This is a genomic window from Kitasatospora sp. NPDC098663 (assembly GCF_044760075.1).
Classification (GTDB): domain Bacteria; phylum Actinomycetota; class Actinomycetes; order Streptomycetales; family Streptomycetaceae; genus Kitasatospora.
Genome location: NZ_JBIWAP010000017.1, coordinates 1 through 114395 on the forward strand (window position 1 = coordinate 1; position 114395 = coordinate 114395).

Annotated in this window: 92 protein-coding genes, 2 pseudogenes and 1 riboswitch (1 of these 95 running past the window's edge); of the genes and pseudogenes, 34 read left to right on the plus strand and 60 right to left on the minus strand. The window is 72.7% G+C overall.

The genetic code is table 11. The annotated features are described in order from the left end of the window. A partial coding sequence (locus ACIQVZ_RS19800; protein WP_402451526.1) for an integrase occupies positions 1 to 1126 on the plus strand: 1126 nt, incomplete at its 5' end. Here the strand turns inward: ACIQVZ_RS19800 and ACIQVZ_RS19805 are convergent. The 9 genes from ACIQVZ_RS19805 to ACIQVZ_RS19845 all read right to left on the minus strand — a co-directional run bounded on the left by ACIQVZ_RS19805 (position 1095) and on the right by ACIQVZ_RS19845 (position 12828). Further along, positions 1095 to 1874, minus strand: a complete 780-nt coding sequence (locus tag ACIQVZ_RS19805) for an MFS transporter (protein WP_402451528.1) — start codon at positions 1872 to 1874, stop codon at positions 1095 to 1097. The two genes, ACIQVZ_RS19800 and ACIQVZ_RS19805, sit on opposite strands and share 32 nt — an antisense overlap. Before the next feature lie 98 nt (positions 1875 to 1972). Further along, positions 1973 to 2734 (minus strand): glucose 1-dehydrogenase, encoded by a 762-nt coding sequence (locus ACIQVZ_RS19810; protein WP_350879354.1) that lies wholly within the window; start codon positions 2732 to 2734, stop codon positions 1973 to 1975. 52 nt (positions 2735 to 2786) lie between these two features. Further along, a complete protein-coding gene (locus tag ACIQVZ_RS19815; RefSeq protein WP_350879353.1) occupies positions 2787 to 3029 on the minus strand; it encodes an acyl carrier protein in 243 nt (80 codons plus the stop codon). Positions 3030 to 3124: 95 nt separating this feature from the next. After that, positions 3125 to 4372: an aminotransferase class I/II-fold pyridoxal phosphate-dependent enzyme gene (locus tag ACIQVZ_RS19820; protein WP_350879351.1), complete on the minus strand. Its 1248-nt coding sequence runs from the start codon at positions 4370 to 4372 to the stop codon at positions 3125 to 3127. Then, entirely contained in the window at positions 4369 to 6336 is a 1968-nt protein-coding gene (locus tag ACIQVZ_RS19825; RefSeq protein ID WP_402451531.1) for a condensation domain-containing protein, read from the minus strand. Before ACIQVZ_RS19825 ends, ACIQVZ_RS19820 begins: the two co-directional genes overlap by 4 nt. A gap of 10 nt (positions 6337 to 6346) precedes the next feature. Further along, entirely contained in the window at positions 6347 to 7624 is a 1278-nt protein-coding gene (gene fabF / locus ACIQVZ_RS19830) for a beta-ketoacyl-ACP synthase II (protein ID WP_402451534.1), read from the minus strand. Continuing rightward, positions 7621 to 9327: a thiamine pyrophosphate-binding protein gene (locus tag ACIQVZ_RS19835; protein WP_402451537.1), complete on the minus strand. Its 1707-nt coding sequence runs from the start codon at positions 9325 to 9327 to the stop codon at positions 7621 to 7623. The genes fabF and ACIQVZ_RS19835 overlap by 4 nt, the downstream gene beginning before the upstream one ends. A gap of 5 nt (positions 9328 to 9332) precedes the next feature. Continuing rightward, positions 9333 to 12011 carry an aldehyde dehydrogenase family protein gene (locus tag ACIQVZ_RS19840; RefSeq protein ID WP_402451539.1) on the minus strand — a complete coding sequence of 893 codons (2679 nt, stop codon included), beginning with the start codon at positions 12009 to 12011 and terminating at the stop codon, positions 9333 to 9335. A 223-nt stretch (positions 12012 to 12234) separates the two neighbouring features. Further along, positions 12235 to 12828: a TetR/AcrR family transcriptional regulator gene (locus tag ACIQVZ_RS19845; RefSeq protein WP_402451542.1), complete on the minus strand. Its 594-nt coding sequence runs from the start codon at positions 12826 to 12828 to the stop codon at positions 12235 to 12237. A gap of 394 nt (positions 12829 to 13222) precedes the next feature. Here ACIQVZ_RS19845 and ACIQVZ_RS19850 point away from each other — a divergent pair, with 394 nt between their 5' ends. Continuing rightward, complete coding sequence (locus tag ACIQVZ_RS19850; protein WP_402451545.1) at positions 13223 to 13414, plus strand: hypothetical protein; 192 nt, start codon at positions 13223 to 13225, stop codon at positions 13412 to 13414. Between the two features lie 507 nt (positions 13415 to 13921). Here the strand turns inward: ACIQVZ_RS19850 and ACIQVZ_RS19855 are convergent. Beyond that, positions 13922 to 14419, minus strand: a complete 498-nt coding sequence (locus tag ACIQVZ_RS19855; RefSeq protein ID WP_402451547.1) for a MarR family winged helix-turn-helix transcriptional regulator — start codon at positions 14417 to 14419, stop codon at positions 13922 to 13924. Between the two features lie 18 nt (positions 14420 to 14437). Between ACIQVZ_RS19855 and ACIQVZ_RS19860 the strand changes: the two genes are divergently transcribed. Next, positions 14438 to 15340: an alpha/beta hydrolase gene (locus ACIQVZ_RS19860; RefSeq protein WP_402451549.1), complete on the plus strand. Its 903-nt coding sequence runs from the start codon at positions 14438 to 14440 to the stop codon at positions 15338 to 15340. Positions 15341 to 15537: 197 nt separating this feature from the next. On the opposite strand, the gene ACIQVZ_RS19865 is transcribed toward ACIQVZ_RS19860, so the two are convergent. The 4 genes from ACIQVZ_RS19865 to ACIQVZ_RS19880 all read right to left on the minus strand — a co-directional run bounded on the left by ACIQVZ_RS19865 (position 15538) and on the right by ACIQVZ_RS19880 (position 20199). Further along, the gene (locus ACIQVZ_RS19865; protein ID WP_350879340.1) at positions 15538 to 16233 is read right to left on the minus strand and encodes an alpha/beta hydrolase; all 696 of its coding nucleotides are present in this window, start codon (positions 16231 to 16233) and stop codon (positions 15538 to 15540) included. Positions 16234 to 16558: 325 nt separating this feature from the next. Further along, the gene (locus ACIQVZ_RS19870; RefSeq protein ID WP_402451552.1) at positions 16559 to 17953 is read right to left on the minus strand and encodes a DJ-1/PfpI family protein; all 1395 of its coding nucleotides are present in this window, start codon (positions 17951 to 17953) and stop codon (positions 16559 to 16561) included. A gap of 172 nt (positions 17954 to 18125) precedes the next feature. Next, positions 18126 to 19106: a DJ-1/PfpI family protein gene (locus tag ACIQVZ_RS19875; RefSeq protein ID WP_350879336.1), complete on the minus strand. Its 981-nt coding sequence runs from the start codon at positions 19104 to 19106 to the stop codon at positions 18126 to 18128. A 229-nt stretch (positions 19107 to 19335) separates the two neighbouring features. Beyond that, the gene (locus ACIQVZ_RS19880) at positions 19336 to 20199 is read right to left on the minus strand and encodes an amidohydrolase family protein (protein WP_402451555.1); all 864 of its coding nucleotides are present in this window, start codon (positions 20197 to 20199) and stop codon (positions 19336 to 19338) included. Between the two features lie 211 nt (positions 20200 to 20410). Here ACIQVZ_RS19880 and ACIQVZ_RS19885 point away from each other — a divergent pair, with 211 nt between their 5' ends. Then, positions 20411 to 21664: an MFS transporter gene (locus tag ACIQVZ_RS19885; RefSeq protein WP_402451558.1), complete on the plus strand. Its 1254-nt coding sequence runs from the start codon at positions 20411 to 20413 to the stop codon at positions 21662 to 21664. A 47-nt stretch (positions 21665 to 21711) separates the two neighbouring features. Here the strand turns inward: ACIQVZ_RS19885 and ACIQVZ_RS19890 are convergent, their stop codons facing one another. Continuing rightward, complete coding sequence (locus ACIQVZ_RS19890; protein ID WP_402451560.1) at positions 21712 to 22206, minus strand: FBP domain-containing protein; 495 nt, start codon at positions 22204 to 22206, stop codon at positions 21712 to 21714. 71 nt (positions 22207 to 22277) lie between these two features. On the opposite strand from ACIQVZ_RS19890, the gene ACIQVZ_RS19895 reads away from it, so the two are divergent. Continuing rightward, a complete protein-coding gene (locus ACIQVZ_RS19895) occupies positions 22278 to 22847 on the plus strand; it encodes a TetR/AcrR family transcriptional regulator (RefSeq protein ID WP_063351909.1) in 570 nt (189 codons plus the stop codon). Positions 22848 to 22997: 150 nt separating this feature from the next. Beyond that, positions 22998 to 23651, plus strand: coding sequence for a GAP family protein (locus tag ACIQVZ_RS19900; RefSeq protein ID WP_402451562.1), 654 nt, complete (start codon positions 22998 to 23000; stop codon positions 23649 to 23651). A gap of 124 nt (positions 23652 to 23775) precedes the next feature. On the opposite strand, the gene ACIQVZ_RS19905 is transcribed toward ACIQVZ_RS19900, so the two are convergent. Further along, on the minus strand, positions 23776 to 24630 hold the full coding sequence (locus ACIQVZ_RS19905; RefSeq protein WP_402451565.1) for a universal stress protein: 855 nt from the start codon (positions 24628 to 24630) through the stop codon (positions 23776 to 23778). A 271-nt stretch (positions 24631 to 24901) separates the two neighbouring features. After that, positions 24902 to 25555: a 1,4-alpha-glucan branching protein gene (locus ACIQVZ_RS19910; RefSeq protein ID WP_402451567.1), complete on the minus strand. Its 654-nt coding sequence runs from the start codon at positions 25553 to 25555 to the stop codon at positions 24902 to 24904. A 380-nt stretch (positions 25556 to 25935) separates the two neighbouring features. On the opposite strand from ACIQVZ_RS19910, the gene ACIQVZ_RS19915 reads away from it, so the two are divergent. The 3 genes from ACIQVZ_RS19915 (at position 25936) to ACIQVZ_RS19925 (ending at position 42249) form a co-directional block, all read left to right on the plus strand. After that, the gene (locus ACIQVZ_RS19915; protein ID WP_402451569.1) at positions 25936 to 27216 is read left to right on the plus strand and encodes an MFS transporter; all 1281 of its coding nucleotides are present in this window, start codon (positions 25936 to 25938) and stop codon (positions 27214 to 27216) included. Between the two features lie 172 nt (positions 27217 to 27388). Further along, positions 27389 to 40783: a MupA/Atu3671 family FMN-dependent luciferase-like monooxygenase gene (locus tag ACIQVZ_RS19920; protein WP_402451571.1), complete on the plus strand. Its 13395-nt coding sequence runs from the start codon at positions 27389 to 27391 to the stop codon at positions 40781 to 40783. Continuing rightward, the gene (locus ACIQVZ_RS19925) at positions 40780 to 42249 is read left to right on the plus strand and encodes a condensation domain-containing protein (protein ID WP_402451573.1); all 1470 of its coding nucleotides are present in this window, start codon (positions 40780 to 40782) and stop codon (positions 42247 to 42249) included. Before ACIQVZ_RS19920 ends, ACIQVZ_RS19925 begins: the two co-directional genes overlap by 4 nt. A 105-nt stretch (positions 42250 to 42354) precedes the next feature. On the opposite strand, the gene ACIQVZ_RS19930 is transcribed toward ACIQVZ_RS19925, so the two are convergent. After that, positions 42355 to 43281, minus strand: a complete 927-nt coding sequence (locus ACIQVZ_RS19930) for a DUF4232 domain-containing protein (protein WP_402451575.1) — start codon at positions 43279 to 43281, stop codon at positions 42355 to 42357. Positions 43282 to 43548: 267 nt separating this feature from the next. Between ACIQVZ_RS19930 and ACIQVZ_RS19935 the strand changes: the two genes are divergently transcribed. Further along, positions 43549 to 44454, plus strand: coding sequence for a hypothetical protein (locus ACIQVZ_RS19935; protein WP_402451577.1), 906 nt, complete (start codon positions 43549 to 43551; stop codon positions 44452 to 44454). An 84-nt stretch (positions 44455 to 44538) separates the two neighbouring features. Here the strand turns inward: ACIQVZ_RS19935 and ACIQVZ_RS19940 are convergent, their stop codons facing one another. The 3 genes from ACIQVZ_RS19940 to ACIQVZ_RS19950 form a co-directional block, all read right to left on the minus strand. Continuing rightward, positions 44539 to 45663 (minus strand): catalase family protein, encoded by a 1125-nt coding sequence (locus tag ACIQVZ_RS19940; RefSeq protein ID WP_402451579.1) that lies wholly within the window; start codon positions 45661 to 45663, stop codon positions 44539 to 44541. 55 nt (positions 45664 to 45718) lie between these two features. Continuing rightward, positions 45719 to 47071, minus strand: coding sequence for a Dyp-type peroxidase (locus ACIQVZ_RS19945; RefSeq protein ID WP_402451581.1), 1353 nt, complete (start codon positions 47069 to 47071; stop codon positions 45719 to 45721). Between the two features lie 145 nt (positions 47072 to 47216). Continuing rightward, positions 47217 to 47807: a hypothetical protein gene (locus tag ACIQVZ_RS19950; RefSeq protein WP_350879319.1), complete on the minus strand. Its 591-nt coding sequence runs from the start codon at positions 47805 to 47807 to the stop codon at positions 47217 to 47219. A 243-nt stretch (positions 47808 to 48050) separates the two neighbouring features. Here ACIQVZ_RS19950 and ACIQVZ_RS19955 point away from each other — a divergent pair, with 243 nt between their 5' ends. Further along, positions 48051 to 48728, plus strand: coding sequence for a GAP family protein (locus ACIQVZ_RS19955; RefSeq protein ID WP_387809077.1), 678 nt, complete (start codon positions 48051 to 48053; stop codon positions 48726 to 48728). Positions 48729 to 48904: 176 nt separating this feature from the next. Here the strand turns inward: ACIQVZ_RS19955 and ACIQVZ_RS19960 are convergent, their stop codons facing one another. Further along, on the minus strand, positions 48905 to 49786 hold the full coding sequence (locus ACIQVZ_RS19960; protein ID WP_402451584.1) for an SDR family oxidoreductase: 882 nt from the start codon (positions 49784 to 49786) through the stop codon (positions 48905 to 48907). 84 nt (positions 49787 to 49870) lie between these two features. Between ACIQVZ_RS19960 and ACIQVZ_RS19965 the strand changes: the two genes are divergently transcribed. Then, entirely contained in the window at positions 49871 to 50452 is a 582-nt protein-coding gene (locus tag ACIQVZ_RS19965; RefSeq protein ID WP_350879315.1) for a helix-turn-helix domain-containing protein, read from the plus strand. A gap of 272 nt (positions 50453 to 50724) precedes the next feature. After that, positions 50725 to 51288 carry a DoxX family protein gene (locus ACIQVZ_RS19970; RefSeq protein WP_402451587.1) on the plus strand — a complete coding sequence of 188 codons (564 nt, stop codon included), beginning with the start codon at positions 50725 to 50727 and terminating at the stop codon, positions 51286 to 51288. Positions 51289 to 51433: 145 nt separating this feature from the next. Here the strand turns inward: ACIQVZ_RS19970 and ACIQVZ_RS19975 are convergent, their stop codons facing one another. After that, on the minus strand, positions 51434 to 52636 hold the full coding sequence (locus tag ACIQVZ_RS19975) for an FAD-dependent monooxygenase (RefSeq protein WP_402451590.1): 1203 nt from the start codon (positions 52634 to 52636) through the stop codon (positions 51434 to 51436). A 168-nt stretch (positions 52637 to 52804) separates the two neighbouring features. On the opposite strand from ACIQVZ_RS19975, the gene ACIQVZ_RS19980 reads away from it, so the two are divergent. The 3 genes from ACIQVZ_RS19980 to ACIQVZ_RS19990 all read left to right on the plus strand — a co-directional run bounded on the left by ACIQVZ_RS19980 (position 52805) and on the right by ACIQVZ_RS19990 (position 54749). After that, entirely contained in the window at positions 52805 to 53332 is a 528-nt protein-coding gene (locus tag ACIQVZ_RS19980; RefSeq protein WP_402451592.1) for a MarR family winged helix-turn-helix transcriptional regulator, read from the plus strand. Positions 53333 to 53527: 195 nt separating this feature from the next. Next, entirely contained in the window at positions 53528 to 54103 is a 576-nt protein-coding gene (locus ACIQVZ_RS19985) for a hypothetical protein (RefSeq protein ID WP_350879309.1), read from the plus strand. Between the two features lie 199 nt (positions 54104 to 54302). Then, a complete protein-coding gene (locus ACIQVZ_RS19990) occupies positions 54303 to 54749 on the plus strand; it encodes a nitroreductase family deazaflavin-dependent oxidoreductase (protein WP_350879308.1) in 447 nt (148 codons plus the stop codon). Between the two features lie 308 nt (positions 54750 to 55057). Here ACIQVZ_RS19990 and ACIQVZ_RS19995 read toward each other — a convergent pair whose 3' ends face one another. The 3 genes and pseudogenes from ACIQVZ_RS19995 to ACIQVZ_RS20005 all read right to left on the minus strand — a co-directional run bounded on the left by ACIQVZ_RS19995 (position 55058) and on the right by ACIQVZ_RS20005 (position 57938). Next, positions 55058 to 55969 (minus strand): MBL fold metallo-hydrolase, encoded by a 912-nt coding sequence (locus ACIQVZ_RS19995; protein WP_402451596.1) that lies wholly within the window; start codon positions 55967 to 55969, stop codon positions 55058 to 55060. A gap of 217 nt (positions 55970 to 56186) precedes the next feature. Next, positions 56187 to 57113: a LysR substrate-binding domain-containing protein gene (locus tag ACIQVZ_RS20000; protein WP_402451598.1), complete on the minus strand. Its 927-nt coding sequence runs from the start codon at positions 57111 to 57113 to the stop codon at positions 56187 to 56189. 92 nt (positions 57114 to 57205) lie between these two features. After that, positions 57206 to 57938 (minus strand): annotated as a pseudogene (locus ACIQVZ_RS20005) (SDR family oxidoreductase). Positions 57939 to 58112: 174 nt separating this feature from the next. Between ACIQVZ_RS20005 and ACIQVZ_RS20010 the strand changes: the two are divergent. Beyond that, positions 58113 to 58703 carry a helix-turn-helix domain-containing protein gene (locus ACIQVZ_RS20010; protein ID WP_350879302.1) on the plus strand — a complete coding sequence of 197 codons (591 nt, stop codon included), beginning with the start codon at positions 58113 to 58115 and terminating at the stop codon, positions 58701 to 58703. Positions 58704 to 58862: 159 nt separating this feature from the next. Here the strand turns inward: ACIQVZ_RS20010 and ACIQVZ_RS20015 are convergent, their stop codons facing one another. From ACIQVZ_RS20015 to ACIQVZ_RS20030, 4 genes are all read right to left on the minus strand, one after another. Beyond that, positions 58863 to 60341 (minus strand): purine-cytosine permease family protein, encoded by a 1479-nt coding sequence (locus ACIQVZ_RS20015; RefSeq protein WP_402451600.1) that lies wholly within the window; start codon positions 60339 to 60341, stop codon positions 58863 to 58865. 257 nt (positions 60342 to 60598) lie between these two features. Further along, complete coding sequence (locus tag ACIQVZ_RS20020; RefSeq protein ID WP_402451602.1) at positions 60599 to 61432, minus strand: hypothetical protein; 834 nt, start codon at positions 61430 to 61432, stop codon at positions 60599 to 60601. After that, a complete protein-coding gene (locus tag ACIQVZ_RS20025; protein ID WP_402451605.1) occupies positions 61429 to 62061 on the minus strand; it encodes an RNA polymerase sigma factor in 633 nt (210 codons plus the stop codon). The genes ACIQVZ_RS20020 and ACIQVZ_RS20025 overlap by 4 nt, the downstream gene beginning before the upstream one ends. Before the next feature lie 216 nt (positions 62062 to 62277). Then, a complete protein-coding gene (locus tag ACIQVZ_RS20030; RefSeq protein ID WP_402451608.1) occupies positions 62278 to 62946 on the minus strand; it encodes a TetR/AcrR family transcriptional regulator in 669 nt (222 codons plus the stop codon). Positions 62947 to 63035: 89 nt separating this feature from the next. Here ACIQVZ_RS20030 and ACIQVZ_RS20035 point away from each other — a divergent pair, with 89 nt between their 5' ends. Continuing rightward, a complete protein-coding gene (locus tag ACIQVZ_RS20035) occupies positions 63036 to 65318 on the plus strand; it encodes a prolyl oligopeptidase family serine peptidase (protein ID WP_402451610.1) in 2283 nt (760 codons plus the stop codon). Between the two features lie 186 nt (positions 65319 to 65504). On the opposite strand, the gene ACIQVZ_RS20040 is transcribed toward ACIQVZ_RS20035, so the two are convergent. Next, positions 65505 to 66686 (minus strand): FAD-dependent monooxygenase, encoded by a 1182-nt coding sequence (locus ACIQVZ_RS20040; protein ID WP_402451612.1) that lies wholly within the window; start codon positions 66684 to 66686, stop codon positions 65505 to 65507. A gap of 138 nt (positions 66687 to 66824) precedes the next feature. On the opposite strand from ACIQVZ_RS20040, the gene ACIQVZ_RS20045 reads away from it, so the two are divergent. Together ACIQVZ_RS20045 and ACIQVZ_RS20050 are read left to right on the plus strand one after the other, a co-directional pair. Continuing rightward, positions 66825 to 67421 (plus strand): TetR/AcrR family transcriptional regulator, encoded by a 597-nt coding sequence (locus tag ACIQVZ_RS20045; protein WP_402451614.1) that lies wholly within the window; start codon positions 66825 to 66827, stop codon positions 67419 to 67421. A 273-nt stretch (positions 67422 to 67694) separates the two neighbouring features. After that, positions 67695 to 68747: a trypsin-like serine peptidase gene (locus ACIQVZ_RS20050; RefSeq protein ID WP_402451616.1), complete on the plus strand. Its 1053-nt coding sequence runs from the start codon at positions 67695 to 67697 to the stop codon at positions 68745 to 68747. 163 nt (positions 68748 to 68910) lie between these two features. On the opposite strand, the gene ACIQVZ_RS20055 is transcribed toward ACIQVZ_RS20050, so the two are convergent. The 3 genes from ACIQVZ_RS20055 to ACIQVZ_RS20065 all read right to left on the minus strand — a co-directional run bounded on the left by ACIQVZ_RS20055 (position 68911) and on the right by ACIQVZ_RS20065 (position 70134). Beyond that, positions 68911 to 69270: a hypothetical protein gene (locus tag ACIQVZ_RS20055; protein ID WP_402451618.1), complete on the minus strand. Its 360-nt coding sequence runs from the start codon at positions 69268 to 69270 to the stop codon at positions 68911 to 68913. A 137-nt stretch (positions 69271 to 69407) separates the two neighbouring features. Further along, positions 69408 to 69827: a hypothetical protein gene (locus tag ACIQVZ_RS20060; RefSeq protein WP_402451621.1), complete on the minus strand. Its 420-nt coding sequence runs from the start codon at positions 69825 to 69827 to the stop codon at positions 69408 to 69410. A 115-nt stretch (positions 69828 to 69942) separates the two neighbouring features. Then, positions 69943 to 70134, minus strand: coding sequence for a hypothetical protein (locus tag ACIQVZ_RS20065; RefSeq protein ID WP_350879369.1), 192 nt, complete (start codon positions 70132 to 70134; stop codon positions 69943 to 69945). On the opposite strand from ACIQVZ_RS20065, the pseudogene ACIQVZ_RS20070 reads away from it, so the two are divergent. Next, positions 70066 to 70366, plus strand: a pseudogene (locus ACIQVZ_RS20070) (integrase core domain-containing protein); the annotation flags it as partial. The gene ACIQVZ_RS20065 and the pseudogene ACIQVZ_RS20070 overlap by 69 nt on opposite strands. Before the next feature lie 22 nt (positions 70367 to 70388). Here the strand turns inward: ACIQVZ_RS20070 and ACIQVZ_RS20075 are convergent. The 8 genes from ACIQVZ_RS20075 to ACIQVZ_RS20110 form a co-directional block, all read right to left on the minus strand. After that, complete coding sequence (locus tag ACIQVZ_RS20075; RefSeq protein WP_402451623.1) at positions 70389 to 71120, minus strand: carbonic anhydrase; 732 nt, start codon at positions 71118 to 71120, stop codon at positions 70389 to 70391. 226 nt (positions 71121 to 71346) lie between these two features. Beyond that, positions 71347 to 72303, minus strand: coding sequence for a WYL domain-containing protein (locus tag ACIQVZ_RS20080; RefSeq protein ID WP_350879291.1), 957 nt, complete (start codon positions 72301 to 72303; stop codon positions 71347 to 71349). 204 nt (positions 72304 to 72507) lie between these two features. Next, a complete protein-coding gene (locus ACIQVZ_RS20085; protein WP_402451626.1) occupies positions 72508 to 72804 on the minus strand; it encodes a hypothetical protein in 297 nt (98 codons plus the stop codon). Further along, positions 72801 to 73334: a pyridoxamine 5'-phosphate oxidase family protein gene (locus tag ACIQVZ_RS20090; protein WP_402451628.1), complete on the minus strand. Its 534-nt coding sequence runs from the start codon at positions 73332 to 73334 to the stop codon at positions 72801 to 72803. The genes ACIQVZ_RS20085 and ACIQVZ_RS20090 overlap by 4 nt, the downstream gene beginning before the upstream one ends. A 162-nt stretch (positions 73335 to 73496) precedes the next feature. Then, a complete protein-coding gene (locus ACIQVZ_RS20095; protein WP_402451629.1) occupies positions 73497 to 74786 on the minus strand; it encodes a cytochrome P450 in 1290 nt (429 codons plus the stop codon). A 117-nt stretch (positions 74787 to 74903) separates the two neighbouring features. Further along, entirely contained in the window at positions 74904 to 76142 is a 1239-nt protein-coding gene (locus ACIQVZ_RS20100) for a cytochrome P450 (protein WP_402451632.1), read from the minus strand. Further along, positions 76139 to 79219: an amino acid adenylation domain-containing protein gene (locus ACIQVZ_RS20105; protein ID WP_402451634.1), complete on the minus strand. Its 3081-nt coding sequence runs from the start codon at positions 79217 to 79219 to the stop codon at positions 76139 to 76141. The genes ACIQVZ_RS20100 and ACIQVZ_RS20105 overlap by 4 nt, the downstream gene beginning before the upstream one ends. A gap of 46 nt (positions 79220 to 79265) precedes the next feature. Beyond that, the gene (locus tag ACIQVZ_RS20110) at positions 79266 to 79709 is read right to left on the minus strand and encodes a pyridoxamine 5'-phosphate oxidase family protein (protein WP_402451636.1); all 444 of its coding nucleotides are present in this window, start codon (positions 79707 to 79709) and stop codon (positions 79266 to 79268) included. 365 nt (positions 79710 to 80074) lie between these two features. Between ACIQVZ_RS20110 and ACIQVZ_RS20115 the strand changes: the two genes are divergently transcribed. After that, positions 80075 to 81127, plus strand: coding sequence for an ATP-binding cassette domain-containing protein (locus ACIQVZ_RS20115; protein ID WP_402451639.1), 1053 nt, complete (start codon positions 80075 to 80077; stop codon positions 81125 to 81127). A 134-nt stretch (positions 81128 to 81261) separates the two neighbouring features. Here the strand turns inward: ACIQVZ_RS20115 and ACIQVZ_RS20120 are convergent, their stop codons facing one another. The 5 genes from ACIQVZ_RS20120 to ACIQVZ_RS20140 are packed head-to-tail and all read right to left on the minus strand — an operon-like array spanning position 81262 to position 86419. Beyond that, a complete protein-coding gene (locus tag ACIQVZ_RS20120) occupies positions 81262 to 83091 on the minus strand; it encodes an AMP-dependent synthetase/ligase (RefSeq protein ID WP_402451642.1) in 1830 nt (609 codons plus the stop codon). Positions 83092 to 83137: 46 nt separating this feature from the next. After that, positions 83138 to 83626: a flavin reductase family protein gene (locus ACIQVZ_RS20125; protein ID WP_402451645.1), complete on the minus strand. Its 489-nt coding sequence runs from the start codon at positions 83624 to 83626 to the stop codon at positions 83138 to 83140. Between the two features lie 4 nt (positions 83627 to 83630). Continuing rightward, complete coding sequence (locus ACIQVZ_RS20130) at positions 83631 to 84368, minus strand: enoyl-CoA hydratase/isomerase family protein (protein WP_402451646.1); 738 nt, start codon at positions 84366 to 84368, stop codon at positions 83631 to 83633. Positions 84369 to 84422: 54 nt separating this feature from the next. After that, complete coding sequence (locus ACIQVZ_RS20135) at positions 84423 to 85241, minus strand: enoyl-CoA hydratase/isomerase family protein (protein WP_402451649.1); 819 nt, start codon at positions 85239 to 85241, stop codon at positions 84423 to 84425. After that, positions 85238 to 86419, minus strand: a complete 1182-nt coding sequence (locus ACIQVZ_RS20140) for an LLM class flavin-dependent oxidoreductase (protein ID WP_402451651.1) — start codon at positions 86417 to 86419, stop codon at positions 85238 to 85240. The genes ACIQVZ_RS20135 and ACIQVZ_RS20140 overlap by 4 nt, the downstream gene beginning before the upstream one ends. 87 nt (positions 86420 to 86506) lie before the next feature. Here ACIQVZ_RS20140 and ACIQVZ_RS20145 point away from each other — a divergent pair, with 87 nt between their 5' ends. The 3 genes from ACIQVZ_RS20145 to ACIQVZ_RS20155 all read left to right on the plus strand — a co-directional run bounded on the left by ACIQVZ_RS20145 (position 86507) and on the right by ACIQVZ_RS20155 (position 88357). Continuing rightward, a complete protein-coding gene (locus ACIQVZ_RS20145; RefSeq protein WP_402451653.1) occupies positions 86507 to 86659 on the plus strand; it encodes a hypothetical protein in 153 nt (50 codons plus the stop codon). 164 nt (positions 86660 to 86823) lie between these two features. Then, positions 86824 to 87426: a TetR/AcrR family transcriptional regulator gene (locus ACIQVZ_RS20150; protein ID WP_402451655.1), complete on the plus strand. Its 603-nt coding sequence runs from the start codon at positions 86824 to 86826 to the stop codon at positions 87424 to 87426. 205 nt (positions 87427 to 87631) lie between these two features. Beyond that, on the plus strand, positions 87632 to 88357 hold the full coding sequence (locus ACIQVZ_RS20155) for an alpha/beta fold hydrolase (protein ID WP_402451658.1): 726 nt from the start codon (positions 87632 to 87634) through the stop codon (positions 88355 to 88357). A gap of 77 nt (positions 88358 to 88434) precedes the next feature. Here the strand turns inward: ACIQVZ_RS20155 and ACIQVZ_RS20160 are convergent, their stop codons facing one another. Genes ACIQVZ_RS20160 through ACIQVZ_RS20175 form a run of 4 tightly spaced genes read right to left on the minus strand, consistent with a single transcriptional unit; the run spans position 88435 to position 92010 of the window. Next, on the minus strand, positions 88435 to 89178 hold the full coding sequence (locus ACIQVZ_RS20160) for a (2Fe-2S) ferredoxin domain-containing protein (protein ID WP_402451661.1): 744 nt from the start codon (positions 89176 to 89178) through the stop codon (positions 88435 to 88437). Continuing rightward, positions 89175 to 89993 carry an ABC transporter ATP-binding protein gene (locus tag ACIQVZ_RS20165; RefSeq protein ID WP_402451663.1) on the minus strand — a complete coding sequence of 273 codons (819 nt, stop codon included), beginning with the start codon at positions 89991 to 89993 and terminating at the stop codon, positions 89175 to 89177. Before ACIQVZ_RS20165 ends, ACIQVZ_RS20160 begins: the two co-directional genes overlap by 4 nt. Next, positions 89990 to 91069 (minus strand): iron chelate uptake ABC transporter family permease subunit, encoded by a 1080-nt coding sequence (locus tag ACIQVZ_RS20170; RefSeq protein WP_350879279.1) that lies wholly within the window; start codon positions 91067 to 91069, stop codon positions 89990 to 89992. Before ACIQVZ_RS20170 ends, ACIQVZ_RS20165 begins: the two co-directional genes overlap by 4 nt. Beyond that, a complete protein-coding gene (locus ACIQVZ_RS20175) occupies positions 91066 to 92010 on the minus strand; it encodes an ABC transporter substrate-binding protein (protein WP_402451666.1) in 945 nt (314 codons plus the stop codon). Before ACIQVZ_RS20175 ends, ACIQVZ_RS20170 begins: the two co-directional genes overlap by 4 nt. A gap of 121 nt (positions 92011 to 92131) precedes the next feature. Continuing rightward, positions 92132 to 92337: riboswitch (cobalamin riboswitch) on the minus strand. Positions 92338 to 92774: 437 nt separating this feature from the next. Here ACIQVZ_RS20175 and tkt point away from each other — a divergent pair. Next, the gene (gene tkt / locus ACIQVZ_RS20180; protein WP_402451669.1) at positions 92775 to 95003 is read left to right on the plus strand and encodes a transketolase; all 2229 of its coding nucleotides are present in this window, start codon (positions 92775 to 92777) and stop codon (positions 95001 to 95003) included. 312 nt (positions 95004 to 95315) lie between these two features. After that, complete coding sequence (locus ACIQVZ_RS20185; RefSeq protein WP_350879276.1) at positions 95316 to 96158, plus strand: siderophore-interacting protein; 843 nt, start codon at positions 95316 to 95318, stop codon at positions 96156 to 96158. A gap of 202 nt (positions 96159 to 96360) precedes the next feature. Here ACIQVZ_RS20185 and ACIQVZ_RS20190 read toward each other — a convergent pair whose 3' ends face one another. After that, on the minus strand, positions 96361 to 96771 hold the full coding sequence (locus tag ACIQVZ_RS20190) for a helix-turn-helix domain-containing protein (protein ID WP_350879275.1): 411 nt from the start codon (positions 96769 to 96771) through the stop codon (positions 96361 to 96363). A 100-nt stretch (positions 96772 to 96871) separates the two neighbouring features. Here ACIQVZ_RS20190 and ACIQVZ_RS20195 point away from each other — a divergent pair, with 100 nt between their 5' ends. The 3 genes from ACIQVZ_RS20195 to ACIQVZ_RS20205 all read left to right on the plus strand — a co-directional run bounded on the left by ACIQVZ_RS20195 (position 96872) and on the right by ACIQVZ_RS20205 (position 101296). Then, positions 96872 to 97729, plus strand: coding sequence for an alpha/beta fold hydrolase (locus ACIQVZ_RS20195; protein WP_402451672.1), 858 nt, complete (start codon positions 96872 to 96874; stop codon positions 97727 to 97729). Between the two features lie 197 nt (positions 97730 to 97926). Beyond that, positions 97927 to 100167 carry a hypothetical protein gene (locus tag ACIQVZ_RS20200; RefSeq protein ID WP_402451675.1) on the plus strand — a complete coding sequence of 747 codons (2241 nt, stop codon included), beginning with the start codon at positions 97927 to 97929 and terminating at the stop codon, positions 100165 to 100167. Between the two features lie 589 nt (positions 100168 to 100756). Beyond that, positions 100757 to 101296: a GNAT family N-acetyltransferase gene (locus ACIQVZ_RS20205; protein ID WP_402451678.1), complete on the plus strand. Its 540-nt coding sequence runs from the start codon at positions 100757 to 100759 to the stop codon at positions 101294 to 101296. A gap of 303 nt (positions 101297 to 101599) precedes the next feature. Here the strand turns inward: ACIQVZ_RS20205 and ACIQVZ_RS20210 are convergent, their stop codons facing one another. Further along, positions 101600 to 102499, minus strand: a complete 900-nt coding sequence (locus tag ACIQVZ_RS20210; RefSeq protein ID WP_402451680.1) for a trypsin-like serine peptidase — start codon at positions 102497 to 102499, stop codon at positions 101600 to 101602. Between the two features lie 353 nt (positions 102500 to 102852). Here ACIQVZ_RS20210 and ACIQVZ_RS20215 point away from each other — a divergent pair, with 353 nt between their 5' ends. Next, positions 102853 to 105144, plus strand: a complete 2292-nt coding sequence (locus ACIQVZ_RS20215) for a hypothetical protein (RefSeq protein WP_402451682.1) — start codon at positions 102853 to 102855, stop codon at positions 105142 to 105144. Positions 105145 to 105249: 105 nt separating this feature from the next. On the opposite strand, the gene ACIQVZ_RS20220 is transcribed toward ACIQVZ_RS20215, so the two are convergent. From ACIQVZ_RS20220 to ACIQVZ_RS20235, 4 genes are all read right to left on the minus strand, one after another. Next, positions 105250 to 105657 (minus strand): hypothetical protein, encoded by a 408-nt coding sequence (locus ACIQVZ_RS20220; protein ID WP_402451684.1) that lies wholly within the window; start codon positions 105655 to 105657, stop codon positions 105250 to 105252. Positions 105658 to 106076: 419 nt separating this feature from the next. Continuing rightward, positions 106077 to 106463, minus strand: coding sequence for a nuclear transport factor 2 family protein (locus tag ACIQVZ_RS20225; protein ID WP_363587227.1), 387 nt, complete (start codon positions 106461 to 106463; stop codon positions 106077 to 106079). 79 nt (positions 106464 to 106542) lie between these two features. Then, the gene (locus ACIQVZ_RS20230; RefSeq protein ID WP_402451687.1) at positions 106543 to 107238 is read right to left on the minus strand and encodes a type 1 glutamine amidotransferase domain-containing protein; all 696 of its coding nucleotides are present in this window, start codon (positions 107236 to 107238) and stop codon (positions 106543 to 106545) included. Positions 107239 to 107476: 238 nt separating this feature from the next. After that, the gene (locus ACIQVZ_RS20235; RefSeq protein WP_402451689.1) at positions 107477 to 109246 is read right to left on the minus strand and encodes an MOSC domain-containing protein; all 1770 of its coding nucleotides are present in this window, start codon (positions 109244 to 109246) and stop codon (positions 107477 to 107479) included. Here ACIQVZ_RS20235 and ACIQVZ_RS20240 point away from each other — a divergent pair. The 3 genes from ACIQVZ_RS20240 to ACIQVZ_RS20250 all read left to right on the plus strand — a co-directional run bounded on the left by ACIQVZ_RS20240 (position 109245) and on the right by ACIQVZ_RS20250 (position 111320). Next, positions 109245 to 109646, plus strand: a complete 402-nt coding sequence (locus tag ACIQVZ_RS20240) for a hypothetical protein (protein ID WP_402451691.1) — start codon at positions 109245 to 109247, stop codon at positions 109644 to 109646. The two genes, ACIQVZ_RS20235 and ACIQVZ_RS20240, sit on opposite strands and share 2 nt — an antisense overlap. A gap of 56 nt (positions 109647 to 109702) precedes the next feature. After that, positions 109703 to 110194 (plus strand): signal peptide protein, encoded by a 492-nt coding sequence (locus ACIQVZ_RS20245; protein WP_402451693.1) that lies wholly within the window; start codon positions 109703 to 109705, stop codon positions 110192 to 110194. Between the two features lie 751 nt (positions 110195 to 110945). Next, positions 110946 to 111320: a transglycosylase SLT domain-containing protein gene (locus ACIQVZ_RS20250; protein WP_350879261.1), complete on the plus strand. Its 375-nt coding sequence runs from the start codon at positions 110946 to 110948 to the stop codon at positions 111318 to 111320. Between the two features lie 338 nt (positions 111321 to 111658). Here ACIQVZ_RS20250 and ACIQVZ_RS20255 read toward each other — a convergent pair whose 3' ends face one another. From ACIQVZ_RS20255 to ACIQVZ_RS20265, 3 genes are all read right to left on the minus strand, one after another. Then, positions 111659 to 112942 (minus strand): amidohydrolase family protein, encoded by a 1284-nt coding sequence (locus tag ACIQVZ_RS20255; RefSeq protein WP_402451696.1) that lies wholly within the window; start codon positions 112940 to 112942, stop codon positions 111659 to 111661. Between the two features lie 75 nt (positions 112943 to 113017). After that, positions 113018 to 114292 (minus strand): sensor histidine kinase, encoded by a 1275-nt coding sequence (locus tag ACIQVZ_RS20260; protein ID WP_402451699.1) that lies wholly within the window; start codon positions 114290 to 114292, stop codon positions 113018 to 113020. Beyond that, on the minus strand, positions 114289 to 114395 hold the 3' end of the coding sequence (locus ACIQVZ_RS20265; RefSeq protein ID WP_402451702.1) for a response regulator transcription factor. It continues 559 nt past the right edge of the window; 107 of the gene's 666 nt are visible here — the last part of the coding sequence; its start codon lies beyond the right edge, outside the window; it ends in the stop codon at positions 114289 to 114291. Before ACIQVZ_RS20265 ends, ACIQVZ_RS20260 begins: the two co-directional genes overlap by 4 nt.

Consider the following 114395-nt stretch of genomic DNA (forward strand, 5'->3'; position numbering starts at 1 on the left):
CCTCTGGTTCGAAGGGGTCAGTCTGCGCAGCAATTCCATGAGGTCGTACAAGTCCCGGCTGTCGGCTGTGATTCGCCCCTATTGGGCGCAGAGCACGGTGGACGGGATCACGCCCATCCAGTACGACGCGTTCAGGAAATTCGTGCAGGCCAAATACTCGCACAACTACGCGAACGCAGTCCTGAGTACATTTAAGATGATCATGGACGATGCGGTAGTGAAGTACAAATACCGCGAGGAGTCGCCCATCGTGGAGCAGAAGCGGCGAGGCCTGTACAAGAAGAAGCAGGTGCGCCGAGTCAAGCGGCAGCTGTCCACCCGATCCGTGCACCAGGTGGCCCAGAACGCCTACCACGTCTGGGGATTCGCTGGGTGGACCTATATCTGGACCATCGCCTTCACCGGACTGCGGCCGCCGGGCGAGATGTTCGGACTGCAGCGCGGCTACGCCTCGCCGTACTGGCCCGCCTCCGAGCCGGACGCCGAGCTGCGCGTGGAGGCCCTCCAGCGGTACGAGTCCCTCCACGCTCTCCGGGTGCAGTACCAGACCTATCGGGCCGACAAGAGAGCAGTGCTGGCTGCGCCGAAGTACGACAGCTGGAGGACGATCGTCATCCCGCCGTTCCTGCACGAGATGCACCAGGCCCTCCTGGCGTCGCACGACCAGCCGTGGATGTTCCTGTCGATGCAGGGCAAGCCGCTGTTAGACACGAACTTCAATGACACCTACTGGCTCCCGATCCGGGACGGCGCCGAGGAGCGGGCGTCCCGGCCTCGGTACGAGCGGTGGGCCCGGCCAGCGCTGCCGGCCGTCGAGGAGATGGCTGGAGAGGACATCTACCGGCTGCGGCACTGGCACAAGGCGAAGCTGGACGAGCCGGGCGACATCCCACGGGTGGCAGTCGAGGGGCGGATGGGTCATGAGCTGCCAGGAGTGGAGGGCACCTACAGCGAGGTAACACTCGTGATGGAGGAGCGGATAGTTGGGTATCTCCAGAGAGTGTGGGAGAAGGAGGTGGTGGGGGCCTCGCTGTGGACGCCGACTTTTCCCATGCCTCTCCCAGACAGCCCCGCGAATCCGGCTCCGTCGCTGTTCAGCGGCCTTCCCATCCTGGAGTACCAGTGATCAGGGCGATGGCTGCCAGCATCCCGCGCACCAGTGGTTCGTGCCAGGTGTACCTCAAGCCCACGCCGAGGGCACGCGCACTGCTGAACTGCTCGCCGTCGACGGCGGCCGGACCGGCGTCGTCCCCGGCACCTTCGCCACGTCGTACCACGCGGATCAGCGTGCTGAGGACGACGGCGGCCAACGCGGCCATCGCCACGATCCCACCGAGCGTCGCGGCGAAGCCGACCGCGGCGATGCATCCGGCGGCCACCGCCGGGCCGACCAGATCGCCCCCCGACTCCGCGCCCTGCACCAGCCCGTTGACCCGGGAGAGCTTGTCGGTCGGCACGACGGCGGGCAGCAGCGCCAGGGCCGCCGGGAAGTACGCGGCGTCGGCGGCGCCGAGCAGCCCGCCGAGCAGCGCGACCGTCGTCAACGACGGTGAGGTGAAGGTGACCAGGGCGCCGAGGGCGAGCAGGACGGCGACCCGGAGCCAGGCGGCACCGGCCACGACACGGGTGGGACCGAGGCGGTCGACCAGTACTCCCGCGGGAGGCAGGAGCACCGCTCGCGGCAGCGCCACGGCCACGAGCACCAATCCCGTGGCGATTCCGGGTTCCGACAGGTCGAGCACGAAGAGCGTGAGCCAGACGATGAACAGCGCATCGACCACGGCCGCCAGCCCTTGACCCGCGATCAGGCGGCGCAGGTGCGAATCGCCGAGCGGTTCGCGCGGAAGGGACCGGGCAGTCGGCTCCGTCGTCATCGGTGGCTCTCCGGGGTTCGGGTTCGGGGCGTCAGCATGGCGTGGCGGCGGCCCATCGGCGGCACGGGCGGCTCGGGCGGGTCCGGCGCCGGATGTCACTATGCGATGTGGGTGCCCCCGTCGACCGTCAGGGTGGTGCCGGTGATGTAGGACGCCGCGTCGGAGACGAGGAAGACCAGAGCCGCAGCGAGCTCCTCGGGCCGCCCGATGCGGCCTGAGAGCACCCGCGGCATCATCGCCTCCAGGTAGCCCTCGGCGTAGCCGTCGGTCATCGCGGAGGTGAAGAGACCCGGCGCGAGGGCGTTCACGCGGATGCCCCTGCCGGGGGTCCACTGCTGGGCGAGATCGCGGGTGAGCCCGAGGATCCCGGCCTTCGACGCCGAGTAGGCGGCCTGCGGCAGCCCGCCCGTGACCAGGGCGAGGATGCTCGAGACGTTGACGATGGAACTGCCGGGCAGCATCACCGCGCCTGCGGCCTGGGCCATCCAGTAGGAGCCGTTGAGATTGATGTCGATGACCTCGCGGAACTGCTCCGGGGTCTCCTCCGCCGCGGGTTGCTCACTGCTGATCCCGGCGTTGTTGACGAGAATGTCCACTCGCCCGAATGCCCGCACAGCCGCGTCGACCAGCCTGCGGCAGTCCTCCGGCTCGGCGACGTCGGTGCGTACGGCGACGGCCCGGCGGCCGAGCTTCTCGACGGCCGCGCGCACGGTCTCCAGCCGCTCGGTGCGCCGCGCCCCGAGGACGACGTCGGCGCCGGCCTCCGCCACCGCGGTGGCGAAGGCGACGCCCAGCCCGGAGGAGGCGCCGGTGACCACGGCGACGCGGCCGTCGAGCCGGAAGCGATCGAGGACGCTCATGGCTGCCCGACCTCCTGGGGAGCCTCGTGGGGAAGGGCCGCGCCGGCGGCGGTCACCGGTGCTCGGCGACGTAGTTCACCGCGTCGCCGACGGTCCTCAACCCCGTGACCCGGTCGTCCGGGATCTTCACCTCGAACCTGTCCTCGACCGCCACGGCGATCTCCATCATGGCCAGGGAGTCGACGTCGAGGTCGTCGGTGAACGACGTCTCGGCGCTCACCTCGGCGGAGTCGATGCCGAGGACCTCTTCGACGATCTCGGCAATGGCGTTGAGGATGTCGGTGTTGTCCACCACGGGTTCCTTCCGCTGGGGATGGGGATGGGGATGGGGTCGGCGTAGCTCATCGGTCGGTGGGGCGGGCCTCGGTGCGGCGGGCGTCGGTGGGGACGTCAGAGCCCGAGGCGTCGTCGGTAGGCGAGGAGGGTGTGCAGGAAGCCGTCCATCTGCTCCTCGGTGTGGCCCGCGTGCGGGAACAGGCGCAGGAGCGCCTGGTTGCGTGAGACGGCCGGGTAGGAGAAGACGGGTACGAGGTAGCCGTCCTCGACGAACCACTCCCGCATCTGCAGGGCGGCGGCGTCGCTTCCGATCGGCACCGAGAGCATGTACGACTCGGTCGGCGTCGTCGCCGTGCCGGCCTCGTGCATCTGCCGGCGAAGGCGGGCGGCATGCGCCAGGTAGTCGTCGACGATCCCCGGATCGCCGGCGAGGACGCCGATCGTGCGGTCGGCGGCGTAAGCGGTCGGCGGCTGGATGGCGGCCGTGAACATCGAAGTGCCGGAAAGCAGTTCGAAGGCGTCGATGGCCGCCGCCGGCCCGGCGATCGCGCCGCCTTCCAGACCGATGGCCTTCGACAGCGACACCATGACGAAGTCGGCCCGCTCCCGGATCGCCGCCGCCTCCCGGGCGTAGGGACGGTTCTCGGGTCCGTAGACCATGAAGCCGTTCGCATCGTCGATCATGCTGACGGCGCCGTGCCGGTCGCACTCGTCGAGGATCTCCACGATCGGCCCCATGGTGCCGTCGGCCGAATAGATGCTCTCGGCGATCACCACGGTCTTGCGGGTGCGGACCCGCTCCAGGACGCGGGCCAGGTCGGAGACGTCGTTGTGCCGGAACGCGTGGACGTTGCGGCCGTAGCCGAGCCCCTGGAGGCCCTTCCAGATGCTCCAGTGGACGTCGCGGTCGACGACGAACACGGTGTCGTGGTTGCGCACCTCGATCCCGGCGTCGAAGTGCGCGGAACTGCTCATGGCGTGGACGAACCCGATGTTGGCCAGGAGCCCCGTGGCGAAGCTGATGGCTCGTTCCTTGCCGGTGTGACGGGCGATCGTCTCCTCCAGCACCTGGTGCGGGCGGCAGATCCCCTGGGTCATCCTGGATCCGCTGGTGCTCAGGCCGTGGGCGAGCGCCCCCTCCGCGAAATGCCGCCGTACCGGGACGTGGCGCTCCAGATCGAGGAAGCTGATGCTGGCGAAGTTCACCAGCTCACGGCCGTTGCGGACGATGGTCGGTCCGACGGGACCGTCCACCACCGGCGGGCGGTACGCCGTGTCGTGGGTGTTCGCCTCGACGAAGGCGGCGAAGGCCCACGGGGCCAGGCGGTCCGCGGACGGGCCGGCGGTGCGGGACGCGGTCATGGCGAGGTGTCTCCTCCACGATGGGCGCGGGGCGGTGAGGGCTCCAGGGCGGTGGCGAGGTGGCCGAGCGAGGCCGTTCCGGCCAGCTCGTCCGACGCGATCCCGGTGAAGCCGAACTGGTGGAGCAGCGCCAGCAGGCGGGGGACGGCGACCAGGGTGACGCCGTGGTCGGCGAGGCAGCGGTTCATGTCCACCGCGTCAGGCCGGTCGGGGGAGCCGTCCGGCGGATCGCCGGGTGCGACAGCGGCCACGGCGGCGGCCAGCGCCCGTTCGGCGTCCGTCGTGGGCGGGCGAGACGGGATCCGCAGCGTTCCCGCGCCGGTGGTGGGGGTGTAGGACCGGTCGGACCCGGGGCCGGCCGGGGACAGGACGTAGCGGGCCGGGGCCGCGATGCCGGGCACTTCGTCGAGGTGGTCCAGGACGTGGCGGTGCAACTCGTCGGGGGTGACACCGGGAGCGGTGCGGGCGTGTGCGACGAGGTGCGGTTCGCCTTCCCCCGCGGCGTCCTCGCTGGGCGCCACCGTCACGTCGAGCACTCCGGGGTGGCCGCGCAGCACCTCTTCGACCCTGGCCGGGCACACCCATCCCTGCGGGGCGCGCCACCATCCGGCGGTGGCCGGTGCACGTGGGCGCGCCGGAACCGGGCACTCGGCACCGTCGGCGAGCGCGCGCAGGAAGGCGCACAACCGGACGGGCAACGCCACGGCCTGCCCGGCGTCGAGCAGGTGGTCCCCGACGGTGACATCGAGGGTGACGACCCCCGCATCGAGGCCGAGGTCGACGTACAGCGTGTCGCAGGGCTCGTCGGGCGCGCTGCGGATCCAGGTCGCGGACCCGTCCGGCGGAGTGTCGGGCGCGGGGACCAGGTACCCGGGGACCAGGTAGTCGCGCGGCCACGAGTAGCAGTTGTACTCGATGGTCGGTACGGTCACGACACCGCGGCGACGGTCCATGCGCGCCTGGGCGGCGACCAGTTCCGCGGGGCGCCACTGACCGTGCCGGTAGGCGGCGGCGGAGGCGGCGGCGACCGAGGCGACCACCTCGCAGAACGCCGCGCCCGGGCGGAGGTCGATCTGGACCGGAACCGTCAGGGCACGGACGCCGACGCTGTTCCGCAGAGCGGCCCGGGCCCGGTTGGAGACCACCACCGACGCGAGGAAGCGGAGTTCGCCGGTGCGGGTGGCGACGTCGTGGGCCAGCGCCGCGAGCACGACGACCTCCGGACTGACCCGATGGCGCCGGGCGACGCGGTGGAGGTCGTCGTACGTACCCGCCGAGCGGTGCTGGAGGCGGTGGCGCCCAGCGCCGTCGTCGGTCCCGCCGAATGGGGCCAGCACACCGGTCGGGTTGCCCGCGAGCCGCGTGAGCCACTCGCGCTCCGCCGCGCGGGCGCGTTCCGGCGCCTGGGCGGCGATCGTGTCGAGCGGGTGCTGGGATGCCTCCTTCGGTGCGCCGGCGCCGCGCAGTCGGTCGTGCAACTGGTTGATCAGCACCGCCAGCCCCCATCCGTCGATCACGACGTGATGGGCGGCCAGCAGGACCGCACGCGGCCTCCCTGCCTCCAGCAGCACCCTGGCGCGCCAGGGCGGGTTCCGCTCGGGATCGATCGGGCGGGCGGCCAGCGCCGCGGTGGCGGCGTCCAGGGTGTCGGCATCGACGGCGTGGACGTCGAGGTGGTCGACCGGCAGCGGGGCCCAGTCCGCGCGGTGCACGTGCTGGACCGGGCGGAGCGGGTCGACCGTGGTGCGCAGTGCCTCATGACGGGCGGTGAGGGCTGCGAGTGCCGCGTGGACGTCGGCGACGGTGGCCGGCGGCGGGACGTGGCAGTGGTCGGCGAGGGGTGTCGGGTTCACCCGCCGTCGTGCGGGAATGGTGCGCTCGAACCAGTGCCACTGCTGGACCCAGGTCAGCGGCCCGCTGCGGGTGGCGGCGGCGCTCGGGGTCGGCTCCGGGAGGCGGTTCACGGCCGGGCCCTCACACGGCTCGGACCACGAGAGCGGCATTGTGGCCGCCGAAGCCGAACGAGTTGCTGAGCGCGATCCGCATCCGCTCGTGGTGCTGCGCCCGGTGCGGCACGAAGTTGATGTCGGGGTCGATCGGCTCGTCGCAGTTGACGGTCGGCGGGACGTCACCCGTGCGCAGGACCTGGATCGACGCCACGAGCTCGACCGCTCCGGCGGCACCGATCATGTGCCCGGTCATCGACTTGGTGGAGCTGACCGGGATCCGGGTGACACGATCACCCAGCACCGTGCGCAGGACGGCCGTCTCGGTGGCGTCGTTCAGCAGCGTTCCGGTGCCGTGCGCGTTGACGTAGTCCACGTCCGCCCCCGTGATCCCCGCGTCGCGCAATGCCGCCTCGACGGCGAGGCACGCGCCCCGCCCCTGCGGGTGCGGAGCGGTCCAGTGATGAGCGTCGGAACTCGCTCCGTAACCCGCGAGTTCGGCCAGAGCCGTCGCCCCTCGCCCGTCGGCCACCTCGGCGGCCTCCAGCACCAGCACGGCGGCTCCCTCGCTCATCACGAACCCGTCGCGGTGCGCGTCGAACGGCCGGCACGCCGCGGTCGGGTCGTCGTTGCGCCTGGACAGCGCGCGGGCGTTGCCGCTGCCCGCGAGGTCGACGGCGGTGACGCAGGCGTCGGCGCCGCCGACCAGGACGACGTCGGCCTCCCCGTTGCCGATCATGCGCATCCCCGCGCCCACCGCGTCCGCGCCGCTGGCGCACGCCGTGCTCTGGGCCCGGCTGGGCCCCTGGGTGCCGAGACGCATGCTGATCTCGCAGGCGGCGCTGTCCATGGCGGTGGTGACCTGGGTGAACGGGCTGATGCCCCGCGGCCCCTTGTCGCGCAGGATGTTCGCGGCGCGGTAGATCGACCCGACCGGGCCGTAGCCGCTGCCGATGACCACGGCGACCCGCGGCGCCAGGCGGTCGTCGACGACGAGTCCGGCGTGCTCGCACGCCTCCAGCGCCGCGGCGAGGGCGTACTGTGCGTACGGGTCGGCGCGGCGGCTGACCGCCGGCGGCATGTAGCGGCCGGGTGTGAAGCCGCGCACCTGGCCGCCGATCCGGACTCCGAGACCGGTCACGTCGATCGCGTCCACGGTGGCGATGCCGCTGCGCCCGGCGAGCATCGCCGCCCATGTCTCGCCGACACTGTGGCCGAGCGGCGTCACCGCCCCGTACCCGGTGACCACCACCCGGCGCCGGGGCCGGCTGCGCCCGGCGTCGCCCCGCTCTCCCGCGTTCGTCACTGGGGAACCACCTCGGCGTCGCGGATGCAGGGGAGGATGTCGTCGGGTGCGACGGGCACCATGAGCACGGCGGTGCCTCCCCGGGAGCAGAACCGCCGCGCGGCAAGGATCTCCTCGGTCAGCGCGGCCTTGTCGCGCAGCACTCGACAGTGGACGTCCGGCCCGTCCACCACGGGCGGCGGCGCGCCGGGGCGGGCGAAGGGGTGCCGTTCGGCGTCGAGACCGAGGCGGGCGCGTTGGGCGTCCAGCCAGCCGTAGCCGCCGTTGCACAGCACCACGTACAGCACGCCGCCGTGGGCCGCAGCGGTGACGGCGATGTCCGCGCGGGCCGCGAGGAACGCTCCGTCCCCGATGAACGCGGTGACCTCGTGGTCCGGGGCGGCCCGTTTGACCCCGATGGCCGCGGCCGCTCCGAAGCCCAAGGGGGTCTGCTCCGACGGCACGACGGACCCGCCACCGACGTGGAAGGGGAAGCCGTAGGACCACATGTCCTGCAGCCCGTTCTCCTGGACCAGCACGTGGCGCTCGCCGGCGGTGGCATCGAGCGCGGCGAGCAGCTCGGCGATGCGGATCCCCGGTAGCGTCGCCGCGCGGACCAGCTCCTCCTCCACCTCGAGCGACATGGCCTTACGGGCGACGGCGATCCTGTTCGCCCACACCTCGGTCGCGGCCGCGCGCTCGGCCTCGCCGCCTTCCTCCAGCACCCGCGACCAACCGAGCACGGCGTGCCGGGCGTCCCCGAGCACCCGCGGGCCCGGGAACTCGGCCGACAGGCCGCCCGGATCCACGTTGACCTGCACCACCGTGACCGGGGGCCACGGTGTTCCGCCTTCGACGACCGTCTCCTCCAGCCGCCCGGCGAGCGAGACCACCAGGTCGCAGGACGACCACAGTTCGCGGGCGGGGGCCGCGGCGTAGAGGCCCGCCAGGCCGCAGAACAGCGGGTGGTGCTCGTCGACGGCACCCCGGCCGGACGCGGTGGTGAACAGTGCCGCGCCGAGGCGTTCGGCGAAACACTCGACCACACCGCCGCCGTTGCGGTGCCGCATTCCGCCGCCCACCAGCACCACCGGACGCCGGCTCTCGCGGATCGCCGCCAGGGCCGGTCCCGGTGTCACGGGGACGGATTCGAGGACCAGCGGTTCGGGCAGCGTCGGCCACGCTCCGGTGACGAGGACCTCCGCCGTCCGGACGTCATCGGGCACTTCCAGGTACACCGGTCCGGACGGCGGCCCCACCGCTCGGGTCAGCGCCGTCACCGTCGCGGGGACGACCCGGTCCGGGTGCCCGACCCGGTGGGCCCACCGCACGAGCGGCGCTGTCACGGCGACCTGGTCGAGTTCCTGGAACCCGCCGCTGCCCCGGCGGCGTTCGGGCATGCCGGCGGCGAGCACGAGGACGGGCGCACCGGACTCCCGCGCCTCGAGCAGCCCCGTGGCCGCGTGTGTGACAGCCGGGCCCTTGCCCAGTGCGCATACGGCGAGCCGGCCCGACTGCAGTGCGTAACCGGTCGCCATGTACATCGCGTTGCGCTGGTCACGGCACGGCACGAGGTCCAGGCCGGCGGCGTCGAGGGCGCGCAGCAACTCCAGATCGTCGCCGGGCAATCCGAAGCAGGTGTCCACGCCGTTCGCCACCAGCAGGTCGACGATCGCGGACCACGCGTCGGCGTACCGCTTGCTCACCGGGCTCACCTGGCTCACCTGGCTCACTCCCCGCTCGCCGTGACGGGGGCAGCCGCCGGGAGGGTCTGCGCCACGGCCTGCGACATGAGCAGCGGTTCGGCGTGCCGCTCGCCGCCGTAGGAGATGTAGTTCGCCCGCATCCCGAATCCACCGAACGGGCGGTTGCCGTCCTCGGCGTCGAGCAGCGTGTGGTCGACACAGGTCTGGTGACGCTTGGCCAGGACATCCACCGTCTGCGGATCGTTCCCGTAGACCATCGCTCCCAGCGCGCGTTCGCTGAAGTAGGGGTTCGACAGCCGTTCACGCAGCAGCCTCGCGCTGGGGTAGGCCACGACGTTGAACACCGGGGCGAACATCTCTTCGAGGGGGATCTTGTCGTCGAAGCCCCAGAGCAGCACGGTCGGCTCGATCTTGCGGGACGGCAGGTCGATGCGCCCGCCGTGCCGGATGCGACGCGCATGGTGCACCAGGTAGCCCGAGCAGTTCACCAGCGCCGAGTCGTAGAAGATCGGACCGTAGTCGGCGACGGGGTCGCCGTTCTGCCCGAAACGCAGCGAAGCCAGTTCGGCGGACAGCAGGTCGACGAATTCCTCGGTGCGGCCCTTCGGTGTGAACACGACGTCGGGACCGAAGCAGTCCTGGCCCGAGTTGTAGAGCCGGAGCCTCGTGACGTCGTGCACGGCGCGGGTGAGGTCGGCGTCGGGTGCGATCACGAAGGGATTGATGCCGTTACCGAAGAAGAGGAGGAGTTGGTCTTCTGCCAGCCCCTCGCGGACGGTCTCGGCATTGGCGTAATTGCCGGTGAAGACGATGAGGTCCGCTTCGCGTACCGGTCCCGTCACGAACTTGCGCTGACTGAGCTCGGAAAGGCTGATGGGCAGGCCGTGAACCGGCGCCAGCAGGTCGTGCAAGCGTCGCATCTGGCTTTTGATCTCGGAGGACGGCCGAAAGGTGATTCTCTCGCTGTAAAGGGATGCTGTGAGCATGTAGAGCGCGTAGGAATGGAGCGGCATGTTGGAGGGCATGAAGACCGCGACCCGAGGCACGCAGCCGGGCCGGACGCGACGGATCTCCTCCTCCGCTCCGTCCAGGGTGGCGAGGAACGAGCGGATCTCCGCGCCGGCGGTGTGGTGGGGCGAGATCTCGGTGAGGATTCCCCTCACCGCGTCCTCGTGGTCGGCCACATACCGGCGCACTGCGCGCAGCGCGTCGACGCGGTCGGCGAAGGGGATGCGGTAGCCGGTGGTGCCGGTGGTACCGGTGGTCGGGTCGGCGGTCGAAGCGGACGCGGTGACGTCGGCGGTCGCCCTGGGCGATGCGGACAGCGAGCTCATGGCGATCTTCTCCAGAACGGCCCGGTCGGGCTTTCCCGTGTTCGTGAGGGGCAGCGAGGGAAGCACGACGATCTGATCGGGCTGCTCGTAGCGGGCGAACACAGGGCGCAGCAGCCGTTTCCAGTGCGCGGGCTCGTGAGCGTCCGGGTCCGCGATCACGAACACCAGACGGCAGCCCAGACGCGCGTCGGGGAGCGCGACGACCTCCGTCTGTGCGCCGGCCGACTCGGCCAGCTTGGCGAGGTGGTCGGGATAGAGCGTGTGACCGTCACGGTGCGCGGCGTGCTTGCGCCCGACCGGGAAGACACGGCCGGCGTCGTCGACCAGGCCGATGTCGCCGGTGCGGTGAACGGGACTCGACACCGGAACGACCTCGCCGTCGGTGCCGAGGTGGCCGGTCATCAGGCCGTCACTGCGGACGACGAGCTCGCCGAGCCGGCCGGGGGGAAGCGGCCTGCCGTGGTCGTCGTGGACCTCGACGACCACACCGGGCAGCGGTGTGCCGCACCCGACCGGATCGGCAGGGGGCGCCAGCGCGATGTTTCCCGTCTCGGTCGCTCCGTAGCCGTCGAGCAGGTGCCGGCCCGTGCGGGCGTGGAACCGGGCCGCCAGGCTGCTCCCCAGCGGCGCGCCGCCCACGCACCAGGCTCGTACCGTCCCCAGCGCGTTCACGAGGGCGGGGCGACGGTCGAGCAGGTTGAGCAGGCTGTAGTAGGTCGAGGGGGCCCCGTCGACGATGGAGAGGCCGTGGTCCACGCCGACCACGAGCGCACGGTCCAGGCGCGTGGTCGATCCGTAGACCACGAGCGTGCCGCCGCCCAGCCACCAGCAGAGGACCAGCGACAGACCGTACTGGTGGGAGTACGGCAGGATCGGCAGGAAGACGTCGTCAGGCCGGTACCCCATGCGTTCCGCACTGAGCGCGAGGTTGTCCAGAATCGAACGGCCGGAGCGGACGATGCCTTTGGGGCCGCCGGTCGTCCCCGACGACCAGGAGATCGCGGCGTCCTGACGCCGTGCCCAGCTCGCGACATCGGGCACGGCCGCCGAGTTCGAAGCGGGGCGCGCCGCCGCGGTGCGGCCCGCGCCGTCGCCGATTTCGAGCACCACGCGCGCCTGGCCGCGGATCTTCGATCGCTGCGACGGGGTGGCTCGATGATCGGCCAGGACCACCGAAGCGTCGAGGTGAATGAGCGCGAGCAGGGTGACGACCCATTCCGGGGAATTGGCCCCGCTCATCATCACCCGTGAACCGGGTTCGACGCCACGGCGTGCAAGAAATTCGGTGGCGGCGAATGCGCGGGCCACGATTTCGTCGGTCTCCCAGATGCGCCCGTCGGGCGAGATCAGTCTCCTGGAAACGGGCAACTTGTGCTCCTCAAAACCAGGTGGTTCACATTGACTGTCCCATGACTGCGGAACGGTGTCGAGTGCTTCGACGAAATTCCGCTACCTGTGCAGGGTGATTGGGTGTGCAGTGACGAAAGAGGCGTATGAGGAGTGGGATATCCTCAATATAAATAATTTCATATGGCTATTGAGGGTGAGGGTGGCCCCGCCACCCCGGCCCGCGCTCCGGACCGGCCCTGGCTCATTCCTGGCCTTCGACGATGGAAGTCAGGCCGTCGAGGAGCGTCTTGAGACCGAATTCGAAGAGCGCGTCGAGACGCAGGTCGTAGCCGTCCTCGAAGGCTCCGACCACCTTGGTGAAGGCCGGGAAGCGGCCGGATGCCACCAGTTCCTGGAGGGCGGGGGCGCGGCTGTCCATCCACTGGTCCTCCGACTGGCCCGTGGCGGCTTCGGCGTGCGCCTCCATCTCCAGGTGCACCGCCAGGCCCTGGACGTGGCTGTAGAGCAGGACGTGGACGTCGAACAGCGTCGTGGGGTCGAGTCCGTGGCCGTCGAGGGCGCCCAGCCCCCATTCGCCGTGGACCATCAGATTGGGCACGAGCAGCGGGCGAGTGAGGCAGCCGAGCTGGGCCAGCCACGGGTGCTGCCGGTACAGGCTCCACAGGGTCCGGGCGCCCAGTTCGATGCGGGTACGCCAGTCCTCGGGGGCTTCTGCGGGGTAGGACCTCTCGCCGAACGCGGCGTCGGCCATGCGCAGGACGAGGTCCTCCTTGCTCGGGACGTACCGGTAGGTCGACATCGCCGCGACGCCGAGGCGGGCCGCGACGCCGCGCATGGAGAGCGCCGAGAGCCCTTCGGCGTCGGCGCGGACAACTTCCTCGCCCTGGACGACTGGCAGGTGTGGCTGCGGGACGGCGACGCGGGTTTCGGCATCATGCCCGTACGCGACAACACCGAGCTCAGGATCGCCTTCGGCTTCGAGTCCGCCCCCCTCGCCCGCGCCCTCCGCGACGGCGACGCCCTCCGGCAGCTCGTCGTGGACAAGCTCGCGTCGACGCGATGGGAAGGGGCCCGTTTGGCCGAGGCCGCCCGGAAGGCCCCCGACTTCTACTGCGACGCGATGGCCCAGATCCGCATGGACTCGTGGTCGCGGGGCCGGGTGGCCCTGCTCGGAGACGCCGGCTACTGCCCTTCCCCCCTCTCGGGGCAGGGCACCAGCCTGGTCTCTCGTGGGCGCCCACGTACTGGCCGACTGCCTTGCCCGGGCCGCCGGCGACCACCGTGCCGCGTATGCCCGCTACGAGCGGCGGATGCGCCCGTTCGTCACCCTCAACCAGGCCCTGGCCACCGAGAACCCCGGCGGACCCGCCTCGGAGGAATCCGTCGCGCACGCCAAGAACGCACTCGCACTGGACAGCTGAGCCCTGCCCCGGACGGGCACCGAAGCCGACCGGGGAGGGCCTGAAGCGGCGGCGAGGCCTGCCCGACGCAGGCGTCGGCCCCCTCTACCAGGAGGGGGCCTCTACTGCTCCTGCGACTTGCACTCTCGTTCTTGACGCCTGCAATGCTTTCGTTGATGCCGTCCGTGCTCACTGGCCGGACGGAGCGTCGCGTACGACGCGGCGAGATGCTGTTCCGAGAGCGACCCCGCTGGGGGCCTCCGTCCGTGCGCAGTCGGACCGGACGGTTTGTTTCGTTTCACCCGGGTGTGCTCGGGACGTGGCCGCTCCTCCGGACGGGCGGTGACGCTCCCGAGTTCCCTGCTCTCCGCGGGGCTCTCGCCCTACGCGGCTTCCATGGGGACAGCTCCAGCCTGCGCCTTGCCGGCCGCGGAGGCAACCCCGACAGGGCCTTCGCCGAAGGTGACGACAAGGGGGCGCGGTGTCGCCGGGCCGCGCGTAGGCGGGCGGTCGACCGGGCTCGCGCCTTCAGCCGGTGGGGGTGCCGACCTGGTCGCGTTCGAGCGCGGAGCGCAGCCGGCGGAGAGCCTGGGCGGCGGCTGCCGTCGTGGACTGGTCGAGGGCGCCTTCGACCAGCTCGCTCAGGCCCGCGGCGAAGGTCGCCTCGGCAGCATCGAGGAGCTGTGAACCGTCGTCGGTCAGGGCCAGGAGCGAGGACCGGCGGTCCGCCGGATTGGCCTGGCGGACGACCCAGCCCTGCTTCTCCAGGCGGTCGACGCCCTTGCTGGTCGCGCCGGCTCCGATGGCGAACTCCGCGGCGAGGTCGGCCACCCGGGCCCCCGGGTGCTCGCGCAGGAACCGCAGGAACTCGAACTGCGAGGTCACGATGCCGTGGCGCTCGCGCAGGCGGTCGTTCAGCGCGTTGTACAGGCGCGTCTCGCAGCGGACGAGATCCGCGAAGAATCCTTGGAGGTCGGCGGCGCCGTCCGATGTATATTCCACGGCATATAGTGTAGAGGAAGCCATTCCACAGGAGGAACGCAGATGAGCAAGGAACAGCTCGCCAAGATCGACGCGATGCTCCGCCGGCCCCGGCCGGAGGGCCAGCGCTCCGTCGAGGAGCTGCGCGCCGGGTTCAGGGCGCTGATGGACACGATGATCGTGCCGGACGACGTCCGCACCACTCAGGCTGTGCTCGGAGGCCGGCCCGCCCTGCACGTCACACCGGACAGCGGCGCGCGCCCGGGCACGATCCTGTACTTCCACGGCGGCGGCTTCGTCTTCGGCTCTCCCGAGACCGCACTGTCGCTGACCGCGCAACTCGTCTCGAGGACCGGGCTCGACGCGTACTCGGTGGACTACCGGCTGGCCCCCGAGCACCCGTTCCCGGCTGGTCTGGAAGACAACCTGAGCGCCTACCGCGCCCTCCTCGACAGCGGCCTGGACGCGTCCGCCATCGCGTTCGCCGGGGACTCCGCCGGCGGCGGTTACGCGGTCACCACCGCCCTCGCCGCCCGCGACGCGGGCCTGCCGCTGCCCGCCGCGATCGTGGCCTTCTCCCCGGGCCTGGACGCCACCCGGAGCGGGGAGAGCATGACGACCAAGGAGGGCATCGACCCGATCTTCACCCGCGAGGCCGTGATGCACACCGGGGCCATGTACCTCGCCGGCCAGGACCCCGAGCAGCCCCTCCTCAGCCCGGCGCTCTTCGCGGACCTGACCGGCTTCCCCCCGCTCCTCATCCAGGTGGGCGCCAACGAGATCCTCCTCGACGACTCCACCCGCCTCGCCGCCCGCGCCCGCGACGCCGGAGTCGACGTGATCCTCGACATCACCGCCGACGCCCCCCACGTCTTCCAGGCCTTCGCGGGCGGCACCCTCGACGAAGCCGACCAGGCACTCGACCGCGCGGCCCTCTTCCTCACCCAGCGCATCCCGACCCCCTGACGTCTCGACCGCACCGGTGTGACGGGGCATCACCCCGAGGCCGCGGCTGTGCGGACCTGCGGCCGGTTGGCGCCCCACCACCCTGGCCGGGTCCGCCGGCGGCCGGAAGGTCTACCGATTCCAGACCGCCCGGTGACCTCGTCGCCGGCGACATCCGGCGGTCGAGGTCTGTCCGATGAGGTGTTCGGCCGCCGCCGTCACAGGCTCAGCAGCAGGTCCCGGACCGCTGCCGGTTGGGACAGGAACGGGTGGTGGCCGGCGTCGAGCTCGACGACGCTGCCGGCCCGGCGAGCGAACTCGCGCTGCAACTGCGGTGGGGTGCCCCGGTCCTGGGCGCAGACGAGGTAGGTCGAGGGCACCTGCTGCCATGCGGCCGCCCGGACCGGCTGCCCGGTCACCTGCACGCTCTGCCGGGCGAGGTGGCCCGCCGCCTGCGCCTGGACCTCGGGGTCGCAGTCCTGGAGGAACGTGTCCACGAGCAGCTCGGAGCGGACCCCGAACGTGCCGGCGTCGGGGTCGACGTCGAGGAACGGGGCGGGGCGGCCGTCCCCGAACTCCGACAGGCTCTGTCCGACCTCGGGCAGGTAGCTGGAGACCAGCAGCAGGTGGCGCACCGCCCCGACTCCAGCGGCGGCTTCCGCGGTGACGACACCGCCGTAACTGTGGGCGACCACGACGGTCGGCTCGTCGCCGGCCTGCAGCACCCGCCGCACCGCGGCGACGTCCTCGGGCAGGCCCGGACCGCCGACGCCGCCGGGCGGGCCCGCCTCGCCGCAGCTCGGCAGCGCCGGGGCCACGCTCGGAACCCCTCGCTCCTGAAGCAGGCCGGCGGCGCGGTGCCACCACCACGAACCGTCCCGCACGCACGCCCCGTGCACGAACACGACCCTCATCGCCACCTCCGCGTCGACCTCGACCGTCGTCCGACCAACGGTAGACGCGGCCGCCGTTACGGCGGGGAGGCGAAGGGCGCATCGCTGTGGACGGCGTCGCCCCGGATCCAGGGACACTTACCGGGAAGCTCTGCGATCGAGGATCCGCCACCTCGGGCGCCGCCGGGGAAACGCCGTCACGTCACGTCCCCGGACGTGTCATTGCTGGGCGTCGGTCGGGGCGCGGACGCGTTCGGCGGCTCGTGGGCGAGTCCAGGCGGGTGGGCCAGGTGCCGGTCGTCGCATCCCCTGCGTCGGCGGCAGCATGCCCGCAGCGTCAGGGGAGCTACGCCGCGGGGCGCCGCCGTCGAACCGTGTGTCGGATCGCCGTCGGTGCCAGCCCCACCCCCACGCTCACGACGACCGCCGCCGCGGCCAGCAGAGTGGACCGCCAGGGCCAGGACGCGCCGGTCAGCTCCAGGTGGGCCGAGGGGTACTCGGAGAACTTCGCGGTGGCCAGCGCCGTGCGACGGTCGCTGTTCTCGGCAAGGTCCCGCAGCACCGGATCGAAGCCGAACTCCCCGGACCGCCTTCCTCCGCCGGGCAGTTCGGCGGCGAGCCCGTTGCGGCGGGCCCAGCCGTCCAGCGCGCTGCCGAGGTCGGAGGTGTTCTTGACACCGGGCACCACGAAGCGATCCGCCCCGTGGGCGCCCCCCTCCGCCGACCGGGTGACGAGGACCAGGCCGTGGCGGGTGGTGACGGTGTCACCGGCGCCGATCACCAGCGTCCGGGTGGCGAAGGAGACTCCGCCGTATCCCTCGAAGGCGGCGGCCGCGTCGATCTCCTCGACTCCGTCGACCAGTCCGATGGCCGTGGTGGGGCGCAGCCACGGGAATGCGGCGTTGAAGGCGTACGGGAGATCGCCGAGGGCGAGATGGTTGGCCGGTATCACGGTCGGTCCGTCCGGAGTCCAACCGGGGTAGGACAGGCCGGTGCCGATACGGGTCGCCTCCGCTGTGCCGGCCAGTTCCTCGACCAACCGCAGCGCACCCATGGTGCCGGAGGTGACGCCTGCGGTGGTGGTCACCCGCCCGTCCTCGACGTAGCGCAGCCCTCGCTTCCAAGCGACCTTCGGGTAACTGCGTTCCAGGGAAGTGATGTTGGCCCAGAACGACGTGGCGTCGCGGTCGTCGAGCAGACCGGAGGCGGCCAGGAGTTCGGAGCCCGCGCACACCCCGAGGATCCGGGCGCCCTTGTGGTGGCGTTCGACGATCCACCGGCGCAGGCGCTCCTCGCCCGCGCCGGTGGGGTCGGTCACGGCGGGCACGACGACCACGTCGGGTTCCGGCAGAGTGCCGTCCGCCACCTCGGCCAGCGTGTGGTCGGGCAGCAGATGGGCGCCGCCGGACAGCGGGGAGACACGGCGTTCGGCCGCCACCGTGTAGACGAACATGTCCCGCGACTCGGCGAACACCTGGTAGGGCGCGAGTACATCGGTGGCCACGGAGCCCTCGTTGCCTACCGCGACAGCCACCGTGATCCTGCCCTCCGGTACCGGCCGGGCGGCAGGCCACACCCCGGCATCGGATCCGCGAGGGGCGGCGGCGAAGCTGTCGGCCATCGACGCGTTCACCCCCGCGAAGGCGATCCCCGCGAAGGACGCAGTCGCCAGGGCTGTGCCCAGCAGTACCCAGCCGGTGCGGCGCAGTGCCCGGTGCCCCTTGCGCGTCTCGGAACTCATCTCAAGCAAGACATACCTCAACAATCCGGGCACGTTTTTGGCAGCACGGTGCCGTCGGCCCTCGTGGAAACGGGAAACGGGAAACGGGAAACGGGAAAGAGGAAGGGAAAGAAGGGGGAGAAGCGGGGGAAACGGCCGGGAAGGAGGCCCCTTCGTCGAGGATGCCAGTCCGTCAGGCAGTCGGCCGCGGTGGTGCGCGCAGCAGCGAGGGCGGCGCTCCGAAGGCGTCGGCGACCACCCGGCGCAGTTGCCGAGCGTCGCGGTATCCGCATCGGAGCGCGACCGCCTCCACCGTCAGGTCGGTATCGGACAGCAGGGTGCGGGCCCGCTCCAGTCGCAGTTGCCGCTGGTAGGCGAACGGGGTGATACCGGCAGCCGTGGTGAAGGCCCGCGTCAGACCGCGCGGGGACAGCCCGGCGATGCCTGCGAGTTCACGCAGGGTGAAGGCGACGTCCAGATGCTGCGCCAGATGGTCCTGCACCCGGTGCACCGCGGGCTGGACATGGTCGCGGTGCCGCAGGAACGGGCTGATCTGTGCCGCGTCCCCGTCCCGCCGCAGGTACAGCACCAGTTCACGCGCGACTCCCGCGGCCAGTTCGGGGCCGTGCTCCCGCTCGACCAGGGACAGTGCGAGATCGATCCCCGACGAGATGCCCGCGCTGGTGCTGATCCGCCCGTCGTGCACGTAGAGCGCGGCCTCACGCACCAGGGCCCGCGGGTACCGGTCGCGCATCGCCGAGGTGAGCGACCAGTGGGTCGTGCACGCCCTGCCGTCCAGCAGCCCCGCCTCCCCCAGAACGACTGCACCGCTGCACACGGACGCCACCCGGGCACCCGCGTCGTGGGCCTCGCGCACCCAGCGCACCACGGCGGGTGCCACCGGCCGGTCTGATCCGGTCAGCCGGGGGCCCGGCACGAGCACCAGATCACCGGCTGCCGCCCGGCTCGTCGACAGCGGTGCCAGCCCCGCCAGCCGCAGGCCTTGCGCGGACCGCAGACCGTCCGCCTCGGAGACGAACTCCAGCCGGTAGCCGCCGCCGAGATGCGCCGCAGCGTCGAACACCTGCACAGGACCACCGAGGTCCAGCAGATTCACCTCGGGCAGCACCAGGACCAGCACCCGCCCGGTACGCCCGTTCGTCTCCTCGCTCACCCCGCCACGGTAGGCCGCCACGAACCGTCCGCACGAGGTCTCCCAGGGGCGGGCGGCGGACAGATTCGGCACTGCCGTCCCAGCTGTGGAACGCGATCAGGCGTCGTGAGACGTCGCCCTTCGTGATCGTCAGGCCGCCCACTCCGCAGACAACCACCCACGACCGGCACGAGCACCCCGACACCGGTCACACCAGCCCTACGGCCTGCGGCTTCAAGTCGGCGGAGGCTCACTGCGCCTGCGCCTGCAGCTGCGGTCCGGATACCGCTCGCCGCCCGGGGGACCAGTTCAGCAGCCGGGCCGGGTTCGCGGTGACGGCGGCGTGCAGGACCGACGGGTCGACGTGCGCGGCCGGCCAGGCGAGGCAATCGGCGAACGTCCTGTTGCGTTCGTGGCGGGTCCAGGGCCAGTCGCTGCCCCACAGCAGGCGCTGGTGGCCAGCTTCCTCCAGCACGCGCCGCAGCATGAGGCCCGCCGCGCCGGGGGCGCAGCGGTAGGGCGCGGAGGCCTTGATCCACACGTGGTCGCGCGTAGCCAGGTCCAGTACCGCGCGGTCGGCGCCCTCGGATGCGCCCGGCAGGCCGAGGTGGTCGATCACCACGGGGGACGGCCAGCTACGGAGGGCGGGTGCGATCGCCGTCCACTGTTCGCCCGCCGCGTGCACCTCCAGGTGCTGCCCGCGCTCGGCCAGCAGTACGGCCACCTGCCGCCAGTGCGGACCGGCCAGGTCGGGCACCCGGCGGCCGATCAGGTTGAGGCGGATGCCCGCGACGCCGTCGACGGCGAGCGGGGCGAGCGCGTCCGCTCGGCAGGGCCGGTCGTGGTCCAGCACGATGACGGCGCGGAACCTGGTGGAGTGCCGGGCCAGGCAGCCGAGCAGGAACTCGTTGCGCGACCCCAGGAAGCTCGGCTGGACGAGGATCGCGCCACCGATGCCGTGCCGGTCGAGCAGCGCCAGGTACGTCGCCGGGAGGGCGTCGTAGTCCGGCACGTAGCGGGGGCGGTCGACCCTGGGCAGGCCGCGGTGGAACACGTGGGCGTGGGTGTCCACCGACTCCACCGACTCCGCCGACGCGGCCGATTCGCAGATCACCCGTCGATGGTAGGTCCGGGGTCTCTGGACCGGGGGTCTCTGGACGTTCACCTGACCGACTGTCATATTGGCCTGCGTGTTCGACGACGTACTGACGTGCTCACGTTCAGGGCGGCCGGTGCCGCGGAGGCGCTGCCGCCGCGCCGCGCCGGTCGTCGGCTTCCGCCACCGCACCGACTGCTACCGCATCGACCTCGGGTAAGGAGCGAGCATGCGTCAGTGGTACCGCTCGGCAACGCCCGCGGGCCGACGGGCGTTCTGGGCCACCTTCGGCGGCTGGGCGCTGGAAGGGGCCGACGCGCAGATCTACGGCCTGGTGCTGCCGACCCTCACCGCGCTGTGGCATCTCACCAGCGGCCAGGGCGGGTTGGCCTCCTCGGTCACCCTGGTCTGCACCGCGCTCGGCGGCTGGCTGGCCGGGGCGGCCTCCGACCGGTGGGACCGGGTGGCCGTCCTGCGCTTCACCATCGCCTGGTACGCGGTGGCGACCGCGCTCGTCGGCTTCGCCGACGGCTTCGAATCCCTGCTGGCCTTCCGCTGCCTGCAGGGGATCGGCTTCGGCGGTGAGTGGGCCGCGGGCGCGGTGCTGATCAGCGAGTACGTGACCACGCGGTACCGGGGCAGGGCCCTCGGGGCGGTGCAGAGCGGCTGGGCCGTGGGCTGGGCCCTCACCCTCGCCGCCTACTCGGTGCTGGTCGCCGTCCTGCCGCAGGCCTGGGCGTGGCGGGCGATGTTCTGGCTGGGCGTGCTGCCCGCCCTGCTGGTGCTCGCCCTCCGCCGGGGGATCGCCGACCCCACGGCCGACCAGCGGCGGCGGGAGAAGGCGTCGCCGACGGAGATCTTCCGCCCCGGCCTGCTGAGGGTCACCGTGTTCGGCGCGCTGCTCGGGCTCGGCAGCCACGGCGGCTACTACGCCCTCACCACCTTCCTGCCCACCTACCTCCACGCCACCCGGCACCTGTCGGTGATGGGCGGCAGCGGGCACCTCGCGGTCTTCATCGCCGGCTCGTTCCTCGGCTATCTCGCCTCCGGGTGGCTCTCCGACCGGATCGGCCGCCGCCGCAACGTCGTCCTCTTCGCCCTGGGCTGTCTCGTGACCCTCGTTCCCTACCTGCTGCTGCCACTCGGCGATCTCGGCACCCTCGTCGTGGGCGCGCCGCTCGGGTTCTTCTCGGCCGGCATCCCCGGCGGACTGGGCGCACTGTTCGCGGAGCTGTACCCCACCCGCGTCCGGGGTACCGGGCAGGGCTTCTGCTACAACCTGGGCCGCATCGTCAGCGCCGCCTTCCCCGCCCTCGTCGGCTACCTCTCCGGGCGCCTCGGACTCGCGGCGAGCATCGCCCTCTTCGCGGGGCTCGCCTACGCGCTGGCCGCCATCGCCGCCATCTGCCTCCCCGAGACCCGAGACCGCGAACTGCCCCACGACCCGGCCCCCGCCGCCCGTCCGGAGCGCATCGTCGGCTGACGGCCGTGGTGTGCGGCACCGCGAACCGGGGCGATGTCCGTCATGGGTCACGCGGGTGACGCGGTGACCTTGGCGACGAAGGCGGCGACGTTGGCCATGGTGCGCCGGATCTTCTCCTCGACGGTGAGCGACTCGTGCAGCCGGGTGCCGGTCTCCCGCCTGCCGCGCACGTAGAGCGAGCAGGCGAGGTCGCTGCACATGTAGGCACCGACGGAGTTGCCCTGCTTGCCCGCCTTCCCGGCCAGTGGCGCGACCAGCAGCGAGACGCCTCCGGTGTGGGTGGTCACGCAGAGCGAACAGATGCTGCGCCGGGCCTGCCAGGAGGCGGCACCGGAGGAGCGCAGCGCGACCGCCACCACGCGGCCGTCGTACTCGGCCGCGAGATAGGCGCGATCGGGTGCCTGCGGGTCGCGCCACCCGAGGAAGTCCAGGTCGTCCCAGGGCTGTTCGGCCAGGTCGCGGGGGATGTGCAGGCGCTTCGCCTCGCCCTTGGTGCAGTTCAGGAAGGCGGTACGGATCTCTTGTTCGGTCAACGGCTTCATAGGGGATAACGTAAATTACCTAGGACTATTAGGCAAATGTATAATGGCCTCAGTCGATCGGAGGGAAGGCCATGGCGCGCGTAGGACTGAACGCGGAACGACTCACCCGGGCGGGAGCGGAACTGGCCGACGAGGTCGGCTTCGACAAGGTCACGGTCTCGGCGCTGGCACGACACTTCGGCGTCAAGGACGCGAGCCTGTACTCGCACGTCAAGAACTCCCAGGACCTCAAGACCAGGATCGCCCTGCTCGCACTCGAGGAACTCGCCGACCGGGTCGCCGCCGCCCTGGCCGGCCGCGCCGGCAAGGACGCCCTGGCCGCCTTCGCCAACGCCTACCGCGACTACGCCCGCGAACACCCCGGTCGCTACGCCGCCGCGCAGCTCGAACTCGACCCCGAGACCGCGCGCGCCAGCGCCGGCGTCCGGCACTCGCAGATGACGCGCGCGATCCTGCGCGGCTACGACCTCGCGGAACCCGACGAGACCGACGCCGTCAGGCTGCTCGGCAGCACCTTCCACGGCTACGTGGCCCTGGAACGGGCCGGGAGCTTCCAGCACACCCCGCGCGGCACGGAGGACACCTGGGCGCGCATCCTCGACGCCCTCGACGCACTGCTGCGCAACTGGCCGGCGGCCTGACCGCCCGCTCGCCGCGATCGTAGACGAGCGGCCCCCGCGGGCCGACACGCCGACCGGCGCAACCCGACCTCACGGTCCGCAGTTGTCGTCTGATGGAACCGAACAACGAGGGCGGGCGAGTGCTGTGAAGCGGCGGGAGGAAAGTTGTCCGTGAACGTCGTGCTGAGCGAGGTGGCGCCGCTTGCCCTGGCCATCGCGTTGTCGCCGTTGCCGATCGTGCCGGCGCTCCTCCTGCTGTTCACTCCCCGGCCCAGGGCCACGGCCGGGGCCTTCCTGGCCGGGTGGGCGGCCGGAATCCTCGTGGCGGCGTCCGCGTTCACGGCACTCGCGGCCGTCATCGAGACCCGCGAGGAGACCCCCACCTGGGCGTCCTGGACCAAGGTCGTCCTCGGCTCGGTCCTCGTCCTGTTCGCCGGGCGGCAGTGGCACTCCGGCGGCAGGAAGGGGACCCCGGCCTGGATGCGGAGCCTCACGGATGCCACGCCGGCCAAGGCCCTGCGGCTGGGTCTCCTGCTGTCGGGGGCCAACCCGAAGACCATCCTGCTGTCCGCGGCGGCAGGGCTGACCATCGGCTCCGCCGAACTGGGCCCGCCCCGCACGGTCATCGCCGTGGCGGTCTTCACCGCGCTCGCCGTCTCCACCGTCGTGCTCCCGCTGCTGCTCCACCTCGCGCGGGGGGAGCGTGTCCTCACTCCGCTGGGCAGGGCCAGGACCTGGTTGGAGACCCATAACAGCACCGTCACCGCTCTGGTCCTCGCCGTGATCGGGGTGCTCCTCGTCATCGACGGTGCCGGCGGGCTGTGACCGGCGTGAGGGCCGCCTCCGCGGCGGAGCCCGCCGCACCGCACCGATCGCCTGCGCGGACATCCCCGGGATGACCGGTTTCAACTGGACGGATGGGGCCGCGGGTGGCGGCCCCCGCGGCCGGTCAGCTGTCCGGGACGACGGCGACCGGGCAGCGGACGTGGTGGATCGCGGCGTGCGCCACCGGGCCGAGGTGGGTGCCGAGGGGCATCCGCCGGACGTGGCGGCCGAGGACGACCAGCCGGGCCGTCTCCGACGCCTCCACCAGGACGATGGCGGCGCTGCCCCGGACGAGCTCGGACGTCACGGTCACCTGGGGATAGCGGGCCAGCCAGAGGGCCAGGACGTCGGCGAACCGCTTCCGCTCGGAGGCGGACAGCTCCTTCTCCAGCCCTCCGATGGCGTCGAACGCCATGTACTCGCTGCCGGCCGGCGGCGCCCAGACGTGGACGATCCGCAGGGGTGCCGAGCGGTGGGCGGCCGCCTCGAAGGCGAACGCGAGGACGTCGTCCGGCGGATGTGCGAGGTCGACGCCCGCCAGGACGGGGTCGGTGGCGGCGCCCCGCTCGCCCTCACCGGCCCGGACCAGCACCACCGGGCAGGTGGCCCGGCGCAGCACCTCCTGGCTCACCGAGCCGACCAGGAAGCCGCGCACGGGCCCCAGCCCGCGGGAGCCGAGCACGAGCACGGCGGCGGTCCGGGCGGCGGTCTCCAGCGCCTTGGCCGGGTCGTCGGGGACCTGGCGGGAGGAGACCTGGAGGCCGGCGTGCGTGGCGCGCAGTTCCGCCTCGCGGGCGGCCAGGGCGTCCCGGCTGCGGTTGTACACCTCGTCGGTGCCGACCGAGTCCCGCTTGGGCCAGGGCCAGGCCTGGAGGAGTTCGAGGGCGAGCCTGCGGCGCAGCGCCTCCCGGGCGGCCCACGCGGTGGCGGCGAGGCTCTCCGGCGAACCGTCGAAACCCGCGACGACGGGACCGTTCACGGCGACCTCCCAGGGGTCGGGCCCGGGCCGGGCAGGCCCGCAGCGAGTCGAGGGCGGCGGCGACCGTTCCGACCGCCCGCCGGAAGGGGCGGTCGAGCCGGACGCCGCGACCGTGGTCCATGCCGCGTCCCGCAGGCCGTACGTGGCCCGGGCACCCCGGCCAGTATCGGCGGGAGCCGCTGCCGGCGCCTCCCGGCGCGGGCCGCGCCCCGGGCGGTCCGGCCCCGGCTCGGCGGATCGGCCTGGGGAACGTGGCTGGTCGGAGCACCGGTCAGGCGCGCGGGGCGGGGTGCAGGACGGCGAACAGGCCCCGTGCGCGCGTGCCGTCGGGCAGCTGCCAGACGCCGCCGAGGTGGCCGGCGGTCTCCGGGGCCGGGAGGGCCGCGGCGGCGGTGGGGTGCAGCACCCGGTGCAGGCGCAGGGTCGCGCCCCGGGGTGCCGACAGCGCGGTGCCCTCCTGGTCGTCGGCGGCGGCGGTGGGGCTCAGGGGGGTGTCGCCGCGGTAGGAGCGGGTGACCTCCAGGTCGGGGGTGTCGCTGATGTTCTGGTCCTGGGCTTGGACCCGGCCCTCGACCAGCGCCGACAACTGGGCGACCAGCACCGGGTCGTGGCAGCCGTCGTAGGCCCAGCGCCGTCCCAGTTCGCCGTGCTCCATGGTGCCGACGAGCGCGTGCTCCGCCCCGTCGAGCGGGGCGCCGCGGTAGGTGAGCGGGACGAGGTAGGTGGCGGGGGCGGGGCCCGAGGTGTCGGTGACCACCATGAACTCGATCCCGACCTCGCCCTGCGGGTCGTCCAGCCGGAAGCCGCCGGCCTTGGCCAGGTCCGGGGCGCCCGCGCCGCCGCGGTACCAGGGGCGGGAGGGGAGCCAGGAGGCGAGCAGCTCCAGCTTGCTCGGCTGGAGGGTGGTGTGGTGGATGACGGACATGCCGGGGGTTCTCCTCCGTTGTACGGGTGCGACGGTCATACCCTCCCACCCGTACGGGACTGACGGGCAGGCAGGTTCTGCCTCGACGTTCGTTGCCGTTCCGGCCTGGCCCTGCTCCTGGTCCTGCTCCTGGCCCAACTCGCCGTCCTGTCCTGCGTCGTCCACCGGCGGGCCTGCCGCCCGGCACCCGCGCGGCCGTCGGGCGGTAGGGCGTACCGGCACCAACTCGCCAGTCTGGCTGGAAAGATGGTTCCGGGTCGGCCGAACTTGCGATCTTTCGGACAAGCAGGCGATCAAGGTCTTGATCTGCTGCGGGGTCACCCTTAGATTGCAGTGCAATGTCACACTGAACCGACCGACACGGCGTGCCTGGGGGACCGGTGCCGGACACTGCACAGCAAGTACCGCACCAGACCGTCGACAAGCTGCCCCGGGTGTTCTACCGGCTGGCACTGGGCGACGCCCTGTCCACGTACGGGAGCCAGCTCGACCTGGTGGCGCTCAGCCTGTTCGCCTACGAGGCGGCCGGGAACGCGCTCGGCACGGCCGGGTACCTGATCATCCGACTGGCCGGCGGCCTCGTCGGCGGGCTGGTCTCCGGGCGCCTGGTGGCCCGGACCGACCGGCGGCGGCTGATGACGGGCTGCGCGCTGGCCCAGGCGCTGGCCCTGGTCGTGGTGGCGCTCGCGCCCGTCCCCGCGCGCATCCCGGTGCTCTACTCGCTCGCGCTGGTCTTCGGCGGCGCGGCCGCGGTGTGCGCCGTCGCGCTGCGGACCAGCATCCCGGAGATGGTCGGATCCGAACGCAGGGCCCGTGCCAACAGCCTGATGGCCAGCTGCCGTTCGGCCGCCATGGTGCTCGGCTTCGCCTCCGCCGGCGTGGTGGTGGCCTGGGCCGGGTTCCGCGCGGCGCTGCTCATCGACGCGTCCAGCTTCCTGGTGTTCGCGGCGGTGGTGCTCCGGCTGCCGCTGCGCACCCGGGCCGAGCCCGCCGAGCAGCCCGCCACGGAAGCTGTCGATGCCACCGATGCCACCGGGCCCGCCGGAGGGACGAAACGGCTCGGGAGCCGGTGGCAGGCGCTGATCGTCCTGCGGGCCGCCCCGGTGGTCGGGGCGATGGCGGCGATCCGGCTGCTGGACGCCTTCGGCTCGGCCGCGCACAACATCAGCCTGCCGGTCTTCGCCAACCAGCACTCTCCCGGCAACCCGGCCGCACTGCTGGGCATGTTCTGGGCCACCTGGGCGGTCGGCAACCTCGGCGCCCAGCAACTGGTCTCCCGGCTCCTGCTGCGCCGGGGCATCGAACCGGGCGAGCGCGCCTTCGCCCTGGGCACCTGTCTGATGTCCGGCTGTTTCATCCTGGTCTTCACCGGGCTGCCGACCCCGCTGTTCCTGCTGGCGGCGATCGGCGCCGGGCTCGGCGACGGCTTCACCGAGATCTCGTACACCACCCGGATCCAGGCCCTCGCCGACGAACGGCGCGGCCAGGCCTTCGGGTTGCTGACCTCCGCCGAGAACGTCGGCATGGGCACCGGAATGCTGCTGAGCGGATCGCTGCTGGCGCTGCTCAGCCCGCTGACCGTGGTCGGCGTCTCGCACGCCGTCCCGATCGTGCTGGCACTCGGCTTCCTGGTCGTGGTCGCCCGCTCCCGCAAACGCTGACCCCCCACCCCAACGCACCCGCCCCGACGCACCCGCCCCGACACAAGCACCGCGCCACCGGATCCGCCGGCGCCACCGCGCCGCAGGCACCTGCCCGATCCGCTCACCCTCCGTACCCCGGGGCGGTCCGTACCCGCGCGCCCCGGCACCGATCCGAAAGGTGCCGTACCTGATGAGCTCCACCGGTCCCGACCGCGCCCGGCTGCGTGCCCTGGAGGCCCGGCTGCTGCTGCGTCCCGAGGTCGCCGACTGCGCGCTGCTGCCGGTCGAGCGCGCCGACGGCCGCTCCGGACTGCTGGCCTACCTGGTGCCCGCCGCCGACACCGACACCGCCGCGCTGCGCCGCCGGGCCACCGCGGCCCTGCTGGACGCCGACCCGAGCGCCGACGTGCACCTCCTGGACGGCATCGTCCGCACCCCGCAGGGCGAGCCCGACCGCGCCGCACTGGCGGCCGCCGTCGCCCGGCCACCCGCCGAGCCCGGGCCCGCCCTGCGCCACCTGCGCGAACTCACCGCGCACTGGCGGCCGTTCGGCGACACCGGGACGGTGACGGGCCCCGCCCCGGACGGCCCGACGGCCGCCCCCGGGGGCTCCGGGACCGAGGCGGTCGGCGCCCCGCTGCCCGAACAGGCGCCGGACGCGCCCCGGACGCTGCCCGAGGCGCTGCTGCGCGCAGCCGAGCGGCACCCCGGGCGGGGCCTGCACCTGGTCCGGGCCGACGGCGGGGCGACCCGGCTGACCTACCGCCGACTGCTGGAGCAGGCTCGGGAGACCCTCGCCCTGCTCACCTCCGCCGGGCTGCGGGCAGGCGACCGGGTGATCCTCCAAGTCCCCGACCCGGAGCGCTACTTCCCCACCCTGTGGGCCTGCCTGCTGGGCGGGGTGCAGCCGGTCACGGTGGCCCGCCCGCCGGCCTACGGCGAGCGCAACCCCGTCCTGGAGAAGCTCTGGCACGCCTGGCAGACGCTGGAGGAGCCGCCGGTGCTCGCCTGCGGCCCGGCCGTGGCGGGCCTGGCACGGCTCGGGGAGCTCTACCCGGCGCCCGGCCTGCGGGTCATCGCGGTCGACCGGCCCGCCGGCACCGGCGCCGCCACCGGCGCGGCGCCCGGCGCCGAGCACGCCCCGGACCCCGGCGACGTCGCGATCCTCCAGCTGTCCTCCGGCAGCACCGGCCGGTCCAAGGCGGTGCAGATCACCCACCGCGGCATCCTGGAGTACGTGGCCGGCGCCACCTCCCAGGGCAGCTCGCCCGAGGACGTCACCGTCAACTGGCTGCCGCTGGACCACGTCGCCGGGCTGCTGATGTTCCACCTGCGGGACGTGGCGCTGGCCGCCGACCAGGTGCAGGTGCCCACGGAACTGGTGCTCGCCGACCCGCTGGTCTGGCTGGACGCGCTGGAGCGCTACCGGGGCGCGCACTCCTGGTCGCCCAACTTCGGCTTCCGGCTGGTCGCCGAGGCGGTCCGGGCCGCCGGTCCCGGCCGGCACTGGGACCTCTCCGCGCTCAAGTCGCTGATCAACGCCGGGGAGCAGTGCACCGAGGCGGTGCTGGACGAATTCCTCGCCGCCACCGGGCCGTTCGGCGTCCGCGCGGACCACGTCCTGCTCGGCTGGGGCATGGCCGAGACCTGCACCGTGATCACCTACAAGCGCTACCACGAGGACGGCGCCCGCCGCCTGGTGCGCACCGACTCGCTGACCGGCCGCCTGGAGCCCGCCGACCCGGCCTCGAACGAGCGCGGCACCGGCTTCCTCAGCATGGGGCGCCCCGCGCCCGGCACCCGGATGCGGGTGGCCGGCGAGGACGGCCGGGCCCTGCCCGAGCACTGGGTCGGCCGGCTCCAGGTCAACTCCGGCCGGGTGACGCCCGGTTATCTGAACAACCCGGCCGCCGACCGGGAGTCCTTCGTCGGCGACGGCTGGTTCGACACCGGGGACCTGGCCTTCCTGGCCGACGGGGAGGTGGTGCTCACCGGCCGTCGCAAGGAAATCATCATCGTCAACGGGGTGCACTACTTCTGCCACGAGCTGGAGGACGTGGTCGCCTCGGTGGCGGGGGTGCGCTCCGGGCACGTCGCGGCCTTCGGGGTCCCGGACGACCGCACCGGCACCGAGCAACTGGTGGTCGCCTACGTGCCGAACGACCAGGACGCCCCCGCACCGCCCGTGGCCGCCGAGATCCGGCGGCTGCTGGCCGCCCGCCGACAGCCCGCCCCCGCCCTGGTGCTGCCGGTGCCGCCGTCGGAGTTCCCGCGCACCACCAGCGGCAAGATCCAGCGCACCGCGCTGCGCCGGCGGCTGCTCGACGGCGAACTCGACGAGCACATCGTGGCCCTGGACCTGGCGGAGGCCAACTCCCGGACCCTGCCGGACTGCGTGCGCCGACTCGTCTGGGAGCCCCGCCCGGTGCCGCAGGCCCGTACGGCTCCGGTCGACGGGGCTCCGGCGGGGCCGACCCTGCTGCTCGGCCCCGCCGGCCCCGGCACCCTCGCCGAGGCGCTGAGCGCCGCCCTGCCGCAGGCTGTGGTGGTGGACCGGCCGCCGACCACCGATCCGGGGGAGTGGCTGCGGGCGCTGGGCGAGGAGCGCCCCGCGCGGGTGGTGCACCTGTGGGGCGCGGGGCCCGAGGGCGCGCCGCGGCCCTCGGACGCCGCTGCGCGGGACGAAGCGCTGCTCGCCCTGCTGCGGGCGTTGGCCGTCCGGCCGCCGACCGCCGAGCTGGTCACCGTCAGTGCCGGGCTGCATGCTGTGCTGCCCGGCGAACTCCCGGACTCTGCCGCTGAGTTGACGGCGGCGCTGACCGCCGGAGCGCGGGCCGAGCAGCTGGTGCCGGCCGCCCGGCACATCGACCTGCCGGCGGGCGCACCGGCCGCCGAGCAGGCCGCCGCGCTGCTCGCCCTGCTGGCCGAGCCCCGGCCGGAGCCGGAGTGCGCCTGGCGCGAGGGCCGCCCGTGGGTGCCCCGGCTGGGACCGGCCGGGTCCGTGAGCGGGACCGTGAGCGGGACTGACCCCGACCCCGACGCCGGGAGCGCAACCGAGGGCTGCTCACTGCTCACCCCCGGCGCCCGCTACCTGGTCACCGGCGGCCTCGGCGGGATCGCCGCCGAGCTGCTGCCCGGCCTGCTCCGCGACCACGGCTCCCGGCTGCTGGTGATCGGCCGCACCGACCTGGACGCGCCGACCGCCGAGGCGGCCGAGCGCCGCGCCGCGCTGCACCGGCTGTCCTCCTACGGGGGCCGGGTCGACTACCGCCGCGCCGACGTGACGGACCCCGAGCAGCTGGCAGCGGTGGTCGCCGAGGCCGAACGGGACTGGCAGGCACCGCTGGACGGCGTGCTCCACCTGGCCGGCAGCTACCGGCTCGCGCTGCTCTCCGACACCGGCCCCGACGACTGGCGCGAGGCGGTGCGCGCCAAGACGACCGGCACGGACCACCTCGTCGAGCTGGTCCGCAAGCGGCCCGGCGCCCAGTTCGTCGGCTTCTCCTCGATGGTCGGCTTCCAGGAGGCCGTCGGCTCCACGGCGTACGCCGCCGCCAACCGCTACCTGGAGAGCGCCGTCGACCGGCTGCACCGGGAGACCGGGGCCCCGGCCTGGACGATCTCCTGGGGCCTGTGGAGCGGGGTCGGCATGAACCGCGCCACCGACCACGAGCAGGCCGCCGCAGACCGGGGCATCGCCGTGCTGAGCGCCGCGCACGGCCGCCGACTGGCCTCGCTGCTGCTGGCCGCCGCCCCGGGCCGCTGGTACGCCGGGCCCGACCCGAGCGCCCCCGCCGCGCGCCGCCGCCTGCTGGCCACCGCACCGCGACCGGTCCGCGAAGCGCCCGTCGGGCGGTCCGTCGGACGGCCGGCCGACGAGCGGGCCCCGCAGCGGGCCGCCGAGCCGTCCGCCGCTGTACCGTCCGCCGCTGTACCGTCCGCCGCTGTACCGTCCGCCGCTGTACCGTCCGCCGCCACCGGGCCCGCCGCCGCTGCCACCGCCGAGCTGCGCCGAGCCGTCCTGGACGCCTTCGAGGCCGTCCTCGACACCCCGCTCGACCCCGGCCGACCGCTCGCCGAACTCGGCATCGGATCACTGCAGTTGATGCGGGTGCACGGCGCGCTCGGCGCCGTCCTGCCGACACCCCCGGCGCCCACCGAGCTGTTCCGGCACCCCACCGTGGACGCTCTGATCGCGCACCTGGCCGAAGCGCCCGCCGAGTCCACCGAGCCCACGGCGGTCAGCTCGGCCGCCGCGCCCGGCGCCCGGGACGGCGGCCCGGTCGGCGACGACCGCCGGGTGGCCATCGTCGGCCTGGCCCTGCGCTTCCCCGGCGCCGACACCCCCGAGCAGTACTGGCGCAACATCGTCGACGGCGTCCGCAGCACCACCCGGTTCACCGAGGACGAGCTGGCGGCGGCCGGCCTGCGCCCGGCGGAGTACCGCCACCCCGACTTCGTCCCGGTGACCGGTGCGCTGCCCGACACCGACCGCTTCGACGCCGAGGCCTTCGGCATCAGCGGCACCGAGGCGGCGCTGATGGACCCCCAGCAGCGCCTGCTGCTGGAGATCTGCCGCCAGGCCCTGGAGGACGGCGGCTACGACGCCCCCGACCCGCGCCGCCGGGTCGGCGTCTTCGCCGGCACCGGGATGACCCTGTACGCGCTGCGCAACTACTACCAGCACACCCTGGCCGCCACCGCCGACCCGGCCGAGCCGGTGGCCGCGCTCCAGACCGCGATCGGCAACCAGGCCGACTTCGCCGCCACCCGGGTCGCCTACCGGCTGGGCCTGACCGGGCCGGCGATCGGCGTGCAGACGGCCTGCTCGACCTCGCTGGTCGCGGTGCACCTGGCGGCGCAGTCGCTGCTGGCGGGCGACTGCGACCTGGCGCTGGCCGGGGCCGCCGCCCTGCACATCCCGCAGGCCGCCGGATACCGCTACGAGGAGGGGTCGATCCTCTCCCCGGACGGCGCCTGCCGGGCCTTCGACGCGGCGGCCGGCGGCACGGTCGGCGGCAACGGTGTCGCCGCCGTCCTGCTCAAGCGCCTCGACCAGGCGCTGGCGGACGGCGACACCGTGTACGGCGTGATCCTCGCCTCGGCCGTCAACAACGACGGCGGGCTCAAGGTCGGCTACACCGCGCCCAGCGTGGACGGGCAGGCCGCCGTGGTCGGCCGGGCCCTGGACCTGGCCGGGGTGCCGGCCGAGAGCGTCGGCTACATCGAGGCGCACGGCACCGGCACCCCGCTCGGCGACCCGATCGAGTTCCGGGCGCTGGCCCAGGCGTTCCGCGCCCGGACCGAGGCCGCCGACTTCTGCTCGCTCGGCTCGGTGAAGCCCAACATCGGCCACCTGGACACCTGCGCGGGAATGGCGGGGCTGATCAAGGCCCTGCTGGTGCTGCGGCACGGCACGATCCCGCCGCTGGTCAACTTCAGCCGCCCCAACCCCGCGCTGGAGCTGGACGGAAGCCCGTTCCGCCTCTCCGCCGAGCGCCGGGACTGGCCGGCCGGCCCCGCCCCGCGCCGGGCCGGGGTCAGCGCGCTGGGCGTCGGCGGCACCAACGCCCACCTGGTGCTGGAGGAGGCGCCGACGGCCGCAACCGGCAGCGCCGACCCGCGCCCCGCCCCGACCGTGCTGCCGCTGTCCGCCCGCACCGAGCAGGGCCTGACCGCCCTGGCCGGCCTGCTCCGCGACCGACTGGCCACCGGGCCCGCCCCCGCCCCCGGCGACCTGCCGCTCACCCTCGGCGGCGGCCGTCGCGCGCTGCGCCACCGCCTCGCCGTCACCGGCGCCGACCCCGACGAACTGCTCCGGGGCCTGGAGGCCCACCTCGCGGGCCGCACCTCCGGCGCCGTACCCGCTGTGGGCCGCACCTCCGGCGTCGTACCCGCTGCGGGCCGTACCTCCGGCGCCGTACCCGTCCACCGCGAGGCCCGGCGCGGCGACGTGCAGCCGGTGCTGCTCTTCACCGGCCAGGGCGCCCAGTACCGGGGCATGGCCGCCGAACTCCACCGCGCCTTCCCGGTCTTCCGGGCCGTGCTGGACGAGTGCGACCGGCTGCACCGCGACGCCTGGGGCGAGCCGCTGCTGCCGCTGCTGCTCGACGCGGTGCCCGAGGGCGCCGACGACGCCTGGACCACCGAGGCGGCGCAGCCCGCGCTGTTCGCCCTGCAAGCGGCCTACCTGCGGCTTTGGCGGGAACTCGGGCTCCGTCCGGCCGCGGTCGCCGGGCACAGCGCCGGCGAGTACGCCGCCTTCCACGCGGCGGGCGCGCTCGACCTCGCCGACGGGATGTTCCTCACCGCGTTGCGCGGGCGGCTGATGCACCGGGCGACCGAGCCCGGCGCCATGACGGCGGTGATGGCCGGCCCGCAGCGGCTCGCCGCGCTCGGCGACTGGCTGCCCGGGGTGGAGCTGGCCGTGGTCAACGGCGCCGGCCAGTGCGTGCTGGCCGGCGCGCCGCGCGAGATCGCGGCAGCCGAGGCCGTGCTGGCCGCCGACGGCGTGACCACCGAACGGCTCGCCACCGACCGGGCCTTCCACTCCCGCCTGCTCGACCCGGTGCTCGACCCGTTCCGCGAGCAGCTCGCCCGGCTGCGCCTGCGGCCGCTGACCGTGCCGCTGGTGAGCAACCTGGGCGGCGAGGTGCTGGCTCCCGCCACCGTGCCCACGCCCGACTACTTCGTCCGGCAGACCCGGGAGACCGCGCGCTTCGACCTGGTCCTGGCCGCCCTGGACGGGCAGGACCACGAGCTCTTCCTGGAGCTCGGCCCGCACCCGACGCTCACCGGCATGGGCCGCCGGGAGCTGCCGCACCGCCACTTCGTGGCCGGCGCCCGGCGCGGCGCACCGCCGGAGCGGCAGTTCGGCGCCGCGGCCGCCGCGTTGTGGTCCCACGGCGTCCCGCTCGACTGGGCGCGCTTCGCCGCCGCCCGCGACTGGCCGGACGGTCCGGCCCGCCGCGTCCCCCTGCCGACCACCGTCTTCCAGCGCCGCCGCCACTGGTTCACCGCCCCCGACCGGCCGACCACCGAGGACTCCGCCATGCACCAGGCACCGCCGCCCCAGCAGCCCGTTCCGCCGTCGGCCGTACCCGAGGCCGTATCGACGCCCGGCCCCGGGCCTGCCGGCTCCGCGCCCGTCGCGGCGACACCCGCGGCGAGCCCCGAGCAACTGGCCGAGGAGGCCGTGCTGCGCCAGGTGCTGGAGCAGACGGCCCGCCAGCTCGGCCACGACGAGGGGTCGGTCGGAGCGGACGAGCCCTTCTTCGACCTCGGCGCCGACTCGCTCTCGATGATCAACATGATCCGGGACCTGGAGCGGGCCTTCCGGGTACGGGTCTCGATGCGCGAACTGTTCGAGGCGGCGGACACTCCGGCCCGGCTGGCCGGGCTGATCGCCGGCCGGCTGGAGCCCGCCGTCCGGGACGCGCTGCTGCCGGCCGCCGCGCCCGAGCCGGCGGCGGCTCCGACACCGGTCCCTGCCGCCGTCCCTGCCGCCGCCCCTGTTTCCGCCCCGGAAGCGGCGCCGATACCGGCTCCGCCAGCCCCGCCCCAGGCGGTCGCGGCGGCCGCCGTCCCCGCGCCGCCCGTCCACCTCGCGCCGCCCGTCCCGTCCGTGCCCGTCCCGTCCGTGGCCGTGCCGCAGCCCGCGCTCGCCCCGGTGGCCGACGGCACCGGCCTGATCGAGCGCCAGCTCGCCCTGCTCGGCCAGTTCTCCGACCTGATGCGCGACCAGCTCGGCCTGCTGGCCGGGACGGGCGCGGCGCCGCCCGCGCTCCCCGGGGCCGCCGTCCCCGCCGCCCTGCCGCCGGCCGTCACCCCCGCCGTCACCCCGGCCGCCGCCGCCCCTGCAGTTGCCCCCGCACCCGTGCCGACCCCGCCCGCCCCGCAGGTACACGGCCCCCGGGTGACCGTCTCCCGGGAGTCCGGCATGGCCTCCGGCGGCCTGACCGACCAGCAGCGCGCCCACGTGGACGAGCTGGTCGCCCGCTTCACCGCCCGGACCGCCGCCTCCAAGGCGGTCACCCGCCGCCACCGGCGCACCCTCGCGGACAGCCGCGCCGTGGTCGGCTTCCGCTCCGCGACCAAGGAGATGCTCTACCCGCTCGCCGCCCGCCGGGCCCGGGGCTCCCGCCTGGAGGACCTCGACGGCAACACGTACGTCGACATCACCATGGGCTTCGGCGTCCTGCTGTTCGGCCACGACCCGGAGTTCGTCACCGACGCCGTCCGCGAGCACCTGGCCGGCGGACTGCGGCTGGGCCCGCGCGGCCCGGAGACCGGCGAGGCCGCCGAACTGCTGGCGGAGCTGACCGGCACCGAGCGGGTCGCGTTCGCCAACTCCGGCACCGAGGCGAACGCCGGGGCGATCCGGCTGGCCCGCGCGTACACCGGCCGGGACAAGATCGTCATGTTCGAGGGCTCCTACCACGGCCACTTCGACCACACCCTGGGCCGGACCGTGGGCCGCGGCGCCGACCGGGAGACCGTCCCGGTGTCGACCGGCATCCCCGGCAGCGCGGTCGCCGACCTCGTGGTGCTGCGGTACGGCGATCCGGAGAGCCTCCAGGTGATCGAGGAGCTCGGCGACCGGATCGCCGCCGTGCTGGTCGAGCCGGTGCAGAGCCGCCACCCGGGGCGCCAGCCGGTCGAGTTCGTCCGCTCGCTGCGCGAACTGACCACCCGCCGCGGCATCGTGCTCGTCTTCGACCAGATGCTCACCGGCTTCCGGCCGCACCTGCGCGGCGCCGAGGGCTTCTGGGGCGTGACCCCGGACGTCTCCACCTACGGCAAGGTGCTCGGCGGCGGCTACCCGATCGGCGCGATCGCCGGGCGCGCCGACATCCTGGACGGGATCGACGGCGGCCACTGGGACTACGGGGACGACAGCTACCCGCCCAAGGACACCACCTTCTTCGGCGGCACCTACATCCAGCACCCGCTGGCGATGACCGCCGCGGGCGCCGTGCTGCGCCACCTCAAGGCGTCCGGCCCCGGCTTGCAGGAGCGGCTGAACGCCCGCACCGACGAGCTGGCCGCGGCCCTCAACGGGTTCTTCGAGGAGGAGGAGTTCCCGCTGCGGCTGGCCCACTTCGGCTCGCTGTTCCGGTTCGAGCCGCGCGCCGACATGGAACTGCTCTTCCCGCAGCTGCTGACCCGCGGGGTCTACGTGTGGGAGTGGCGCAACTTCTTCCTCTCCACCGCCCACACCGACGGCGACCTGGAGTTCGTGGTCGACGCGGTCCGCGACTCGCTGCGCGACCTGCGGCGCGGCGGCTTCTTCCCGGCCTCGCCCGGGGTACGGCTCCCGGCCCCGCGCCCGGCGGCCGCACTCCCGGCGCCCGCGGCGGACGACCGTACAAGCACCGGCACCACCGGCACCACGGAGCCCGCCGGGACGCCGTACCTCCCGGTCGGCGACCCGCAGCGCCCGGTCGACTTCAGCCTCTACTTCTTCGGCGACTACCCCCTGGACTCCCCGGAGGACGAGAAGTACCGCATCGTCCTGGAGAGCGCCCGCTTCGCCGACCGGCACGACTTCCACGCCGTCTGGCTGCCGGAGCGCCACTTCCACTCCTTCGGCGGGATCTTCCCCAACCCCTCGGTGCTGGCCGCCGCACTGGCCCGGGAGACCACCCGGATCCGGCTCAACGCGGGCTGCGCGGTCCTGCCGCTGCACCACCCCGTCCGGGTGGCCGAGGAGTGGTCGGTGGTCGACAACCTGTCCGGCGGCCGGGTCGGCCTGGGCTGCGCCAGCGGCTGGCACCCCAACGACTTCCTGTTCTTCCCCGAGAACTACGGCGGCCACAAGGAGCTGATGCACCAGCAGATCGACACCGTCCGGGCGCTGTGGCGCGGCGAGCCCTACCGGGGCCGCAACGGCAAGGGGGAGCCGATCGAGGTGACCCTGCACCCGCGCCCGCTGCAGGAGCAGCCGCCCATGTTCACCGCGATCGTCGGCAACCCGGACAGCTTCCGCGAGGCCGCCCGGCACGACCTGGGCATCATCACCAACCTGATGACCCAGGACGTCGCCCAGCTCGCCGAGAACGTCGCGCTCTACCGGCGCACCCGGGCCGAGCACGGCCTCGACCCGGAGGCCGGCCGGGTGGTCGTGCTCGTCCACACCTACCTGGGCACCGACCTCGCCACCGCCCGCGAGCAGGCGTACCGCCCGTTCTGCCACTACCTGCGCTCCTCGCTCTCGCTGTTCGGGCAGATGGCCAACAGCCTCGGCCTGACCCTGGACTTCGAGAACACCCGCGAGGAGGACCTGGAGTTCGTGCTGGAGCGCGCCTACGAGCGGTACTGCGCCTCCCGCGCGCTGATCGGCACCCCGGAGAGCGTGCGGTCGGTGCTGGCCGAGCTGCGGGCGGCCGGCGCGGACGAGATCGCCTGCTTCGTGGACTTCGGGCTCGCCCCCGACCTGGTGGCCTCCGGCCTGCCGCAGATCGACGCCCTGCGCCGCTCCGCCCAGCGCGGCGCCCCGCTGTCCTACGCGCAGCAGCGGATGTGGTTCCTGCACCGGATGCTGCCCGACACCGGGCAGTACAACGAGGTCAAGGCCATCGAGCTGGACGGCCCGCTCGACCCGGCCGCCCTCGACACCGCGCTGCGCGCGCTGCTCGAACGGCACGTCGGGCTGCGCACCGCCTTCCGCGAGCAGGACGGCGAACCGTTCCAGCAGGTGCTCCCGGTACCCGAGGGGCCGCTGCTGGAACGGGCCGCGGCCGACGGGCCCGAGCACGAGGCGGTGGCCGCGCTGGTCGCCGCCGAGGGCAGCCGCCGCTTCGACCTGACCGAGGGCCCGCTGTTCCGGGCCCGGCTGCTGGAGACGGGGCCCGACCGGCAGGTCCTGGTGCTGTCGATGCACCACATCGTGATCGACACCCTGTCCACCGTGGTGATCACCCGGGAACTGGGCGAGCTGTACCGGGCCGCCCGGGAGCAGCGCCCCGCCCGGCTGCCGGTGCTCACCACCACCCCGGCCGCCGAAGCCGTCCGGGAACGGGCCGCGGTGGCCGCCGGTGCGTACGACGAGAGCCTCGCGTACTGGCGCAAGGTGCTCGGCGGCGACCTGCCGGTGCTGGCCCTGCCGACCGACCGGCCGCGCCCGGCGGTGCCGGACGGCCGGGGCCGCTCCCACGTCCGCCAACTGCCAGCCGAACTCTCCGACGGCCTGCGGGACTTGGCCCGCAGCCGCCGCTCGACCCTGTTCATGGTGCTGCTCACCGCCTTCGCCGGGGTGCTGCAGCGCTACGGCGGCCAGGACGAGGTGGTGCTGGGCACCCCGGTGGCCAACCGGACCGAGGGCACCGAGGACCTGGTCGGCTTCTTCGTCAACACGCTGGCGCTGCGGCTGGACCTGTCCGGGGAACCGGACTTCGCCGAGGCGCTGGACCGGGTCCGCTCCAGCGCGCTGGACGCCTACGAGCACCAGCAGCTGCCCTTCGAGGTCCTGGTCCAGGAGCTCAACCCGCAGCGGGACACCAGCCGCAACCCGCTCTTCCAGGTCCTGGTCGAGTTCGAGAACCACGCCGTCTTCGAACTGGACCTGCCCGGGGTGGCGGCCCGCCCGCTCGACCACGTGGTGGACCGCTCCGCCTTCGACCTGTCGCTCTTCCTCACCAACCTGCCGGACGGCATCCGCTGCCACGTCGAGTACGCCGAGGCCCTGTTCGACCGGGCCACGGTGGACCGGCTGTTCGACGCCTTCGAGCGGCTGCTCACCGCCGCCGTCGCCGACCCGGCCCGCCCGCTCGCCGAACTGACGGCCACCCCGGCCGACCCCGCCCTGGAGTGCGGGCCCGAGGCGCAGCCGGCGCCCGCGCACCCGCTGGCAACGGTGGCCGCCGTCGCGGCCGCCCGTCCGGACGCCCTCGCGGTGGTCGCTGCCGACGGCACCGGGACCGACTACCGGACGCTGCACGCCCGGGCCGGCGAGCTGGCCGGCCGGCTGCTGGCCGCCGGGGTGCGGGAAGGCAGCCGGGTAGGGGTGCTGCTGCCGCGTTCGGTGGACCAGGTGGCCGCGCTGCTGGCCGTGCTGCGCCTCGGCGCCGTCCACGTGCCGATCGACCCGCTGCAGGGCCCGGAGCGCTGCCGGCTGATCGCCGCGGACAGCGCACCGGCCGTGCTGCTCACCGCCTCGGACGCGGACCTGATGGGCCTGTCCCTGCCGACGGTCCTGACGGACTCCGAGGCCGACGCTGTCGTCGCCGCCGCCGAACTGCCGCCGCTGCCCGCCCCCTCCGCGCAGGCCCCCGCGTACCTGCTGTACACCTCCGGCTCCACCGGCCGCCCCAAGGGCGTGCTGATGCACACCCTCGGCCTGTCCGCGCTGCTGGCCTGGAACGTCGCCGAGCACCCGGCCGCCCGCACCCTGCAGTACGCCTCCTGCGGCTTCGACGTCAGCGTCCAGGAGGTGCTGACCACGCTGGCCGGCGGCGGCACCCTGCTGCTGATCGAGGAGGAGACCCGCTACGACGTGACGGCGCTGGCCGCCGTGGTCCGCGCCACCCGCGCCGAGCGGCTGCACCTGCCGTACACCCCGCTGGCCGCGCTGGCCGACGCCCTCGGTGACGAGCCGGTGCCCCACCTGCGCGAACTGATCACGGGCGGCGAGCAGTTGCTGCTCACCACCGGGCTGCGGGCCTTCCTCGCCCGCAACCCCGGCTGCCGGCTGATCAACCACTACGGCCCCACCGAGACCCACGCCGTCACGGCCGGCGAGGTCGCCCCGGACGGACCGGACCACGCGGCGATCGGCCGCCCGGTGCCGGGCACCCGCATCCTGCTGCTGGACGCCGCCGGGCGCCCCGTCCCGCCCGGGGCGGTCGGCGAGATCCACGCGCTCGGCGTCCAGGTCGGGCTCGGCTACCCCGGCCGGGAGCAGGAGAGCGCCGCCGTCTTCACCGACACCGCGGACGGCCGCCGCTACCGCACCGGCGACCTCGGCCGCTGGCGGCCCGACGGCACCCTGGAGTACCTCGGCCGCGCCGACCGCCAGGTCAAGGTGCGCGGCTACCGGATCGAGCCGGGCGAGGTCGAGACGGTGCTGCGGTCCGTCCCGGGCGTGCGCGGCGCGGCCGTGACGGCCCGCCGCACCGGGACGGCCACCGCACTGGCCGGGTACGTGCAGTGCGCCGCCGCCGAACTGCCCCGGGTCCGCGACCACCTGGCCGACCTGCTGCCCGAGCACATGGTGCCGGGGCTCTGGGCCGCGGTGGCGGCGCTGCCCTTCACCGCGCACGGCAAGCTGGACGCCGCCGCCCTGCCGGAGCCGCTGCCGCTGGGCGCGGGCCGGGCCGCCGTCGCCCCGGCCACCGAACTGGAACGCACCGTGCAACGGCTGTGGGAGGAGGAACTCGGCCGTCCCGCAGGCGTGGAGACCTCCTTCTTCGACCTCGGCGGGCACTCGCTGGCCGCCACCCGGCTGCTGAACCGGGTCCGCGAGGCCACCGGGATCCGGACCGGCGTCCTGGACTTCTTCCGCCGCCCGACCATCCGCGCCATGGCCGCCCAGCAGCCGCAGATTGAGGACCGCCACGCCCCGGTCTACGAGGAGGGCACGCTGTGACCCCTGTCGACGATGGCTGGCAGCGGCTCGTCCGGCTGCTCGACGAGCGCGAGATCGTCCTGCGCACCACCGGCGACCGGCTCGGCTACCTGGCCCCGCCCGGCGCGCTCGACGAAGAGGCCACCGGGCTCGTCCGGGCCCACCGGGAACGGCTGCTGGCCACCCTGACCGGCTCCGGCACGGCCCTGGCCGCCGCGCCCGCCGGGGTGGCGCAGCGCCGGATGCACCGGGCGCACGCCCGGGCGGCGGACCCGGCGGTGTGGAACATCACCCAGCGGATCGCCCTGCGCGGGCCGCTGGAGCCCGAGCGGCTGGCCGCCGCGCTGACGGCGCTGACCGGGCGCCACGAGAGCCTGCGCACCAGCTACCGGGACACCGACCTGGGCCTGCTCCAACAGGTGCTGCCGAACGCCCCGGTGCGGCTCCCGGTCGCCGACCTGCGCGCGCTCGCTCCCGGGGCGCGGGACGCGGCGCTCGCCGAGGCCGGCCGGGCGGAGAGCGACCGCCCGTTCGACCTGGCCACGGCCCCGCTGCTGCGCGCCCGGCTGCTGCGGCCCGCCGACGAAGCCTGGGTGCTGTTGCTGACGCTTCATCACATCGCGGTCGACGGCTGGTCGTTGGCCACGCTGCTGGCCGACCTGGGTGCGCTGTACCGCCCGGACGGGCGGCTGCCGCAGGACCCGGGCCGGATGACCGACCACGCCTGCTGGGAGCGGACCGTGGTCACCCGCGCCGCCGTCGCCGCGGCCGCCGACCACTGGGCCAAGACCCTGGACGGCGTGGCGTCGACGGCGGAGCTGCCCACCGCCCGGCCCCGCCCCGCACAGCGCTCCGGGCGGGGCGCCACGGCAGCCTTCCGCCTCCCCGCGGCACTGGCCGAGGCGGTGGGCCGCTACGCCGCCGCCCGCTCCACCACCGCCTCGGCCGTCCTGCTCGCCGCCTTCGCGCGGCTGCTGGGCGAGCTGAGCGGCGCGGCGGAGACCCTGGTGGTGCTCTCCCACGCCAACCGGACCCGGCCGGCCGACGAAGGGGTCGTCGGCCTGCTCACCTTCGGCCTCCCGATCCGGCTGCCCACCCGCCCCCCGGGCGGGTTCGGGGAATCGGTCGACACGGCCGCGACGGCGATCGCCACCGCCCTCGACCACGCCACCGTCCCCTTCGGCCTGCTGGTCGAACCGCTGCGCGAACGCGGCGTCCGGCTGCCGGACGCCTACCCGCAGGTCCTGCTCACCGTGCAGAGCACCCCGCCCGCCGTCCTCGACCTCCCCGGCCTGACCGCCGAGGTCGAGGACGTGCCGGGCCCCTCGGCCCGCTCCGACCTCCTGCTGGTCCTCACCCCGGACGCGGACGGCTACGGGGGCCTGGCCGAGTACGACGCCGACCTGTTCGACCCGGACACCGTGCGCTCCTGGCTCGACACCCTGGTGAACGACCTGGCCCGGCACCTGACGGACCGGCCGGGCTGACCGGGCGGACGGACCGCCCCCGGGCCGTGCGATCGGAGACCAGAATTTTCCGTGGAAAATTCTCCCAGCACGGGAGAACGCCAGGGAGGACCACCGGCGCCCCGCTCACGGCCGGCTGTCCTCCCTGGTCCAGGCGCCGACGCCGAGCCGTCCCGTGGTCCCCAGGTCGATCTCCGGGACGACCATCACCGGGGCCGCGTCAGGGGTGGCCCGGACCCGCACGTAAGGGGCGTTCACCGGGCTGCCCGCCTCCACGGTGTTGCGCCACACCAGCGTGGAACGGGCGCCCTCTCCGGGGCGCAGCACGATCTCCTGCGGCGGGTCGTCCGCGCCGGTGCCGCCGGCGATCGCGGCGCCGCCGGACAGGAAGCGCACCCCGTCGACCGGCCGGTGCCCCACGTCGAGCAGCTGCAGCTTCGGGTAGCCGTTGACGGACACCGCGGACGTCCCGCAGTTGCGCAGGTGCAGGCCGACCGCGCGCAGGCCCATCGCGGCGTCGCCGTCATCCGCGTACAGCCGCAGGCCGGAGGCCGGGCAGGGGCCGCCCGGCCGCGAGGCCTCGGCGCTGGGCACACTGCGGACCTGGACGATCTTCACCAGCGGTCCGGCGCCCGGCCGCGCCTGCCCGTGCCCGTCCAGCTCGATCCGCCCCTTCGCGGTGGCCCCCGGAGCGAGCGAGGTGACGACCTGCGTCACGTTGTCCAGCGCACCTCCGGCCGCCGAGAGCCGGCTGAACACCGCTGTGACATCGGAGGTATCGTCCTCCGGATTGGTGACCTCGTACTCGGCGCAGGCCGCACCGGCGGCCGTGATCCGCACCCCGCCCTGTGCGAGCCCGGGCGACGCCTGCCCGTCGCGGGACGACGACGGCAACGGCGCCCCGCACGGCCCGGCACTGCCGGACGCCGCCGGAATCCCGGTCGCCCCGTCTGCGCAGCCCACGAGCAGGGCCGCGCAGGCCGCGACCACCGCAACTGCGGCAGCAGGCCGGCGGGCCGTCAGGTGGTGCCCGGCGTTCTCGAACTGATGCATCAGCCGATGCGATCACGAACCACCCGGAACGCCTATGAGCTGCGCCACTGCCCGCGTGACAGGACCGCAACGATCCGCCCGGCACCCGCCGGACCGAGGCCGGTCGGACCTTTGGGCGCCTCTTCGCGCCAGCCGGCACCGTTGCCATCGGTGACCGGACCCCGCTGCCCGATGGTCCGAACCGGTCGCCTTCCGGTGCGGGGCGTGGTCTGCCGCGCGCGGTGGGGGATGCTCCGCGCCGGAGGCGACCCACAGAAAGGATTCTTCATGGTGGAGCACGTGTTCGCGCGCGTGGTACGGACGGTGACCGTCTCGGCCCTCGCCCTGGCGACGAGCGTCGGTGCGAGTGGTACGGCCGGCGCCGCCTCGCCGGAGGACCACCCCGTCGAGGTGAGCATCGGAGCCTCCGGTCTGCAAGCACCGGACACCGCGAAGGGCGGCCTGGTCAGTTTCCGGGTCAAGACGGACGACCCGAACGGCCGGCAGCTGCAGCTGCTGCGTCCGCACGAGGGAGCGACCATCGACCAGGTCATCCGGGACCTCGCCGACGCGGTCAGCCCGTCGCCGGCCACCGCGAGCGCCGGGATCCGGGCGGTGAACGGTGAGGCGGACCTGCTGGGCGGGGCGCTGGTCACCTCGCAGGTGCACGAACAGTTCACCGAGGAGGTCAGCCCCGGTCCGGTCTACCTGCTGGACCTCACCGCGTTCCGGGCGGACCCGGCCCACCCGGTCTTCAGGAAGCTGAACCTGGTCGGTACGAACGGCCAGAACGACAACCAGGTCCGCTTCGACGACGGCATCGTGATCGAGAAGGACACGGCCGAGGGCCCGCGTTTCCAGACCGAGGACGTCGACCACGCGCACCTGGCCTACCTGGTGCACGACGGGTCCGAGCAGATCCACGAGATGCAGCTGCGGCCGATCGGTGCGGACACCACCGACGAGCAGATCGGGGAGTACCTGAGGGACGTCGCGCTGGGCGGCCTGCCGGCCCGGTCCCCGTTCACCGGGCCGGCCACCGGCCTCGGCGCCATGTCCGGCGACCGCACCGCCTCCGTGCAGGCCCACGGCCTGCAGCCCGGGCGGTACGTCCTGCTCTGCATGATTCCCGACGAGCGGACGGGCGTCCCGAACGCCGGCCTGGGCATGCGCAAGATCGTCACCCTGAAGTGACCGGCCGGGCCCTGGCATGCCGGCGGCAGCGGGCTGCCAGGGCCGACCGCCGCTGTCCGCGCACCGTCGCGGTGGCGGGCCGGGTCAGGCGCCGAGTACGTCGTCGGCGCTGCGGGGTTCCGTGCGCGGCTGCTGGTTGAACTCGTGGCGCGCGATGGAGGACCGCCGGTAGACCTCCTTGCGGGCCCGCATGATGTTGCCCAGGGGCGCGTGCTCGGCGGTGACCCGCCAGGGCGTGAAGGACAGCGAGTCCATCCTCTCCAGGTTCTCGGGGCCGGAGATGTCCTGCTGCGGCAGCCGCAGCTTGGCCACGGTGAAGGACGGCGAGAGCTGCTCGGGCCACTCCACGGTGGTGTCCTCCACGGGCATGCGCTCCAGGTCGGTGCAGAGCTGGACCTGGATGTCGAAGGCGTAGGGCCGCTCCTGGAGCTCGGCTTGCAGGGCCGGCCGGAAGACCTCCGCCCCCGAGGCCGGGTCGATGGTGCGCCGGACCACCGCCGCGGCGAAGGCCGGGTCGGGGGTGATGCGCACCTTGGCGATGTAGTCCCCGTGCCGGACCGCGCCCATCGTCCAGTAGCTGGACAGCAGCAGGTTCGCCGGAGGCGTCTTCGACAGGCGCAGGAAGGCCAGGAACTCGTCCCAGGCCCAGTCGTCCTGGGCCAGCGTTCCCTTCCCGGTCACGAACTCGGTGAAGAACCGATGTGCGCCGGGTCGGCCCTGGGAGAAGTACGCCGGCGCGTTCAGGAACAGTTCCTGGATGAACAGGTAGTGCTCGACCGTGTTGCAGAAGAAGACCGGTCCGTTGATGTTGGCGTAGTCGAACGTGCCCGTGTCCGGTTCGTCCTCCAGCAGGGTCGGGCCGGGGATGTCGAACATCTTGAGCGCCAGTCCGGCGGCGGCACCCAGTCGTGCGTCGGCTCCGGTGTGGGGCGAGCCGTTGGAGAAGCGGATCAGCGCGTCGTGGGTTCCCGCAGCCGCGTAGATTCCCTGGGCGTACTCGGGGGGCAGTCCGTCCAGGATCTCCACTTCCCCTCGGACCAGCCCGTAGCCCTTGGCGTGGGCGTCGCGCAGGGCCCGCCCGGTGCCACCGGCCTCGACCGACTCGGCGATGTAGCTCTCGGTCTTCTCGATCACGGTCTGCACGTCGCGGTCGAAGTGGGGGGCGTCGTCTTCGACGCCGGGCGTGTAGCGGACGAACTGTGCTGTCATGACTCCGACCTCTCCTCGGAGAGCGCGACCGGACCTCAGGGAGTGGGAATCGCCCTCAGCCCTCCAACTCGGCGAGCCAGCGCAGGGCACGCAGACCCGGCAGGAAGCAGTACTCGCCGCCGCGCGTGACCACGAAGCTGGGCAGGTTCCTCAGACGACGCCGGACCGGCTTCTCGGGGATGGTGACGCTGCCGGTCCCGCCGTGATGCCCGGCGACCGGGTCCTTCTCGCCGGGGTAGCCGATGAAGTTGCCGTCGTTGACCCACTCGGCCTTGATGAACTCGAACTGCCGTTCCAGGTGGGCCCCCATGAACACTCCGACCAGGCCGCGGTCGGCGCCGTCGTCCTCCAGCACGCCCTCGGGCAGCGGCGGGCCGTAGGTGGTGCCGCGACGGATGAGCCGGTGCATCCGTGCGTCGCCGATGATGGTGGAATCACGGGGGTTGGTGCGCCGGATGTGCGCACCGGCCGGGCACCGGAAGCCGCGGTCGTCGTTCTCCCGGTACAGGAAGTCGTTGACGCGGCGCGGATCGGCCGCCAGCTCCGGATCGTCGTGCTCCGGCGCCAGCGTCAGCGGCGCCCCGCTCGGCCAGCGCCCGACCATCTTCGCCGCCAGCAGTGCCTCCTCCTCGGCGCCGGAGCTGTTCGCCCGCAGGTACCGGCGCCAGGCCGCCACGTTGGTGTGGATCTTGCGCACGGCCACGTAGGTCCCGTTGCGCCCCAGCACATCGGGGCTCGGCATGGGCGGCAGGCTGCCGGTTTCGTCGGCGTAGCCGAGGATGAACTCGCCGGCTTTGATGGGCACTTCCTGCGGGTTGGAGCCGGGCAGCCCGACGCCCTCGATGTTCGGATGGCTGATGCCGTCACGGAAGCCGAAGGTGGTACGCCCGGTCGGGAGCTGGTGGACCTCCTGCTGCCAGATCACCTGGACACCGGGTGTGTCCTCGTAGGCGACACGGGCCCGCTCCAGCTCCCGCTCCAGCTGGGCCGCGTCGGAGGAGAGGGCGCTCAACGCGATGTGGACCTCGCCGGTTCCGAACGGGGCCTCCCAGTGGGCCGGTGCACTCTCGCCCGCGTCGCCGATCAGCTCCGCCCGGGCGGCCATGCCCTCACTGAACGCCCGCGGAAAGCTGTCCAGCGACTCCTGGGGCACCCCCAGGGCCCTCAGCCCCTGGTAGGTGAACGCCACGGTCACCCAGGCGTCCCGGCTCGGGTCCACGCTGGGCAGACCGCCCGAGGTCAACGGGAGCAGCCGGCGCAGCAGGGCGCGCCCGACGTGGCGGTCGTCCACGCGCAGGAAGACGAACCTTCCCTCGTAGGGCACGGGCCGTGGACGCAGGGCCCCGCTCTGGACGTCGTCGATCTCGACGCGCACGCCCGCCGCGCTGCCGCTGTCCGCTGTGTTCATGGTCGCTTGTGCCTCTCCACATCCGTCTCCGCATCTGTCTCTCTGCATCTGCCGCTGCCCGGACAGCCCGGCAGCGGCCGACTCGCACCGGCCGAGTCGGTCCACCGATGGTGGGTGGGCTCCGACGGTTGGCCGTGCCCGGGTGCTATGCCGAGGCTTCCTCCAGCAGCTTCTGGAAGGCCGGCGTGGCCACCAGCTCCGCGTTGGCCGGGTTGTCGAGCGCCGCCCGGAACTGGGTGCTGTCCAGCACCTCCTGGAACGCGTCGTCCACGCGGTGGTCCTTGTAGATCTGCTGGACGGTGAGGTCGGGATAGGCGCTGATGAAGACTCCCGCGGGCTCCTGGTGGGCGATGAACCAGTCCTTCGCCCCCGGATCGGTGACGCCGGGGAACCCTTCGCTGTGCGAGAAGATCTTGTCGAAGCGGGACCCGACCACCGTCTGGGCGAAGTCGTCGATGTAGGTGTCCCAGGAGCCGTCGAAAACGCTGGCGAACATGAACCGGGTGTCGTCGTCGAAGATCACGTGCCGTGCGTCGTGCAGGGTGCCGATCTGGCGCACCGCCGCATGGGCGCTCTCGTCATGCGCCGCGTCGGCGAGCGTCGCGAGGTCCTTGCGCAGCGCATCCGCGTGGCCCGGCTTGATCGTGGTGAAGACGGTGAACTCGCTGCAGACCCCATCCGACCTGCCCGGGCGCTCGGGGTGAGCCGACTGGGTCGCGCCTGTCGTCGCGGTCATCGTGACATCCTCCTGCCATGGTCGGTGCGAGGGCCGCCAACCGCCCGAACATGAGGCGCCATCGCCCTCACCTCTTCATCCTGACCCGAGCGCGATGGGGGCACCACTCGGTAACGAACAGGCCAAGGCCCGCAGAGCTCCGAGAAGCTCACGAGGACAGCTTCGTCAAGTCGCAGGATCATGGAACACAGGCCTGCCGGGTTCGTCGTCCTCACGCGCTCTGACTCCCCTCTGGAGGCCATCATGGGCAAAGTTCTCGGTGACGTCCTGGGTCTTGCAGCCGGCGTCGCGATCAGCCCACTCCCGATCATCGCCATCATCCTCATCCTCGCCACGCCTCGGGGACGCCTCAACGGAGTCCTCTTCACCGTCGGCTGGATCCTGGGACTCTCGGCGCTGGGCGCGGTGATGCTGGCGATCGCTTCCCCCGCAGGTGCCTCCGCCCACCATCACCCGGCCACCTGGGTGGGAGTCCTCAAGCTCGTCCTGGGCCTGCTCCTCGTCCTCTTCGGCGCCCGGCAGTGGCACCGGCGCCCGAAGGATCCGTCGCAGGCCCAGCTGCCGAAGTGGATGAGCGCGATCGACCGCCTCACGCCGGTCAAGGTGCTCGCACTCGGACTGGCCCTGTCCGCGCTCAACGCCAAGAACGCCCCGCTGACCCTCGCCGCGGGCGCCGCGATCGGCTCGGCCGGACTGCCGGCAGGGCAGCAGATCGCCTCACTGGCGGTCTTCGTCGTGATCGCCACCCTCGGCCTGTTGGCCCCACTGGGAGTCTTCGTGCTGGGGGGAGCGCGAGCCCAGACCACGCTCGGTAACTGGAAGGACTGGGCGGCTCAGCACAACGTCGCCGTTATGGCGGTCCTGTTCTTCGTCCTCGGGTTGAAACTGTTCGGAGACGGGATCTCCGTCCTCACCTCCTGACAGGCGTCGCGGAGCACCGTTCACCGCGGAGCCGGTCTCCGGTCGCGGGCCGGTCCGCGTGGCGGCCGCACAGCGCTCAGCGGGATCGAGGAGCGGGCCCGGGCCCCGCTCGGCGGGCGAGCGGGGCCGGGTTCCCTGGCAGCCGCCGGTCCGTCCGGCAGGCAGGCGCAGGCAGCTCAGGCTTCGATGTTCTCCAGGTCCGCGAGCAGGCCCGGGCGCGTCGGCTTCCAGCCGAGGGCGGTGCGGGTGTGAGCGCTGGAGGCGGGCTGGTCGGCCGCGAAGATCGGGCCGAGGGGACCGAAACTCTCCTGCGGCACCGGCTCGACCGGAAGGCCGAGCCGCCGTCCGATGACCGCGGCGATGTCGCGGACCGCGTCGCCTTCGTCGGCGACGGCGTGCCACGCGGATCCGGCCGGGGCCTTCTCCAGGGCGAGCCGGAACAGGACGGCGGCGTCGAGCGCGTGGACGGCGGGCCAGCGCTGCGCGCCGTCTCCGGGGTAGCCGGCGACGCCGGTGCCGCGGGCGATGTTGGTGAGCAGTCCGGCGAACCCGCCCTGGCCCCGGTTGTGGACCGTGCGCGGCAGCCGTACCGCCGAGCTGCGCACGCCGCGTGAGGCGAGTGCGAGGGTGCGGTTCACCGACAGGCTGCGTCCGCTGACGGGGCCGTCCAGCGGCAGCGGGTCCTCCTCGGTCGAGGCGCGTCCCGCCACGAGGGGCGTGCCGGACGCGGTGACGAGCGGCCTGTTCGTGCCGACGAGGGTGTCGCCGAGGGCCGCGAGTGCGGCGCTCTCCTCGGCGATCCCTCGCGCGAGTGCGTCGGGCGAGCTGAAGTCGTTGCTGAAGGCGAGGTGGATGACGCCGTCCGCCTGTTCCGCGCCGGCCCGCAGCACGTCGAGGTCGGCGAGCCCGCCGCGGAGCACGTCGGCGCCGGCGGCTTTCGCGGTGGCCGCCGAGGCGTCGGATCGGGCGAGGGCGGTGACCAGGTGGCCTGCGGTGAGCAGTTCGGCGACGACGGCTGAGCCGATCAGGCCTGTGCCGCCGGTGATGAAGACGCGCATGGTGAGCTCCGAGGAGTGATGCGACTGTTGTCCCATCACTGTACGACGCGATGCGACACTTGTCCCGTCATCTAGACTGGCAACATGCCGCGATGGAAACCCGATGCCCGACAGCGCCTGGTCGTGGCTGCGCTGAGCCTGTTCGCCGAGCAGGGCTACGACGAAACGACCGTCGCTCAGATCACCGAGCGGGCAGAGCTCACGCGGAGCACCTTCTTCCGGCACTTCACCGACAAGCGCGAGATCCTCACCATGGGACAGACGGTGCTCAGCCGCCTGCTGGCCGAGGGCATCGACGGCGCCCCTGCGGACGCGACGCCGATGACGGCCGTCGCGGCCGGACTCGAGCGCGCATCGGGCGAGATGACGTCGTTCAACCGCGAGCTCAGCCCGCTGCTGCACGCGGCGATCGAGGCGAACGCGGAGTTGCAGGCGCGCAACGTGCTGAAGTGCATCGGCATGGCCACGGCGATGGTCGACGCGCTGAAGCGACGGAACGTCGCGGAACCCACGGCGCAGGTGGCCGCCGAACTCGGCGTCCTCGCGTTCAGGCTCGGCTACGCCCGGTGGACCGACCCCAGCCACGACGAGGACCCCGGCGGGCTGGCGCCCCACACGCGAGCCGCGTTCGACCAACTCCGCGCGGCAGCCGCCGATCTCAGCTGAGCTCCGTATCAGCCGCTACGAGGACTCCTGCCGCCCGTTGGTGCCGCGTAGAGTGGACACAGAGAGTGCTGGATCACGGCTTCCCTCTTCGGAGGGTTATCGGTGAGACGCACGGATGCCTCCGGTGAGGCGGTGCCGGTCCGGCCGTTCCTGGACTTGGTCGACGGCGGCGCGAGTCGCGCCCGGCCGATCTGATCTGTGCGTCGACGCCTCGTCTCGGGAGAGGCGATCCCGCTCGCGGCGGTGACGGCGCGCGGGAGGAGACCTTCGCCATGAAACTGACCGCCGAGCGGCTGCGGACCTCTGTCCGCAGTGCCGCTCCGACCTCCACGCATCCGCCGCCGGTGTCCGCCGCCGACGTCGGCCTGCTGGTGCTCCGGCTGGCCGGCCTGCTGCTGGCCGGCCACGGTGCCCAGAAGCTCTTCGGCCTGTTCGGTGGTGCCGGTCTGAGTGCCACCGGCAAGGGCTTCGAGGCCCTGGGCTACCGGCCCGGCGTCCTTTTCGCCACGCTGGGAGGAGCCTCAGAGCTGTGCGGCGGCCTGGGCCTCGCCCTCGGTCTGTTCACCCCGCTGGCCGCCGCCGCCGTGATCGGGGTGATGATCAACGCGATGTCCGTCAGCTCGGGCAGCGGCCTGTGGGCCGACAAGGGCGGCATGGAGTACCCGCTCTGCCTGGCGCTGGTCGCGATCGCGGTCTCCGCCATCGGCCCCGGACGCCTGGCGCTGGACCGTTCGTTCCGGTGGGGCCAGGGCGGGTGGTGGAGCGCGGCCGTCGCCCTGGGGATGGGCGGCATCGGTGCGGGCATCGTGCTGTCCCTGCAAGGGGTGACCCTCTAGCGCCACCGGCAACCAGGCACACCCCTCACCCAGGACGTGCTCGGCATCGACCTGGACGGCGACCTGGACGGCACCGTCGAAGCAGGGGGTGGCCGCCGAGCGGCAGAACCGCGTCCAACTCGCTGAGCCCGGCACTCGGGCGCGCTCATCCGGCGTGGTCGTAGTCCGGCAGGATCACGTCGTTGTGGGCGGCGCGTTTCCCCGTTCCCGCCAGGTCGGCGGGGGCGGCGCGCAGGGCCGCGTTGCGGGCGTCGAGCAGGTCCTGGGTGCCGGGGATGAGGTCGGTGCCGCCGGAGGTGGCCAGCGCCTGGTTCCGTTCCACGAAGGGGCGCGCCTTGCGCTCGTAGGCCGCGAAGGCGGCCGTGTGGTCGGCGTGGGAGGCCAGTTCTCCGGCCAGGAGGTAGGCGCCGACGAGCGAGACGCTGGAGCCCTGGCCGGACAGGAACGAGGTCGCGTGGGCCGCGTCGCCGGCGAGGGCGACGCGGCCGCGGGACCAGGTGGGCATGTGGATCTGGCTGACGACGTCGAAGAACAGGTCGTCGGCCTCGCGCATCGCGTGCACCAGGCGCGGGATGTGCCAGCTGTGCTCGGGGAAGGCGGCGGCGACGAGTTCGCGCTGCGCCTGAGGGTCCCGGAAGGCGTCGAAGGGGATGTCCTCCCGCTTGAGGACGAGGAACCCGTGCACGCGGTCGGCGGGTTCGTGGGCGTAGAGGACGGCCGCCCGGCCGGGCGTGTTCCAGGTGATCGCTTCGTGGGTTATGCCCAGGTCGTTCGCGAGGGTGAAACCGGCGAAGACGTGGCCGAGGTAGCGGTGGAACGCGTCCTCGGGGCCGAAGACCAGTCCGCGGGTGTTGGAGTGCAGCCCGTCGGTGCCGATCACCAGGTCGAAGGTGCGGTGGGCGCCGCTGTCGAAGGTGACGTCGACGCGGTCCGCACGGTCGTCCAGGGTGGCGATGGAGTCGCCGAAGAGGAATTCGATCCGGTGGCGGAGCGGAGCGTAGAGGGCGCTCGCCAGGTCGCCGCGCCGTACTTCCAGGTCCAGGCCTGCGGCGCCTCCGGTGACGGTTTCGGGGGCGACGGAGCAGATGGGCGCCCCGTCCGCGGCCACGAACGAGAGCCTGCGCGTGTCCACGTGGGCCTCGCGCAGTCGCGGGAGCAGCCCCATGCGGTCGACGACCTCGCGGGCGGCGCCGCGGATGTCGACGGCGTACCCGCCGCCCCGGAGGGCTGACGACCGTTCGACGATGGTGACGTCGAAGCCGTAGCGGTCGAGCCAGTAGGCGAGGGCGGGGCCGGCGATGCTCGCGCCCGAGATGAGGACCTTGCGGTTCGCGGAGTGGTTGTTCACGGTGTGCTCTCCTCCTGGCGGCGCATCCCGGCGGTCGCCTCCTGGCGGCCACACCGAAGATGTGTACCTTAGGTATCTTTATGGACGGCACGGCGTACCCGCGGAGAGCGGGCACGACTCAAGGATATAGATACCTAAGTTAGGTATTCAAGTGGAGGTGGTGGTCCGATGACCGCGGACTCGCCGGACAACCCCGGCGCGGACGAGCAGGCGGCAGCCGTCTGGGCGGCCCTGCCCCGGCTGGCCCAGCTGAGCAGCGCCATGACCCGCGGCCGCCTGGCCGAACGGGCGGCCGAGGCAGCGGGACTCGCCCTGGACCGCCCCGCACTGAGCGCGCTCATGACCCTGCACACGGCGGACCGGCCGCTGCGCGTCGGAGAGATCGCCGAACGGATGCAGGTGGTCGGCCCGCACGTCACGCGACAGGTCCAGGCGCTGGAACGGCGCGGCCTCGTCCAGCGCGTCGGCGACCCGCACGACCGGCGCGCCAGCCTCATCGAGGCGACCGCCGAAGGGACGAGGGCGGCGAACGCCTACGCGGCGTCCATGATCGGCTGGTTCACGGACGCGATAGCGCACTGGTCGGACCAGGACCGCGGGGACCTGGGCCGCTTGCTCGCGAAGCTGGCCGACGACGTCATCGCCCGCCTGGCCCTCCTCGACGACGGCGGCGGGACGCCACCGCCCGCCACCTGACCGGGCCCGGCCCGACGTCAGGAGGCCCGCGCCGGGTGTCCGCGCGAGCTGAACGCGCGGCCGGCGCCCACCCCGCGAGGGCGGCGCCTGAACGGTCAGGGCGGCACCTCGAAAACCCGTCCCGCCTCACCTCGTTCGAGTGAAACCCCCGCGGCCGCCGGCATCGGAGGGCCTGGTCGGCGACATCATGCCTCCATGATCACTTCTCCTCCTCGGCCTCTTCCTCGGCCCGCCCGACGGCTGCGTGCGGGCGCCGCCGCCCTCGCCGCCCTCGGCGCGCTCGCCCTCACCGCCACAACTGCCGCCGCCGCCCCCGCCGCCCCCGCGCCACGCCAGGCCGCCCCGTCCACGCGTACGGTCGCCGAGCCGCACTGCGGCGAATGGGTCGACTACAACGGCAACGAGGACCGCCGGATGAAGAGCTGGCTGTGTCTCTACGACAGCGGGGACGGGGGGATCTACCCGACGCTGTGGACCGAGTGCGGCTGGTGGAAGATCATCGGCTGGGCGGACCCGCCGAACGGCTGCCGCATCTGGGAGCCCAGCTCCTACGAGATCACCTTCCCGGACGGCACCAAGACCAAGGACGCGGTCTTCCCCGGCGCCTCCGGCAAGAACAGTGCCGCGAGCAACGGCAGTGCCTACCCCTGCCAGAACGGCACCTGGAAGCTGTGGTCCTACTACGGCGTCCAGATGAAGGACATCCTCGGCAACTGGGGCAGCAACGTGGCGGCCACCCACGAGGTCACCTTCAACGTCACCTGCTCCTGACCCGAAATCCGCTGAGGGTCCGGCCTGGTCCGGACCCTCACTGACGGGCACATCGCGATCGCGCCCCGCCGTCGCGCCGCCTCCTACCGGGCCGCGGCCCCGTGGTGAATCATGGAGGCGGCCGAACGGAGCGAGGGCCCCGGGGCGGACGACACCAGGTCGGCCGCCGCCGGTCCTCATCGAGTGGGACGGGAACAGCATGCCTCTTAGCGGCGAATACCAACCGAGCCCGGAGAAGTGGGTCAGCGACCAGGTCGCGCTGTACGAGGGCTCCGGGGGCACCGAGGGCACGACGCTCCGGGGCGTGCCGGTGGTCGTCCTCACCAGCCTGGGGGCCAAGAGCGGCAAGATCCGCAAGAACCCGCTGATGCGGGTGGAACACGAGGGAACGTACGCCCTGGTGGCCTCGCAGGGCGGCGCGCCCAAGAACCCCACCTGGTACCACAACCTGGTCGCGCACCCGCAGGTCGAGCTCCAGGACGGCGCCGTGCGCCAGGACATGACGGCCCGCGAGGTCGAGGGCGCGGAGCGGGAGCTGTGGTGGTCCCGCGCGGTCGAGGTCTGGCCGGACTACGCCGAGTACCAGACGAAGACGGACCGGGTGATCCCCGTCTTCGTGCTGGAACCGGAGACCGCCGACCGCTGACCCCGAACTTGACCGACGGCGACTTCAACGGTGACGGGAACACCCCCTGGCTGTTCTCGACCGACCGCCAGTCGCGGCCGCCGCACCGCCGGCGGCCGCGATCCGCGGGCTCGGACCGCCGGCTCCACAGCGACCAGCCCGACGACTGCGACCGGGCCTGCGAGGTCGAGGCGCTGGCTGAGTCGAGGGCCTGACTGAGGTGATCGGCCTGCGCGGCCACGGCAGTGCCTCCGCGCCGGTGCGGGGTGACGAGCCCGCCACCACCTGCTACCTGCCTGAGCAGAGCGCCTTGATACGCCATCGCCCGGTCAGTCGGCGACGGGTCGCCAGGCGGGGCCGTCGCCGTCGAGGTGGACCCGGCCGAACACCACGTCCGCGAAGTGGACGCCGAAGCCGATCGTGCCCGGCCGGGCCAACTCGGCGACCAGGCGCCGGCGTTCCCGCGCGGCCCGATCGGGGTCGAGGTCGGGGGCGGCCGACCACTCGGGGTGGTCCACCTGGACCGGTGAGTGCATGGCGTCGCCGAAGGCGATCAGCCGCTCGCCGCCCCCGGTGATGACGTAGGACGCGTGTCCGGCGGTGTGGCCGGGGGTGAGCAGCACGTGCACGCCGGGGAAGATCTCGTCGCCGTCGAGGACGGTGCGCACCTGTGGCGCCATGATCCGGAGGATCTCGTCGGTGATGCCGCGCGCCGCCAGGAGGTGGCGGTGTTCCCATTCGGGTGCGGCGACCAGCAGGTCGCGGCCGGCGAACGCGGGTTGGTCGTGGCCCGGGCCGGGGTTCCAGGCCCAGCCGATGTGGTCGAGGTGCAGGTGGGTGATGGCGACGGCCTCGATCGCGGCCGGCGGACGGCCCAGCGCGGCCAGGTTGTCGAGCAGCGCACCGCCGTGGATGGCTCCGCGCGGGTTGCCCGGCTGGGCCGGAATCGCCTGCGGGCCGAAGCCCGTGTCGATCAGCAGCGCGCGGTCGCCGTGCTCCACCAGCAGGGCGCCGATGCCCGCCGCCAGGTTGCCGGAGTCGTCGAGGTACTCGGGGTGGGCGGCCCAGTCCTCGTCCGTGCTGTCGGGGAACCAGCCGCGCGCGCCGAGTTCCACGGCACCGTCCGGCACGTAGGTCACCTTCGTGCCGCCGAGTCGGAGTGATCGTGTCATCGCCGGGCGCCGCAGCCGTTCGGCCGACGCCGTCCGGTCCGTGGCCTGTTCCTTCGGGGTGTTCGTCATGGTCGCTCTCCTGGTGTGTGGAGGTGAAGGCGCGTTCGCTCGGTGTCGGTCCGACGTGGCGCCGGCCCGGTGGCGGGTGTGCCGAGCAGGGCACGGCCCGCGGATCGGGTGGGGAACCGTGGTCTGCGGCACCGGCCGCATCGGCGGCGGCGACCGCAGGTGTCCAGTTCACTCCGGTCGGAGCTCGCGATCCAGCAGCACTTCGAGTTCGCGACGATCACGAATCGCGATCGTCGCGCGCCACCTCCCGACAGGCCTCCAGCAGCAAGCGCACGCGCTCGGGGGCGGCGGCGCCGTGCACCGCCAACACGGTGGGCAGGGAGAGCGGTGCCTCGGCGCTCCGCGCCCTGGCCGGGGAACGCACCGGCAGGAACGCCACCTGACCGCCGCGCAGCTGGTCGGCGTGCGCCGCGTACACCACCGTCCAACCGGCGACACCCGCGCCCAGCGCCGCAAGGGTGTCCTGGAGCGAGCTGTGCGGCGGTCCGGGCACGGGCTCGAATCCGGCGTCCCGGCAGGCACCCACGACCAGATCGACCAGCGGCGGGTTGCTCCGGCGTTCCGTCAGGTGAAGCGGCAGCTCCGAGAGCCGGGCGAGGTCGACCGCGTCCGCCCCGGCCAGCGGGTGACGGGCCGGCAGGGCGACCACGAGTTCCTCCCGCCACACCGGGATCAGCCGCACGCCTTGCGGCGCCGTGACCTCTCCGCGCACGAAGGCCGCGTCCCACTCCCGGTCGGCGACCCGCCGCAGGCGCTCCTCCGGCGCCGCCGACGCCAACTCCACCCGGGTGCCGGGCGCGTTTCGCTCCAGCGCCGCCAGCACCCGTTCCAACCGCACGCCCATGCCCCGGCTCGTCCCGACGCGAAGCACGGTCTCCCGCTCGGTGACGAAGCCGCCGACCAGATCCAGGGCCCGTTGTCCGGCCGCCAACACCTCACGGGCGCCGGGCAGGAACGCCGCCCCCGCGGCAGTCAGCCGCACACGGCGCGCCGAGCGGTCGAACAGCTCGACGCCCAGCTCACGCTCCAGCCGGCCGATCTGCTGGCTGACGGCCGACTGCACGATCATCAACCGCTCGGCTGCGCGACCGAAGTGCAACTCCTCCGCCACCGCCACGAAGTACCGCAACTGACGAAATTCCATGACCTCGACCGGATCGGGAGCAGGGCACCGCCAGGCTACGGCAAGCACCAGCGCCCCGGTCCGACCGCTCCGCTCACCCCGTCTCGGGGGGTCTATCCCTGGGCGGTGGGGCGAACGACGATGTCGCCGACGTCGACACCGTCCGGCTGCTCGATGGCGAAGGCGATGGCGCGGGCCACCGCGGTCGGCGGGAGGGCGATCTCCATCAGCTTGTCGATCTGGGCCTTCGCGGCCGGGTCCATGTGCTCCGCGAAGTCGGTGCGGACGGCGCCGGGGGAGACGACGGTCACGCGCAGGTTGGCGCCGGCCTCCTGGCGCAGGCCCTCGGAGACGGTGCGCACCGCGTTCTTGGTGGCGGCGTACACGGACTGGAGCGGGACGATGCGCAGTCCGGCGGTGGAGACGGTGTTGACGAAGTGTCCGAATCCCTGCTCCCGGAAGATGGGGAAGGGCTGCGGCGATTCCGTACAGGACACCTTTGAGGTTGACGTCGATCATCTGCTCCCAGTCCTCGACGCGCAGGTCGTCGAGGGGGGAGATCAGGCCGATCCCGGCGTTGCTGACGAGGACGTCGAGCTTGCCGTACCGCTCGCGTGCCAGCTTGACGAGGCCGGGGAGGTCCTCGCGCCGCGTCACGTCCGTGCGGATCCAGGCGGCCTCGCCACCGGCCTGTTCGATACGGGCGGCCAGGGCGGCGAGGCGCTCCGGACGGCGTGCCCCGAGGACGACCTTCGCGCCTCGCTCGGCCAGCAGAAGCGCGGTCGCCTCGCCGATGCCGCTGCTGGCGCCCGTGATCGCCACGACCTTGCCTTCGATTCCCGGCATGCTCGCCTGTCCTTCCAGAGTGCGGATCGCGGAGTGCGGAGTGCGGAGTGCGGAGCGGAGGGGGCGTCCGGGCAGGTCGGACCATGCCCTAGAGTGAAAGTGGAGGCTCCGCCACTTCGCCCAGACTAAGCGGCGGAGCCTCCACTTAGCAACAGAGAAGGGAGCGAGCCGCCGATGACCCGAGAGGCAGGACGCCCGCTGAGGGCCGACGCGCAGCGCAACCGGGACAAGATCCTGGCCGCCGCGGTGCGCGTGTTCAGCGAGGAGGGGCTCGACGCCCACTTCGAGCGCATCGCCAGGGAAGCGGGCGTGGGAACGGGCACGCTCTACCGCAACTTCCCGACCCGCGAGGCACTGATCGAGGCGGCGTACCGCAACGAAGTCGCCCGGCTGTGCGAGGCCGCCTCCGGCCTCCTGGCGACGATGCCGCCCGCCGACGCCCTGCGGGTGTGGACTCGCCGCTTCATCGACTACGCCACCGCCAAATACGGCATGGCCGACGCCCTGCGAGCCGTCGTCGCCTCGGGCGGCAACCCCTACGCCGACAGCCACGAGATGATTCAGGGCGCCCTCGACTCCCTGATGGAGGCCGGTGTCGCCGCCGGAACGATCCGCTCCGACATCCGTCCGACCGACATGTTCGCCGCCCTCGCCGGAATCGCCCTCACCTCGGCCAAGCCCGAGCAGCGAGAGCAGGCCGAACGCCTCCTAGACCTCACCCTGGACGGGCTGAGGTCCGTGCCGCCCCGGTTGCCCGGGAACTGACGACGGAGCCGGGCACCGCGCGTGTGCCGGTGCCCGGCCAGGCTGTCGGCCGGTGCGGGGGTGTGGTGGCAGAACGGGACCGCCCGGCCGCCGGCTCGGGTGAGGCGGCGACCGGGCGGTCGGGGTGTGTCGGGGTGGGTGTGGGGCCGTGTCCCGGGGTCAGGCAGCGGCCGGTTCGGGCTGCTCCGCCTGACGGTCGGCGGGCTGTCCGGTGGTGGTGGTGGTGTTCTCCCGGGGGGCGGGGAGTGCGGCCATGATCGCGGCGGAGATCACGATGGTCGCGGCCCAGGCGAGCCCGTACCTGCCGACGGGGGTGTCGGAGAGCGGGCCGGCGAACCAGTCGCACTTGGTGAAGGCGAGCCCCAGCAGCAGGGCGAGCACCCAGGACACCATGGCCTGCCAGCAGAAGCCGCCGGTGTACCAGTAGCGGCTGTTCCTGCTGGTGTCCATGAGCCCGGCGGCGTCGTAGCGCACCGCGCGTGAGCGGCGCCGGAACATGTCCACCGCGTAAACGCCGATCCAGGCCGAGAAGGAGACGGCGAGCAGGATCAGGAAGGTGATGAAGGAGCCCAGGAAGCTCTTGGCGACCAGCATCAGCAGCAGGCCGCCGACCAGCGAGATCACGGCGTTGATGCTGACGGCCGTGGCGCGCGGCAGCTTGACGCCCATGGTCTGCGCGGTGAAGCCGGCCGAGTACATGGAGAGGCTGTTGATCAGCAGCATGCCCACGATCGCGGTCAGCAGGTAGGGCACGGCCAGCCAGGTCGGCAGCAGGTCGCCGAGGAAGGAGACCGGGTCGGCGGCCTGGGCCAGGCCGGGCGAGGCCACCGCCATCACGGCGCCCATGAGCACCATGGGCACCATCACCAGGCCGGCGCCGGAGACCGTCACGCCGACGATCTTCCTGCCGGAGGCGGCGTGCGGGAGGTACCGGGCGAAGTCCGGGCCGGTGGGGACCCAGCTGATGCCGCCGGCGGCGATCGTCCCGATGCCGGCGATCATCATCGCGGTGGTGCCCGCGGGCTTGGCGAAGACCTCGCTCCAGTGCATGGTGGCGACCAGGTAGCCCAGTACCAGCACGCTGAAGACGCCGAAGAGGTACGTCGACCAGGTGTTGCAGACGTTCAGTGCCTTACGTCCCATGCCGGAGACCAGGAAGGTGCAGGCGACGAAGGCGAAGAGCGTGATGACGATCAGCGCGGTGTTGGTCTTGACGCCGAAGAGCAGGTCGAGGACGGTCAGCACGGCGTAGGCGCCGGTGACGGCGTTGATCGTCTCCCAGCCGAACCGGGCGATCCAGAGCACGGCGCCGGGGAAGAGGTTGCCGCGTACCCCGAAGGTGGCGCGCGAGAGGGTCGCGCCCGGCGCCCCGCCCCACTTGCCGGAGACCGACAGCACGCCGACCAGGCCGAACGAGATGAGCGCGGCGCACGCCGCGACGATCAGGACCTGCCAGAAGTTCAACTGGTTGAACACCACCAGGGCGGCGCCCATGGTGAGCAGCAGGACGCTGATGTTCGCCGCGACCCAGGTCGGGAAGAGCTCGCGGACTCTGCCCCCGCGTTCGTGGTCGGGGACGGGTTCGATGCCGCGGGTTTCTATCGCGCCGCCGGTTTCGGCGTTCGACGGGTTGTCCATGAGGGTGGCTCCGTGCGTGTGAAGCGGAGATAAATCGAACAAATAGGGCATTTACGGAACTCTTCGCGCGTAGCGCGGGAGTTGAGCCATCCTACTTTGTCCGCTTCGGTTCCAGGTCGGCCCGGTATCGGAAGGGACGGCGCTGACCGTACGTCGCCGGCCCGAGAGCGGAGGCCTGACCGGGTGCGCGCTGATCCAGATGCTCAGCGCGCACCCGAGGGGTCTCACCTGGGCGTCACCGGGGTCTCACCCGGGTCTCACCTGGTGAACAGCGAGCTGCCGCCGACGATGCGGGTGGTGCCGTCGGCGAGGGTGACGGTGACCGTGTCGGGGACAGCGCGGTGCGACATGGTCCCGGGCCACCAGGCGGTCCAGCGGCCGTCCGCCACGGTGACCTGGAAGGTGCGTCCGGCGACCTGCATGGTGATCGCCCTCACGTCGGCCCCCACGGAGCCCTGCGCGTAGTTGAACCTGCCGTCCCCGTTCCCGTGGGAGCCGCCGGTGTCGTAGGTGACCGCATCGGCCGCCACGTTCTTCACCGGGTCGATCGCCTCCCACAGGCCGCTGGTCTCCGAGGCGACGTAGCAGAGCATGGCGTTGCCGCCGCGGTTGACGATCATGGAGGCGACCTTGCCCCGCAGGTCCGCGTTGGTGATCTTGACGGGTTGCCCGGCGCCCGGGCCGTCGGCCATCCGGGCCAGGCACCACTTCTCGGCGGTGGCGCCCGGGCCGGTCGACGCGGCCAGCGGCGTCGGGACGCCGGTCCAGCTGGCCAGTTCCGCGGAGCTCAGCGGCCCGCGGGCGCCGCCTGGCGAGGACTGCGTCACGGCCACGGCCACGGCCGTACCCACGACGAGCGCACCGGCGAGGGTGACGGTCAGCCGCCGCCGAAAGCGCGGCCGGGCCGGGGCCGGGGCGGGGACCGGGGTCGCGGCCGTGGTGGGGGTGGAGGTGTCGAGGTCGATCTGGCGCATCAGGCGCTCCCGGTGTAGGGCGTGGCGTCCTGCGGGGAGGTCGCGCTCGGCCGGCACGGGCACCAGCCCGAGCAGTTCCGCGCGCTCGACCGGCTCCGGCCGCTGTCCGGCGTTCACTGGTGTACCTCCTTCGGGGACGGGGCCGCGTTCGCGGACCCACCCTGGATCTGGTTCCGGTCACGGCCGGGTTCCACTTTTTTCCGTTGCGCCCGGCGCTGGGCCGTCTCGGCGAGACGGTGCAGCCGGGTCCGGGCCCGGGACAGGCGTGAGCGTACGGTGCCCACCGGTACGCCCAGGGCCTCGGCGGCCTCCTGGTAGTCCAGGCCCGCCCACACGCACAGGGCCAGCACCTCGCGGTCCGGGCGGCGCAACCGCGCCAGCGACTGCCGCAGCGCCGCGATCCGCGCCGCGTCGTCGATCCGCCCGGCCACCTCCTGTGCGAAGTCGGGAACGTCCTCGCGGGCCGGCGGGAGCTGCGCCAGGACCTGCCAGTGCCGCCGGGCGGCCCGGCGCTGGTTGCTGACCAGCTTCGTGGCGATGCCCAGCAGCCAGGGCCGCAGCGACCCGCCCTCCGCCTCGACCCGGTCGTGCCGGCGCCAGGCCTCCAGGAACGTCAACGACATCACGTCCTCCGCCGTCGACCAATCCCCGGTGAGGCGGAACACGTGGTTGTACACCGCGCGCGCATACGTGTCGAAGAGCCGGCCGAACGCGTCCCGGTCACCGGCCCGCACCCTCGCGCGCACATCTCGATCTGAAGAGTCCACGCCCCCTATCTGGTGCCCCGCCCGCCCGGGTTCCTATGACCTGCGTCACCCGCGAAAGGCGCCTGGCGGCTCTACCGGCCAGGTCTTTCACAGAGCGCTGTCACCGATCAGGGGGGCAGAGCCCGGTGACCGGTGTGTCTCCCGATCAAGGAAGAGCAGCTCATGAGCGCCACCGGCGTCGGGGCGCCGCTGGCGTCAGGGCGATCGGGGGAGCGAGGCGAGGATGGCGTCGAGGCCGAACTCGAAGACGTCCCGCTGGGTGAAGGTCGGGAAGTCGACGGTGGTGGCGTGCATCGCCGGGTACACCTCGGCCGGGAGGCGGGCCAACTGCTGGCGGACCCGTTCCCAGTGCTGCGGGTCCTCGTCCCAGACCCGGCGGACGGGGTAGAGCGTGGCGCAGCCGAGGACGAAGCGGATCAGCGTGGCCAGCAGGCCGATCGCCGTCCGGTGGTCGACTCGCAGGCGCGCCAGGCGGGCGTAGATCTGTTCGGACATGCGGGCCTCGACCTCGCCGACTCCGTCGGAGGGGGCGTTGATCTGCAGGAGGGCCGGGTGCGTGATGAACAGCTCGAAGTAGGCGTGCATCACCTGCCGGAGCCATGCGACGTCGTCGAGGTCGGGGTCGGGCCACTGGAATCGGCTCAGCAGTTCCGCGGTGACGGCGAGGAGGATCGCGTCCTTGTCGCGGAAGTGCGTGTAGAGCGACATCGGGCGGACGCCGAGGTGGTCGGCGAGCCGACGGATGGTCACCGCGTCCAGTCCGTCGCGGTCGATCAGTTCGATCGCCGCGTGGACGATGGCCTCGGGGCTGAGGGTGCCGCGGGGTGCGCGATGGGGCGTTGTCTTGTGCCTGGGCGATGGCATTGGGGTTCCTGATTCGTTCGGGACCACAGTTCCATTACTGTACCGTACGCTGTACTGTTCCCGGATCGACACTGATCACAGGAGGCCGGATGTCCACAAATGCACTCCCCGCCACTGCCTACGACCGAGCTGAGCGAATGCTGCTGCACAACCGGTCCCGGCTCGCCCTGCGGGCCAAGGCGAAGCCCGTCTGGATCGGCGGCGGCGAGAGGTTCTGGTACCGGGTCGAGACCGAGCGGGGCGGCGAGTTCGTGCTGGTCGACCCCGCCGCCGGGACCCGGGAGCCGGCGTTCGACCCCGAACGGCTCGCCGCCGCGCTGGCGTCCGCCGCCGGCCAGCCGGTCCAGCCGTACGCGCTGCCGTTCCGGGCGGTCGAGTTAGCGGACGGGGCGGTCGCGTTCGACGCGTTCGACGCGCGCTGGACCTGCCGGCTGGCCGACTACCGGTGCGCGCGGGACGAGAAGCACGCCAAACCCGCACCGCTGGAAGTCACCTCGCCGGACAGGAAGTGGGCGGCGTTCCGCCGCGACCACGACCTGTGGGTGCGTTCGGCCGAGACGGGCGAGGAGTTCGCGCTCACCGCCGACGGCACCGCGGATCGCAGCTACGCGGCCCACCCCGACGCGGCGGCCCCCACGCACCTGCTCGGCAAGCTCGGTCTTGCGGAGATGCCGCCGGCGCTGCTGTGGTCTCCGGACTCGGCACGCGTCCTCACCCACCGCACCGACCAGAGCGAAGTCGCCCTGATGCACTTGGTCGAAGCCGTCCCGCCGGACGGCGGCCGGCCGCGCCTGCGCAGCTACCACTACCCGGTCCCCGGCGAGCCGATGACCTGCGGCGAGTGGATCGTCCTCGACGTCGCGTCCCGGACCGCGACAACCGCCAAGACAGACCCGTTCCTGCTGCCCTACCTGTCACCTGTCACGCTGAAGAAGGCGTGGTGGGCCAAGGACAGCACGGCCGTCTACTACCTGGATCAGCCCCGTGACCTCCGGACGCTGCGGCTGCACGCACTCGACCCGGCGACCGGCGAGGTGCGCACCCTGGTCGAGGAGCACGGCGACACGCGGGTGGAGGCCGCGCAGGAGGCCGCCCAGAAGCCGATCGTGCACGTGCTCGCCGGCGGCCGCGAGACGCTGTGGTATTCCCAGCGCGACGGTTGGGGGCACCTGTACCGCTACGAGGACGGGGCGCTGGTCGAACAGCTCACCCGAGGCCCGTTCGCGGTGCAGGAGATCGTGCACGTCGACGAGGCGGAACGGGTCGCGTACGCCGTCGTCTCAGGACTGGTCCAGGCCGACCCGTACCGACGGTCGCTGGTCCGGGTCGGCCTGGACGGCGGCGGGACCGCCAAGCTCACCGACGACGATCTGGACCACGTGATCACCGCGCCGGAACACGGCCGCTGGTTCGTCGACTCCGCGTCGACCGTCGACACCCCGCCGACGATCGCCGTGCGTGACCGTGGCGGAGCCGTGCTGGTCGAGCTGGAACAGGCCGACATCACACCGCTGCTGGCCGCCGGCTGGACGCCGCCGGAGCGGGTCAGGACCCTGGCCGCCGACGGCGTCACCGAGATCTACGGCGTCCTCTACAAGCCCCACGGCTTCGACGCCGCGCAGCGCTACCCGGTGATCGACCACCCCTACCCGGGCCCGCAGACCCGCCGGGTGGCGGCCTCCTTCGACCCGGGCGCCTACGGCTACGACGCCGAGGCGGTGGCGGCGCTGGGCTTCGCGGTGCTGGCCGTCGACGGCCGCGGAACGCCCGGCCGGGACAAGGCCTTCCACGACCACGCCCACCGCAACATGGGCAGCGCGGGCGCGCTCGAAGACCACGTCGCGGCGCTGCGCCAACTCGCGCAAACGCGTCCGTGGCTGGACCTGGACCGGGTCGGCATCTTCGGCGTCTCCGGCGGGGGATTCACCACCGCCCGCGCCCTCCTGGCGTTCCCCGACTTCTACAAGGTCGGCGTGGCCGAGGCCGGCAACCACGACAACCGCCACTACCACGCGCTGTGGGCCGAGGCCTACGACGGACCGTTCGACCCGGACGCCGGGGCCCGGCTGTCCAACACCGAGCTGGCCGAGAACCTGGTCGGCAAACTACTGCTCGTCCACGGCGACATGGACGACAACGTGACACCGCATCTGACGATGCGGCTGGTCGACGCGCTGATCGACGCGAACAAGGACTTCGACCTGCTGATCGTCCCCGGCGCCGAGCACAGCTTCCTCGGCCGCAACGGCTACGTCGCCCGCCGCCGCTGGGACTACCTGGTGCGCCACCTCATGCACCGCGAGCCGCCGGCCGGCTACCGGCTGGCGGACGTCCCGCTCTCCCTGGAGCTGCTCGAAGTCCTCTTCGGCTGACGTGGAAAGGACCTTCGCCGGTCGGACCCGCACTGCTGCCAGGACCCGCCGCCCCTCCACCGGCACGTCCGCGACCACCCGCCCGTGGAAGGGGTGCACCTGCCCCGTCGGCCGTCCGCACATCGGGCACGGCACCGGACAATCCCCCGCTGCGGACGGCCGGTCCCGGGCAGGGGGGGGCCGTGCTCAGGCGGTCGCGTCGAGGGCCGGGGGCTGCCAGTTGTACGTCCCGGCGGAGCGGTTGAGCAGGGTGCGGGCCGGGAGCAGGCCTGCGAGGGTGAGGGCGGCATCGCGCAGGCGGGTGGCGGCGGGGGTGCGGAGGGCGACGAGGCCGCCGATGCGGCGGGAGCCGGTGACGATGGCGGTGGTGCGCGGGAGGCGGGCGGCGGTGTAGGCGGGGAGGGTGGCGGCCGGGTCCCCGGCGGGGGTCAGGGCGGAGGCGAGGACGACGGCGTCCTCGATGGCCTGGCAGGCGCCCTGGCCCTGGAAGGGGCACATGGCGTGGGCGGCGTCGCCGAGGAGGGCGACCCGGCCGTGGTGGTAGGCGGGCAGGGGGTCGGCGAGGTCCCAGACGTCGTGGCGCAGGACGCGCCCGGGTTCCGCGAGCGTGAGGAGTCGGGGCACGGGCGCGCACCAGGTGCCGAACCGGCGCAGGAGTTCGGCCTTCTCGTCGCCGTCGGCCGCGCGGGCGCCGGCCGGGGCGAGGGCGGCGCCGTACACGTAGACCCGGCCGTCGGCGAGCGGGACGACGCCGGCGAGCTGTCCGCGTCCCCAGACCTCGCCCACGGCATCCGGCCGGCGGGTGGGGGACACGATGGTGCGCCAGGTGGTGAAACCGCTGTAGCGGGGGCCGGGGTGCTGCGGGAAGAGCTGCGCGCGGGTGGCGGAGCGCAGGCCGTCGGCGGCGACCACCAGGGCGGCGGGCCGGTCCCCGTCGGGGGTCCAGACGACGGCTGGTTCGGTGGTGCCTCCGGGGGTGACGAGGGCGGCGGGCGAGTCGGTGCGGACGGTGCCGTCCGGAAGGGCGTCGACCAGGGCGGCGATGACGTCGGCGCGGGCGACGGCGGTGATCGTCTCGCCGAAGCAGGCCTCGAAGGTGGCGGTGTCGGTGCGGGCGAGCCAGCGTCCGGAGGGGTGGCGCAGGCCGATGGCGGGATGAGGGGCGGCGAGGGCGCGCAGGCGTTCGCCGACGCCGAGCCGGTCGAGGGCGCGCAGGGCGTTGGGGGCGAGGGCGAGTCCGGCGCCGACGGGTTCGAGCGAGGCGGCGCGCTCGTGGACGGTCACGGGGATGCCCCGGCGGTGGAGGGCGAGGGCGGCGGAGAGTCCGCCGATGCCGCCGCCGATGACGATCGCCTGATACGCGTCCATGAGTGAACCCCTCTCCCGGCACTACGGCTGTAGTGACCACTTCCCGCACCGTACTACACCTGTAGTTGGAATGGGCTAGTGTTGACGGGAAAGGGGTTCGGGCCCGCCCCTGGGCGAGACCCCCTGAGGAGAGAGGCCATGATCGGACCCATGACACCGCCGCGCCCGACGCTGATCGCCGACGCCGCCATCGCCCTGATCGCCGAGCGCGGCCTGCGCGGGCTGACCCACCGCGCGGTGGACGAGGAGGCCGGACTGCCCGCCGGCTCGACCTCGAACCTCGCCCGGACCAGGGCCGCCCTGCTCGACCTCGCCCTCACCCGCATCGTCGAACGCGAGACCGGAGGCCACCCGCTCATGGCCGGCGGGCCCGTGCCGGACGCCTGCCCGCGCAACCTGCTCGCCCAAGGCGTTGCCGAGCTGCTGCACGAGGCGCTCACCACCGGGCGCAGCCTCACCCTGGCCCGCCTCGAACTCGCCCTGGAAGCCACCCGCCGGCCCGAACTGCGCGCCGGCTACGACCGGCTGGGCGCGCGCTTCACCGACACCGCTGCCGCCCTGCTGGCACAGAGCGGCTCGGCCGACCCGGTGGCCGACGCCCGACGGCTGATCCGCTGGTGCGACGGCCTGCTGTTCAACGGCGCCGCGGGAAGCGGGCACTGGCACGTGCCGACACCGGAGGAACTGCGCGGCGAGGTGGCACGCTACCTCGCCGCCCTGCTCGACCGGCACTGACCGACCGGGACGGGTCGACCGTCGCGGACGCAAACCCTCGGCCGGAGCGGAGCGCACACCCGGCACCGGTACGAGGATGAGACGCCGTTACCGGAACCTGACGGTACCGATGGAGGAGCGATACGAGCTCCAGACCAGGACCTGACGTTCTGTTCCTACAGTGCCGGATATCCGTGACGCGAGGGGGCGGACCGCGGCCGCCCCCTCGCGTACGGACCGCATCCGACATGAACCGCACCCGACATGAACCGCAGCCGACCGAGATGGGCAACGATGTCAGCCACACGCCGAGCACACCCCCGCGGCCTCTCCGCCGCGGGCGCCTTCCTGCTGAGCGCGACCACGGCAGCGACGGTGCTGCTGCCCACCGCGGCCCTCGCCGCGGAACCGGACTCCGTCACCTCGCACGCCGGCGCCACGACCGCGCAGGAGCGCGGCCGGATCGACGCCTACTGGACCGCCGACCGGATGAAGCTGGCGGGCGCCTTGGTCCCCGAGATCACCCCTGTGCCCGAGGACGACACCACGCCCGACGATCCGCGTCCGCTCCCGCCGAACACGCCGGACCCCGGCGCCGTCTGGACCCACGGCGGTGCGGTGGACCGGAGCGTCGGCCGGCTCTTCTTCACCTTCTCCGACGGCTACGACGGCAGTTGCACCGCGACCGTCGTCAACAGCGCGAACCGCAGCACCGTCGTCACCGCGGCGCACTGCCTGCGGGGCGTCGGGGCGCCCGCCACCGACGACACCTGGCGGCACAACCTCTACTTCGTGCCCGGCTACCGCAACGGGACGAAGCCGCTCGGCGGATTCAGCATCAAGTCCATGGCCACGTCCTCCCGTTGGGACGCCGATCCGGCCGGCACGACCTCGAACGACGTCGCCCTCGCCGGCTACGACAGCGCGGTCCTCGTGGCGAACCCGTCAGCCGAGGGGCGTCGGCTCGCGGACGTCACCGGAAGCCAGCGGATCGCGTTCACCGGGCCCGCGGCGGGCGAGTTCATCCACACCTTCGGCTACCCGAAGGACCGGCTCAACGACCCCAGCGCCAAGTACGCCGGTTCACGCATGATCCACTGCGCCGGAGCGAACCGGCCCGCCCCCAAGGCGCCCCTGCTGTGGGGCGAGTCCTGCGACATGTCCCACGGGGCGAGCGGCGGCCCGCACTTCGCCCACTTCGACACCCGGACCGGCGCCGGCACCGTCGTCGGCGTCACCACCACCACGGAGGACCTCGCGGGCGGGCAGCCCGGCACGCTGTACGCCACCCGTTTCGGTGACAGTGCCCACCGCCTCTACAACTGGGCCCAGGCGCGCTCGGCCTGACCGGCACGGAGACCGGCCGGGACCGCCAGGTCCCACCGGGCTCCGACGGGCCCCACCAGGAGACGCCGGTACCGGGGGCGCGAGCCGACTGGCTTCCACACCCCCGGTACCGGCGTCCGAGGCCTCCGCCCGGGGAGGCCGTCCGAAGCCGCTGCGGCGTCCGTCAGGCCGGGACCACCCGGTAACTCCACATCGCCCAGGGCAGGTTGGACTGGGCCAGCGAGCCGGTGGCCCACGGGTACGCACCGGCGCAGTCCGCGCCCGAGTACAGCACCACGGACGCGGAGCCGGCGGCGACCTGGACGGAGCGGGCGGGCGCCGACAGGGTGTGGCAGGTGCCGAAGTCGCCCAGGTCGATCGTGGTCACAGCCCCGCTCCCGCCGGTGCCGGTGTACAGGTGGGCGCCCGGCTGCGGCGGCGGCCAACCGGCGGCGTGCGCCGATCCGGCGCCGAGGCCGATCAGGGCCGTGACCACGGTCGCCGCAGCGGCCGAGCCGCGGAGCATCGCCTTCGAGGTGAACATGCGTGAACCACCTTTCCGTAGGTGTGCTGGTGGTGCCGGCACGGCAGGCGGTGGCGAAGGATCTGTAGGGCTCACCGCCCCTACCGTGCCGGCGGGTTGGGACACCGGGTCGAACGGCCCGGACCGCAGGGTCCTGCTCAGTAGACGTTGATCTCGTTGGTGCAGTAGGTCCAGTACGGGCGGGGCGGGGCCCAGCCGAGATACTTGGTGCCGCAGATCTTGATGCTCTTGATCTTCACCCAGTACTTCGTCGCGACGTCCTTGCCCTGGTCCACCGCCAGCTCCGTCTTCTCGCTGTTGAAGTCGTCCGTGGCGCGGACGGAGCCCTTGAAGTAGGTGCCGTCACCGACCTTGATCCACACCCAGCCGTCCGAGCAGTTGTCCACCTCGACCTGGACGTTGTCGAATTTGAAGTACTTCGTGCAGCCGGCCGTGGCAGCGGTGCCCGCCGCCGCGGGGGAGACCGATACGGTGGTCAGCGCGGCCACGGCGAGGCCCAGGGCGCCGGCCGTCCTGGCCAGCCTGCCGGACAGGTTGTTCACGGTGATGACTCCCATGGTGTGGTGACGAGGTGTCTGCTCGTGGAGCGTCTCCACTGTGCCGCGGCAGTCGCCGGTACGGCATCGGTCATCTGACCGCGATCGCCGGTACCGCGACGGGCGCGGGGATCAGTCAGATGACTGCACCCGTCCCGACCGGGCCGCCGTCCCCGAGCCGCGGACGGGCTCGGCCCAGCAGCGCGGCGATCACCCGCCGGACGACCGCGTGGCCCTCCGCGGCGCCGTCGAGGCCCACCGCACGGACAACGGTGCGGAGTTCCAGTTCGCCTTCCACCGGCACGTGCTCGACAAGGGCATCGCCCACACCTGCATCAAGCCGGCATCCCCCACCTCAACGGCAAGGTCGAACGCTCACACCGGATCGACGCCGAGGAGTTCTACGCACGCTCGCCGGTGTCGTCGACGACGGCACCGGCGTTCTCAACGACAAACCCCGAGAACGGGAGGACCACTACAACTCCCACCGCCCGGACGGCGCTCCCGGCGGCCAGACGCCCTATGAACGCCTCAAACAGAAGACCGGGACCCAGGTGTAACCGGGCTCCGGCAGATGCACGGCTAGGGCGCACCGGACAGGACTTCCACCTCGCCCGTGTCGAGCGAGTAGTAGGCGCCGACCACGGCGAGGGCGCCCTTTCCCACGAGTGGGGCCAGGTCCTGGTTGGAGCGCAGGTCGGCTGCGGTCAGCGTGACCTGGGCGCGGGCCATGGTCTCGACCGGGTCGGCGCCGCCCTCCCGGACCGCTTGTTCGTACGCCGGCTGCAGGGCCTTGACGATCGCTTGCAGGTTGCCGGGCAGCGGTTTGTCGTCACGAAGGGACTCGTACGCTGCCTTGACAGCGCCGCAGCGCTGATGCCCGAGGACCACGACGAGGGGGGTGCCACTCGTCATGGGCCCGTACTCGACAGAGCCGGTGACCACCGGGCCGACCGCCTCCCCGCCCGTGCGCATCACGTAAAGGTCGCCCAGACCGGTGTCGAAGAGGAGCTCGGGCGGCACTCGCGAGTCGATGCACGAGAGGATCGCCCCGAAAGGCTCCTGTTCCTGGGCCACGAGCTGACGCCGGTTCGGATCCCGGTCGGGGTGTTGAAGGTTCCCGCTCACCCAGCGCTTGTTGCCTTCCATCAGCCTCGTGAATGCCGCGGCGGGCGTGCTGGGCCGTGCTTGCGGCGAAGCGCTGGTCGTCGGCGAGTCCGCCCTCGTCGATGTGCACCCCGCGAGCGCGACCGTGGCGCCCACGAGCCCGCCGGCAAGGAGCGCTCTACGGCTCGGGTGTCCGGTTCTGTCCATCGGCTGTTCCCCTCGACGTCGCTCGGACACGTCCCTGTGTCTCGGCCCGGCCAATTGTTCAGCGTGGCGTGGGTGCCCTGGCGGCAGGCGCAAGCGGGCACGGGCCACATTGCTGCGGATGGCCCAGAACTCGTTCGGGCGTCGGGGCACTTGGCTTCGTCGGTGTCCGGGATCACGCCGGTGCCCTCCCCGGTGCCGCCCGACACCGGGTTGATGGAGCGGGCGGTCAGGTGTAGAGCGCGGCGGCGCGGCGGGTCGCCTCGGTCAGGCGGGCGCGGAGTTCGGGCGGGTGGAGGACCTCGGCTTCCGGGCCGAGGCGCAGGAGTTCGAAGTAGCCGATGTCCCAGGTCTCGACCGGCAGGGTCACGGTGACCCAGCCGTCGGCGTCCGGGGGGCCCGCGGTGGCGAGGGCGTCGGAGGCGGCGGTCGGTTCCAGCAGGACGGCGAGGTTCTCGACGGCGAGCGGGCTCAGGCGCACCGTGGCCCGCTCGCGCAGCATGGCGCGGGCGAACTCCCGCGCCGCCGCGCTCCAGTAGCCGGCGAGGTCGAACTCCGGGTCGCGCTCGAACCGTTCGTCGCCGGCCTCGGCGGTCTCGAAGCGGTCGACGCGGTACGAGCCGACCCGGCCGGACGGGCCACGCGCCGCCAGGTACCACTGCCCGGCCTTCAGGACCAGGCCGTACGGTTCCAGCCGCCGCTCCCGGGTGCCGCCGCGCGCCGCGTAGCGGGCGTGGAGCACGCGGTCCTCCCACACGGCGCGCGACACCTCGGTGAGCAGCGGAGGGGGTTCGGCGTCGCGGAACCAGGCCGGTGCGTCCAGATGGAACCGCCGGGTGGCGGCCGCGGGGGCGTCGCCCAGGGCGGCGGCGACCTTCAGCCGCGCGGCGAGGGCGTGCCCGGCCAGGCCCATGTCGCGCAGCGGGCCCGGTAGCCCGGCCAGGTGCAGGACTTCGGCTTCGGCGCGTTCGAGACCGGTGAGACGGGTGCGGTAGCCGTCGACGAGCCGGTAGCCCCCGCCCCGGCCGCGTTCGGCGTACACCGGTACTCCGGCCTCGACCAGCGCGGTGACGTCCCGCTGCACGGTGCGCTCGGAGACCTCCAGCTCGGCCGCGAGTTCCGCGGCGGTCATCGTCCGCCGGGCCTGGAGGAGCAGCAGCAGCGCAATGGCCCGGCTCGCCCGCACGTCACTGCCCTCCGTCGCCTGTCGTCGTCGCGCGCCCGGACCTCCGGCGTACGGGCGCGGCACCATCCTCGCCGGGCGCGGCGGCGCGGGCCCGCCCGGGGCCGGGGGCGAGCCGTGCACGGCCCCGGCCCCGGGCGGGCATCCGCCGCGGACCACGCACGCGGCCCTGCCGTTCGTGCGGGCGCCGCACGCGGGCGCCGTACGTCAGCCCCGTAGGCGGTTGCGCTGGGTGGTGTACTGGCGTACGAACGGCGAAAGGCCCTCCAGGTACCGCAGTCGGGCCTCGCTGTGCAGGGTGTCGACGGCGAGTGAGGTCTTGCCGCTGCCGCTGCCGCTGCTGCTGGCGCCGGTGAAGGCGACGAGCCGGCCTTTGGGGATGCTCGGGGACACCTCGCGCAGGTTGTCGGTGCGGGCGCCCGCGACGTCGATGGTGTCGCGCCTTCGGTCGGCCCCGGCGGTGTGCGGGGCCGGCGTTCGCGGGTCCGGTACGGGCGGGGTCATGCCGCGTCCGGCTTCTCGCCGAGCTTGTCGAGGTCCGGGGCGAACGCGGCCGTCCAGTGCGGGTGCAGCCGGTAGTAGACCACGTCGTTGTCCCAGTCGAAGGCGTCGTCGCCGTAGAAGTCCCGGAAGTACGCGAGCAGGTCCGGCCAGTCCGCGGCCGGCTCGCCGCCGTGGGGGTTGAGGATCTCCACGGTGCCGTGGGTGAACACGCCCAGGTCCTCCCCGCGCAGGTGCGCGGCGCTGACGGCGGGCCGGGCGGCGAGGTGCCGGGCCTTCGCGGAGCCGCGTGCGGTGCCGAAGTGCCACTTCCCGTGAAGGAAGTGCCCGTCCACGCCGCTGATCCGCGGCTCGCCCTTCGCCGTCACGGTGGACAGCGCGAGCGTGCACATGCCGGTGAGCACGCGGGTGAGCTGCTCGGCGGTGAGTGTGCGCTCGTCGCTGATGATCGACCGCAGGTGTGCCGTGGAGCGGGAGAGCGAGGAGTGGAGGAGGGCTTGGAGCCGGTGGAGTTCGTCGGGTGTTTCGCGCATGAGGGTCCTTGTCCGTCCGTCGTCCCGGTCCGCGCCACCACGGCGCCGACCGGTGAACCCACTGTCTGCGCGAAACCCGACATCCTCTGTCGTATTTCCCGCGATGTCCTCCCTTGTGGGGTGTCCTCCCTTGTGCGGTGTCCTCTGCACCTCGGCGGTGCCTCACGGTGGCGGGGGTCGGTGGCTTCGCGGTCGTTCCGATGGGCCGCTGACCCCGTGAGCGGCAACGGTGGTGACGTGCCGGCTGACGGGGAGGGTCAGCGGTGACTTGCTCGGCGATTCGTCGTCCCAGGTGGGTTCCTGTCCTTCGGCGAGGCGCAGCCGCGGGAAGCGGTCGAGCAGGGCTTCCAGCCCCACGGCCATCTGGGCCCGGGCCAGGTGCGCGCCGATGCAGTTGTGCGCGCCCCGGCCGAAGGCGAGGTGCGGGTTCTCCGCTCGGCACAGGTCGAGCCGGTCGGCGTCGGGGAACATCCGCTCGTCGCGGTTGGCCGAGGCGAGGACGGGCAGAACGGCGTCGCCCGCGCGGATCCTGCGGCCGTGCAACTCGATGTCCTCGACGGCCTGGAGGACCACGACGCCGTTCATGACCGGTATGTACCGCAGGAGCTCCTCCACCGCGCCGGGCAGGAGGCCGCGGTCGTCGCGGAGCCGGGCGTAGTGGTCGGGCGGGGTCAGCAGGGCCACCACGGCGTCGGCCAGGAACATGGTGCTCGTGCGGTAGCCGGCGACCAGCATCGACAGCCCGAAGTTCACCACGCTCTCCCCGTCCAGGGTGCCGCGCCCGCACGCGTGGACCAGCTCGGTGAGGACGTCGTCGGCGGGCTCGCGCCGCTTGCGGTCGAGCAGGGACGCGATGTAGTCGCGCAGTTCGGAGGTGACCTCGCGGCCCTCGTCCAGGGTGACCATCGCCCCGAGGGCGGCGTCCGCCCTGGGCAGGAAGTACTCGCGGTCCTCGTAGGGGATGCCCACCAGATCGCACATGGCCAGCAGCGGGAAGGGCTCCAGGAAGCCGCCGACCAGGTCGCCGGGCTGCCCGGCGGCCGTGAAGTCGTCCAGCAGCCCGTCGGCCGACCGGCGCAGGCGCGGCAGCCGGCGCCGGACGGAACGGACGCTGAACGGTTCGGCCAGAGCACGGCGCAGGGCCGCGTGGCGGGGTCCGTTCAGTTCCATCATCGTGATCAGGCCCGGCTCGTCGGCGGCGGCCCGGTCGGGCCGGGGCGGCCAGTCGTTGATGGTCGGCCGGATCAGCCGGGGGTCCGCGATCAGGTCCCGGACGTCCTCGTAGCGGGTGGCGTACCAGGCGGTGGCGCCGATCGGCAGCCGGACCTTCGCGAGCGGGCACTCCCGGCGCAGCCACCCGTACTGCGCGGGCGGGCCCATGGTGCCCGGGGGCGGGAGTGGCAGGTCGATCACGGGCGGGTCGACGGCGGGTCGCGGCGGTGTGCTGCTCACTGGCGGTGCTCCCTGGTCGCGTACGAGGTGGTCGGGCACGAGGTGGTCGCGTACGAGGTGGTCGGGCACGAGGCGGTCGCGTAGGAGGTGGTCGGGTGCGAGGTGGCCGGGTGGGTCTCACCAGTCGACCGGGAGGGTCAGCGGTGACTTGGTCACGGATTCGTCGTCCCAGGTGGGTTCCTGTCCTTCGGCGAGGCGCAGCCGCGGGAAGCGGTCGAGCAGTGCCTCGACTCCCGCGGTCAGTTCGGCGCGGGCCAGGTGGGCGCCGAGGCAGTTGTGGGCCCCCCGCCCGAAGGCGAGGTGGCCCCGGCGGCCCGTGGTCGCGCCGGCCCGGTCCAGGTCGAGCCGGTCGGCGTCGGCGAAGACCCGCTCGTCGCGGTTGGCGCAGGCCGGTACGGGGATGACGGCGTCGCCCGCGCGGATCGTCCGCCCGTGCAGTTCGATGTCCTCGGTCGCCAGGAGGATCACGGTGCCGTTCATCACCGGCATGTAGCGCAGGAACTCCTCCACCGCGCCGGGCATCAGCTCCCGGTCGTCGCGCAGGCGGGCCCACAGGTGCGGCCGGTCGAGCAGGGTGTGCACGGTGTCGGCCAGGAAGAAGCTGCTGATGCCGAAGCCGACGGTGAGCATGGACAGCCCGAAGGCCACCACGTCGTCGTGGGTCAGCTCGCCGTCGTCGCACCGGCGGACCAGCCGGGTCAGGACGTCGTCGCCGGGCCGGTCCCGCTTCCGGGCGATCAGTGCGGCGACGTACTCGCGCAGCAGGTCGGTGACCCGGCGCCCCTCCTGCGAGGTCACCATGCCGCCGAGGGCCGCGTCCAGCACCGGGAGGAACCAGTCCCGGTCCTCGAAGGGAATGCCCACCAGGTCGCAGAGCACGAGCAGGGGGAAGGGGTCGGTGAAGCCGGCGACCAGGTCGCCGGGCGGGCCGTTCTCCTCGAACGCCCGCAGCAGGCGCCCGGCGAGCCCGACGATGCGCGGCAGGTGGTCGCGCACGGCCCGGGAGCTGAACGGATCGGCCAGGGCCCGGCGCAGGGCCGCGTGCCGGGGGCCGTCGAGTTCGGCGATGGTGACCAGGCGCGGCCCGTCGTCCGCGGGCTGCCCGGGACGCGACGGCCAGTCGTTGATGGTCGGCCTGATCAGCCGGGGGTCCGCGAAGAGCATCCGGACGTCTTCGTAGCGGGTGACGTACCAGGCGGTCGCGTCCATCGGCATCCTGACCCTGGCCAGGGGGCAGCTCTCGCGCAGCCGCGCGGACCCCTCGGGCGGCCCCATGGTGCCCGGCGGCGGGAGCGGGAAGTCCAGGACGTCCGGCTCGGCGCCGCGCCCCCGCGCGCCGGGTGGCTGTCCGCTCATGCCGGTTTCCCGTCCGGGTGGCCGCGGCCGGGGCGTTCGATGTAGCCGGTGGTGTAGAAGTACTCCAGGTAGCGGTCCAGCAGCTGCGCGTCGACGGGAGGGCAGTGCAGGCCCGCGGTGGCCAGGTCGTGTTCGACGTTGGCCCGCCCGACGGTCGGGAAGGTGCCCTCGAAGTACATCTCCTTGACGGACATGTCGGCCTGCTTGCAGCGGTCCACGCACAGTGAGACGAACGGGGCCGTGGGGCTCGTGGGGTGCTGCGCGACGTGGCGGACGAGTTCGCCCACCCACTGCTCGTAGGGGAGCCGGGAGATCCGGTGGCCGGCCGCGTCCATCCGGTCGAGCATGTCGCGCAGGCTCGCGGGGCGGGGGTTGGTCAGGTGGTAGGTCCGGCGGGTGGCGCGGTGGGTGGTGGCGATGTGCACCAGGGCGGCGGAGAGGAAGTCCACCGGGACGAAGTCCAGCGGCAGCGGGATGTCGGGGGCCAGCCCGGTCTCGCTGATCGTCTTGAACAGCGAGCAGATCGCGGTGTCGGTGTTGCAGGCGCCGGTGCACCGGTCGCCGGTGATCTCGTACGGACGGTAGACCGCCACCGGCAGGCCCTGGTCCGCGGCGTCGCGCAGCACCTCCTCGGCGACCCACTTGCTCTCGGCGTAGCCCATGGTGAGTCCGTCGGCGTGGTCGAGCGGCAGGTCCTCGTCGACGTGCCGTACGCCGGCGGTTCCGAAACCGGCGAGCACCGCGATGGTGGAGAGGAAGTGCACCGGCACCCGGCGCCCGGCCGCCAGTCGTACGAGCTCCCTGGTGCCTTCCACGTTGGTGCGGCGCAGCGCGTCGTACGGATAGATGAAGTTGACCTGCGCGGCCGAGTGGATCACCAGGTCGAGGGCGCCGGCGAGTTCGTCGGCGCGGCCCGGCTCCAGCCCGAGGCCGGGTTCGGCGAGGTCGGCGGGCAGGCACACGATGCGGTCGGCGGCTTCGGGGGTGGCGAGGCCGAAACGGTCGAGGTTGCGCATCACCTTCTGCCGGGCGTGGGCGGGGGCCCGGCTTCGCACCGGGCAGTGCACCCGGGCGGCGGTGCGGCGCAGCAGCGCGGCCAGGAGGAACGCGCCGACGAAGCCGGAGGCGCCGGTGAGCAGCACCTCCGCGGGGTGGTGCCAGTCCGGTTCCGGCCCGCGCTGCGCCGGGAGGGTGAAGCCCAGCCGTGCCTCGGCGCGGAAGTCCACCGGGCCCGCGTCGGTGCTCACCCCGCCGGGCCGGCTCTGGACGGCGACGACGGCGGCGGTGAAGTCCTCCAGTGCGGGGGCGCGCAGCAGGCTGTGGACGAGGGTGCGGCCGTGCCGGGCGTCGAGGTCGAAGGCGGCCAGCGTACGGGTGACGGCCTCGGCTGCCAGCAGGGAGTCGCCGCCGATGTCGAAGAAGTTGTCGCCCGGCGCCGGGTGCACACCCAGCACCACCTGCCAGACCCGGGCCACCGTGTCCTGCGGACCGGGCTCGGTGCCGTTCACCGCCGCCGGGACGGCCGCCTGCTCGGTCGCCGCCAGCCCGCGCAGCCGGTGGCGGTCGACCTTGCCCCCGGGCGTCACCGGGAAGCGCGCGAGTTCCACCAGCCGCGCGGGCACCGCGGGTGCGGGCAGCCAGGCGGCGAGACCGCTGCGGATGCGGTCCAGGGTCAGTGCCTGGCCGGGGCGGGCCGCGGTCACGTACCCGATCAGGGCGTCGCCGTCCCGTTCGACGACGGCCTCGCCCACCGCGTCGTCCGCGCGCAGCCGCGCCTCCACCTCGTCCGGCTCGATGCGGTGCCCGCGCAGTTTGATCTGCCGGTCCACCCGGGCCCGGTACTCCAGTACGCCGTCCGGGTACCGGACCACGCGGTCACCGGTGTGGTAGAGGCGCGTACCGGGCTCGACGAGGTCGTCGACGAAGCGTTCGGCGGTCAGCTCGGGGTCGCCGAGGTACCCCAGTGCGAGCCCGTCCCCGCCGACGAGGAGTTCGCCCTCCTCGCCGGTGTCGGCGAGCGTGCCGTCCGGGCGCAGCACGTGACAGGTGGAGTTCTCCAGGGGGAGGCCGATCGGCACGGCCGTCGCCCCGGGAGGCAGGTCGTGCAGCGCGTGTGCGGTGGAGACCACGCTGTTCTCGGTCGGGCCGTAGAGGTTGGCCACGGTGGTGTCCGGGCAGGCCGCCAGGATCGCGCGGGCCAGCTCCGCGTCCATCGCCTCGCCTCCGGCCGAGGCGAACCGCAGGGACCGCAGCGCCGAGGGCCTGGTGCGCGCGATGTGGTGGAACACCCCGGTGGTCAGGTACGCGATGTCGACCCGCTCGGAGAGCAGCAGCGATTCCAGGGCGGTCGGCGACAGCAGTTCCTCCTGGTCGGCGATCACGACGCAGGCGCCGGCGAGCAACGCGGGCCAGATCTCGATCGTGGAGGCGTCCGAGGAGAGGCCGTAGGCGTGCAGCACCCGCTCACCGGGCCGCGGCCGCTGCCGCACCAGGTCGGAGGCGGCCAGCCGGACGACGCCGCGGTGCGGGATCGCCACGGGTTTGGGGCGGCCGGTCGAGCCGGAGGTGAACATCACGTAGGCGCAGTCCGCGGGTTGTGCCCGGGCCTGCGGTACCGCGGCCGGGGCGGTCGGGGCCAGGACGCCCACGTCGATGCGGGAACGCACGCGCCGGATGCGGCGGGAGCTGCCGGGCAGCGCGACGACGGTGTGCACCCCCGCGTCCTCCGCCATCGCCTGCAGACGCGCGGGCGGCGAGGCGTCGTCGAGCGGGACGTAGGCCGCACCGCTCTTGAGGATGCCCAGGAACGCGACCAGCGCCTCCGGAGAACGGGCCCCGCACACCCCGACCGTGTCGCCGTACCGCACGCCGGAATCGTGCAGCCGGGCCGCCAGCGCGTCGGAGCGGAGCTTGAGTTCGCCGTAGCTGATGCTGCGGCCGTGCTGCACGGAGGCGATGGCCTGCGGGCGGTGCGCCGCCCGGGCGTCGAACAGCTCGTGGAGGCAGCGATCGCGTGGATACGGCACCGCCGCGGCGTGCTCGGCCGTGGCCTGATGCGTCCTTGTCCGGGTGTTCATCGGGATGTCACGCTCTCTGCCGCGCGCGGGCCGCGTGCGCGGCACGCTACGGTTCGAACTCCTTGGCGAAGGCGGCGAAGTCGGCGGTGCGCCATCTCTCGGGCCTCATGCGGATGAGGACGTCGTCGTCCAGTTGCCGCCGGTTGGCGTCCAGGTACGCGGCCGCCGTGTCGGCGTCCAGGTACCGGCGGGCCAGCTCCTCGCGTTCGGCCGGCGGCAGCGGGTCCTCGACGGCCACCACCGGCCCCTCCACACTGACGTAGCGGTAGGGCGCCGACTCGACCTGCGCGCAGAGACTGAACCGGCCCGCGCCGCGGACGAGCCGGGCCTTCAGCGTCTCCCGCCCGGTCTGGATCGTCACCAGCCCACCGGGCCGGTAGGAGTACCAGAGCGGGACGAGCAGCGGTCCGCCGCCGTCGCGCGTGTCGTCCACCCCCAGGATTCCCACGTGCGGGCCGGCGAGGAACGCCTCCCGGGCTTCGACCGACATCCTGAGATCCACTGGTACCGCCTCGATTCGGCAGGAGACGCATCCGGTATCGATTCGCGCGAGGGAGCGTGAGCCGGCGGGGGCCTCCGGGCGGCCGGCGTGTGACCGCCGCAGGTCTGTGCGGGTCCTCGGTCCTTCTCGTCCGGTGCGCACGGCCTTCGGGAACCCGGTTGGGCGGCCAGGGCAGGGCCGGGGCCGGGCTCTCTCCTCCACGTTTCCACCACACCCGGGTGGCCCGCATCCCGGCGGCCGCGCCCGCGGTGCCTCCGCGGCCCCGCCGAAGAGCACGACGGGCGCCCCGGAGGGATCCTGCCAGTGTCGGCCGTCAGGTGGTTCCCGGCCGGTTCCAGGAGAAGGAGGGGCGCATGAGGGCGGCCATCCGGGCCGAGGGCCTGGTGAAGGACTTCGGCGACGTACGGGCCCTGGACGGGGTCGACCTGGACGTGCCGGAGGGGACGGTGCTGGGCCTGCTCGGCCCCAACGGCGCCGGCAAGAGCACCGCGGTACGGGTGCTCACCACCCTGGTGCGGCCCGACGCGGGCAGCGCCCACGTGGCGGGGGTCGACGTGCTCAAGCACCCCGGCCGGGTTCGCAGCCTGCTGGGCCTCTGCGGCCAGTACGCGGCGGTCGACGAGTACCTCACCGGCCGGGAGAACCTCCAGATGGTCGGCGAGCTCTACCAGATGCGGACCAGGGACGCCAAGGCGCGCGCCCGGGAACTGCTGGAGTGGTTCGACCTCGCCGAGGCGGCCGACCGGCTGACCAGGACCTACTCCGGTGGCATGCGCCGCCGGCTCGACCTGGCGGCCGCGCTGGTGGTGCGACCCCCGGTGATGTTCCTCGATGAGCCCACCACCGGTCTGGACCCGCGCAACCGGCTGGCGCTGTGGGAGGTCGTCGAGATGCTGGCGGCGGAGGGCACCACCCTGCTGCTCACCACCCAGTACCTGGAGGAGGCCGACCGGCTGGCGCACGACATCGTCGTGGTCGACCACGGCCGGGTGATCGCACGTGGCTCCGCCGACGACCTCAAGACCAGGACCGGCGGCGAGCGGGTGGAGGTGGTGGTCCACGACCGCGAGCAGATCGGTGCGGCCGTCGCGGCGCTCACCCCGTACGGTGGGGGCCCGCTCAGCGTGGAGCAGCACACCCGGCGGATCCTCGTGCCGGTGGGCGGGGGCGCCCGGGTGCTCGCCGACGTCATCCGCGAGCTGGACGGGCTGGGCGTCCTCATCGACGACATCGGCCTGCGCAGGCCCACCCTCGACGACGTCTTCCTCTTCCTCACCGGCCACGCGGCCGAGGAGAACGACGCGGGAAAGCCGCCTCGGACGGCTTCCGGGGCCGGGCGGCGCCGGTGGACACGGAACGCCCAGGGGAATTCCCGGTGGGGGCTTCGGCGCCCCCGCCAGAAGTAGCGACCGGGCGGGCGACCACCCGGGCCGGCCACGCACCCGGCCGTACGACGGACTCGCCGTCCGCTACGAAGCGACAGTGCTGGTCGCGGCCATCAACGAACGGCTGTGACCAGCACTGTCGAGACACGCCCTAGCTAGTCCGACCTCGACCGCACGTGGTCGGCGATCGCCACGTCGTCGTTCGCGTCGTACATCTCGTCGATCAGCATGGCGAACGACCTCACGACAGCGTTGCGCTTGACCTTGCCGTTCGCGGTCCGCTCGCCGCGTTCGACCTCCAAGGGGCGCGGCAGAACGCGGAAGTCCTTCAGCTGTTCCGCCCGCGCGAGATCCGCGTTGACCCGGTCGACCTCCGTCCGCAGGCGTTCGGTCGCGGCCTCGGCCGACAGGGCGTCCGCAGTGGTGCTCGGCTCCAGCAGGACGGTGAGGTACTTGCGCGCCTCCCCGACGACGATCGCCTCGTTGATCAGCGTGCTCTCCTTCAACCGGGTTTCGATGGGTTGAGGACTGATCGTCTTGCCGCCCCGGGTGATGATCACGTCCTTCTTGCGGCCGATGAGCCGGATGTCGCCGTGGGGCGTGTACTCGACCAGGTCACCGGTGTGCAGCCAGCCGTCCCGGAGGACGGCCTCGGTCTCCTCCGGGTCGCGCCAGTATCCGGTGAAGAGGAGCGGTGCGCGGATCAGCATCTCGCCGTCGTCCGCGACTCTCACCTCGAAGCGCGGGTCCGCGAACTTCCTGCCGATCGTGCCCGGGCGGGGGAACGGCTGGTCGAAGTGCGCGACGGGGCACGCTCCGGTCTCGGTGAGGCCGTAGTTCTCGCGGAGATCGAGCCCCCAGATCTGCCAGATCCCGAGGACGCTCTCGGGCATGGCCGCGGACGCGGTGTAGGCGAGGCGGATGCGGTCCATCCCGACGGTCGCCCGCAGCGGCAGGAAGACTCCGCGCAACGCGGCGGCGTACGCGATGCGCAGCGGTACCGAGGACCGGCGGTGGGACCAGCGGTTGTCGGCCACCCTGCGGCCGATCCACATGGCGGCGTCGTAGACGTGGCGGCGCGATCGAGGCCAGGCCTGTGTCCGGGCGATGAGTTCACCGGCGGCCTTCTCGTAGAACCGCGGTGGCCAGAGCAGTGCCGTCGGCCGTACCGAGCGCAGCACGTCCCGGTAGTCCTCGATGGGGCAGTACGTGACCACCAGCCGGGTGAGCAGCGGCGCGAAGAGCGACATCACCGCCGGCGCGACGTGGGCCAGCGGCAGGAATCCCACGACGTCGTGCTCGTGGCCCACGCTCTCCGGGTAGAGGCCGACGACGGTCTGGATCGAGTGCTGCAGCGTCCGGTGCGAGTGCGTGACGCCCTTCGGCGCCCCGGTGGACCCCGACGTGTAGAAGAGTGCCGCGGCGTCGTCGAGGGATCCGCCCGCGACCAACTCGCGCAGCGTGTCCAGACCTTCGTCGGCGTGCCGCGCTCCTTGCTCGCACAGGGCTTCCCAGGTCGTCCCGTCGACGGTCCCGGGCAGCGCCGGTGGCATGGCGTCGATGCCGGCGACGAGCCGCAGCGTCGGTGTGTGCGCGGCGACCGCCGCTACCTTGGTGAGATCCGTCGCCGTCTCACCGATGAAGGCGGCCGCCTCGCTGTGCGTGAGGAGTTGTTCGATCTCGGCGGGCGAGTTGGTCGGGTAGACACCGACCGCCACGCCGCCGAGGCTCTGCACCGCCAGCGCGGCGAAGGCCCATTCCGGGCGCGCGCTGCTCATCACGGCGACGCGGTCGCCGTGCCGTACACCGTGCGCGGCGAGGCCGAGTGCGAGGTCGCGCACACGGCCCGCGTACGACCGCCAGGTGATCGTCTGCACGACCCCGTCGCGCCAGTGCCGCAGCGCGATGTCGTCGGGTGTCCTGCTCGCACGATCGAGCAGCAGCCCCGGAAGCGTCCGGGTCGGTTCGAAAGTCCTCAGATCCATGACGTGGCTTCCTTCCCGGACCCGGCCGGCCCGGGTCCGACGGCGATCACGCGGCACGCTCCCCGAGGCGAAGGAAGCCACCTCGGTACCACATCACCGGCTCACCGCCGCCCGTCCGGGCTTCGCGCACGCGGCCGATGAGGATCACGTGATCGCCACCGGGGACGACCTGGTGCAGTTCGCAGTGGAGGACCGCCGCCGCGTCGGGCAGCGACGGGTGGCGTTCCTCGTCGAATTCGAAGCCGGCGTGCGCGAACTTGTCGGCGCCCTTCGTCGCGAACTTCATCGCCAGCTCCGCCTGAGCGGGTGTCACGACGTTCACGACGAACCGTTCGGCGGCCATGAAGACGGGGAAGCAGTCCGCTCGCCGGTCCAGGCACACCAGCACGAGCGGCGGATCGAGTGACAGCGACGCGAAGGAACTCGCGGTGAACCCGTGCAGGGTGCCGGTCGCGCCGCGCGTCGTCACGATGGTCACGCCCGACGGGAAGCTGGCCAGTGCCGAACGGAAGACGGCCCGCTCCACCTCCTCCACTCGATCAGTCATTCCACGCCTCCCGGGCCGCTCGGGCCGCGGGGTCGTCGAAGACCCCGCGTGCGTCGGCGATCGTGGTTCGGAGCTGGGCTTCGGCGGCCCGGTCGGCACCGCCCGTGCGCAGGGCCCGTTTCAGTGCCGCGAACACGGCAGGTGGTTTCGCGGCCGCCGTACGCGGGCGTGCCGTCGCGACGGCGAGCAGCTCGTCCTGCTCGACCACGTGGTCGACGATGCCGATGGCCTGCGCGTCGAGCGCGTCGACGGGCTCTCCCCCCAGCAGGAGGCGCCGGGCCGCGCGGTCGCCGAGAACCGTGCGCACCCGGGCGATCCCCTTCACGGCCGGGAGCAGTCCGTGGTCGATCTCGGGGAAGACGAACCGTGCCCGCGGTGACGCGAACACCACGTCGGCGAACAGCGCGATCTCGATGCCACCACCGACACACCAGCCGTTGACCGCGCACACCAGCGGCCGGGGGAAGTCCTCCAGTGCGCAGAGCAGCGCGTGGAACGACGTCATGCGCTCGACCATGGACTCGGCGTCGTGGGTGTCGGTCTCCTTGATGTCGCCTCCCGCGCAGAAGAAGCGCTCGCCCGCGCCCGTCAGGACCAGCGCGGGGGCGTTCGGGCGGTCGGCGAGGGTGTTCAGTGTCGTCGTCAGCTCGCGGACGGCAGCGTTGCTCAACGCGTTCGCGGGTGGGTGGTCCAGGGTCAGGACGGCCGTGCCGTGCCCTTCGTCGGACACGTGGACAACGCTGTGCGTTGTGTTGTGCCGGGCTGTGGTCATGATCGTCTCCGGTCAGTTCGCCGATGTGTCGGCCGTGCGGGCGGAGGGGAAGTCCGCGGGGCGCTTCTCCCGGAACGCCTGGCGCGCTTCGAGGTAGTCGGCGCCGGCGAAGTCGAGGATTTCGAGCGCACCGGACAGTTCGTGCTGGGGCAGCGCGTCGGTGAGCCACATGTTGAGGGCGCGCTTCGTGAAACGCAGGGCCTGCTGGGGGCCTTGTGCGAGCCGGGTGGCGACCTCCAGGGCGCGCGGCAGTACCTGCTCGCGCGGGACCGCCAGACTCACGAGGCCGATTCGCTCGGCCTCCGTGCCGGTCAGCTTCTCGGACGTCAGCACGTAGTACTTCGTCTTGGCCATCCCGACGAGAAGCGGCCAGATCAGCGCGGCGTGGTCACCGGCGGTCACGCCGACCTTGGTGTGGCCCTCCATGAGCACCGCGTCCTGCGCGACGATGCTGATGTCGGCGAGCAGTGCGGTCGACAGACCGTAGCCGACCGCCGGGCCGTTGATCGCCGAGATGATCGGCTTCTCGATCCGCAGCATGGCCGACACCCGCTTTCGCTCGCTCTCCAGCATCACCAGTGCCTGATCAAGGGTCGGATCGGGCTCCCTGACGTCCATCCCCGTGCAGAAGGCCTCCCCGGCTCCGGTCACCACGACGACGCGGGTTTCGTCGTCGCGCTCGACGTCGGCCCAGATCCGGCTCATCTCCTCGAACATCGGCATCAGCAGCGCGTTGTACCGCTCGGGCCGGTTGATCGTGATCTGCAGGACGCCGTCGGCGGGGCGCTCGACGAGGACGTGACCGGTGCCGTGGTCGTAGAGGTCGCTCATCGAACCGCCTCCACGCCGTTCTTGAGGTCGTGTCGGGCCTGGAACAGGCGGAGCGCCTCCTGGTGGGCGGGGCGCGCGGCGCGGATGTCGGCCAGCACGTCGTCGGCCGGACGCACCACGTTGCGCGGGTGCTTGAAGTGCGGGATCACGTACTTGCCGAACAGCTCGATCGAGCGCATGAGCTGGTCGTGGGGGAGACTGTCCACGCGCAGCACCAGCGCCTCCGCGCCCATGTCCGCGTACCGCTGGACGTGCTCGATGCAGTGCTCCGGATCGCCGACGACGAAGCCCTGCGAACGCTCGAACATGTACTCCTCGTCGTCGAAGTCGACGTCCTTGACCGCGCCCATGTAGGCGTAGTCCTTCGACAGCTTGGACAGCCGCTCGAAGGCGTCGGTCGCGAGCCTGACCATGTCGAACAGGGGCTTGGCCTGCTTGCGGGCCAGCTCCGTCGTCTCGGCGCAGTGCATGCCGCCGCTGATCAGGACCGTCTTGCGCGGCGTGATCGGGTACGGGTGGGTGGTGGCGGCGAGCGTCTCGTCGTAGAGCTTCAGCATGTTCTCCACGAGGTCGAAGCCCAGGAAGAACCCGCCCATGATGGCGCCGATACCCATCGAGGCGGCGGTCTCGACCGAGCTCGGGCTGCCCGCGGCGGCCGAGATCGGCGGGTAGGGGCCCTGTAGCGGCTTGGGAACCAGGCTGCGCGGCGGGATCTTGTAGTGCTCGCCCACGAACGAGAAGGGGTCGTCGAGGAACGCCCGGCGGATCAGCTCGATGCCTTCGCGCCACTGGGCCTTGTTCTCGGTCGGGTCGACTTCGAACGCTCGCAGCGCGAGTGTCGTGTTGCCGCGTCCGGTGCCGAGTTCGACGCGGCCGTTGGACAGGATGTCCTCGGTCGCGATGCGCTCGGCGACGCGCAGCGCGTGATTGATCCGCGTCGGCAACAGCGTCACCAGGTGGATGAAGCGGATCCGGTTCGTGAGAGCCATCAGGTACGGATAGAGCACCTCCGGAGCGGAGATCGAGGCCGTGCCGATGGCGACGTGCTGCTCGGAGCTGCCGAAGGCGTCGAAGCCGACCCGCTCCGCGAGCAGCACCTCCTCGATCAGCTCCTGGTAGCGGTGCTGGTGGGTCAGTCCCGGCTGCGTGTCGCCTTCGGTCATGAGGATGAAGTCCATGTCGCCCCCTCCTTCAATGTTATTGGTCAGTAACGTAGTTCGCGGAATCGGTCCGGTCAAGAGCGCAACTTGGGCGCACTCGCGTTATTGACGGCTAACATTGGAGGCATCGCCCTGAGGGAGCAGCGGATCGGGTACCCGACCTCGCCGCTGGGCGCGGCGCCGCCCGGCGCGTCGCAGGATCCGCCGGCCATGCCGGCGGACGCGGGCTTCGCCGGAGTCGTGGACGACGACCGCTGACCCGGGCACTCACCGGCGGCGTCGAGGCCGTCGCACCCGACGGAGTACTCGGCGACCTCCGGGAGATGTCCTCCGAACTGGGGTTTTCCCACCCGCCTGCGGTGGCGGACCTGCCGACCGGGCACGCGACGGCTCGTTATCGGCCGCTCGCATAAACTGCATCCATGACGAGTTCATCCTCTCCTCGTGCTACGGCTCCACGGGGCTCCCGCCGGCAGGAGCTCATCAAGGTCGCCGGTGAGCTGTTCCACGAGCGCGCCTTCGACGCGGTCACGACCGAGATGATCGGTGCGCGCGCCGGAGTGAGCGGTCCCGCGCTCTACCGGCACTTCCCGAGCAAGCAGGCGTTGCTGATCGCCGTACTCGAGGAGCCGCTGAACGATCTCCTGGCGAATGCGCGCAAGACGGTGACCGAGGTGCGGGATCCGCGCCAGGCGCTGGAGGCGATGATCGACTACCACGTCACACGCAGTCTCCAGAACGTTCCGTCCACCCTCGTGTTCCTGAAGAACGAACACAACGTGCCCGACGAGGAACGCCACCGCATGCGGCGACTGATGCGCCTCTACGCCGAGGAGTGGAGCGCCCTCGTGGAGCGGCTCCGCCCCGATCTGTCGGACGCCCAGAACCGCGTCCTGACGCACGCCGTCTTCTCGATGATCAACTCGATTCCGCAGTTCAACAGCGGCCTCGCCCCGGACAGCGTCGCCACGACGATCCGCACCGCCGCGATCAGCGCGTTGCTGGTTCCGCCGGGCACGATCTGAACCGTCTACCGGTGCTGCCGCCCCGACCCCTCACCGGGGTCGATCGAAGGTGTCCACCACCCTGGGGGAAGGCCCGTACGTGACCACCGGCCGGGTGAGCAGCGGCGCCGAGAAGTGCCCTGTTGCCTGTACCTCGTCGGGTGCAGCAGCATGTCTTTCGTGTCCGGACAGTACCGGGGCGCGAAAGAGGAAAGGGCTCTCACTCATGTCCACATTCCTTCTGATACACGGTAGTTGGCACAGCGGGCGCTGCTGGGAGCGGGTGGTGCCGCTGCTGGAGGCGTACGGGCACCGGGTGTTCGCGCCGTCCCTGACCGGCTGCGGGGACAAGGCGCACCTGCTCGGACCGGAGGTGGGACTCGACACGTACGTCGACGACGTGGTCGGGCTGGTCGCCGAACACGACCTCGACGACGTCGTCCTCGTCGGCCACAGCTACGCGGGACTGGTGATCTCCTCCGTGGCCAACCGGATCCCGGAGCGCATCGCACACCTCGTCTACCTCGACGCGCTGGTCCCGCAGGACGGCGAGTCCGCGGTCGACGTCCAACCCGTGGGGCGGCGGATGATCGAGCTCGCCGAGAAGTCCGAGAGCGGCTGGCGCGTCCCTCCGATGCCCGAGCTGCCCGCGCCCCTCGGCCTGTTCGGCGTCACGGACCCGGCGGACGTGGCCTGGCTGCGCGAGACGCTCACGGACCAGACGGTGCGCTGCCTTCGGCAACCCGTGCGACTGGACAACCCGGCGGCGGACGCGATCGCGCGCACGCACATCCACAACGTCGGCCCCACGCCGCCGGGCATCACCCGCCGCCCCGTCCCCCCGGTCCAGCCCAACGGCTCTGCCGCGCAGGTCTGGGAGCTGCTGACCGGCCACGACTGCATGATCACCATGCCGAGGGAACTGAGTGAACTGCTCCTCAAGCTCGCCTGAGCAGCACATCGTCGACCTGAGGTGATCTCGGTCTGCGGGTCGGGGCACGGGCTCAGGCCTGAGCCTCGTGGTCGCGATCAGTCGTCGTGGTGGTCCGCCTGCTCCTTCCTGTGCCGGGGGAGTCGGTGGGACTCGACCGGTCGTCCGCCGGCGAGGTGCTCGGTGACGATGCGGCCGGCGACAGCCGGATCGACCTTCCCGTACCAGACGTCGTCCGGCTGCACGCTGGCGACGGGGGCCTGGTTGCAGGGGAACTGGCACCCCGTCTGGGTGACGAGCACGTCGTCGTCGCCGAGGCCGTGCTCGGTCAGTTTCTGCACCAGGGCGCGTAGTCCCTCCTCCGCGCCCTTGGCCGCGCAACGCGGGCCGCGGCACACCAGGACCTGGTGCCGGTGGCCGGGGACGTCCTCCCAGGCCGCGGACGTGAGGCCGGGCTCCTCGCCGGTGATGGCCTTCGTCACCGCGGCCACCGCGGGGACCGCGTCCGGTGCGTCGGCGAGGCGGGTCGCGACGAGGAGTTCGGGGCGGTGGCCCGCGCGCTCGCGCCACCAGTGCGCCGCGATCCGCCGCAGCCAGGACTGGGCCGGGCCGGAGGCCGCGAGGCGGACGCCGATCACGACCACGGTCTCGGCGCCCGCGTCGGCCAGCCTGGTCAGCTCGGCCGACAGGGAGGGGTCTGCCTGCTGCAGGAACGCGATCGAGGCCTGGTGCGACGCCGCTGTCCGGAGGAGTTCGTCACGACGGACGGCTTCCCCGATCGACATGCCGACCAGGAGCGTGGCACTGCGGCGGGCGAGCACGCCCGGGACGGGGAGGGTCATGGTGTTGTCCCTTCGGGGAGCAGTCCGTTCCACCGGATGTGCGGTCTGTCGTGCCGGGGGTGTCGTTCCACGGTGACGTCGACGCCGTAGACGTGCGCGATCGTCGGCGAGGTGAGCACGTCCGAGCTGGGCCCGTGGGCGACCAGCCGGCCGTCGAGCAGGACGGCGACCTCGTCGCAGTAGGCGGCGGCGAGTTCGAGGTCGTGCAGCGCGGCTACCGTGGTGACGCCCAGCCCGCGTACGGTGTCGAGGAAGCCGAGTTGGTGGCGCAGGTCGAGGTGGTTGGTGGGCTCGTCGAGCAGGAGCACGCCGGGCTCCTGCACCAGTGCCCGCGCGAGCTGGACCCGCTGCCGCTCGCCACCCGACAGCGTCGGCCAGGACCGGTCGAGCAGGTGGCCGACGTCGGCCGCGGCAACGGCATCGGCGAACACGGACCGCTCGTGGGCGTCGGTGGCGGAGTTCGCCGGCACGGGCCAGCGGCTGCGGTGCGGTGTGCGTCCGAGCTCGATGACCTGACGGACCGGCAGCGACAGCCGGGTGTCCGCCTGCTGCTCCATGAAGGCCACCTGCCGTGCTCGTCGGCGGGCCGTGAGTGCGTGGAGATCCTCTCCGTCCAGGAGGACGCGCCCCTCGCTCGGCCGGGTCAGTCCGGCGACCGCGCGCAGCAAGGTGGTCTTCCCGGCGCCGTTGGGCCCGAGCAGGCCGGTGATCCGGCCGGGGGCGAACGCGAGCGAGACCGCGTCCAGCAGGGTGGCTCCGCCGATGCGCACTCGAAGTCCCTCCGCGCGCAGCTCGGCGGGGGGCGTCACCGTCACTGCCCCCTCCCGTCGGCCCGCCCCTGGCGCCACAGCAGCCAGGCGAAGAAGGGCGCTCCGAGTCCGGCCGTGATGACGCCGACGGGGATCTCCCGGTCGGGGAGGACCGAGCGCGCCACGATGTCGCTGCCCACCAGGAGGGACGCGCCCACCAGTGCCGACACGGGCAGCAGGAGGGCGTGGCGCGGGCCGCAGACGAGCCGGACGACATGCGGTACGACCAGGCCGAGGAACCCGATGACGCCGGTGTGGGCGACCAGGCACGCGGTCACCAGGGCGGCGGTGGCGACGAGGACCCAGCGGGTGCGCTCGACGTGGACGCCGAGGGAGCGGGCGGCGGTCTCGCCGAAGGCGAAGGCGTCCAGGTCGCGGGCCGAGGAGGCCAGGACCGTGACACCGGCCAGCGCGACCGCGGTCAGGAAGACGGCGGTGGGCCACCGCACGCCGGCGACCGAGCCCAGCGTCCACTCCATGACACCGCGCGCCGCGTTGCGGTCCCCGAGGACCATCACCACGAACGAGGTGTAGGCCCCGCACATCTGTCCCACCGCGATGCCGGCGAGCACGGTCCGGGTGGTCGGTAGCGATCGGGTGCGGGCGCCGGCCAGTGCCAGGACGACGACGGCGGCGAGCAGGGCACCGGCGAAGGCCGCCGTCGCGACCGCGCCGGTGCCCACGGCGCCGGACACGCCGACGCCGAGGACGATCACGGTGACCGCGCCGGCGGCGGCTCCGTCGGAGATCCCGAGCAGGAAGGGATCGGCCAGGTCGTTGCCGGTCAGCGTCTGCAGCACCGCGCCGCAGACCGCGAGGCCGGCGCCGGTGGCGGCCGCTCCCAGGACCCGGGGCAGCCGCAGCTGCCAGACGATCTGGTCGTCCAGCAGCGTGACGTTCGGGTCGCCCAGCCCGAGACGGCGCAGGACGACGTCGATCACCGTCCGGACCGGTTCGTGTTGCGAGCCCACGGCCAGGCCGAGGAGCACGGTGGCCAGGAGCAGGGCCGCACCGACGGCCAGGGCCGCCGTCGCGCGGCCCTGACCGGAGCGCCGCGCGACGGGGTGGGGCGCGGTGGTCATGAACCCGGGTGCAGTTGGCCCAGTCCCGCGGACACCTTGGCGGCGCCGTCGGCGAGCAGCACGCCGGGAGTCGACTCCGAGAACGGCACCACCACGAAGGCCTTGCGCTGCACGGCGGTGAGCTTGCTCAGCACCGGGTCGTTCGCCAAGTAGTCGATCTTGGACTGGGCCGTGTCCCAGCCGGCGTCCGCGAGCACGATGGCGTCCGGGTCCGCCGCGACGACCTTCTCCCAGCTCACGTTCTGCCAGCCACCGGGCAGGTCCGCGAAGACGTTGCGGGCGCCCACGGCGTCGAGCACGAGTTGAGGTCCGCCGTGGCCGGCGCCGACGAACGGCGCCTTGGTGTCCGAGTCGAACCACAGGACCTTCAGGTCCTTGCCCGCGGCCGTCGCCGTCAACTGGGCCAGCTGCTGCTCCTGCTGCTGCCGGATCGCGGTGGCCCGCTCCGTGACACCGAAGACCTTGGCGACGTCGTTCAGTTCGCCCCACACCGCCTGCCAGGTCGTCGGCGCCACCTGGCTCTTGTCCGAGCAGCCGAACGGGGACAGGTACGACGGGATGCCCTGGCCGCGCAGTTCCTCCCGGGTGCCCGCGACCTTGTCGGTGAACGCGCTGGAGTAGGAGGCGTACAGGAAGTCGGGACGGGCCGCGAGGAGCTTCTCCTTCGTCGGGTAGTCCTTGGAGAGCACCGGGACGGAGTCGTAGGCCGCCTTCCACTTCTCCGGGACGGAGTCGTCGAGGTAGGCGGTACCGGCCATGCGGGACTGCAGGCCGAGGGCCAGGGCCACTTCGGTGGCACCCTGGTTGAGCGTCACCAGCCGGTCGGGCGGCGCGCCGACCGTGACGGTGGTCCCGCAGTTGTCGACGCTGACCGGCGCGGCAGTTCCGGTCGTCCCGCCGGACGTGGCGGGCGCGGGGGCGCCCGTGCAGGCTCCGAGCATGCCGACGAACAGGACGGCCGCGACCGTCCGGCCGACACGTATCGGACCTGTGGGACGTACGGAACATATGGAACGGAACGGATGCGGCAGACCGCTGGGCACGTGTTCTCCAAAACCCTCGTGGAACATGTAGCGCCGTGGCCGGTCTCCTGGCTTCCGCATCGACACGCCGCGGCCGACCTTCCCGGACGGCTCTTCCAGCCCGCCCAGTGGCCCTGACCGCTGGAAAAGCCGGTCAGCGAGGGCCGCGGAACTCCGCGGCAACAGTGGCGAGGGCCGCACCGGACTCAGACCGGTTTCCCGTACACCACGGCGATGGAAAGGTATCAGGCGTGGTCAGGTCGGTGCTGGCCAGCCCAAGGGATGATCGTCTGGACCGTTCCCGGGGTTGCGGGAGGGATCGGCCACGGGGCCCGGCCAGGGGTCTCAGGTGCGGGCGGAGACGTGGCCGGTCGTCGGCGTCGAGCGGATCGAGCACGCCGTCACCGACCCTGCTCGGCGGCGGAGGCACCGTGCCGTCGAAGGGGGGCCCGCGCACGCCCTCCCGCGGACCTGCGACGGGTGGTCAGGGGTGTGTTCCCCCACTTCGGGGGCAAGCGACGAGGCGGAGCGGCTCACCGAAAGGGTGTGTCGTGCCGGACAGCGCGCCACCCCTGGGCATAGTTCGTACATCACCAGCAACCACGCGGGCGACGGCCCGGCGGTCGTGCCCGCCCAGTGCCGCAGGAACGATGGACGACAAGCCGAGACGAAGGAGCAACGGCATGGCGAACGACCAGAACGACGCTACCGCGCGGCGCGACGAATCCCTCGCGGATCCGGTGGCAGGGCGGGCAGGGTGGGACGAGGTCGACGCGCGGGCGGTGGACACCGTGCGGCTGCTGGCCGCCGACGCGGTGCAGAAGGTCGGCAACGGCCATCCGGGCACCGCGATGAGCCTGGCCCCACTGGCGTACCTGCTGTTCCAGAACGTCATGCGCCACGACCCCGGCGACGACCGGTGGCTGGGACGGGACCGCTTCGTGCTCTCCTGCGGCCACTCCAGCCTGACCCTCTACATCCAGCTCTACCTGGCCGGCTACGGCCTGGAACTCTCGGACCTGCAGGCCTACCGGACCTGGGACTCCGCCACCCCCGGGCACCCCGAACACCGGCACACCCCCGGCGTGGAGATGACCACCGGCCCGCTGGGCCAGGGCCTGGCCAGCGCGGTGGGCATGGCGATGGCCGCCCGCCGCGAACGCGGTCTCCTCGACCCGGACGCCGAAGCGGGCACCAGCCCCTTCGACCATCACGTCTACGTGATCGCCTCCGACGGAGACCTGATGGAGGGCGTCACCGGCGAGGCCGCCTCCCTGGCAGGGCACCAGGAACTCGGCGACCTCATCGTCTTCTACGACTCCAACCACATCTCCATCGAGGACGACACCGACATCTCCTTCAGCGAGGATGTCCCGGCCCGCTACGCCGCTTACGGCTGGCACGTGCAGACCGTGGACTGGACGCGCACCGGCCGCTACGTCGAGGACGTCGACGCGCTCCTGGCGGCCACCCGCGCCGCCCGGCAGGAGACCGGCCGCCCTTCGCTGATCATGCTGCGCACCGTGATCGGCTGGCCCGCCCCGACCAAGCAGGACAGCGGCAAGGCCCACGGATCCGCGCTGGGCGAGGACGAGGTCGCCGCCACCAAGCGGCTGCTGGGCTTCGACCCCGAAGAGCACTTCATCGTCGAGGAGGACGTCCTGGGCCGCACACGCGAGGCCGCCGACCGCGGCCGGCAGGTGCACGCCGAGTGGGACGAGAGGTTCGCGGCCTGGCGCACGGCGAACCCCGAGCGCGCCGTCCTGCTGGACCGACTGCGGGAGCAGCGGCTGCCCGACGGCTGGGCGGACGTCCTGCCGACCTTTCCCCCCGACGCCAAGGGCATGGCCACCCGCGCCGCCTCGGGCGAGGTCCTCACCGCGCTGGCCCCGGTCCTGCCCGAGCTGTGGGGCGGCTCCGCCGACCTGGCCGGCAGCAACAACACCACCATGGTCGGCCAGCCGTCCTTCGTCCCGACCGGCCGCCAGACAAAGAACTGGAAGGGCGGCCCCTACGGGCGCACCCTGCACTTCGGCATCCGTGAACACGCCATGGGCGCGATCCTCAACGGCATCGCCCTGGACGGCCTGACCCGCCCCTACGGCGGCACGTTCCTGACCTTCTCCGACTACATGCGCCCCGCCGTCCGGCTGGCCGCCCTGATGCGACTGCCGGTCACGTACGTCTGGACCCACGACTCCATCGGCCTGGGCGAGGACGGCCCCACCCACCAGCCCGTCGAACACCTGGCCGCACTGCGGGCCATCCCCGGTCTGGACGTCGTGCGCCCAGCCGACGCCAACGAAACCACCGCGTGCTGGCGCACCGTCCTCGAACACCGCGACCGCCCGGCCGGACTGGTCCTCAGTCGCCAGAACCTGCCTGTCCTCGACCGCGACAGCGGCGAGTTCGCCCCCGCACGGGAAGCGGCTCGGGGCGGGTACGTCCTGGCCGAGGCTCCGGGCGGCGCGACGCCGGACGTCATCCTCATCGCGACGGGCTCCGAGGTGCACCTCGCCCTGGAGGCCCGCACCCTGCTGGCGGCCGGGGGACTCGCGGTGCGGGTGGTGTCGATGCCCTGCCGGGAGTGGTTCGCCGCCCAGCCCCAGGACTACCAGGACCAGGTCCTGCCCCCGGACGTACGGGCCCGGGTGAGCGTCGAGGCCGCCATCGGACAGGGCTGGCGGGAGATGGTGGGCGACGCCGGACGGATCGTCAGCCTGGAGCACTACGGCGCGTCCGCCGACTACCAGCGCCTGTACACCGAGTTCGGCATCACCCCCCAGGCGATCGCCGCAGCCGCCCGCGACAGCGTCCTCGACACCCGGCGGGCACCGCGGCCCGGCGGCCACCGGCAGACCTCCACCCCGACCGCAGGTGGCACCAGGGACATCAGCCGCTCCGGCACTTGAACGGTGGGCAGGAGGCCGATGTCCGCTTCGCGCGGCCCGGCACCGTCGGCACGCTCCTGGTGATCAGAGTGTCGTGGGGCTGGTGGCGGTGGCCGCCGAGACGTCGCCGAAGCCGGCCGGCAGACCGGTCAGGGCGGCATCCGCAGGTCCTTGCCGCGTCCGCGACCCGCGCCAGGGCTGCCAGGGCTGTGGCGTACCCGGTCGTGGGCGGAATGGGGATCGGCTGCCGTCCCTGGGCCGAGCATCGCCTCAAGGGTGCTAACTTAGGCAAGCCTAACCGAGAAGCGCGACCACACAGCCCAGGGGGGCACCATGGCAGACCAACCGACCCGCCGGACACCGCAGGCCCGCGAAGCACAGGTGCTGCGCACCGAGCGGATCACACCGCACATGGTGCGCCTGGTCCTCGGCGGTGCGGGGTTGGAGGACTTCGACGCCACCGAGTTCACCGACCACTACGTCAAGGTGCTCTTCGCGCCCGAGGGCGTGAGCTACCCGGAGCCCTTCGACATGGCGCGGATCCGCGAGGAGTTCCCGCCCGAGCAGCGGCCGATCACCCGGACGTACACCGTGCGGGCCTGGGACCCGGCCCTGCGCGAGCTGACCATCGACTTCGTGGTGCACGGCGACGAGGGCCTGGCCGGGCCGTGGGCGGCCCGCGCGCAGCCCGGCGAGACGGTGCGCTTCCTGGGCCCCGGTGGCGGCTACGCCCCCGACGCGAGCGCCGACTGGCACCTGCTGGTGGGCGACGAGAGCGCGCTGCCCGCGATCGCCGCGGCGCTGGAACGGATGCCGGCCGATGCCGTCGTGCACGCCTTCATCGAGGTCGCGGACGCCGCGGAGGAGCAGAAGATCGTCTCGCCCGCCGGGGCCGAGATCAGCTGGCTGCACCGCGGCGCCCGCCCGGTGGGCGAGGCGCTGGTCGAGGCGGTGGGCGCGCTGGAATTCCCCGCCGGCACGGCATCCGCGTTCGTGCACGGCGAGGCCGGCTTCGTGAAGGAACTGCGGCGCCTGCTGCGCCTGGAGCGGGGCATCCCGCGCGAGCGGATGTCGGTCTCGGGCTACTGGCGGTCCGGTCAGAGCGACGAGGCCTGGCGGGCGGCCAAGCGCGAGTGGAACGCCCAGGTGGAGGCCGAGCAGGAGTCGGCCGGCTGATCCGCGCCGCCGGGTAGCCGCCCGCCCCACCAACCTCTGCCCGCCCTCCGTCCCCGCGCCATCCACCTGGTGCGGGGACCGGTCTCGGACCGGGTGGTCCAGGGAGCAGGGTCCGCCGCCTTGTCGGGCGTGGCGGCAGGGTGGCGACGCCGGCCGCATCGAGCACCCGAGCCAACCGGTACTGAGCGCGGAACCGGCCTGCCTATCCCTCATCGACCTCCTGGTCGCCGGCTTCGTTGGCGCGGTCTATCTCGGCCATGTGCTCTTCCGCCCAGGTCCGCAGCCCCGCGAGCGCGGCTTCCAGGGACAGCCCGAGTCCGGTGAGTCGGTAGAAGACCCGTGGCGGCACGGTCGGTTCGACCCGACGCGACACCAGCCCGTCGCGGGTCAGGCTTCGCAGCGTCACGGACAGCATCTTCTGCGAGACGCCGGGCATTCGGCGTCTCAGCTCTGCGAAGCGCACCTCGTCCGGTGCGGCATCGGCGAGCGTCTTGACGGCCATGGACGTCCACTTCGTACCGATGCGGTCCAGCAACTGCCGCGTCGGGCAATGGGGATCGAACAGATCGCCGCGTACCCCACGACCGGCGGCCCGTGCTCCTGGGGTGGTCACCCGTGGCTCACCACCTTCCCTGAAAGTGCCGTCTAGGAAGCGGTCGGACAGTTACCTATCGTTCTGTGGTCACCAATGGTAACCAGTCGGAGGAGCCGTCATGCCCGTCACCACCGCACACCAACTGCGCCGCATCGCGACGAACGGCGTCCAACTCAACGTCGCCATCGCCGGGGACGGACCCGCGGTTCTCCTGCTGCACGGCTTCCCGCACACCTGGCAACTGTGGAGCGGCATCATGGGCCGACTGGCCGGACGGTACCGGGTCATCGCCCCGGACCTGCGAGGCTTCGGTGCCAGTACACGTGCCGTCGAGGGTTACGACGCAGGCACCCTGGCCGCCGACGCCGAAGGGCTGCTCGACGCACTCGGCGAGCCCTCGGCGGCGGTGGTCGGCATCGACGCGGGCACCGCCCCCGCCGTCCTGCTCGCGCTGCGCCGGCCCGGCCTCGTCCGGCGCCTGGTCGTCATGGAGGCACTGCTCGGCCGCCTGCCCGGAGTCGAACACGTCGTCGCGGGCGGCGCCCCGTGGTGGTTCGGCTTCCACGCCGTCCCCGGCCTCGCCGAGACCGTCCTGGCCGGCAACGAGGCCCCGTACATCGACTGGTTCCTCGACTCGGGGACGCTCGGGCGAGGAGTACCCGACGACATCCGTGCGGCCTTCGTCCACGCGTACACCGGGAGCGAGGCCCTTCGCTGCGCGTTCTCCTACTACCGGGCCCTGCCCACCAGCGCGCAGCAGATCCTGGACGCCGCCGCGACGGCTCGGCTGACCATGCCCACCATGGCCGTCGGCTCTCACCCCGTCGGCACCGGGCTCGAACGCCAACTCCGCCCCATCGCCGACGACCTGGTCGGACACCATCTCCAGGACTGCGGCCACATCATCCCCCTCGACCGCCCCGACGCCTTGTTCGCGCTCCTTGCTCCCTTCCTGTCCGCCGATCTGCCCAAGTGACCGGAGCGGGCGGGAAACGTAGCCGGCGGTGTCCGCGTCGAGCATGACCATGGTGTGGTCCTCAATGCCCAGGCCTCGGGACCTGCCCCGTGTTTCCCGGGCGACTCGGACAGGACGAACCGCAGTCGCCCGACGGCCAGGTTCGTAACAGCCTGTCTTGACGATGAATACTTAGAGTGACTGCTATATGTGAGGGTATGACACATGAACAGCACTCAGCCCCTCCTGGACAGCGCCCGCGGCGCGTCCGGACGGCCCGGCTCGCCGCAGGGGCCCTGGCCCTGATCATGGGCGCCGGAATTCCCCTGGGCCTGGACACCGGCGCCCAGTCACAGCCCCGGGCCGGCGGCTCGCCCCTGGTCAGCGAGACGTTCACCCAGGCCACCGCCCCGGAGTTCACCGGCGTGGGGTCGGCCTGCCTCACCGGCGCGCCGGCTGCCGCCGCGCCCGGCCCCGGGGACCATCCGCTCGGCGGCTGCCCGGGCGGCGTGGGTCCGGTGCCGCCCCCCGACGGCGCGCCGCACGGCTACCTGCGGCTGACGGACGCGTCCAACGACCAGGCCGGCGCGGTCCTCTACAACCACGCGCTGCCCGCCAACCAGGGCCTCGATGTCACCTTCGACCAGTGGCAGTACGGGAGCACGACCCCGGCCAACCCCGCCGACGGCATCTCGTTCTTCCTGGTGAACGGCGACGGCGCGCTGACCCACCCCGGCGCCTTCGGCGGCAGCCTCGGATACGCGCAGAAGCTTCCCGACGACGACCCCACCGCCACCTTCCTGCCCGGTGTGGACCGCGGCTACCTGGGCGTGGGGCTCGATGTCCTCGGGAACTACTTCGGCGACTGGGAGCACCGCGGCAACGGCTGCCCCACCCGCTCGCCCGCCGGGACGGCGTTCCGCGTCCCCGGCCCCGGGGCCAACATGGTCACGGTGCGCGGCCCGGGCGACGGGATCGAGGGCTACTGCTTCCTGACCGCCACCACCAGCAACTTCAGCACCACCCCACCCTGGCCGTCGACGCTCCCGGGCACCCTGCAAGGACCGCTCACCACGCTGCCCCCGGGGGCCACCCCCGTCCAGGCCGAGACCGCGCTCGAACCCTCGCGCCGCCGGGTCCACGTCGAGCTCACCCCGACGCCCGACCCGGTGCTCACCGTGTCGGTCGACTTCAACGACGGCACCGGCTCCCACCAGGTGCTCAGCACACCCGCCCCGCAACCGGTGCCCGCCACCTACAAGTTCGGGTTCGCGGCCTCCACCGGCCTGTTCACCGACGTGCACCTCATCCGCAACGTGGTGGTGAGCAGCAACCAGCCGCTGCCGCAGCTGAACCTCGTCAAGCAGGTCCGGCAGCCGCTGCCCGGTGACCTGGTGGCCGGGACGCGGGTGCCGTACGACTTCGTGGTCACCAACTCCGGTGCCACGGACATCACCGGCCTCGCCGTCCACGACCCGAAGGTCGGCCCGGTCTCGTGTCCCACGACGACGCTCGCGAGCGGCCATACGGTCACCTGCACCGCCACCTACACCGTCACCGCCGCCGACGTGACCCACGGTTCCATCGACAACACCGCTACTGCGACCGGCACTTCCGATGGCCAGCCGGTCTCCTCGCCGCCGTCCTCGCAGAGCGTGCCGATCGAACGGCCGCCCGGCCTCGCCATCGAGAAGCAGGCGCACACGCCCGGCCCCTACGCGGCCGGGCAGACGGTCACCTTCCGCTACATCGTCCAGAACACCGGGGGCACCGAGCTGACCGGCGTCCACGTGACCGACGACCACGTCGCCGACATCACCTGTGCCTCGACCACACTCGCCCCGGCGGAGAGCCCGGGCGACCGCACCACCTGCCACGGCACATACACGATCACCGAGAACGACGCTGCGGCCGGCTCCGTCACCAACACCGCCACCGCCACCGGTACGGCGAACGGCCACCCGGTCACGTCCCCGCAAACCCAGCTGACGCTGCCGATCGGGGAGCCGCACCTCACCCTGAAGAAGCGGGTCCTCTCGCACGGCCCCTACGCCGTCGGCGACACGGTGGAGTACTCCTACACGGTCACCAACACCGGCAGCACCGACCTGAACGGCGTGCTGGTCGACGACGATCGCATCGCCAGCGTCAGCTGCGAGGCGACCACGCTGACGCCGGGGGCCGGCACCACCTGCCACGGCACCTACACCATCACCCTGGCCGACATCGAAGCCTGCAAGGCGGCCCACCACCGCGGCGGCGCCGAGAAGGGCTGCGACATCACCAACGTGGCGTTCGCGGCGGCCACCGATCCGCACGGGAACCCGATCGTCAGCGAACCCGCCAAGGCCACCATCACCGTGGGGGAGAAGAAGGACTCCTACTGCCACAAGCACCCCGGCCACGGCCACTGCCGCAAGGGGCTGACCGAGCCAGCGACCGACCAGGAGAACGACTGACGATACCCGGCCCTCGCGTCCCCTCCTCTCCCGGCGTCCTCCCGCTCGGCGTTCGCGCACCGCGTTCCCGCACCGCTTCGTCCAGCGCCCGGGCCGGTCGACGTTCCACCTCTGCGGCCCGGCCTCGGTGACGGCCGACCACGAGCTGACGTCCGGGCAGTAGCCGGTCGACTGGTTGCCCACCTCGTCGACCGCCCACCGCCCGGACCCCTCGCGGAAACCGATCTCGCCGACGCTCAGGACCACGTCTCCACCGGCGGCGGGTCCGGCGTTGTCCTTCCCCGTGAGGCTCGCCGTCCCCGCTGTTGCCGTTGTTTCCGTCGAGACCGGAAATTCTTCGGCGCGCCCCCGCCCGGGCGACCGCGTTCAGGCCTCCAGGACAGGAGGATTTCCCGTCCCGCTCGGGGAGGGGAAGTCGGCGGGGTTGTCGATGCTGCGGGACTGCTCGGTGAACTCGCCGGCGGGGAACTCGCCGGCCTGCCGCCGGCCGTCCCGGCGATGTCAGCCGTCCCGGCGGTGCCCGCCGCCCTGGGGCGCTGTGTCCCGGGGTGCCGGGTCGGTTGGGTTGACCACCTGTTAGCGTGCGCGAATGGAAGATCTGGGAGCTGTGGTCTGGCCGCCTGAGCCGGTCAGGACCGGGAGGCTCGTGCTCCGTGAGTCCGAGATCCGGGACCGTGCGGAGTTCATCGAGCTGCTCGCCTCGCCGGAGGTGCACGCCTACCTCGGTGGCCCCCGGCCGCGTGACGAGCTTGAGCGCGAGATGCCCGGGGCGCCGGAGCGGTGGCCCGGGAGTTTCGTCGTCGACCTCGACGGGTCGATGATCGGCCAGATCCTGCTCAGGAGGGCGACGGGGCACCGCCGTCCGGCTGCCGCGGGGAAGATCGATCTCGGCTACCTGTTCCTGCCGCAGGCGTGGGGATTCGGGTACGCCACCGAGGCGTGCGCGGCGGCACTCGGCTGGCTCGCCGACGCGCTTCCCGGCGAGCCGGTGGTGCTCACCACCCAGAGCGCCAACGTCGGCTCGATGCGTCTGGCGGCGAAGCTGGGGTTCACCGAGCTGGAGCGGTTCGAGGCCTGGGGCGCCGAGCAGTGGCTTGGCATGCGCTCCCCGGCCACGTCGTCCGATTGAGTCTGCGACGCAACCGCCGGTGAGCACCCGCCCACCTGCGCGCGGGAGGGACTTGGGGGTTCTCGGCCAGACGCCGTCGGGAGCCGGCGCACCTGTCGTCCTCTCGTGGCGGAGAGGGGCGCTTCTCGCGCGTCCAGGCGGGCGTGGGCCCGGCGCGCGTATGCCGGTAGTGGCCGTCGCGCCGGATGTGCCGCTCAGGAATTGGCGCGGAGCAGCACCGGCCTCCTGCCCCGGCACTCCAGCGGGCTCGGCAGTGAGCTCCGGCTGGAGTGCTGGGGCAGGAGGCTGGTGCGGCGTGTGCGATCAGGCGTTCTGCGCCCCGTTGAAGACGTTGTAGGCGTCGTCACGGTAGTAGGCGCTCACCGCCCACCACTTGCCCTGCCAGCTGTTGCCCGTGACGAAGTCGCCGGTCTGCACGGCCGAGCCGTCGTTCTGGTCGTAGTTCACGAAGAACGGCCCGCCGCTGGCACCTCCGCCCAGTCCGATGCAGTTGTCGATCCGCGCGGTGGGCGGCTGCTCGGGGCCGGCCACCGGCTGGCCGCCGCACCAGAGCATGTGCTCCTGGCTGGCAGGAACCACTCCGGGGATGCCGATGATGTGCGCGTAGTTGTTGATGTCCCGGTTGAACCCGATGCCGGTGGCCCCGACGACATCCGCGATGTGGCGGCCGTTCAGCGTGTTCAGCACGATGAAGGCGATGTCGCCCTGCGGAGCGGGGGCGTCGACCCAGCCGGCCGCCCGCCAGGTCCACCAGCCGTAGGGGGCGTTCCCCGCGTCGTAGCCGGGAGCGAACGTGAAGTCGTGCCCGCCCTCCACGCAGTGCCGGGCGGTGGCGATGACGTCGCGGTTGGCGCTGGAGACGACGTTGGCGGTGCACACGCCGCCCCCGGTGAGCAGCCGCCCCGTGGTGCCCCAGACGCTGGCCTTGGCGCCGGCCGTCGCGCTGGCGTTGGCCTTGGCGCCTCCCTTCGGGCTGACGGTCGGTTCGGTCGCGTGGATCGTCAGCGGTTGGCCGCCGAGGGAGCTCTCCTTCTCGGGCGTCCAGCTCGTACGGCCGGCATCCGCCGGGTTGATCACGACGTGGCTCTTGCCGCTGACCCTCTCGATCGGTGTGGCGCCCGTGGCCGGTGCGGCGGACGAGGCCGGCACGGCCAGGCCGAGGGCCGCCACCGATACCAGGACTGCTGCGAGGAGACCGCGCATGCGCATGGGTGTCCTTTCCTTCGCTGTGGGGTGTGTTGTCCCGTCAGCTTGGAAGCCGCATGTCAACAACGAGTCAACAACATGTCAATGACCGTCGCGGCGACCGGCGTCGGCGACCGCCGGCAGGAGCTCGAACCCCACCCCGCCCGCCCGATGCCCCTGCGGCTGACGAAAGACGACCCCCGGGTTCGGCGGCCCGCCCGGTGCGGCCGGCTCTGACCGGGCCGCAGGTGCGCGGGCGGTTACGGGGAAGCTTCCGAAACGAGAACCGTTTCCAAAAACCCCGCCATCGATCGGTCAAGGTCTGTCAGAACACGGCCGTAGCGACCGCCCGCTGCGCCAGGGTGGGCGCCATGAGACTCCTCAAGCCCCGTCCTGCCCCGCGCGCGGGCCGAACGCCGTTCCGCGCGCTGCCGCTGATCGCGCTGGTCGTGGCCGGCGCGGTGATATCCCTCGGTACGGTCGTCCCGGCCGCGGCCGCGACCTCCCGGGTCGACCTGAACGTCCTCGTCGTCACGGACGGCAACCCGTGGGTCGAGGGCATCCGCAGGCAGCTGGTCTCCGAGGGCGTGCCGACCACCGTGGTCGACCTCACCAGCAGCAACCGCGTGACCCTCACGGCGTCCTTCCTCGCCGACGCCCTGGCCGACGGCACACCGCACGGCCACTTCGAGGGCGTCGTCCTGCCCAACGACGCGCCGAGCCAGCTCTCCACCGCCGAACTCTCCGCCCTCACCGGCTACGAGCAGGCCTACCACGTCCGACAGGTCGACTCCTACGTGTGGCCGGGCGCCAACACCGGTCTGAGCACGCCCGCGTGGACCGGTTCGCTCGACGCGACCACCGCCACCGCGTCCTCCTCCGCCCGGACCGACGCCTTCCGCTACCTCAACGGCCCGGTGCCGTTCGAGGGCACCGCGGGCGGCAGCGGCTCGTACGGCGCGCTGGCCACGCCGCTGCCCGACAACCCGGCCACCGGCTCGCACTTCGAACCGTTCCTCACCGAGACGGTGCCCGGCACCTCGACGCAGGGCGTGCTCGCAGGTGTCTACACCAGCGGCGGCCGCCAGCAGTTGGTCCTCACCTTCGCGTACAACTACGACCAGCAGCAGTTCCGGCTGCTCGCACACGGGATCGTCGACTGGGTGACGCGGGGCGTCCACCTGGGTTACTGGCGCAACTACTTCTCGGCACACATCGACGACCTGTTCAACGCCAACTCCCGGTGGAGCCAGAGCGGCAAGTGCACCCCGGGCGAAGGCGACTGCGCCGCCGGCGTACCGGACACCACGCCCATCCGGATGGCCGCCTCCGACGTCACCGACACGGTGAACTGGCAGCAGCAGAACGGCTACACCCTGGACTTCCTGTTCAACGCCGGCCCGGGTGTCGAGTACCAGGAGGAGCAGGGCGGCGACGACCCGCTGAGCGACGCGCTGCTGGCGAACAAGAGCAGCTTCCGGTGGGTCAACCACACCTACGACCACCCGTTCCTGGGCTGCGTGCAGGACTTCTCGGTGATCCCCTGGCGGTGCCAGACCGACGCCTCGGGCGCCATCGAATACGTCGACCAGCCCACCATCAGCTCCCAGATCACCCAGAACATCCAGTTCGCCCAGGCCAACGGCCTCCCGTTCCGGCCGAACGAGCTGGTCGCGGGCGAGCACTCCGGCACCGTGATGCTGCCGCAGCAGCCCGACGACAACCCGAACTTCCTGGCCGCGCTGAGTGCGAACAACATCCAGTGGCTCGGTGTCGACGCCTCCCGCGAGAGCGGGCAGCGCCAGATCGCCTCCGCGCTCGGCACCCCGCGCCACCCGGTCAACGTGTTCTACAACGTCTCCACCCAGGCCGACGAGGTGAGCGAGTACAACTGGCTCTACACCTCCAAGGCGAACGGCGGCAGCGGCAACTGCGAGGCCAACCCGGCCACCACGACCTGCATCGCGCCGCTGGACCCGAACACCGCCTGGTCGAGCTACGTCCTGCCGCTGCAGGTCAGGATCACCCTCGGGTACGTGCTGTCCAACGACCCGCGGCCCTTCTTCATGCACCAGTCCAACCTGACCGACGACAAGCTGGCCCTGCAGACCCTCACCGGCATCCTGTCCACCTACCGCACCTGGTTCACCGCGGACACCCCGGTGGTCAACCAGACCCTCACCGACTCCGGGACGGTCCTCCAGCAACAGGCCGGCTGGCAGCACGCCCAGAACACGGGCTCGGTCACCGGCTACATCCAGGGCGGCGTGGTCACCCTCCAGGGGGCCTCCGGCACCGCCGTGCCGGTCACCATGCCCGCCGGCACCACCGTCACCGGCGGCGCCGCCTTCGGCGCCGCGTACGGCGGCGAGCAGTCCGCGAACACCACGCTCGGCGCGACGGCGACCGCACTGACGCTGCCCACGAACGTGTTCGGTACGGTGGCCGACTCGACCCCCACCGGCCCGGGCGCGGAGCTCGCCTCCTACGCCAAGGGCTCCCCGCACGACGTGCGCCGCGACGGCGACGCCATCGTCATCACCGACCCGACCGGCACCCACGTCCTGCCCAAGCTCGCCGGCGCGCCGGAGGAGCAGCTGCACATCGGCGACCACCACCACAACCCGTACAACGCCGTCCCGAAGGCGCCGGCCAAGAAGTAGCCCGCACCCCGCGCCGCGCACCCCGCGCCGCGCACCCCGTACCGCGGCGGCGGGCCGCACGAGCGCTCCCCGGCCCGTGCGGCCCGCCGCCCGCCGTCGGCCCGGCTACGCGGTGCCGACGGTGAGCCGGGTGATGGTCCCGACCACCTCGGTGTCGGTCGCGTCGAGCAGCGAGGCCCGGACGGCCGCCGTGTCACCCGCGGCGTAGCGGCTCTGGTTCAAAGTCGTTACCGGGACGGTCACTTGGACATCCGCGCCCGTGCAGTTCGGGGTGAAACGTGCGTAGCCAAGGGCGCCGGACGTACGGTCCTCGGCGGTCACGGTCGCGGACGCGACGAAACCGCCGGCGTCGCAGGAGTACGCGATGGTGACGTTCACCGTCGCCGAGGCGCCACCGGAAACGGTCGCGCCGTCGACCCGCACCCCGGTGCCGGCGTGCGCCGGGGCCACTCCGAGCACCGCCCCCGCGAGCAGTACGGGTACGCCGAGCAGAGTCACGATCCTGCCGTTCATGATGCCCCTTCCAATGCCGATCGCTGCTCCCATGCCGTCGACGACGGTACGGACCGGCCGGGCGGCGGTCGGTCCCGGAGTCCTTCCCGGGGTGATACGCCGGGGCCGGCACCACCGGCAGCGTCACCGCCGTGACCTGCAAAACCAATCTGACCATACATCATCAATACCAACTGGCAGGGAAGTTGACCCAGGTCGCGGAGTCACTCCGCCTGGACTCTGCGCCGGGGCCTGACCGTTGCCGCCCGGTAGCGGGAGGCGACGGAGCAGCTGGCCGCAGTCCGCCCCAGCGAGGTGTTGACTGTGACCGTCGCCGCTGACCGGCGTCCTGAGGGGGCTGCCCGCGTCGTCCGCTACCGCCTCGGCGAGTTCGGCGAGTTCGGGCGTGTTCGAGGTCGCGGCCGCAGACCGGTGGCGGATCACTCCCCGGGTTCGACCCACTGCGACCGCCAGGCCGGCGGGTCGAACGGGTCGGCGAAGTACTGCGTCTCCCTCACCACGCGTCCTGCCGAGAACTCCATGATGCTCACGGTCTGCGTGGGCTTGCCGTCATAGGTGAGCACGAATTCGGTCACCCAGAGGTCGCCGGATCCGAGGATCCTGCGCACGGTGAAGGTCCGGACCGCGGGATGCTGGGTGCGCAGTGCCTGGATGTTGCTCCTGCCGCGGATGACCTCGCCGGACTGCGGGTACTCGACGATGACGTCGTCGGCGTAGATGTCGTGTTCCGCGTCCGCGTCGCCGCTGTTCGATGCGGCCCAGTGCCGGTCCAGCAGGGCCCGGGCAACCGTCGCTTCCACCGTCATGGCCCTTTCGCTCGGAACACCACGTGCCCGATGTCCTGCGACGCGGGCGCGTGCCTGGGCGGGATCGCTCCAGGACTGGTCACTTGAGGATCTCCAGCATCCGGTTCCCGAGGACCGCGGCCGAGGCCGGGTTCTGTCCGGTCACCAGGTTGCGGTCCTCGACCATGTAGGGCTCCCAGACCGGACCGCGGCTGAAGTCGACCCCGACCTTCGCCTTCACGTCGGTCTCCAGCAGCCACGGCGCTTTGGAGGCCAGTCCCACGCCGTCCTCCTCCTCGTCGGTGAAGCAGGTGATGTGGTAGCCCTTGAACGGCGACTCGCCGTGGATCCTGGTGGCCAGCATCGCGGCGGGACCGTGGCAGACGATGAACAGCGGGTTGCCCGAGGCCAGTTGCCGGGTCAGCAGCCGCCCCACGTCGGCGTCCCACGCCAGGTCCGCCATCGGACCGTGGCCGCCTGGCAGGTAGACCGCGTCGTAGTCCTCCAGGCGCACGTCCGACAGCTGCAGCGGTCGACGAAGCACCTCCGCGGAACGGATGACGGCCTCCAGCTCCAGGGCGCTGTCGTTTCCGCCGACCATCTCGGGACGCAGGCTCATCATGTCGACGGTCGGCGTCACACCGTTCGGCGTCGCGACGACGACCTCGTGACCGGCGTCCGTGAGGATCTTGTACGGGTTCGCGAACTCCTCGGCCCAGTAGCCGGTCGCGTGCCTCGTGCCGTCCTTCAACACCCAGTAGGTGGCTCCGCTGACGATGAAAAGCACCTTTGCCATGGCAGAAATCCCCTCTCGGACGCACGCCAGGAGTGGGTTCGGCGGGATGCCCCACGCAACCGACCCGCCCCGCCGGTCTTCGCCCCTCGCCCCACGCAACCACGCTAGGCAGCTGCGCCGACCGCGCGCAACCCGGCGCCCCGTCGGCGCTCTGCCACACGTATCGCTCCGTCGGTGGTGGCGCCCTCCGCCCCGGACACACCCGACCCCGGACACACCCGACCCCGGACACATCCGGTCACATGTCCAGGACCACATCGGCCGGGGGCGTCGAACAGCAGATGAGCGCGCTTCCCGTGGCGGGGGGCTCCAGGGGCTGCGGGGCGTACTCGACGTGGCCGGAGAGGAGCGCGGTCTCGCAGGTGTGGCAGATTCCGGTGCGGCAGGACCAGCGCACGGGCACGTCGCACGCCTCGGCGAGTCCGAGCAGCGTGCCGTAGTCAGGGTGCCAGGGGACGATCAGCCCGCTGCGCGCGAAGGCTACGGACGGTCCCGGGCGGCCGGCGGGAGGAGCGGCCGGCTGGTGCGGCGCCCGGGCGGGTCCGGTCACCACACCGGGGGTGACGGCGGACGTGGCCCCGAAGACCTCGGTGTGGATCCGGGAGGACGGCAGGCCGCAGGCCTGAAGGGCTCCGGTCATGTCCCGCATGAACGGGCTCGGCCCGCAGATGTAGGCGTCGGCGTCCGGAGGCGGCTCCAGGCCGCGGATCCGCTCGGGACTGAACCGCCCACTGACCGTGTAGTCGACACCTGGGCGGTCGACGTCGGACGGGCGGCTGTAGGAGACGAACGACCGGCCCGCGGGCAGCTGGGCGAGCAGTGCGCGCACTTCGCCGGCGAACGGGTGGTTCTCGCCGTCCCGGGCCGCGTGCAGCCACCACACCGCGCGCTGCGAGTGCTCCGCGGCCAGGGCGTGCAGCATGGCCAGGACCGGGGTGGCGCCGACACCGGCGGACAGCAGCAGGACCGGAGTGTCCGCGTCAGCGAGCAGGAACGTGCCGCGCGGAGCGGCGACATCGAGGACGTCACCCACCTTCACGTGCTGGCGCAGGTAGGTGCTGGCGACACCGTTCGGCTCCTGCTTGACACTGATGCGGTACGTTTCGGCGCCCGGTCGGCCGGAGAGCGAGTAGTTGCGGATGACCGGGGAGGCCTGTGGGTCCGGCCGCAGGCGGACCGTGAGGAACTGCCCCGGCAGAGCGGCGGGCAGGGGCTCGCCGTCGACCGCCGCCAGAGTGAGCGAGAAGATGCCCGCGCTCTCCGGCTCGATGCGGGAGACTTCGAGCCGACGGAACCCGGGCCAGGCCGGCGGCGGGCTGCTGGTGGTCAGCCCGCGGTTTCCACCCGCGGCGCCGGAGCCGCGGTCCGCGTCGTCGAGCAGCGCTCTCAGCGACGTCTTCCAGCCGGGGCTCAACGCGGTGATGCGCAGGGCCCGTTCGAGCTGCGGCCGGGCGTGGCCGGGCAGGTAGAGCAGCGCGTCGATCTCCGCGACGGTCATCTCCTCGGGGCCCGAGGCGATCTTCACGATCTCGTCGCCGGCCCGCACCCGCCCTTCGGTCAGCACCCGCATGTAGAAGCCCGGGCGGCGATGGGACACCAGCAGGGCGGCCATCTGCGGCTCGCCGAGCCGCAACCCCACGCGGTAGCACGTCACGCGGGGTTGGGTGACCTCGAAGACCGCACCGCCGATCCCGTAGCGGTCACCGATGCACACCTCGTCGTCGGCGAGTCCGTCCACGGTGAGGTTCTCGCCGAACTGGCCGTACGTGAAGTCGTCCCGCTTCAGGTGTTCCTGCCAATGGCGGTAGGAGCTCAACTGGTACACCAGTACGGCACGTTGCTCGCCGCCGTGCCCGGCGAGGTCGCCCTGCCCGTCGCCGTCCAGGTTGAGCCGGCGCGCCATCACGGGCCCGGCGACGGGGTGCTTCCAGATGCCGGTGCGGGTGGTCCTGCCCTGCCAGGGGACGTCCTTGGGCATGCCGACGTTCACGGCGATGAGAACGGCCATGACCTGTGCTCCTCCCGCGCTCGACAGACCGGTTCCTCCAGCGTCGTACGGTCGGCCGCCGACCGCACCCGAAGAGCCCTGCGCGGCGCCGGGGCGCGGCGACGGCGACATCACCACCCACACCGCCACCGACCCCACCACGACCGAGCACGACGAGCACGACGAGCACGACGAGCACGACGAGCACGACGAGCACGACGAGCACGACATGCGCTGCGACCACCACGAGCACTGGTGGACCAACCCGCTTGCGGTGCCCGCTCTCGGAGGGCCCTGGGCGGAGCCGCCGGTCCGGTGCGGATGCGCGGTGGGCCATTGGTGTGCAGGGTGGATGGGTACGGTCCGGGCTGCCCGGCGGCGGCAGTCCGTCCAGCCGTGGATGCGCTCGGTGGGCGGGTGATCGCCCGGCCGCCGGTGAACTTCCCGGGAGCGCCGTCGACGACCGAAGGAGACGCCATGCCCACCTGGAAGGTCCTCCGCCGGGCTCTGGCCCCGACCGCCCTCGCCGCCGTGTTGGCCGCGCCGTTCACGATGCCGTCGCCGGCGCTGGCCACGGGGGCCTTCACCCCGCAGGTGGTGGCCGCTGCCGCGCCGGTGTCGTTCGTCGGCCTGCCCGACCGGCCGCTGCCGTCCGACCACGCGGCGCATCCGATCACTGTCACCTACCGCAACGACTCGTCGGCGGACCGGACCGTCGCCCCGCAGATCCTCGTCGAGTCACCGGACAACGGGCCCTTCCTCGCCCCGACGGACATCAAGCTGGAGGTCCTGAGCGGCGGCCACTGGAGGACCGTGCGGCTGGCCAGCCAGACCGGAACGCTGTACACCGACCTCACCCGGGCGAAACTGGTCCTCCACAGCCATCACACCCTCACCCAGCGGTACCGGCTCACCGTCGTCAAGGCCGGCCCGGGCACGGTCCAGCCCAGGATCGCGCTGTACGCCTGAAACCCTCGGGGCTTCGCCGGCCGCAGGGGCCGCATGGGCCGCATGGGCCGCGCCGAGATGCCCGGCGACTCGCACACGGCCACGAACGACGCCGGGACGTCTTCGGAGCGGGGTGTGCCGACGGGGCGGGCGTCCCGGTGGCCGGCCGGGATCCCGTGACGGCTTCGCGCCCGGCCCGACTGCCGCCCTGCCGACCACGGGGCCGACAGCTGGGGCGACGTCCTGTGGTGCCGTTCCCGCGTCGCCGGGTGTGGTGCCGTTCCCGCGCCGTCCGGGTGTGGTGGCGGTCTCACTGGCGGCCGATCGGCGGTGACCCGGCGTGGTGGCGGCGGGCCGGTCGGTGATGGCGGCGGGGCTGGGGCCGTGAGTGCGCTCACATGCGAATGCGGTGTACGACGACGGATAGTGGTGTCCGTTTTGCACTATTTTGCAACTATTTGGTGTGTTATTGGGGGGTGTTTGCGCAGGCAGAGCGGGATCGGCGCGCTCCGGGCGGCCCGCCTCTCGAACCAGTGCCGGTCGCTTCGCTACGACGGCGGATCGTAGCGAGGGGGTCTTGGCGAGCGCCGATCCGGTCTGGCAACTTGGCATTCATCGCCAGCCACACCGGCTCCTGTCCCACCGGTGAACGGCTTACCGCCGAGTCACACCCCGCGACCGTTCGGCCCCTGTCCGGCCACGGTCGAGGCGGGGAGTGACACCGGCCCAACTGATTGAGGTCTTTCTTTCTATGCCCGCTTTCAAGCTCCGCATGCGTACCTCTGCCGTGATTCTTGCCGGTGCCGCCGGTGTGACCGCCCTGGGTGCCGCCGTGGTCCCCGCCGTCGCCTCGGCCGCGGACGCCTCCCCGCAGGCCATCGCCGCTCAGATCGTGCCGGCGGACCAGCTGGCCTCGTTCAGCCAGATCATCTCCCACGAGTCGGGCTGGAACGTCACGGCGACCAACCCGAGCTCGGGCTCGTACGGTCTGGGCCAGGCGCTGCCGGCCTCCAAGATGGCCTCGGCCGGCGCGGACTGGAAGACCAACCCGTCCACCCAGATCAAGTGGTCGCTGGACTACATGAACACCCGCTACGGCAGCCCGAACGCCGCCTGGAACTTCTGGCAGGCCAACCACTGGTACTAAGCCGACCACTCGGCTTCCCCTCACCCCGGGGGCCGGACAGGGGCAACCGGAGTGACCCACGAGGGCCTGTTCCCGCGCATCCGCGCGGGAACAGGCCCTCGTGCCGTCTCCAGGCCGTTCGAAACATCCCGATCGGCAGCAGCGCACCCGCGCCCGGCGCGCGGCAGCGCATCGCCGGGCGTCGCGTCCGTCGGTGGCCTGACGTCCTGGTCGTGCCCGACCTGCGTCGGCGCCCACACACCCGGTGCCGCGAACCGCCCGGCACGCCCGACCGACCCGCAGGGCCGTGACGGACCGCCCGAGCCGCGGGCAGGTGGAAGCCGGTTCGGATGTTCGGATCAGCCGAGCTCGTTCTTGTGGACGACGCCGTCCTTGACGATCAGTCGCAGGTTGCGTTCGGGGTCGGCGAGGACGGACAGGTCGGTGGTCGGGTCGCCGTCGACGACCAGGAGGTCGGCCCATGCTCCCGGCGCGATGACGCCGAGCGGCGCGGCGCGATAGGGGTCTCGGCGGCCGGACAGGCGGAACAGCTCGGCGTTGCCGGAGGTGGCCGTCCGCAGGGCCTCGACCGGGCTGAGGTGGCTGCCGAGCCGGACGAGCATCTCGTTCTGCCGGTGGGCCTTACCGGGGTCGAGCACCAGGTCGGTGCCGAAGGCCAGCCGCACGCCGTGCTTCACCGCCCAGGCGATGGTGCGGGCGACGCCTTCGCAGACCTCGCGATTCTTGCGGTCGCTGTCCGGAGAGGCGTACTGGTGGTCGTCGACCTCGAACGGCTGGGTGCTCAGCCACACGCCCTGCTCCGCGAGGTAGCGGATGGTGCCCTCGTCGACGAGGTGCCCGTGCTCGATGCAGCGCGCTCCGGCCCGCACCGCCCGGCGGACGCCTTCGGAGGTGTAGACGTGCACGGTCACGTAGGTGCCCCAGTCGGAGGCCGCGGCGACGGCGGCCTCCAGCTCGGCCGTGGTGAACTGCAGGACGTCCAGCGGGTCGAACTCGGAGATGACGCCGCCGCCGGCCATCAGTTTGATCTGGGTGGCTCCCTTCTTCAGCTGCTCGCGCACCGCGGCGAGCACCCGTTCCGGTCCGTCGGCCACCCGGGTGAACCCGATCTGTTCGGTGCGGGCCGGTGGCCCGCCCAGGGCGGTCGGGACGTCGTGGACCGCCCCGAAGTCGCCGTGGCCCGCGGTCTGGGAGACGGCCGCCTGGCTCGGGTAGATCCGTGGGCCCGGGAACAGCCCGCGGTCCAGCACGCGCCGGAGAGGTTCGGTGTCTCCGGCCATGTCCCGCACGGTGGTGAAGCCGCGCATCAGCATGTCGCGGGCCGCGGCCAGGGCCTGGTAGTGGAGGGTGCCGGTCGGCGCGAGCTGGAGCTCCGCCATGGTCCCGCCGATCGCGAACAGGTGGACGTGCGCGTCGGTGAGGCCGGGGATGAGGGTGCGGCCTCCGCCGTCCAGCACCGTCGCGCCTGCGGGGAGGCCGGGCGGGAGGGGGCGGCCCAGCACCACCTCCGCGATCCGGTCCCGTTGGACCAGGACGTGCCCCGGCACCGACTCCGCCCCGATCCCGTCGAAGACGCGCACGTTCGTCACCAGCAGCCCGGCACCCGAGTCGTCGACACCCATGCCGCCATCCTCGGCCGGTCACGGGACCGGGACCAGCGGGACAGGCCGATCCGCCGGGGCGAGGCTCCCACCAGTTCACCGAACAGCGTCCGTGGGGAACTCGACCCGGACCCGCAGTCCGCCCGCGCCGCCGGGGACGGCGGTGACGACGGCGTGATGGGCGCGCGCGATGGAGGCGACGATGGACAGGCCCAGGCCCGCGCCCTCACCCGGGCTGTGCCGACGCTCCCGAAGGCGCCGGAAGGGCTCGAAGAGATAGGGGACGGTCTCCGGCGGCACCTGGGGGCCGGTGTTGGCGATCTCCAGGACACCGTCGCGCACGCCGACCTCGACCCGGCCGCCGTCGTGGTTGTAGCGCAGGGCGTTGCCGACCAGGTTGCGCACCAGGTGTGCCAGCAGCACCGGATCACCCTCGACGGACACGGGGGCGGTGTCGGTCCGGACGGTGACGCGGTTCTCCCGGGCTTCCTGCGAGGCGGCGCACTCGGCGGCCACCGCGCGGGCCAGCTGGTCCAGTGCGACCGGTTCGCGCCGGTCCAGCCTCTGGTCGGAGACGGACAGCAGCAGCAGGCCCTCGATGAGCCGTTCGCTGCTCTCGGAGACCTCGATCAGTTTGCGGCGGACCCGGGCGACGGCCGCCGGGTCCTCGGTGGCCAGCCCGATCTCGGCCGCGGCCCGCTGCACCGCGAGCGGGGTCCGCAGCTCGTGCGCGGCGTTGGCCGCGAACCGCTGCTGCGCACCCACCAGTTGTTCCATGCGGTCGAGCATGGCGTCGAAGGTGTCGGCGAGCTGTTTGAGCTCGCCGGGGGGTGCGTCGAGGGCGATCCGCTCGTGCAGGTTCTCACCCGAGAGCCGCTGCGCCGTGTTGGTGATCACCGCCACCGGGCGCAGCACCCGCCCCGACATCCACCAGGCGAGCGCCACCGAGATGACGGCGAAGGCGGCCAGAGCGATCAGGGAGACGGTCAGCAGCTGGTTCTGGGCTGCCTGCTCGGCGGCCTGGGTGACGACCTTGACGGCCTGGAAGTGGGACTGTCCGCCGTCGGCGGAGGTGGTTCCGGGTAGAGCGTTCGCGGGTGCGGCGGTTCCCACCGTGAGGGTTTTCGCCGCGGCGGGGTCCGGGGTCGCGAGTGTGGCCAGTCGCGGTTCGACGGCGACGGCCGTGCTGATCGAGGTGTACAGGCCCTCCCGGACCAGGAAGTTGACCAGGAACATGAGCATGGCCCCGGCGAGGACGAGCAGCCCGCCGTAGAGCATGGTCAGCCGGCCCCGTTCCCCGCCCGGCAGTCGCGGGCGTGGTCGGCCGGGCAGGGGAAGGCGGTTCAGGCCGGCTGCGGCGGAGCGCCTCATGCCGGTACGCCGATGCGGTAGCCGTGGCCGGGCACGGTGTCGATGACCGAGGGCTCGCCGAGCTTGGCGCGGAGCTTGCTGAGGACGACCCGCACCGCGTTGG

Excerpts from the sequence above, each read along its gene's own strand:
- ACIQVZ_RS19805 (WP_402451528.1), bottom strand. The coding sequence starts at position 1,874 with ATGACGACGGAGCCGACTGCCCGGTCCCTTCCGCGCGAACCGCTCGGC.
- ACIQVZ_RS19810 (WP_350879354.1), bottom strand. The coding sequence starts at position 2,734 with ATGAGCGTCCTCGATCGCTTCCGGCTCGACGGCCGCGTCGCCGTGGTC.
- ACIQVZ_RS19820 (WP_350879351.1), bottom strand. The coding sequence starts at position 4,372 with ATGACCGCGTCCCGCACCGCCGGCCCGTCCGCGGACCGCCTGGCCCCG.
- ACIQVZ_RS19845 (WP_402451542.1), bottom strand. The coding sequence starts at position 12,828 with ATGCGCGGCGTCGCGGCCCGCCTCGGCGTCGCGGCGATGTCGACCTAC.
- ACIQVZ_RS19855 (WP_402451547.1), bottom strand. The coding sequence starts at position 14,419 with ATGGCTTCCTCTACACTATATGCCGTGGAATATACATCGGACGGCGCC.
- ACIQVZ_RS19860 (WP_402451549.1), top strand. The coding sequence starts at position 14,438 with ATGAGCAAGGAACAGCTCGCCAAGATCGACGCGATGCTCCGCCGGCCC.
- ACIQVZ_RS19865 (WP_350879340.1), bottom strand. The coding sequence starts at position 16,233 with ATGAGGGTCGTGTTCGTGCACGGGGCGTGCGTGCGGGACGGTTCGTGG.
- ACIQVZ_RS19870 (WP_402451552.1), bottom strand. The coding sequence starts at position 17,953 with ATGAGTTCCGAGACGCGCAAGGGGCACCGGGCACTGCGCCGCACCGGC.
- ACIQVZ_RS19885 (WP_402451558.1), top strand. The coding sequence starts at position 20,411 with ATGCGTCAGTGGTACCGCTCGGCAACGCCCGCGGGCCGACGGGCGTTC.
- ACIQVZ_RS19890 (WP_402451560.1), bottom strand. The coding sequence starts at position 22,206 with ATGAAGCCGTTGACCGAACAAGAGATCCGTACCGCCTTCCTGAACTGC.
- ACIQVZ_RS19895 (WP_063351909.1), top strand. The coding sequence starts at position 22,278 with ATGGCGCGCGTAGGACTGAACGCGGAACGACTCACCCGGGCGGGAGCG.
- ACIQVZ_RS19910 (WP_402451567.1), bottom strand. The coding sequence starts at position 25,555 with ATGTCCGTCATCCACCACACCACCCTCCAGCCGAGCAAGCTGGAGCTG.
- ACIQVZ_RS19920 (WP_402451571.1), top strand. The coding sequence starts at position 27,389 with ATGAGCTCCACCGGTCCCGACCGCGCCCGGCTGCGTGCCCTGGAGGCC.
- ACIQVZ_RS19930 (WP_402451575.1), bottom strand. The coding sequence starts at position 43,281 with ATGCATCAGTTCGAGAACGCCGGGCACCACCTGACGGCCCGCCGGCCT.
- ACIQVZ_RS19935 (WP_402451577.1), top strand. The coding sequence starts at position 43,549 with ATGGTGGAGCACGTGTTCGCGCGCGTGGTACGGACGGTGACCGTCTCG.
- ACIQVZ_RS19940 (WP_402451579.1), bottom strand. The coding sequence starts at position 45,663 with ATGACAGCACAGTTCGTCCGCTACACGCCCGGCGTCGAAGACGACGCC.
- ACIQVZ_RS19945 (WP_402451581.1), bottom strand. The coding sequence starts at position 47,071 with ATGAACACAGCGGACAGCGGCAGCGCGGCGGGCGTGCGCGTCGAGATC.
- ACIQVZ_RS19950 (WP_350879319.1), bottom strand. The coding sequence starts at position 47,807 with ATGACCGCGACGACAGGCGCGACCCAGTCGGCTCACCCCGAGCGCCCG.
- ACIQVZ_RS19955 (WP_387809077.1), top strand. The coding sequence starts at position 48,051 with ATGGGCAAAGTTCTCGGTGACGTCCTGGGTCTTGCAGCCGGCGTCGCG.
- ACIQVZ_RS19960 (WP_402451584.1), bottom strand. The coding sequence starts at position 49,786 with ATGCGCGTCTTCATCACCGGCGGCACAGGCCTGATCGGCTCAGCCGTC.
- ACIQVZ_RS19965 (WP_350879315.1), top strand. The coding sequence starts at position 49,871 with ATGCCGCGATGGAAACCCGATGCCCGACAGCGCCTGGTCGTGGCTGCG.
- ACIQVZ_RS19970 (WP_402451587.1), top strand. The coding sequence starts at position 50,725 with ATGAAACTGACCGCCGAGCGGCTGCGGACCTCTGTCCGCAGTGCCGCT.
- ACIQVZ_RS19980 (WP_402451592.1), top strand. The coding sequence starts at position 52,805 with ATGACCGCGGACTCGCCGGACAACCCCGGCGCGGACGAGCAGGCGGCA.
- ACIQVZ_RS19985 (WP_350879309.1), top strand. The coding sequence starts at position 53,528 with ATGATCACTTCTCCTCCTCGGCCTCTTCCTCGGCCCGCCCGACGGCTG.
- ACIQVZ_RS19990 (WP_350879308.1), top strand. The coding sequence starts at position 54,303 with ATGCCTCTTAGCGGCGAATACCAACCGAGCCCGGAGAAGTGGGTCAGC.
- ACIQVZ_RS19995 (WP_402451596.1), bottom strand. The coding sequence starts at position 55,969 with ATGACGAACACCCCGAAGGAACAGGCCACGGACCGGACGGCGTCGGCC.
- ACIQVZ_RS20000 (WP_402451598.1), bottom strand. The coding sequence starts at position 57,113 with ATGGAATTTCGTCAGTTGCGGTACTTCGTGGCGGTGGCGGAGGAGTTG.
- ACIQVZ_RS20010 (WP_350879302.1), top strand. The coding sequence starts at position 58,113 with ATGACCCGAGAGGCAGGACGCCCGCTGAGGGCCGACGCGCAGCGCAAC.
- ACIQVZ_RS20015 (WP_402451600.1), bottom strand. The coding sequence starts at position 60,341 with ATGGACAACCCGTCGAACGCCGAAACCGGCGGCGCGATAGAAACCCGC.
- ACIQVZ_RS20030 (WP_402451608.1), bottom strand. The coding sequence starts at position 62,946 with ATGCCATCGCCCAGGCACAAGACAACGCCCCATCGCGCACCCCGCGGC.
- ACIQVZ_RS20035 (WP_402451610.1), top strand. The coding sequence starts at position 63,036 with ATGTCCACAAATGCACTCCCCGCCACTGCCTACGACCGAGCTGAGCGA.
- ACIQVZ_RS20040 (WP_402451612.1), bottom strand. The coding sequence starts at position 66,686 with ATGGACGCGTATCAGGCGATCGTCATCGGCGGCGGCATCGGCGGACTC.
- ACIQVZ_RS20045 (WP_402451614.1), top strand. The coding sequence starts at position 66,825 with ATGATCGGACCCATGACACCGCCGCGCCCGACGCTGATCGCCGACGCC.
- ACIQVZ_RS20050 (WP_402451616.1), top strand. The coding sequence starts at position 67,695 with ATGTCAGCCACACGCCGAGCACACCCCCGCGGCCTCTCCGCCGCGGGC.
- ACIQVZ_RS20055 (WP_402451618.1), bottom strand. The coding sequence starts at position 69,270 with ATGTTCACCTCGAAGGCGATGCTCCGCGGCTCGGCCGCTGCGGCGACC.
- ACIQVZ_RS20060 (WP_402451621.1), bottom strand. The coding sequence starts at position 69,827 with ATGGGAGTCATCACCGTGAACAACCTGTCCGGCAGGCTGGCCAGGACG.
- ACIQVZ_RS20075 (WP_402451623.1), bottom strand. The coding sequence starts at position 71,120 with ATGGACAGAACCGGACACCCGAGCCGTAGAGCGCTCCTTGCCGGCGGG.
- ACIQVZ_RS20085 (WP_402451626.1), bottom strand. The coding sequence starts at position 72,804 with ATGACCCCGCCCGTACCGGACCCGCGAACGCCGGCCCCGCACACCGCC.
- ACIQVZ_RS20090 (WP_402451628.1), bottom strand. The coding sequence starts at position 73,334 with ATGCGCGAAACACCCGACGAACTCCACCGGCTCCAAGCCCTCCTCCAC.
- ACIQVZ_RS20100 (WP_402451632.1), bottom strand. The coding sequence starts at position 76,142 with ATGAGCGGACAGCCACCCGGCGCGCGGGGGCGCGGCGCCGAGCCGGAC.
- ACIQVZ_RS20105 (WP_402451634.1), bottom strand. The coding sequence starts at position 79,219 with ATGAACACCCGGACAAGGACGCATCAGGCCACGGCCGAGCACGCCGCG.
- ACIQVZ_RS20110 (WP_402451636.1), bottom strand. The coding sequence starts at position 79,709 with ATGTCGGTCGAAGCCCGGGAGGCGTTCCTCGCCGGCCCGCACGTGGGA.
- ACIQVZ_RS20115 (WP_402451639.1), top strand. The coding sequence starts at position 80,075 with ATGAGGGCGGCCATCCGGGCCGAGGGCCTGGTGAAGGACTTCGGCGAC.
- ACIQVZ_RS20120 (WP_402451642.1), bottom strand. The coding sequence starts at position 83,091 with ATGGATCTGAGGACTTTCGAACCGACCCGGACGCTTCCGGGGCTGCTG.
- ACIQVZ_RS20135 (WP_402451649.1), bottom strand. The coding sequence starts at position 85,241 with ATGAGCGACCTCTACGACCACGGCACCGGTCACGTCCTCGTCGAGCGC.
- ACIQVZ_RS20140 (WP_402451651.1), bottom strand. The coding sequence starts at position 86,419 with ATGGACTTCATCCTCATGACCGAAGGCGACACGCAGCCGGGACTGACC.
- ACIQVZ_RS20150 (WP_402451655.1), top strand. The coding sequence starts at position 86,824 with ATGACGAGTTCATCCTCTCCTCGTGCTACGGCTCCACGGGGCTCCCGC.
- ACIQVZ_RS20155 (WP_402451658.1), top strand. The coding sequence starts at position 87,632 with ATGTCCACATTCCTTCTGATACACGGTAGTTGGCACAGCGGGCGCTGC.
- ACIQVZ_RS20160 (WP_402451661.1), bottom strand. The coding sequence starts at position 89,178 with ATGACCCTCCCCGTCCCGGGCGTGCTCGCCCGCCGCAGTGCCACGCTC.
- ACIQVZ_RS20170 (WP_350879279.1), bottom strand. The coding sequence starts at position 91,069 with ATGACCACCGCGCCCCACCCCGTCGCGCGGCGCTCCGGTCAGGGCCGC.
- ACIQVZ_RS20175 (WP_402451666.1), bottom strand. The coding sequence starts at position 92,010 with ATGCTCGGAGCCTGCACGGGCGCCCCCGCGCCCGCCACGTCCGGCGGG.
- tkt (WP_402451669.1), top strand. The coding sequence starts at position 92,775 with ATGGCGAACGACCAGAACGACGCTACCGCGCGGCGCGACGAATCCCTC.
- ACIQVZ_RS20185 (WP_350879276.1), top strand. The coding sequence starts at position 95,316 with ATGGCAGACCAACCGACCCGCCGGACACCGCAGGCCCGCGAAGCACAG.
- ACIQVZ_RS20195 (WP_402451672.1), top strand. The coding sequence starts at position 96,872 with ATGCCCGTCACCACCGCACACCAACTGCGCCGCATCGCGACGAACGGC.
- ACIQVZ_RS20200 (WP_402451675.1), top strand. The coding sequence starts at position 97,927 with ATGACACATGAACAGCACTCAGCCCCTCCTGGACAGCGCCCGCGGCGC.
- ACIQVZ_RS20205 (WP_402451678.1), top strand. The coding sequence starts at position 100,757 with ATGGAAGATCTGGGAGCTGTGGTCTGGCCGCCTGAGCCGGTCAGGACC.
- ACIQVZ_RS20210 (WP_402451680.1), bottom strand. The coding sequence starts at position 102,499 with ATGCGCGGTCTCCTCGCAGCAGTCCTGGTATCGGTGGCGGCCCTCGGC.
- ACIQVZ_RS20215 (WP_402451682.1), top strand. The coding sequence starts at position 102,853 with ATGAGACTCCTCAAGCCCCGTCCTGCCCCGCGCGCGGGCCGAACGCCG.
- ACIQVZ_RS20220 (WP_402451684.1), bottom strand. The coding sequence starts at position 105,657 with ATGAACGGCAGGATCGTGACTCTGCTCGGCGTACCCGTACTGCTCGCG.
- ACIQVZ_RS20225 (WP_363587227.1), bottom strand. The coding sequence starts at position 106,463 with ATGACGGTGGAAGCGACGGTTGCCCGGGCCCTGCTGGACCGGCACTGG.
- ACIQVZ_RS20230 (WP_402451687.1), bottom strand. The coding sequence starts at position 107,238 with ATGGCAAAGGTGCTTTTCATCGTCAGCGGAGCCACCTACTGGGTGTTG.
- ACIQVZ_RS20240 (WP_402451691.1), top strand. The coding sequence starts at position 109,245 with ATGACCTGTGCTCCTCCCGCGCTCGACAGACCGGTTCCTCCAGCGTCG.
- ACIQVZ_RS20235 (WP_402451689.1), bottom strand. The coding sequence starts at position 109,246 with ATGGCCGTTCTCATCGCCGTGAACGTCGGCATGCCCAAGGACGTCCCC.
- ACIQVZ_RS20245 (WP_402451693.1), top strand. The coding sequence starts at position 109,703 with ATGCCCACCTGGAAGGTCCTCCGCCGGGCTCTGGCCCCGACCGCCCTC.
- ACIQVZ_RS20250 (WP_350879261.1), top strand. The coding sequence starts at position 110,946 with ATGCGTACCTCTGCCGTGATTCTTGCCGGTGCCGCCGGTGTGACCGCC.
- ACIQVZ_RS20255 (WP_402451696.1), bottom strand. The coding sequence starts at position 112,942 with ATGGGTGTCGACGACTCGGGTGCCGGGCTGCTGGTGACGAACGTGCGC.
- ACIQVZ_RS20260 (WP_402451699.1), bottom strand. The coding sequence starts at position 114,292 with ATGAGGCGCTCCGCCGCAGCCGGCCTGAACCGCCTTCCCCTGCCCGGC.